A 113,480-nucleotide genomic window follows, 5' to 3' on the forward strand; every position below is an offset into this window, starting at 1 on the left:
GTAGGCGACGACCACAGCGAAGAGCGCCGTGGCCAGGGTCATTCTTACGTAGGTGGAGCGTTTCGCCGGGCGACCGACGAAATGGCTTACGCCGACAATGAGCAACAGCACGAACATGGTCTTGCAGAAGGTGTAGCCGATGCCGGCCAGTGTCCGGATCCAGCTCAGTTCGGGCCGGAAGATCCAGTAGGCGATGGTGACGCCGAGCGCACCGAGGTTGAACAGCCAGGCAGCGAGCCATGCGTTCAGTTCTCGTCGCCGCAAGGACATGGCCAACGCGATGAAGAACACCGCGATGATCAGGTTGGACGTGGTCTGGGCGATGGTGCTCCAGCGCCAGAGCAGAAGTTCCATCGGCAAGGGTGTTACCTCCTGCTGCCGCGCGAGCGTTCGGCATGGATCTGCCTGGAAGCATCCTAGTACGGATGCAGCATACCCGTCGATGCGGAAGTCTCGAGGTCGCTCGACCTGTCCGGCGCAGGTTGCCGATGCCTGAGGTGGCGGCGATCTCGCGGTCTGTGCATCAGCTTGGACGAGGAGCCTTGTGCCGCTCCTGCCATGCACGGACGGTGGAGGCCGGCAGCGGGAAGTAGCCGTTGGTCACCACGGACGGCCGCGCATCCGCGTCGGGTTCCAGATGCACATGCCAATCCTGCACGCGCCCGATGCGTAGACAGTCGTCGACGTCATAGAGGTCGTCCTTGTGCTGGAGCGTGTGTCCGACTAGCAGTGTCTGTCGGGCCTTGTCCTTGGCTTCGCTCTTGTTGCGCGCGCCGAAGAATCCCCAGGCATGGCGTTCGCCGAATTCGCCCGGGCGATAGCCGCCGATGTTGAGGAAGTACAGGTGCAGGCCGTTGTCCGCCGGCGTGCGTTCGAGTCGCAGACGATATCCCTCGACGCTTTCGAGGAAGCACCATGCATCCACATGCAGACCGTTCGGATCGCCGAACCAGCTGTCAAGCAATTGATCGTGCACGCTCTCGAGCGAGTCGCCGACGGCGAAAGCCACGTCGTGCAGTTCGGTTTTCGCCCGCGGTGCGGTCCCGCCCAGTACGCAGGCAATCAGTCGGTCGCTCATGAGTGAGGCTCGTTGCAGGGGGTGATCGATCCTACTGCAAGTGGGGCTGTGGCGCGGTGCCATCGCAGGTTGCGGCATGGCGTGTGCGGCGGTCCGCGAGCAGGAACGGCGAAGCACAGTGGAAATGCGATAATGCACGGCCTTGTCGCAGAACGATCGCATGCGTCGTCTGCGAGCGATATCTCACGCATGACCGAACAGGACCAGAATTCCGATGAGCAGCTTGCCGCCGTGCCCCCAGTGCGGGTCCGAATACACCTACGAGGACGGTTATCAGTACGTCTGCCCCGAGTGCGCGCACGAATGGTCGAAGGACGATGCGGTCGAAGCGCAGGACGACGGGCTGAAGGTGGTCGATGCCAACGGCAATCCCCTGCAGGATGGCGATGCGGTCACCGTCATCAAGGACCTGAAGGTCAAGGGTGCGTCGTCGGTGGTCAAGGTCGGCACCAAGGTCAAGAACATCCGGCTGGTCGAGGGCGATCACAACATCGATTGCCGGATCGACGGCATCGGCGCGATGAAGCTGAAGTCGGAGTTCGTCCGCAAGGCGTGATGGCGACCGAACCGTCACGGGTCGCATGACGGTTCAGGGTCGTTGGGACAGATGAACGCTGCAGTGGTCAGTCCGTGTTTCCGGCGCGTCGCGGCAGTACCCAGTCCGGCCGGATGAAGTGGCAGGTGTAGCCCGTGGGGTAGTGCTGCAGGTAATCCTGGTGCTCGGGCTCGGCTTCCCAGAAGTCGCCCGCTGGCGACAGTTCGGTGACCACCGGTCCCGGCCACAGACCCGAGGCGTCGACATCGGCAAGGGTGTCTTCGGCGATGCGTTTCTGTTCCTCGCTGGTGTAGAAGATTGCCGACCGATAGCTGCTGCCGACATCGTTGCCCTGACGATTCACGGTCGTCGGGTCGTGGATCTGGAAGAAGAATTCCAGCATGCGGCGGTAGCTGGTGACGGCCGGATCGAACAGGATCTCGATGGCTTCGGCGTGGTCGCCGTGGTTGCGGTAGGTGGCGTTGGGGACATTGCCGCCGGTGTAGCCGACGCGGGTGGCGATCACGCCGGGCTGCTTGCGGATCAGTTCCTGCATGCCCCAGAAGCAGCCGCCGGCGAGCAGCGCGCGTTCGGTGGTCATCGTGATGTCCTCATTGATCGGTGTCGAACAGTTTGCGGTAGTCGCCGTAGCCTTCCTGTTCCAGTTCGGCCACGGGAATGAAGCGCAGCGAGGCGGAGTTGATGCAGTAGCGCAGACCACCGCGGTCGGCCGGGCCGTCGGGGAAGACATGGCCGAGGTGACTGTCGCCATGGCCCGAGCGCACTTCGGTGCGGATCATGCCGTGGCTGGTGTCGCGATGCTCCACCACGTTGTTGCTTTCCACCGGGCGCGAGAAGCTCGGCCATCCGCAGCCGCTGTCGAACTTGTCCAGCGAGGTGAACAGCGGTTCGCCGGAGACGATGTCGACGTAGAGTCCGGCTTCCTTGTGGTCGTGGAAAGCGTTGCGGAAGGGATGCTCGGTGCCGGATTCCTGCGTCACGTGGTACTGCTCGGGCGTGAGCCGGGCGAGGGCTTCGGGCGTCTTGCGGTAGTCGGACATGACGGGACTCGCTGCTGTTTCGGGACAGGGTGCTAAATGGGGGCATCTCTGTGCAGCCCAAGGCCCAGGATTCGAGTGCGCACGGCAGGGCCGGCATCGATTCACAGGGCTGGGGCATCCAGGGCATGTCGTACACTGCGCACCGCACCCGGCATCTCCGGGCGGAACACGCACCATGCACGACACGCTTCTCGACAATCCCTTCTGGTCTTCGCTGCAGAGTCGTCATCGCGCGCTTGCGCTGTGCGCCGGCGATGTCATGCGCTATCCGTCCGAGTACGCGCCGTTCCTCGGTGTGGCCTCGCAGGATGCGGACGTCGAGGAGGCCCTCTCGGAACTGGTCGCCGAGGGCGAGACCTGGCTGCTTCTCGGCGTTGCGCCGAAGCTTTCGAATGCGTGGTCGCTGGAGACGTTCCGGCCCCTGGCGCAGATGGTCTGCGATGAGCCGCTTCCGGTCATCGAAGGACCCGAAGCGATCGAGCTGGACGAACGTCATCGCGACGACGTGCTGGAGCTGGTGGCGCTGGTGTATCCACATTATTTCCGCGAACGGACCACGGAGCTGGGCCGCTATTTCGGCATCTATCGCGACGGTCGCCTGGCGGCGATGGTCGGCGAGCGGCTCGGCACGTCGGATGCGCGCGAGATCAGCGCCGTGTGCACGCATCCGGACTACACCGGGCGTGGGTATGCGAGGCGTCTGATCGCCATGCTGACCAACGACCACCTCGAACGTGGCTGGACGCCTTTCCTGCATGTCAGCCAGGACAACATGCGGGCGCGCGATCTGTATCTTCAGATGGGTTATCGGCAGCGGCGGGAAATCGACTTCTGGGCATTGCGCAGCGCTTCGGGCACGGTCGCTCGGTCCTGATCGGACGGCGCGGAATCCGCTTCAGTGCGGGCCATGCGCTGTGCGCAAGCCGGCGGTTTCGTGCCGGTCCGGCAGACCGTTGCGTATGAGGGTCAGGCATTCCACGGCCGTGACCGGCTTGCTGAAGAGGTAGCCCTGCATGTCCCGGCAGCCGTGTTCCTGCAACATGGCGGCTTCCTCCGGCGTTTCCACGCCCTCGGCGATCATGCGGAATCCCATCGCCCGGGCCATGGCGATGATGGCCTGGACGATCGCGTATTGGCGCTCGTTGTCGTGCAGCCCGCACACGAATGTCCGATCGATCTTGATGGTGTCGAAATCGTATTGCGCCAGATACGTGAGGTTGGAATACCCCGTACCGAAATCGTCCACAGCCAGCCCGATGCCGAGTTCCTTGAGCTGATTCATCAACTCGACCGCCTGTTCCTTGTGCGTGAACATCTGGCTTTCGGTGAATTCGATCTCCACGCATTCGGCGGGGATGCCGGCGTCCTGCAATGCGTTGCGCGTGTGTTCGAGAAGGCGTTCGTTGTCCAGACGAGCCAGGGACACGTTGACCGAGACCGGCACGGTCCTGCCGCCGTCCCGGCGCCACGCCGCGATCTGCTGACAGACTTCGCGCATGACCCATTCGTCGACCTGCGTGATCAGGCCGGCCTCTTCGGCCAGTTCGATGAAGTGATCGGGCGGAATGACGCGGCCGTCCTCGCGCGTCCAGCGCACCAGTGCCTCCGCGCCGATGACCTCGCCTTCGGGCCAGCGCACCTTGGGTTGGTACACGATATGCAGACCGTTCTCCTGTAGCGCGCGTCGCAGCGCATGCTCGAGCGCCAGGCGTTGCTCGGCCTTCTCGCTCATGCTTTCGGTGAAGTAGCTGAAGCGGGAGCGGCCGCTCTGCTTGGCGTGATAGAGCGCGGTGTCGGCCTGCTTCATCAGCGTGCGCGTGTCGGTCGAGTCCTGCGGGAACATGGCGATGCCGATGCTGGCCGAGATGTGCAGTTCACGGTCCTCGAAGGCGATGACATTCTCGATGGCTTGGATGATCTTCTCGGCGATGCGCGCGGCGTCGCGGGGGTCGCCGAGCCGACTGAGAAGAATCACGAATTCGTCGCCGCCCTGACGGCTCACGGTGTCGTCGCCGCGCACGCAAGCACGTAGCCGCCGTCCGACTTCGCGCAGCACATGATCGCCGGCCAGATGCCCCAGGGAGTCGTTGATGTTCTTGAAGTGATCCAGGTCGATGAACAGCAGCGCACCCTGGGTGCCGGATCGAAGGCCGGCCAGCGTGTGCGAGAGACGGTCGTGCAGCAGCACGCGATTGGGCAGGTCGGTCAGGTAGTCGTGCTGCGCCAGGTGCGACATCTTCAGCGCCATGGCACGCGATTCGCTGACATCGTGGAAGACCATGATGCCGCCCACGACCTTTCCGTCGCGGTCGTGGATCGGCGAGGCCGAATCCTCGATCGGCGTCTCCATGCCATCGCGTCGACGCAGCGCGCTGTTGGTCTGCAGGGCGACGATGCGGTCCTCGCGCATGGCCACTTCGAGCGGGTTGAGCGGCGGGTCGCCGGACTCGGTGTCGATCAGTTGCACGACCTGGGCGAAGGACTTGCCGATCGCCTCATTTTCTTCCCAGCCGGTCATGTCCACGGCGATCGGGTTCATCATGGTCACGCGCATGCGTGTGTCGCAGGCCACCACGGCGTCGCCGATGGAGTCGAGCATCATGTGCGCGCGATCCATGGTCTTGTACAGCTCGGACTCGGCCCGCTTGCGCTCGGTGACGTCGACGCCGAGTTTGTACATGCCGCGCACCGTACCGTCGACAATGTGCGGAATGTAGGTCAGTTCGAACGTGCGGCCGGCACGTTCGATCTCGATATTGGCGCGCTTGCCTTCCAGGCATTCCAGCTGCTTGGGGCGCAGGAACTGACTGTAGTGCGGGCCGGCCACATCGGCCGCCGGTCGCCCGATGACTTCGACGGGGTCCAGCCCCCACATCTGCAGGTATCGTGCGTTGGCGAAGCGGTAGACCAGCTGATCGTCGAGGTAGGCGATCAGGGCCGGCACGTTGTCGGTGATCTCCTGCAGGCGCGATTCCAGGTCCTTGCGGTTGGTGATGTCGTGCGCCAGCATGAAGAAGCCGTCCACGCGGTCGCCCTTGATCTGCGGTGCATAGCGGACGTCCATCCGCTGCCCGTTGGGCATGGTGATCTCGAATTGCTGCGCTTCTCCGTTCAGTACCCGCGTGATGCGCGGTGCCATTTGGTCTGCGGTCTCCTGGCCGAAGATATCTGCCGGCGTCTTGCCGATCACATCGGATTCGCGCAGGTCGTACCACTCCAGGTAGCGCATGTTGACGAATTGGTAGCGGCCATCATTGTCGAGCTGTCCGATCAGTCCGGGAAGGTTGTCGGCGATGATCTGCAGACGCGAGGAAGTCTGCTCCAGTTGGTGGGTGATGCGCTTACGCCGGGCGAGGATCACGCTGATCAGCAACGGTCCGGTGGTGGACAGCGCCGAGAAGAAGATCAGTCCGCTTTCTTCAAGGTGCGCGATACCGGTGGCGGGTGGAATCAGGCCCTTGCTCTGCGCGGTGGCGATGATCAGCACGGCGGTGATGTTCAAACTGCAGGCGAGGGTGGTGCCCAGCACGCCGAGCCGATAGGCCACGAGCAGCAACGGGATCGACAAGACGATGAACGGGTTGCTCAGCTCCGTGACGGCGAGCACGGTGACCAGCACGGACAGCGGCGTCAGTATCCAGAACAACGCTGCGCGGTCGCCGAAGAGCAGGTGTCGCATGCGCGTGCCGTTGTAGGCGAGCAGCGGCGGCAGCAGGATCAGCATGCCCACGGCGTCGCCCAGCCACCAGCGCAGGAACGTCGGTCGCCAGGGTGCCTGGAAGTACAGATGCACCACAGCGCCACCGATGGCTGCAGCGGTCATCGGTGCCAGCACCACGGTGGCGGTCAGGCCCAGCAGGAAGAAGCGCTCGCCGAAGAGGCTGCCGCGCTTCAGACCGAACTCATGACACAGCAGGATGGCGACCGCGACTTCCGTCATGTTGGCCGCGCCATAGCCGAGTGAGGCGAGCCATGGCGTGCCCATCGCTACATTGGCGATGCAGGTGGCTACGAAACCCGCGCCGAGCGTAGCCGGCAGCGAACGCAGGTCTCGACGCAGCAGCAGGGCGATGAGCAAGGCGTTCGCGAACCAGGCCTCGGCCACGTACTTGGCCGTTTGCGACCAGGCGATCATGGCGATGGCCAGGATCAGGTAGGCCGTTGAGGCAGCGAGCAGGCGCAGCGCCGCTTTACGGGGCGTCATGTCGGTCACGAACGCAGGTCCTTGTCATTGAAGGGTTCGGACGACCATGGGTCGAAGCTAGCACAAAAAATGCTGTAGCAATGTGTGCTTACGGAAGTTTGTTCATGTTCCGGCGGGCGACGATCCTGTCCTGCGACGCAGACGGGGCGGTGCGCAACGGTTCGCGGCCGCATTGCCTATTGCGCATGACCGGAAGGTCGTTCGGGCCTTCTCAGGTGCACCGTGCGCGGATCGCGCGCAATCAGTCACGACGCAAGGTTTCGAGTTCGCCTTCGTCGCGCAGGCTGAACGGCGTGAAGCGGGTGCTTCGGTCGTAGGCGTCGACGCCTTCGCGGCGTTTGAGGAAACCGACCACAGCGTAGGTCAGCGGCGTGAACACCACCTCCACGGACACCTTCATGATCCAGTTGAACACGATCACCTTGATCAGCGTCTGGCCTTCCCAGATGCCCAGGAATGCCACCGGGTAGAAGGTGAGACTGTCCAAGCCCTGGCCGACGATGGTCGAGCCGATGGTGCGCGTCCACAGATGGCGGCCCTCGGTCCAGATCTTCATCTTCGCCATCACGTAGGAGTTGGCGAAATCGCCCAGCCAGTAGGCCAGCATGGACGCCGCGACGATACGACCGGTGTTGCCGAACACGATCTCCAGTGCCGGCTGCAGCGTCTTGTTGAACGGTTCGCCCGGGCTGGTTGGAATGGCCAGGATGGCCCAGGTCATCAGCGTGGCGAAGGCCAGGCCGCCGAAGCCGGCCCAGATGGCGCGCCGGGCGCGCGAGTAGCCGTATACCTCGGTCAGCACGTCGCCGAAGATATAGCTGAAGGGGAAGAACAGGTTGCCGGCGCCGAAGCTGACCGCGCCCAGCAACGGCAGCGTCACGATGCCCACCTTGGCCGGACCGATCAGATTGGCGCTGAGCAGCACGGCGACCATGCCGCCGACCATCAGGTCGTAGTAGCGGAAGCCGTGGATTGGTGTGGGCGCAGAAGCGGGCGAGGCGTCGGTCATGGGGGCGGCGGTGAGGTTGAAACTATCGAAGATAGCAGTCCGGGGGAGGTCCGCGGTGCGGGCGGTGAGTTTTCTGTACCGTTCCGTGTAGTATTGTGGCTTCTCTCACACTGGGAACGTGCGGATGCAGACTTCGTTGCCCCATGCTGCCGATGAGGCGCAGGCCGACGTCGCCGTGCGCGTGCGGGGGCTGGGCAAGACCTACGCCGGCGGTTTCACGGCCTTGCAGGATGTCGATCTGGACATCCGCAAGGGCGAGCTGTTCGCCTTGCTCGGCCCCAACGGCGCCGGCAAGACCACCCTCATCAGCATCGTCTGCGGCATCGTCAATCCAAGCCGCGGCACGGTCACCGCCGACGGCCACGACGTGACCCGCGAGTACCGCGCGGCGCGCGAGAAGATCGGCCTGGTGCCGCAGGAGCTGACCACCGACGCCTTCGAGACGGTGTGGAACACGGTCAGCTTCAGCCGCGGCCTGTTCGGCAAGTCGAAGAAACCGGCGCACATCGAGAAGATCCTGCGCGACCTGTCGCTGTGGGACAAGAAGGACAGCAAGATCATGATGCTGTCCGGCGGCATGAAGCGCCGCGTCATGATCGCCAAGGCGCTCTCGCATGAACCGGAGATCCTGTTTCTGGACGAACCCACCGCCGGCGTCGACGTGGAACTGCGCCGCGACATGTGGGAGGTCGTGCGCGGGCTGCGCGAGCGCGGCGTGACCATCATCCTGACCACGCACTACATCGAGGAGGCCGAGCAGATGGCCGACCGCGTGGGTGTGATCAACAAGGGCCGCATCATGCTGGTCGAGGACACCGCCGAGCTGATGCGCAAGCTCGGCGAGAAGCGCCTGATCCTGCAGTTGTCCGAGCCGCTGGAGCGCATCCCCGAGTCACTGTCTGCGCATCGGCTGGAGCTTGGTGCGGATGGACACGAGCTGATCTACACGTACGACGCCCAGGGCGAACGCACCGGCATCACCGGCCTGCTGCGTGAGTTGAGCGCGGCGGGCATCACGTTCCGCGATCTCAGCACCAAGCAGAGTTCACTGGAGGAAATCTTCGTCAATCTGGTGAGGAGCAGTCGATGAACCTGCGCGCGATCGCCGCCATCTACCGCTTCGAGATGGCCCGCACCCGCCGTACGCTGCTGCAGAGCATCGTCGCGCCGGTGATTTCCACTTCGCTGTACTTCGTGGTGTTCGGCTCGGCCATCGGCTCGCGCATCACCGAAGTCGATGGCGTCAGCTACGGCGCGTTCATCGTGCCGGGCCTGATCATGCTCAATCTGCTCACGCAGAGCGTGTCCAACGCCTCGTTCGGCATCTATTTTCCGAAGTTCACCGGCACCATCTACGAGATCCTGTCGGCGCCGGTGTCGTACCTCGAGATCGTGCTGAGCTACGCCGGTGCGGCGGCGACCAAGTCAATCATGCTCGGACTTATTATCCTGGTCACGGCGGCGTTGTTCGTGCCGCTGCGCATCGAGCATCCCTTCTGGATGCTGCTGTTCATGTTCCTCACCGCGGCGACCTTCAGCCTGCTCGGTTTCATCATCGGCATCTGGGCCGACAACTTCGAGAAGCTGCAGCTGGTGCCGCTGCTGATCGTCACGCCACTGACCTTCCTCGGCGGCAGCTTCTACTCGATACACATGCTTCCGCCGCTGTGGCAGAAGGTGACGCTGTTCAATCCGGTGGTGTACCTGGTCAGCGGTTTCCGCTGGAGCTTCTACGGACTGGCCGATGTCAGCGTGGGTCTGAGTCTGGGGATGATCGTACTGTTCCTGGCGATCTGTCTGGGCGTGATCGCCTGGATCTTCCGCACCGGCTATCGACTGCGCACTTGATCGCCGGTCCCTTTGCGAGACTTGGACGAAGACCTGCATTGCGGGCCTTCGCGGACGTCCCATGCGCACGAGTTTCTCGCGGAAAACCATCATGCCTGGTGTGAATCACTACTGCCGATTTTTCATGACAGTCATCGCCTTGGGCGATCAATGGTTGCCCGGCATGGCACGCAAGGTGGTTTCGAAGTGCGTGGGATGCGTATTCATGGCATTGATATGAATGGGTTTATTCAAGTGCTGTGCATCGACGTGCCCGTGGAGTTCGGTGACGGGCAGGGCGGTGCCTCCGGCTGCCGTAGCGCTGCGTCGACGGCCCGCGGATTGAATTTTCTTCAGCCGTCCACACGCAGAACCTTGTTGGTCGTCCGTTGCGGATGACCGTCGTTCCCCACACTCACACTCGATCCAGGAGTGCATCATGGAATACAGACAGCTAGGCCGTTCCGGCCTGCGCGTTCCCGTTCTCAGCTTCGGCACCGGCACGTTCGGCGGCAAGGGCGAATTCTTCGAGGCCTGGGGTCGTACCGAAGTCGACGAGGCGCGGCGCCTGATCGACATCTGCCTCGAAGCCGGCGTGAACATGTTCGACAGCGCCGACATCTATTCCGCCGGCCGCTCGGAGGAAGTGCTCGGCGAGGCGCTCAAGGGCCGCCGCGACGAGGTGCTGATCTCGACCAAGGCCACGTTCCGCAGCGGCGACGGCCCCAACGACGTCGGCTCGTCGCGCTTCCATCTGATCGACGCCGTCGACAAGGCGCTGAAGCGCCTGCAGACCGATCGCATCGACCTGTTCCAGCTGCACGGCTTCGACGCCATGACGCCGGTCGAGGAGACGCTGACCACGCTGGACGATCTGGTGCGCGCGGGCAAGATCCGCTACATCGGTTGCTCCAACTTCTCCGGCTGGCATCTGATGAAGTCGCTGGCGGTGTCCGAGCGCCATAATCTGTCGCGCTATGTTGCGCATCAGGCCTACTACTCGCTGATCGGCCGCGATTACGAGTGGGAACTGATGCCGTTGGCGCAGGACCAGGGCGTCGGTGCGGTGGTCTGGAGTCCGCTGGGCTGGGGACGCCTCACCGGCAAGATACGTCGCGGCCAGCCGCTGCCGGAGACCAGTCGGCTGCACAAGACGTCTGGTGCCGGGCCACAGGTCGAGGACGAATACCTCTACACGGTCGTCGACGCGCTGGACGCCGTCGCCGAGGAAACCGGCAAGAGCGTGCCGCAGGTTGCCCTGAACTGGCTGTTGCAGCGTCCCACCGTGTCCACGGTGATTGTCGGCGCGCGCAACGAGGAACAGTTGCGGCAGAACCTTGACGCCGCTGGATGGAACCTGACGCCGGAACAGGTTGCGAAGCTGGATGCGGCGAGCGAGCCGGCCAAGACCTATCCGTATTGGCACCAGGCGCAGTTCACGGAACGGAATCCGTTTCCGACGGCGCGCCTGGACTGAACGTCTTCACGCACCACGCGAACGAAAAGGGCGAGGGGATTCCCCGCCCTTTTTCATATCTTCCGCGTGTGTTTCAGCGTCGATCATGATCGCGATCGCGTCTTCCGTGATGGCGGTTGTCGCGGCGCGCCGATCCGTTGTGTCGAGTGGATGCCTGCCTTTGTGCACGGTGCGACTTGGAACGTTGATGCGAGCGTGAGCCCGAGTACTGGTTCGAGCCACGATGCAGCACAGTGGGCGCGAGACGGCGCGATGGCGTGTGCTGCCGCTGGATGCGGCGGTGCTCGATACGACGGTGCTCGATATGACGGCGCTCGATGCGCGGACTCTCGTGGCGTCGCGTGTCATGGCGACGCTGCGGTACGCGATAGTAGCGGTCGCGATGCACGATGCGCGGCGGCGCGCGATGATGGCGGCGTGGCGGCGCATAGTGGCGCGGACGGTAGCGATACCAGTAGTTGCGCTGGTGATAGAACCGGTGATGACGGTAATGGCGATGCCAATAGTCGCCGATGACGAAGCGGATCACCGGAATGCCGATCACTGCGCCGTAGCCGTAGATGGACACCCAGCGCCGGTGATACGGATAGCGGATGAAGTCGCCCGCGACCCAGCCGCGATGACCGTAGGCGATGACATCGCACCAGGCCCAGTCGGCGGTGCATCCCTGGACATACAGAGGCGTGCCGGCCCGGACCAGATCGACAATCGGATAGCCGATATCCGGTCCGGCGCGCATGTTGATGGTGACATCGGCATAGGCGCGGGTGGCCTGCGCGGCGGCGGGAAGGGCCAGAAGGAGCGTGAACGCGAAAAGCCAGGCGTGACGTCTCATGGCGTTTCTCCTGCGAGGTGGATCAGACGCCGTGTCGTCGGGACACGGCACGGGCGGGACCGGTTTCCCTCGTGGGGAAGCGGTGCGCATTCCGTCGCGACGCATGTCCGCAGTACGAATCATGCCCTTGTCTACATGAACGGCGGCGTCTCGAGGCCCGTTGACCCAACGGGAGGTAGGGGTTGCGCTTCGTTCATGTTGGGATTCGCCCTTCGATGCTGGCATGCACGAATCCTGCAAGAACGGAGCGCGCGTGATTCGTGTCACACCTTCGTCGTGATGAGCGTGCATGATGAGTGTGTCGGTCGTGATCGCGACCGGCCGCCGTCGGTTTCCGATCCGTCCGCAGATGACATGGAATCGATGGCGTGAACGCGAGCCACCGGATGGGCTTGCATCGGGGGATATGCCTGATTACGAGAGGCAAACCGACCGGCAGGGAAGCCGCACATGTGTTTCTCATGCCGGAGTTAAAACTCCATATCACCATGAGGAGAACACGATGTCCGTACTCATGCACAAGCGCTTGCTCGCGGCCGCCCTGGCCGTCGTTGGTGTCACCGCAGTTGCCGGCGTGCAGGCCGCGTCGGAATCAAACGCGGCGCAGCCGCCCCAGGGCGTCAGCGATCAGCAGCTCGCGCAGATGAACCCGTCGATCCCGCTGAAGCTCGCGGCGCGCATCGCCGCCGAGTCCCATACCATGGGGTCGCAGATTCGCCTGCACGAAGGCACCTCGCATCAGATGCAGGTCAATGGCTACCTGTATGCCGCGGCCACCGGCTCCGTCGCCGGCATGGACGTGAGCGGCTATCAGGGCAATGTGGCCTGGAGCACCGCGTACAACAATGGCGCGCGCTTTGCCTACGTCAAGGCGACCGAGGGCACGTACTACACCAACCCCTATTTCGCCCAGCAGTACAACGGCTCCTACAACGTCGGCATGATCCGCGGTTCGTACCACTTCGCGCGTCCGGACACGACCAGCGGCGCCACGCAGGCGGATTATTTCGTCAATCATGGCGGCGGCTGGTCCGGCGACGGCAAGACCCTGCCGGGCGCGGTCGATCTGGAATACAACCCGTACGGCTCGACTTGCTACGGCAAGAGCCAGAGCGGGATGGCCAGCTGGATTGCCTCGTTCAGCAGCGAATACCACGCCCGCACCGGGCGCTGGCCAGTGATCTACACCAGCACCAGCTGGTGGTCACAGTGCGTGGGTACGGCCGGTAACTTCGCCGCCAACAGCCCGCTGTGGGTGGCGCGCTATTCGTCCAGCGTCGGCACGCTGCCGTATGCATGGACCTACTACACCTTCTGGCAGTACGCCGATTCGGGAACCTTCCCCGGCGATCAGGACAAGTTCAACGGCGCCTACAGTCAGCTGCAGGCGATTGCGAACGGCTGATCCGTTTCCCACGGCGTTTCGCGGCCTCCGTTCCCTGAAGACGGAGGCCGCTTTTTTTTCAGGGCGTGTACGTCACGGGCGTGGCTCGGTACAGCGCGGGAAGCTGCTGCCGCAGTTGCGTGATCTTGGGCGCGTCGTTGACCACGATGTAGAGCGATCGCGGATGCTGCCGCGCGTAGTCCTGGTGATACGCCTCGGCCGGATAGAACCCTTTCAACGACTGGATGCGGGTGACGATGGGGCGGTTGAAGACGCCGGCCGTACTGAGCTGCTCGACGTACGCCCGTGCGATGCGTTCCTGCTCTGCGTCGGCGGTGAAGAGCACGCCGCGGTACTGGGTGCCCACGTCCGGTCCCTGGCGATTGCGTTGGGTCGGGTCGGTGGCCACCGAGAAGTACACCCGCAGCAACTGTCCGTAGCTGATCTGTGCAGGGTCGTAGCGCACGCGGACCGATTCGGCGTGTCGAGTGTTCCCGCTGCTGACGATGCCGTAGCGGGCCGTCGACGCCTGTCCGCCCGCATAGCCGGCTTCGACGCGCTGCACGCCTCGGACGTGTTCGAACACCCACTGCATGCCCCAGAAGCATCCGCCGGCGAAGACGGCGGTGCGCGACGCTTCATGTGCCGAAGTCGTTGTATCGATGTGTGGAGGCGGGATAGCAGAAGACGTGTTGCGCGCTGGCGTGGAAGGTGCGCACGCGGCGAGTGCGGCTGCCAGTGTGACGCAGAACAGTCGGTGGACGAGGCGAGGGCGCGGGATGGCAATCATGGCGTGACTTGGTGTGCGGCTGTACTGCAGCAGACCCGTGATGAGCGAGCGAACTTACAGAACCTCGGGGCGATGGCGAGGGGCACGCGCGTGAGCGGCGCTGCGGCGTTCAGCGCTCATGCGTAATTTTTATCAGAATTTCAACATGTTCGGATGCGCGCAAAGGGACCGTGACGAGTAGGCTGGAAATGTGCCGGAATCCTTGCTCGACAAGGGCCGGCACACGCGTCTCACGGTGTCGCCGACGCCGGGACGTACCCGCTGCCGGCGCGCGCAGGAATGCGCAGGGGGCGGTTCTACTCATCCAATGGAGAGAATGATCATGAGCACGCAATTCGAACGCAAAGGGTCGTTGACGGAACTGAGCAGCTATCCGCAATGGACACAGGACATGGTGGCGACCTGCGAGGACGCCAAGCGCAGTGTAGTCGAGCACGAACTGTGGGACCTGATGCGGGATCACACGATGGCGTCGACGTCGACCCGGAACTTCATGGTCGGCATCTGGCCGGTCATCGAGCGGTTCCCGGGCTACATGTCGATGAGTCTGCTGAAGACGCAGTTCGGCCGCAGCGCGGGCGACAATCTCGCGCGTCGCTGGCTGGTGCGGAATATCCGCGTCGAGCAGAACCATGCCGAGTACTGGCTGCATTGGGCCGAAGGTGCCGGTGTGGCACGCGATGAGGTCCTCAACGGGCGTATTCCGCGTGGGGCCGATGTGCTGGCCCGCTGGTGCGAGGAAGTGGCCAGCAAGGACACGCTGCAGGCCGGCATCGCGGCGACGAACTACGCTGTGGAGGGGGCGACCGGCGAATGGTCGCAGATTCTCTACGACAGCGAGTCGTACCGCGAGAGCTTCCCGGAAGCCTCGCGGACGCGCAGTCTGCGCTGGTTGCAGCTGCATGCCGCCTACGACGACACGCATCCCTGGGAGGCGCTTGAAATCGTCTGTACGCTGATGGGAACCAATCCATCGGTTGACGAGGTCGAGCACATCGCGGAATGTGTGCGTCGTAGTTATGTCAGTATGCGGGTGCTCGCTGACATCTGCGTCGAGCCGAGCCGGGCGACGCAGGCGACAAACGAGGCTGCGGCGTAAATCGGCAGACACGACAGGCCGGTCGTCGTATGCTGTGGACGTTGCTGGGAGACAGGGACTGCGATGCGAATCGCTCGGGCCAGCTTGCAACAACCGCTCATACGGCGACTCATGCCCCTGGCATGGGGACTGGCCGTTATGGTGGGGCTTCTCCTGGCGCTTGCCTGGGGGGCCCTGAAGTTCCAGGTTGCTCTCGCCGGTTTTCTCAACGGCGAGAGCATCTGGTCCAAGGCCCAGAAACAGTCGGTGATCGATCTGGATGCCTATGCCGCGAGCGGTGATCCCGCCGAGTTGCAGCGCTTCCAGCAGCATTATTCGGTGCTGATCCACTATCGCTTCGCGCGAGAAGAGGTTCGGCACAAGCACTACGACTACGACAAGGTCGCCAATATTCTCCGCGAGGACAACGCGATGCCGGATGCGATTCCGGTCATCCTGTTCATCATGCGGTATCTGACCGATGCGCCGTACGTGCGCGATTCGCTGGCGGCCTGGCGTTCCACGGACACGCGCGTGGACGAGTTTCAGGAGATTGCCGATCGCCTGCAGCGTGCGTACGCGAAGGGCGAAGCCAGCAGAGCCTTCATCCAGCAGCAGCGCAGGATCATCGCCGAGCTCAATACCTACATCGAGCCGCGAACCAACGAGTTCTCGTTGATGATGGCGCGCGGCGCGGCATGGATATCGCGCATCCTGTTCGGCATTCTCGCCGTGACCGGTGTGCTGGCGGTGCTGGTGTGGCTGTGGCTGGCGCGGCGCATCCTGAGCGGTATTCGTGGCACCGAAGAGCGCTACCGCCTACTGTTCGATAGCGCGGCCGACGCCATGTTCATGATCGAGGATGTCAGCGGCGAGATACTGCAGGCCAACCGCATGGCTTCGGTGTGGACTGGGCGCAGCGAAGAGCAACTGCGCGGTCAGCCGTTCCTGGAGTTGTTCGAGGATAACGGGGCCAGGCACAAGCGCGACCGTCACGTCAGTGAACTCAAGCACGTCAAGGGCGGTTTGCGGCCGGTGGAGATGTCCAGCAACGTCGTCAACTGGGGGCATCTGAAGGTGCGCCAGGCGATCGTGCGCGACATCAGCGAGCGTCTCGACATGGCGCGTGAGCGCCGCATCGCCTCCGAAGCCATGGCCAGTGTCGCCGAGGGCGTGATCATCACCGACGCCATGCGCCGCATCCTCACGGTCAATGCCGCACACCAGCGATTGACCGGGTACCGGGTGAAGGAGGTCGAGGGCAAGCGCTTCGACGAGTCGCGGCGCATGCCGGACGGGCAGCCGTTGCCGCCGACCGTGTGGGTTGCCGTGGCCGAGGACGGTCACTGGAGCGGTGAAGTGCAGTGCCGCCGACGCGATGGCAGCGTGTATCCCGAGATGCTCAGCATCAGCGTGATACGCAATGTCGAGGGCGAAATCGAGCACTACGTCGCCGTGTGCACGGACATCACCGACAGCAAGGCGGGGCAGCGGCATCTGCAGTATCTGGCCACGCACGATGCGCTGACGGGCCTGGTCAACCGCACGGAATTCGAGCGCCGCATCGCCGAGATGCTGCTGGTCGCCGAGCGCAATCACCAGGCCGTGGCGGTGATCTTCATCGATCTGGACAACTTCAAGCTGGTCAACGACAGCTACAGCCATGCCATTGGCGACAAGCTGCTGACCGTGGTTGCGGAGCGCATTCACCGCCACTTGCCCGCGAGCGCTGTGGCGGGGCGCATCGGTGGCGATGAGTTCACGGTACTGGTCGGTCAGCTGAAGGCGCGCGAGGACGTCAGCTGGTTCGCGCGCCAGCTCATCGAGACCCTGTCGCAGCCGATGGTCGTGGATGGCTACGACATCGTCCTCAGCGCCAGCATCGGTATCGCTTCCTTCCCGCTGGACGGTTATGACGCCACGACGCTGCTGACCAATGCCGATGCGGCGATGTACAGCGCCAAGCAGGAAGAGCGCAATACTTATCGGTTCTATACGCCGCGCATGCGCGCAGACGCGAACCGTCGTCTGCTGCTGCTCACCGATCTGCGGCGTGCACTGGAAGAGAATCAGTTCCAGTTGCTGTATCAACCCAGCATCGCGTTCGAGAACAACGAACTGCTTGGCGCCGAGGCCCTGCTGCGCTGGCATCACCCAGAACGCGGTTACATCATGCCCAGCGAGTTCGTACCGATGGCCGAGACGCTGGGACTGATCCGGCACATCGACGAATGGGTACTCGATCGCGTCTGCCGGCAGGTTTCGCAATGGAACAGCGAGGGCGTGAAGATCCCTCGAGTGGCGGTCAACATCTCCGCAGGCTGGTTCTCGCATCCCGATTTCGTGCAGCAACTGACCAGCACTATCGAGCGCAACGGCATCGAGGCGCACCAGATCATGCTGGAGATCACCGAGAGCACGATCCTGCAGCTGGGCGACGCCACGCGGCAGACCATGAGTTCGCTGCACGAACTCGGCGTGGCCATCGCCATCGACGATTTCGGCACCGGCTATTCATCGCTGGCGTACCTGAAGTTGCCCGCCGTGGCATACCTGAAGGTCGATCGTTCTTTCGTCGACGGCTTGCCGGAAAGCGCGGAGGACGCCAGCATCGTGCAGGCGATGGTGGCCATGGCCCGCAGTCTTGGACTGGCCGTCATTGCCGAGGGTGTCGAGACCGAGGCACAACACGAGTTCCTGCGAGGAGTCGGTTGCGAGGAAGGGCAGGGCTATCTGTATTCGCGTCCGATCGAGGCCAAGAATCTTGGCGAGCTGCTACGCCAGGAAGCAAAGCCTGGCGTAGCGCGACTGTCCCTGGTGCCACCGAGCTCATCTTCCTGAGCCGTCGCATTTCAACGATGTAGCACGCCGGGACGCGTGTTCCGGCTTGCGGCTTCGCATGCATCCATGGAACGATCTGGCGCTGTATCCGCACGGGGAGATCGTACGTGAACACCACCGGCCATGGCGCCATGACGCCGCAATCCGAACTGACCCTCCGCGGCGTGATCATCGGCGTGCTGATCACGCTGGTGTTCACCGCGGCCAATGTGTATTTCGGTCTCGAGGCGGGCCTGACCTTTGCCACCTCGATTCCTGCTGCGGTGATCTCGATGGCCGTGCTGCGCAAGGTCAGCGACGCCACCATCCAGGAAAACAACATCGTGCAGACCATCGCCTCGGCGGCGGGCTGCCTCTCGGCGATCATCTTCGTGCTGCCGGGCATGGTCATCGTCGGCTGGTGGGCCGGTTTCCCATACTGGGAGACCGCGGCGATCTGCGGACTGGGCGGCATTCTCGGCGTGATGTACTCGATTCCGCTGCGTCGCGCACTGGTGACCAATTCCGATCTGCCGTATCCAGAAGGCGTGGCCTGCGCCGAAGTGCTCAAGGTCGGCGACAGCCACCGCAGCGCCGACGCCGATGCGGACGCGGCCGAAGTCGCCCGCTCGGGCTTCCGTGCCGTGGTAGTGGGAGCGCTGGTCTCGGCGGGCTTCGCCGTGGTCGAGGCCACGCGCATCTTCGCCAAGGATGTCAGCGCGTATTTCCATGTCGGCGACCGCGGCGCGGCGACCGGCTTCGATTTCAGTCTGTCCTTCGCGCTGCTGGCCGTCGGTCATCTGGTCGGCTTGTGGGTTGGCGTGTCGATGCTGCTGGGCACCCTGATCGCCTGGGGCTGGGCGGTGCCTCACTACACCCTGCTGGCGCACGCCACGGGCACGGCCGCCGAAGTCGCAGGTGCAGCCTTCGGCCAGAAGGTGCGGTTCCTGGGCGCGGGCACCATCGCCGCGGCCGCCGTGTGGACGCTGCTGAAGCTGGTCAAACCGGTCTATACGGGCCTGACCGACGCCATGCGCTCGACCAAGTTGCGCAAGAGCGGTCAGGGCGCCAGCCTGCCGCGCACCGAACACGACCTGCCGATCGGCATCGTGGCCGTGGTCACGCTGGTATGCATGCTGCCGATCGCCTGGCTGCTGGGTGATTTCAGCGTCGGCGCCGGGCTGGGCTCGCAGATGTGGCTGCTGGTCATCGGCGGCGTAGTGTTCATCGCGCTGATGAGCTTTTTCGTGGCGTCGGTGTGCGGCTACATGGCCGGCCTGGTCGGTTCCTCCAACAGCCCGCTGTCGGGGATCGGCATCTTGGTCATCGTGATCGCCTCGGTGCTGCTGGCGCTGGGCGTGCAGTCGAGCCTGCCGCCGGAAGCGGGCAAGGCGCTGGTGGCGTTCGCGCTGTTCGCTTCGTCGGTGGTGTTCGCCGGCGCGACCATCGCCAACGACAACCTGCAGGATCTGAAGACCGGCCAGCTGGTCGACGCCACGCCGTGGAAGCAGCAGGTGGCGCTGGTGATCGGCGTCATCGCCGGTGCGCTGATCATTCCGTTCGTGATGAACATGCTCAACCAGGCTTATGGCTTCGTCGGCGCGGCGAACGCCACCAAGGACGCCCTCGCGGCGCCGCAGGCGGGCCTGATCTCGGCGCTGGCCCAGGGCGTGTTGCAGCACAACATCGAGTGGAGCCTGATCTGGACCGGCGCCGGCATCGGCGCGGTCATCATCGTCATCGACGAACTGCTGGGCCTGCGCGGCACTTCCATGCGGCTGCCGCCGCTGGCGGTCGGTCTGGGTATCTACCTGCCGTCGGAGATCACCCTGATGATCGTGGTCGGCGCCTTCGTCGGCTGGTACTTCGACCGTCGCGCCGCACGTGCGCCGAAACCGGCTGCGACGCGTCAGTTGGGCGTGCTGATGTCTTCCGGTCTGATCGTGGGTGAGAGCATCATCGGCGTGATCATTGCCGCCATCGTCGTGTTCTCCGGCAACGAGCATCCGCTGGCGCTGGTCGGCGATGGCTTCGAGCACGCTTCGGTGTGGGTCGGCGGAGCCGCCTTTATTGCCGTACTGGCGGCCCTGTACATGTGGGTGAGCCGCCTGGGACGCCCGAACGGCGCACGCTGATTCGCGGTATCTGCGCATCCGGCCGGCGAGAGAGCTTCTTCCTCGCCGGCCGGATGCACGCCGTCCATTACTTCTCGACGGGGTGTTTCGGGATTTCCGCCTCGAGATCCATGGACGCCTCCCATTTGCAGGTGCGATTGCGCCCGCCATTCTTGGCGGCGAACATCGCATGGTCGGCCCGGTCGATGCTCAATTCGACGTTGAGCGAGGCGTCCAGTTCCGCCAGGCCAATGGATACGGTCACTTTGACGTCGGCGCCATTCACGGTGGTCAGCACGGAATCGGCCAGTTTCCTGCGCAGGCGTTCCGTGATGTCCCACCCCGCTTCGATGTTGGTGTAAGGCAGTACGATCAGGAATTCCTCGCCGCCGAACCGGAAGATACGGTCGTACGGACGCAGGATGTCGCGGATCACGCGGACGGAGCCGGCGAGCACATCGTCGCCGACGATATGGCCGTAGGTGTCGTTGACGTTCTTGAAATGATCGATGTCCAGCATGGCGAGGGTGCACGACTGCGACATGCGGAAGACCAGGGCCTGCATCTCGCGCAGCGCTGCCAGCATGCCGGTACGGTTTTCGGCGCCGGTGAGCGTATCGGTGCGGTAGAGGGACTCGTCGATCTCGCGATTCATCGACATCAGCTCCAGGCGCAATCGATCCAGTGCGCTGGCGAAGTTGTCGTATTCGGTGACTTCGATGGCATGCCCGGCGTCGACTTCCTGAAGCATGTGCGCGGCAATCTGATGCATGCGCTTGTGCTCGAACTCCATGGCCGTGAAGGCCTGGTGTTCGCGCAGATTCTCGGTGACGTCGCTGTAGTACCACTGGCCGAAACGGCAGAGCTTGTGAGCGTCGGGAGCCACGTCGCGCTGATCGTGGTTCAGACCGCACACGATCGTGCGGATGATGTCCTTGTGCCAGTGTTCGTGGTTGTACAGGGCCTGCTTCAGTTGAGAGGCCACGGACTGCAACTGCTCACGACCGATCGACAGCATATGCGAACTCCTTGCCCGGCGGGTGGACGTACAAGCGGAAGCTCGTGCAGTGTAACGAATGCCTCGATGAGATTTTTCGTTTCTTGCGTTGTCGTTCGAGAAGGGTGAACCGGTCGATGTCCCCGGCGCGCGTCTCAGTGATTATCCGGCGGGTCTGCGTCGACATGAATCTCCAGACCGTCCACGCTGACGCGCTGACCCGCACGGATCTTGCAGGTCTTGCGCAGCTCGACCTCGCCGTCGACCCGCACGGCGCCGCTGGCGACCAGAGCCTTGCCGGCACCGCCGCTGTCGCAGACGCCCGTGAGTTTCAGCAACTGATTGAGTTCGACATATTCGCCGCGCAGGTGGAAGTCTTCGCGCTGATGTTCACCCGTTGGCGTATCCGCGCTCATGTCCACATGCACGGCGACGAAGCAGAAAAAGGGAATCCGCGCCTGCGCCCAGCTCGCGGCAACTTCGTCGAGGATGTCCAGGAGCATGTCGAAGTCGTGCGGGTGGGCGTCGTGCAGTGCCTGGGCTTCGTCCAGCAGCAGGACATAGCCCTGGGCGGGCAGCCAGGACAGGTCAGCCAGCGAGTCGACCAATGCGTCCCAGTTGCGGCCGAACTCCGATGGAAATGCCAGCGCAACGGCCAGCGTGTCGAATAGGGCGGCCTTGTCGGCACAATCACCCAGGTCCACGCGACGCATGCAGATGTCGTCCGCGTGATCGGCCCGTGCGACCTGCTCCAGGTCGTCGTCCGTGACCAGATAGACCCCCGACTGATCCGGGTCGTCGAGATCGATGCGGGCGGCTTGGGTGTTCACGGTTGCACCTTGAAGGAACGGAAACTGCGGTAGTGGTCGTCGGTGTAATAGAAGATTTCGGGCGGAACTCCGCCCGTCACGATACGCCGTGCGCCGCGTGTGCGCAGGCCGGGCGTCGGTACGGTGTATTCATGGTAGTAGCCGCGCGGCTTGTCGGGCAGTAGGCGCTCGCGATTGCCGAAGACGACGCCGTCGCGGCGATACGGGAACGGCCCGCCGCGCCGGATACTCGCCACGGTTTGCCGGGCTTCGGGCGGCAGGAAAGCGGGCAGGGCGAGCGCGGACGACTCCGATTTCGCGACAGGCGTCGGTGATGTCGTTCGAGGGGCGTGCTCGGGCTGCTGCCACAGATGGAAGGCCAGGGCAGCGGCAATCAGCATCGCGACGAGTAGCAGGCGGCGCATGGCGGTCGTGTACGGTGACGGGGAGGCTCAGTCTACCGCCACGAGCGGGGTGTTTCGCGACGGTTCAGGACCATGACTTTCGGATGTGTGCACCCGCGCGCGTGCAGGTCCACAATGGGCGGGTTCATCAGGGAGCCTGTCATGATCCGAATTCTCCGCTCACTTGCGGTGCCGGCGCTGTTCGCGCTGCTGCTGGCGCCGGTCGCGGCCAAGCCCGCAGCCCCCGAGGCCCGCACCCAGATGGTTCGCGTCACGCTCGACGCTGCCATGAAGACGCCGACCTCCGGTCGCCTGCTGATTTTCGCCATGCCGCTGCAGGACGCGAAGGCTGCCGCGCACGGCGGTCCGCTGGAGACGGTCGACACCAGTCCGTTCGAACCGACCAAGACGGCGGTCGCGGCCATGGAAGTCGCGCATATCGCGCCCGGCGGCACCGTGCGGATGGACGCCGACGAAGTGGCCTTCCCGCGGCCGTTCTCGCAACTGGCGTCCGGTGAGTACGCCGTGCAGGCGGTGCTCGACGTCAACCACAACTACAACTACGGCGGTCGCGGCGAAGGCGACCTGGTCAGCAAGGTGGTGACCGTGCGTCTGGGCGGTGTTCATGCCGCGACCCCATCGCTGACGTTGAGCCGGGTGCTGCCGGCGCGCATGCAGCCGTGGAAACTGCCGGCGCGCGCGTCCGAAGCCGCGCGCAAGCGCATGCAGCCGTCGCTGGATGCCGCGAAGGCGCACAGCCGCGAGATCGATTTCGTCAGTCCCGCGCTGACCGCGTTCTGGGGGCGTCCGATCCACATGCGCGGCTGGGTACTGCTGCCGCCGGGCTATGCCGAGCACAAACAGCGGCATTACCCGACGGTGTACTTCACCCACGGTTTCAGCGCGAACCTGACCACGCTCACCTACAGTGCCGGGTCCGCCTGGAAACGGATGGCCGACGGCGAGACGCCGCCGATGATCTGGGTGTTCCTGGACCAGTCCGGCCCGACCGGCACCAACGAGTTCGCCGATTCGGTCAACAACGGTCCGTGGGGCACAGCGTTGACCACCGAGCTGATGCCGAAGCTGGAGTCGGAGTACCGCATGGACGGGCGTCCCAGCGGTCGTTTCCTGACCGGGCATTCCTCGGGCGGCTGGGCCACGCTGTGGCTGCAGGTGCGTTATCCGAAGATCTTCGGCGGTACCTGGTCGACCTCGCCCGATCCCAGCGATTTCCATGACTTCACCGGCCCGGATCTGTATGCCCCGCACGCCAACGTCTACCGCAAGCCGGACGGTTCGCCGTGGCCGCTGGTGCGCGACAAGGGCAAGGTGATCGCCACGTTCGAGCAGTTCGCCAAGCTCGAGCGCGTGCTGGGTCCCTACGGCGGTCAGATGGCCTCGTTCGAGTGGGTGTTCTCGCCCAGGGGCAAGGACGGTCGTCCCGAGCAGATGTTCGATCGCGCGACCGGCGACGTGAATCCGAAGGTGGTCGACTACTGGCGCGACCACTACGACATCGCCCATCGCCTCCAGGCGCACTGGTCGCAGCTGAAGCCGTATCTGAACGGCAAGATCCACGTCTACGTGGGCACCGCCGACACGTTCTACCTGGACGGCTCGGCGCACAAGCTGAAGGCGGTGCTGGATCGTCTCGGCGCGAAGGCCTCCGTCGACTTCATCCCGGGCAAGACGCATTTCGACATCTACGCCAAGGGTGGCGACCGCGAATGGCTGCACAAGGAGATCGCCTGGCAGATGTACCGGGTGGCGCGGCCGAAGGCGAAGATTCCACTGGAATACACCGCGACCACACCGTAAAACCACAGGGCGTCGCCGCGAGCCGGTGGCGCCCGTCTGCTTTCCCCAGGGCACAAGAACCATGCAACGATTCCCCCTCCTTTCCGTGTTCACGGCGTGCGCCGTGCTGCTCGCGGGCGCGGTCCACGCGGCGAGCACGCCTACCGCCCCGAATCCCGGCCGTTTCAATCCGCTGCAGACCTTCGCGCCGTTCGCCTACCAGTACCCGGTGAACCGCTACCGTTCGGCCAGCGGTATTCCCGGTCCGGACTACTGGCAGAACCGCGCCGATTACGCGATCCGCGCGACGCTGGACCCGGCGACGAAGATGCTCAGCGCCAGCGAGATCATCACCTACACCAACCACAGTCCCGACACGCTGCATATGCTGTGGCTGCAGTTGGATCAGAACCGCTACCGCACCGATGCGCGCGGCAATTTCTCCGGTAGCAAGGAGCCGGATTTCGCCAGCCACACCGACGGGTACCGGCTGAAGGCAGTCGAAGTCGCGCAGGGCGGGGCGTTCGAGAACGCGCACTACCAGATCAGCGACACGCGCATGCGCGTCGACCTGCCGCACGGCTTGAAGCCGAAGGACGGAACGCTGCGCCTGCGCATCGTCTACGACTACACCGTGCCGAGTCGCTTTGGCGGTCGCACCGACTGGTACGCGACCAAGAATGGCGATGTCTACGAGATCGCGCAGTGGTTCCCGCGCATGGCCGTGTACGATGACTTGCGCGGCTGGGACACGCTGCCGTACCTCAACAATGAGTTCTACCTGGAGTACGGCGACATCGACTACCGCGTCACTGTGCCGGCGAACATGATCGTGGCCGGTTCCGGCGAATTGGTGAATCCAGACGCGGTGCTGAGCAAGGCCCAGCGCGAGCGCTTGGCCAAGGCACGCGGCAGCGAGAAGACGGTGATGATCCGCACGCCGGCTGAAGTCGAGGCTGCTGCGCGCGCTCCGCAGCCGAAGGGCACCAAGACCTGGCACTTCCGCATGCACGACACCCGCGACGTGGCCTTCGGCGCCTCGGCTGCCTATGTGTGGGACGCGGCGCGCATCGACCTGCCCAGCGGCAAGCACGCGATGGCGATGTCGGTGTATCCGGTCGAGAGCCTGCACGGCAAGGGCCACTGGCAGGATTCCACGCAGTTCGTGAAGCACACCATCGAGTATTTCTCCAAGCGCTGGTTCGAGTACCCGTGGCCGAACGCTATCGCCGAGGCCGGGCAGGTCGGCGGCATGGAGTATCCGGGCATCGCCTTCGACTGGTGGAAGCTCGGCGGCAAGCCCCTGTTCGGCATCACCACGCACGAGGTCGGACATTTCTGGTTTCCGATGATCGTCGGCTTCAACGAACGTCGCGCCGCGTGGATGGATGAGGGCTTCAACACCTACGTCGACATGCGTGCCGCACTGGACTACGAGGGCGGCAAGTACGCGCCCAAGTGCGACGCCGAGTACGCGCCCAAGTGCGGCAATCCGGTCGATGAGATCCAGTCCGTGCTGGACGATGCCGATGCGCCGCCGATCCTGACCAAGCCGGACATGATCCGCGAGAAGTACCGGCACCCGGTGACCTACTTCAAGTCGGCGCTGGGTCTGAACCTGCTGCGCGAGCAGATTCTCGGTCCCGAGCGCTTCGATGTCGCGTTCCGTCGCTTCGTGCATGCCTGGGCGTTCAAGCATCCGACGCCGTCGGACTTCTTCCGCGCCATGGACAGCGGCGCCGGCGAGGACCTGTCGTGGTTCTGGAACGGTTGGTACCGGCACAACTGGTCACTGGACATGGCCGTGACTGGCGTTCGCTACATCGGCGGCAAGCCGGCCAACGGCGCTAGCGTGACGGTCGCCAATCTCGATCGGCTGGTGATGCCGGCGACCCTGCGCGTGACCTACGTGGACGGCACACATGTGGACGTGCGCGTGCCGGTGGCGACGTGGCTGCAGCACCATCGCTTCGATGTGCTGGTGCCGGGCGACAAGGCGGTGAAGTCGGCGACCATCGATCCCGATCACGCGATTCCCGACGGCCATCGCGGCAACAACACCTTCACGGTGCATTGAACACGACGCCGGCGCCCCTCGCGCCGGCGTCTTCGCATGAGGGTTAGACGGCGCCGCCCGGCGGCACGTCGCGGAAGTCGTGCGGCGGCGCCAGCTGGCGCGTGAAGCCGAACACGCCCTCGCGCACGATGCGGCTCAGGTGGATGTCGACCAGCGTGGTCTCGTTGGGCCGCAGCAGCGGCAGCAGGCTCTGCACGGACACGTCCAGCGTGGCGTCCCAGTACTCGACGAAGCGTTCGCCGCCGCGCGGACGCACATGCAGGCCGTACGGCGGACGCGGTTTCAGCTCGGGTCGCGCGATGCTGCCGTCGGCACGCGGAATCGGCGGACAGCCTTCCAGCACCGCATGGTTGAGGTAGAAGCACAGATTGCCCGGCTGGCGCGCATTGGCCTGGCGGTCGACCAGAAAGCCGGACGGCAGCTGATTGGGGTCGTTCTGCGGGCCGGCGGTCAGCAACATGTCGACGCTGGAGACGCGCAGGCCGGTGGAGTCGAACAGGCGTACCAGCGCCATGCAGCAGGGGTCGTGGATGTACTCGCGGTCGGGCAGCACCGGCACGTGCTCGGTCTCCAGGCGCTGCGCGGGCTGCTGGTGCGCGGCGTTCTCGCGGTCGAAGGCTTCGCGCAGCGCGTCGTACTCGCGAGCGCTGCGCACGCCAAGGCAGCGCAGGATCTGCTCGACCGTGGCGTTCGGCTGCTGGTCGTTGCGCACCGCGCCCATGATGCCCATGTCCGTCCCGGAGTGGGACGCATGCGGAATGATGCGGAAGGCGCACGGTTCCGAGCGCGCGGCCGATTCCAGCTCCAGCGCGCGCAGGCGCTTCTTCGCCGTGGGCAGCGGTTCGTCCGGTTCCGGGGCGGGCTGGCGCAGCACGACATGCGCGGCGTTGAGGTTGGCACCGGCCAGCCGCACCACACCGTCCGAACCGTTCTCGCCGGTGTACGGATTGATGTGATCGTAGAGCTTGCGGTCGATGGCGTCGCCGCTGAGCACGAACGGGTAGAGCGGATGGCGTCCGCGCGTGAGCTTGAGCGCGGGGTAGTCGTGAATCCAGCGCAGATTGAGCGCGCAGGATTCCGGGCTGCCCAGCTCCAGCCAGTCGAGCACGCCCTGACCGGGTTCGACGCCGTTGAACCAGGCCTTGATGCCGCCGATGCGGCTCTTGCCCAGGCGCGCCAGCGCCGAGCCGAAGTTGGCCGGCGCCAGCATGATGAGATGGCTGATCGGGCAACTGGACAGCCTGTCCGCCTGCACCACGAAGCGGTCCAGCCACTCGCGCACCACAGGACCGCCGGTGGAATGGGTGATGCACACGCAGCGTTGCTTGCCGCCGGCATCCGCGAGCACCTTGCCCAGGGCCGCGTCGAAGGCACGCGCGATGTCGTGCACGCGGACCTCGTCGCGGAAGCTCACGTATTCGCCCAGATGGATCTGCCGCACGTCGAGATCGGGACCGCCGCGACGCGAGGCCTCGGCCTTCAGCCGCGCCGGCAGTTCGCCGTAGGTGGACGTGCTGGTGACGCTCCATCCGTGCACGAAAACGACCAGTTGCTTGGCCATGGTCTGCCGTCCCTGCGAGTGAACCCATCGGCATCCTACTGCGACTGGACCGGGGTCGCCATGCGGCGGCGATCAGTGCGGCAGGACGTCGCCGTATTCGTCGCTGGTGTGCAGGCTGGCGTGTGTGGAACCGTGCTCGGCGCTGACATCGACGATCAGCGCGCCCCAGGCAGGCACGCGGAATTGCTGCGCGGACAGGCGTTCGAATTCGAAACCGAGTCCCTGCACCGGCTGCGGGTCGCGGTAGTCCAGCGTGATTTCGGCCGCTTCGTCACCCAGGTTGAACAGGCACAGCAGCGTCTGTTCGGCGTAGCTGCGGCGTAGCGCCAGCCAGGGTTCGTCTGCGTCCATCAATTCAGTGGTGCCAGCGCGCATGGCCGGCTGCGCGGTGTGCCAGTTCAGCAGTGAGCGCCAGTCGTTGAGCAGCGACTCGGTGTCGTGCTGCTGGCGCGCCACGTTGAGCAGGCGGTGCGAACGGGGAATGGGCAGCCACGGCTGCTCGCATCGGGAGAAACCGCAGTTCGCCGAATGGTCATTCCAGGGCATCGGCGTGCGTGCGCCGTCGCGGCCGCGGCCGTTGGTCTCGGCCAGCGGGTCGCGCAGCCGGTCGACGGGGATGTCGTCGGGAACGCGCGCTTCGGGCAGTCCCAGTTCGTCGCCCTGCCACAGGCACAGCGCGCCCGGCAGTGACAGCAGCAATGCCGCGATGGTGCGGCGGAAACCGTGCGGGTAGGGAAAGCGGTCGCCGCCCCAGCGCGAACTCATGCGGCCGAAGTCGTGGTTGCCGACGATCCAGCAGCTGCCGGTGGCGCCGAAGGTGTTCAGCGTCTTGCGCACGACCTTGCGCATGCGCGCCGCGGTCATACGCTCGTCGAACAGCAGGCCGGCGTGGTAGGCCATGTGCAGCAGGGTGCCGTTCTGCGTGTACTTGGCGGCCTCGGCGATGCTGTCCTCGCACATCACCACTTCGCCGAGCAGGGTGACGCCGGGGTAGGTGTCGACCAGTTCGCGCAGTGGTTTGAGGTATTCCAGCGTCTCGGGGCGATTGAAGCTGTTGACCAGTTTCTGCCGCGTGGCCGCGTTGGCGTCCTGGAAGCCGTCCGGCAGCGGATCGTCCTCGCCGCGCATCGGGTTGTCGCGCAGTTCCGGGTCCTGGGCGTAGAAGTTCACTGCGTCCAGGCGCATGCCGTCGATGCCGCGGTCGAGCCAGAACCGCGCGATGTCGAGAATGGCTTCGCGCACGTTCGGGTTGTGCCAGTTCAGCGCCGGCTGGCCCGGGAAGAAATTGGTGAAGTAGTACTGGCCGCGCTCGGGCACGAAGTGCCAGCCGGATTCGCCGTTGAACACCGCGGGCCAGTTGTTCGGTGGACCGCCGTCGTCGGCCGGGTCGGCCCAGATGTACCAGTCGGCGCGTTCGTTCTCGCGGCCGCTGCGGCTCTCGCGGAACCAGGGGTGCTGATCGGAGGTGTGGCTCCAGACCATGTCCAGCATCACGCGCAGGCCGCGCTGGTGCGCCAGGCGGAGCAGCCGGTCGAAGTCGTCCATCGAGCCCAGGCTGTGGTCGATGGCGCGCATGTCCTTGACGTCGTAACCGGCATCGACGTCGCCGGACGGATACAGCGGCATCAGCCAGATCGCGTCCACGCCCAGCGAGGTGATGTAGTCCAGGCTGCGGATGATGCCGTTGAGGTCGCCGCGGCCGTCGTCGTCGGAGTCGCGGTAGCTCCACGGCATGATCTGGTAGATGGCGGCGCCGTGCCACCATTCGCCGAGGGTCGGTTCGCGTTGCTTCTTTTCCCAGGCGTGGGCGCGGCGATTGATCGGCGCCTGACGCCACCAGGGAAGGTGTTCAGGTCGCATGGGGGTTCCCGGGTCGTCGATGGGGCGTCGACGCATGCGCCAATGTGTACATGACACGTGCGCCACGGGCATTCATACTCGAAAAGCTAACGGGAACCTCAGGGAGTCGCAATGCGCATCGATCCGCTCACTCGTCGTTTGTTCATGGTGCTGGCGCTGGCCGCGGGCACGTCGCTGGCCGCCGCCCCCGCGCTTGCGCGCGATGCCGCGCCGCCGGCCTCCACCGCCATGCCGGCCTCCGCGAACGCGCTGCCGGCGCAACTTTCCGACTTCACCGCCTACGTGAACGGCGTGCGCAAGCAGTTCGACGTGCCCGGCATCGCCGTGGCCATCGTCAAGGACGGCAAGGTGGTGATGGAGAAGGGCTTCGGCGTGCGTACCTACGGCCAGGGCGGCAAGGCCGATGCGCCGGTCGACGCGCACACCATCTTCGCCATCGCCTCCAATACCAAGGCGTTCACGGCGGCCTCGCTGTCGATGCTGGCCGACGAGGGCAAGCTGAACATGGGCGACCGGGTCATCGACCATCTGCCGTGGTTCCGCATGTCCGATCCGTACATCACCCATGAAATGCGCATCCGCGACCTGCTGGCGCATCACAGCGGCCTGAGCCTGGGCGCCGGCGATCTGCTGTACTGGCCGACCACCGACTACACCACCAAGCAGGTGATCCAGCATCTGGCGCACGTGCCGATCAAGAACGGCTTCCGCGAGCGTTATTTCTACGACAATATCCTGTTCGGCGTGGCCGAACTGGTGATCGAGAACGTCTCCGGCGAGAGCTACCAGCACTTCCTGAAGACGCGTTTCTTCGAGCCGCTGGGTATGCACGACACGCGCTTCAACTTCCACTACATCCAGCCGAGCGACCATGACGTCGCCACTGGCTACGCCAAGTATGACTTCAAGGATCTGAAGCCGGTGGCCAAGCTGGCCTGGGCCAACAACTCCGGCGCCGGCGGCATCTATTCCAGCGTGCACGACATGGCGAAGTGGATCATCGCCCAGCTCGCCGGCGGCGTGTACGGCAAGAACGCCGATGGCAGCGCCAAGCGCCTGTTCAGCGAGAAGCGCCACGAGGAGATGTGGTCGGTGCAGACCGCGATCCATCCGCGCAAGTCGAAGATTCCCGAACTGGCGGCCATCGCGCCCGACTACGCCGGCTACGGCGAGGGTTGGCACCTGTCCGAATTCCGCGGGCACAAGGTGGTCTACCACACGGGCGGGTGGCCCGGTTTCGTCTCCCGCGTGACCATGATTCCGGACATGAAGCTGGGCATGGTGGTGCTGACCAACCAGCAGTCCGGCGCCGCGTTCCAGGCCGTGACCTACCGCATCCTCGACGCCTACATGCATGCGCCGAAGACGGACTGGACGGCGGTCTACGCCAAGGCCGTGGCGCAGTCCAAGGCCAAGGCCGACGAGAGCTGGGCCAAGCACGAGGCCGCGCGCGACAAGCACAGCAAGCCATCGCTGCCGCTGTCCGGTTACGCCGGCACCTACCGCGATCCGTGGTACGGCGACGTGGACATCCGCAAGGAAGGCGGCCACCTGGTGATGCAGTTCAGCCACACCAAGCAGCTGCTGGGCGACATGAAACCGTGGCAGCACGATACTTTCATTGTGCGCTGGCGCGACCGCTCGCTGAACGCCGACGCCTTCGTCACCTTCGCATTGAATGCCGATGGCCACGTACGCGAGATGCGCATCAAGCCAGTCTCGCCGCGTACCGACTTCAGCTTCGATTTCCAGGATCTGCGCCTGAAGCCGGTGAAGAAGGACGACTGATCGTTCCGCTCCACCGCGTCCGGCTCATCCGGGCGCGGTGGAGCATTGGCTTAATCTTGTGATCCAGTTAGGCGCTCCCGGACGACACCAATGTCCTTTCGGGGCTTCTGCTGTGGAGGACTCCTGTGGCGTCTGGGCGGGAGAACGCGGTCATGACACGTTGATCATGAGCGTTCCTTCCTGCAGGGCCGGTTCGGGCTATATGAATCACTCCTTGCGTTGGGCGTTCGGCGGCTGCCGCGCCCCCGACGAAACGCGGTACAGTTGCACGAACAGGGGATGTTCCAGCAGCGCGCGTAATGGAGAACCTGGTAGTGACGGATGAACGGACACTGGCTTGCATCGGCTTGAACGGCTTCGAGCGGGCTCGTTTGCGTTTGCTGCTTGCCGAAGCCGGCGAGCGCGTGCAGGCGCGCTGGCGGATGGGCCAGCCGGAGCAGGCCGACTTGTTGATTCTGGCCCCCGGTTCGCTGGAAGCCGAAGCGGCCGCCCTGCGGGCGCGCGGACGCGGGGTGCGCTGCGTGCATCTCGGCGCGCCGGGTGATGTCGGCGACGAGTTTCTCCCGGCCGGATTCGGCGTCGACGATGTCGTGCGTGTGCTGAAGTCCGTGCGTGCCGCTCAGGCGCCGGTTCAGCGGGTCGATGCGCGTTCGCCCGAATTCTTCCAGACCGAGACCGGCGGGACGCTGGCCGACGACCATGTCATTCCCGAGGCCGTCGATCTGGAGCGTTTCCTGCGCCGCGACAGCGGCGAGCACACGCTGGAGAAGATCGTTCCCTATCAGCTCGAGGACACAACTTCGATCGAGCCGGTGGAACGCGTGGCTCCCTCCAGTCGTGCCCAGGCGCGCAGTAGCGAACGCGATCCGTTCGCGCGCAGTGCGTCTTCTTCGTCCGCAGCGTCTTCGTCGCTTTCCGGCGTGCAGGCGGACTACGGCACTGGCCTGAACATGAAGGACGAACACGATGCGTCGGGGCATCCGCTTTCGTTCTACCTGACGGGGCAGGCGTTGATGGCGCCGAGTCAGATCGTGCTGGAAGGCACCGAGCCGTTGATTCTCGACCCCAAGAATGGGGTCTACATGATCGTCGGCGATCTGGCTTCGGCGCGGCCCTATGCGACGGCGCATTGGCGGAGCGCCGATTTCGAGCGTCTGACCACGCGCGAGCTCGAACGCTGGCGGGCCCTCTGCGAGCCGCAGCCCTATCTGCGTCTGCGCTGGTTGATCGCCTTGTGCAACGGCGATGGTTGGTTGCCGCGGCATCTCGATCCCGGTGGCAGCTATCGCGTGCGCGAGATGCTGCATCCAGGACCGCACTTCGAGGCCCAGGTGCGCATTGGCCAGGTGCTGCGCGACTGGCTTCGCCTGCATGAAGTGGCGGCGCAGGCGGGAGTGGACATGCAGAGTGTCTTCGACACGGTGGCGGCCTACGATGCGATCGGCTGGCTGGAGTGGCGTCCGCGCGAGCGCTTCCGCTGATCGTCCCGCCGCCGGATGGATCGGCGTAGACTGATCCGTACGCGTCAGGCGACGAACGGAGGGCAGGACCATGTCGATGTTCGGGGATCTGGTCGGAAAACTGACCGGTAAAGAGGGTGGCGCTGCATTGATGAGCGTCGTGACTGCTTTGATCGAGCGTGCAGGCGGCCTCCAGGCCCTGCTTGGATTGCTGGAGAAGAACGGTCTCGGGGCGCAGATCGCGTCGTGGGTCGGGCAGGGCGCCAATCAGCCGGTGTCAGGCAGTCAGCTCGGCCAGGCGCTGGAGCAGGGCGGTCTCGGCTCGGTCATTCGCGATCATGCCTCGCAGCTTGGTCTGGGCGAGGATGCTCTCAATGACCAGTTGGCGAAATTGCTGCCGGAAGCCGTGAACCATCTCACTCCGGACGGTGACGCCGCGGTCGGCAAGGTCGACCTGGGTGGATTGGGCGCGCTGGCGGGCAAGCTGTTCGGGTGATGTAGCACCTGTCGCGCTCGGTCATGCGGCCGTGACAGGCGCATGCCTGCCGCGACCTGTGCACTTCAGTCCTTGTCGGGAGCGTGATTCAGGCATCGCCGCGAACGTCCTTGGCCGCCTTCTTCAGGATGGTGAGGATGCGGTCGGCCTCCTCGGTGCTCCAGTGTTCGCGACGCGCCATCAGCGCATGCTTCAGGTCGCGCATGGCCTTGCGGATGGACATCGGTGAGCGCATGCGCGACATGGTTTCGGCCGTCTCCTGCATGCGCTCCAAGACCGTTTCCACGGCCACGCGGTTTTCGTCCAGGAAAGCGCGTCCCGCATCGGTGATGGCGTAGCGCTTGCGTCCGCCTTCCTCGCTCTGTTCGATGCGCGCGTAGTCCATTTCCTCGAGCATGGTCAGGGTGGGGTACACCGCGCCGGGACTGGGGGCGTAGGTGCCGTCGAACATTTCCTCGATGGTGCGGATCAATTCGTAGCCGTGGCGGGGGCGCTCCTCGATCAGACTCAGCAGGACCAGCTTCAGGTCGCCGTGGCCGAACACGCGCCCGCCGAAGCGTCCGCCGCGTGGACCGCCGAAGTCGAAATCGTCGCCGTCCCGTCCATGTCGACCTCCGCCGTGGCGGCCTCTTCCCGAGGCTTCGTGACGGATTCCTCCGCGCTGGCCGCAGCCGTTGCCGAACATGCCGTGCCAGGGATGGAAGGCGTGACGGTGATGGTGATGATGCTCTCTCATGTCTTACTCCGATATATCTTAAGTAACGGTCTTAAGATATATCGTAAATGTGATCCAGGCAAGCCGAAGGCCCGCGTGATGCATCACGCGCTGTACGAACTCCAGATTTGCGATGGGTATTACTCGCCCAGGTTCTTGGCTTCGGCCGTGCCGAGGATCTCGCCGGGTACGCGCGTCGGCTTCTTCCGCGAGATCCACGGATGCAGGAACACGGTGGACAGGATGATGACCACGCCCAGATAGAACAGGCCGTCGAGTTGCCGTTGCTCGCCGAGGAACGGAATGGCCAGCACGATGGCGTAGACCGGTTCCAGGTTGGTGGTCATTTGCGTGGTGAAGGCCGACAAGTGCCGCAGTGCACCCAACGCGAGCGCGAAGGGGAGCAGCGTGCAGCCCAGGGAGAGCACCAGAAGCAGCAGCGTGTCATGCAGGTCCGGCACTGGGAGCAGCGCGCCGGTATGCGGAAGCAGTGGTGCCAGCAGTGTCAGGAAAGCCGTGCCCGAACCCAGCTCGATGCAGGTCACGGTCAGCGGGTCGGCATGTTCGACCATGCGCTTGTTGAACGCACTGAACAGGGCCACGAACAGCGCCGACAGCACGCCCACCAGCAGTCCTGTGCGCATGCCGCCGGGGATGCCTCCCAGCACCAGCGCCACGCCGGGTACCACGCCGATGCCCATCAGCAGTTCGCGCGGGTCGAAGCGGCGTCGTGCAACCCAGGGTTCGATGAAGGCCAGGAAGATCGGTGCGATGGCGATGCACAGCGCGCCCACCGATGCGTTGGCCAGCTTGATCGCGCCGTAGAAAGTCAGCCAGTGCAGGGCGACCAGTGCGCCGATGCCGGCGTAGGCGCCGATCAGCTTCACGGGCATCGCGCGCAGGCCGCGCCACACGCGCGGGAACAACAGCAGTGCGACCGCCACGATCAGCATGCGCCACCACACCATGGGTAGTGCGGGTAGGGTGATCAGCTTGCCGAGAATGGCGGTGAAGCCCCACAGCAGCACGCAGAAGTGGATCTGCAGGTGGGCCTTGCGAGTGGTGGACAGCACGGTGCGCGCCTTGCATGAACGGGCGCCAAGCATGCAGCAAACCGCCGCGCGCGTGAAGCCAACGGCGGTGACCTCGGCTCACGCGTAGGCGATCATGGAAGACGTCAGCCGAAGGTGAAGGTGAAGGCGCGGAAGCCCGACTTCGGCACGTCGATGGTGACCACGTGGTCGCGGTAGTCGTTGCTGTCGAACAGCGTGTAGAGCCGGCTCTCGTGCACGGTCACATCGGGCTGCTTCTTGCCGTCGACCGTGATCGACAGCGTCACCGGCTTGGCGCTGGATGCCACCATGTGCAGCTTGCCGGACTGGAAGTGCAGCCGAATCTGCCCCTTGTCGCCAGTCAACTGGGCGTATTCGCCGCTCATGCGCCAGCGGCCGTCGAGCGCGTACTTGTTCAGCGGCAGTCGCGCGGGCGCCTTGTAGTCGTGACTGAACATCAGCGGCGGGATCGGGTTGGCCATGTTGTGCACCCGGTTGCTGCCCAGGTACATCTCCGGAGAGCCGATTTTCGACAGGTCGGCTGCGGACATGTCCTCGTGCGTCATCGGCTTCATGCCGAGCTGCTCGCGGATGGCGTTCTCGGTCTCCATGTAGTGGCCTTCGCCGAAGTGGTGCATGACCACTTTTCCGTTCTTGTCGATCAGGTATTCCGCCGGCCAGTAACGGTTGTTCCAGGCGCTCCAGGTCGCCATGTCGTTGTCCTGCGCCACCGGCCAGCCGATGCCGTACTTCTTCACCGCGGCCTCGACGTTGGCGGTCTTCTTCTCGAAGTCGAACTCCGGCGAGTGCACGCCGACGATGACCAGCCCCTTGTCCTTGTACTTGGCCCACCACGACTTCAGATGCGGCAGGGTGCGCAGGCAGTTGATGCAGGAGTAGGTCCAGAAGTCGACCAGCACGACCTTGCCGCGCAACTGCTGCATGGTCAGCGGCTTGCTGTTGATCCAGTGATCGATGCCGGTGAAGTCGGGAGCCTGCGCGGGCACCTGGGCGCGCGCGGCGGGCAGCAGCCCGGTCAGGGCGATGCAGGCGCCGAACAGGACTGCGAGCGGAGTGCGGAAGCGCATGGGCGTACCTCGATGATGTGAGCCGTCACGCAAGCAGACCGGCGCAGGGCCGATCCGCTTACACACTCAGTGCGCGAACTTCGGGTCGACGCGCACCGGCACGTCCAGCGAGCACAGCGAGGCATGGCCCGGCGGGTCGCGGTAGAAGGCGTCGTGACGATGCCGCTTGGCGTCGACGATGCGGGCGAAGGTCGCGCTGTCGGTGCGCAGCACCTGCAGGTGTTCGCGCTGCGCGGCGGGGACATCGGCGGCCAGGCGCACGCGCAGGATCGGCGTGCGCTGCGACGGCTTGGCGTAGACGCCGATGTTCGCATCATCACCGCGCGGCAGGCTGGACAGCAGCGGCATGCCCTGGACCACGCGGCCGGCCACGGCCAGGTTGTGGTCGATGCGCCGCGCCTGACCGATCACCGCGTACAACGTATTGCCGTTGCCGCTGGTCGGATCGACGTCGCGCGCCACGCCGACGGTGCCGTAGCAGTGCGCGATCCAGGTGCGGTGCGTCTTCGGATCGCGCGCGGTCGGGAAACCGTGCGAGAAACCGACCTGCGGCGCGTACACGTCGCCGTCGGGCAGGGCGGTGAAAGACATGGACGTGTCATAGCTGCGGTCGTACTCGGGCGGCAGGTGCGTCTTGGCCGTGCCCATCGACTTGGCCTTCTTCGGGTTGTCGCTGTCCGGGTCGCCCCATTGTGCGACGAAGTTGTCCTGCACGCGGTAGATGCTGGTGTGGTCGAAGTAGTGCTCGCGGACCAGGGTCTTGATGTTGGCGACATGCTTGGGCGACCACCATGGTGCGAGCTCGATCACCACACGACCATCGGGAAGGTCCATGTACAGCGTGTTGTCCGGATTCAGCGCGCGCCATTCGGAGGACTTGGACGCCTTGAGGATCTGCTGGATCGACGGCGTGTCCTTGCCGGCGGCCTGGGCGCTCGTCATGGCGGAGATCAGGCCGAGCAGGGCGAGAGCGAGTGAAATGCGAGGGCGCATGGCAGGGTTCCGAACGGGAAGATGAAGCGAAGGTAGCAAATCCGCGGACGATTCGCGTCGAGCAGGCAGTCATGGCACATTCGTGTGCGGAGTGTTTGCAGGAATCCTTTCGGCGCGCGCATTCGTCCGCCACGATCATTCGTCACAAGGAAGCGTGAAATTGAGGACATGGACCCGTCGTGAATTCATGATGCTCTCGTGCACCGCGACGGCGGCTGCCTTGGCTCCGCGCCGGGGACTCGCGAGCGCGAGCGTTTCGTTGAAGCCGCCACCGTTATCCAACCGCGCGCAGCGTCTGTACGACCATGCCTTCGTGCTCGACGCGAACAACTTCGCTTCGATCGGCGAGCTGCTGGACGAATCCGGTCTCGCGCACAAGCTGCATGCGATGCGTGCCTCGGGCATGACGGCGGTGAAGTCGACACTCGGTGGCGCGCAAGATGATTTCGATGCGACCGTGGCCGACATCGCCGCGGCGCAGGCGCTGTTCGACCGCTACCCGGACCGGTTCATCAAGGTGACCGGTCCGGCGGATCTCGATCAGGCCAAGGCGAAACGCCGCATTGCGGTGATCCAGTCCTTCGAAGCGGTCACGATGCTCGACGGAAAGATCGAACGCATCGAACTGTTCCGCGAGCTGGACGTGCTGGTCATGCAGTTGAGTTACAACCGGCGATCCCCGTTCGGCTGCGGTTGCCTGGATGGCGACGAGGACGGTGTCACACCGCTCGGCCGCAAGGCGATCGCGAAGATGAACGAGATCGGCGTGGCGCTGGATCTCAGCCATGCCAACACGCCGACCACCTCGGACGGCATCCGCCTTTCCTCGCGCCCGGCGGTCATTACGCACGCCGGTTGCCGCGCGGTGTTCGAACATCCGCGCAACAAGACCGACCGCGACATGCGGGCGCTGGCCGAGAAGGGTGGCGTCATGGGCATCTACATGCTGCCGTATCTGACCCCGGACACGCGCCAGCCCATGCTGGCCGACTACATGCGGCACATGCTGCACGCCTTGAAAGTCTGCGGTGAGGATCATGTCGGCATCGGCACCGATTCGCTGTTCTTCCCGCCGGATGCGAAGGAACTGCACGAAGTCGCGAAACTGGAGGCATGGCGAAGAAAGCAAGGCATTGCCGCGCCGGGCGAGAATCGGCCGCCGTATCTTCCTGACGTGGACACCACGAGAAAGCTGGCCTATGTAGCCGATGCGCTGCTTCGACATGGGTACGGTGAACGCGTCGTCGACAAGGTGCTCGGACGGAATTTCCGACGTGTGTTCGACGAGATCTGGACCGTGTAAATCAATGCTATGCGCAGACCGATGACGGCCGGAATCTCGTAGAAGAGGCATGGGGTGTGCGGGGCGGCTTGGCGGGCACGTGTGGATTCGGTGGGGTATCGAACACGCTTTGAAAGTGTGATCCAAATCATTCATCGCGAGGTCGTGACCGGCGTAGTATCGAAGTCGTCTTTCACATCGCAGATGTCACAGGGAACGACTGGAAAGACTTTTCTTGCAGAAGCCACAGGGAGTAGCTGTCATGCAGAATCATCTTGCGTTGTTGAATGAATCCATCGCGCTTTCTCGCGCGTTTGCCCGCATCCAGGCAAGGGAAATTGCCGCCACGCAGGACAAGGAAGACCTCTTCCTGACCATCGTGACCGATCCCGAACGCCCGGAACCTGAAATCGGGATCATGGGCTGATCCCGCTATCCGCTCGAAGCCGCGCGCTCCGCGGGTCGGGGCGCGCGGTTGTTTCGACAAGGACGACCGAACATGACGCACCGCGCTCTCTTGCTGGCGGACGATGCCGATCCGCACGCATCCGCCGTGGCGTGGGCGCTTCGCGAGCACGGAGTCGAGCCGATCTGGCTGCCCTCCCTGCTGGCCAATCGAGGCCCGCACTACACCTTCCATATCGATGCCGAGGGCATGCAGTTCCGCGATGGCACACTCGGCGGCGCTCCAGTCAGCGCCGTCTGGAACCGTCGTCTGCAGGACCCCGAGCCGCATTGCGCGGAGCCCGACCGTGTCTTCGCTACCTGGGAGTGGCGATTGTTCCAGCGCAATGTATTCAACATCGCTTCCAGCTACGGCGATGCTCTCTGGATCAATCGGCTTTCGGCTGCGCAACGCGCGGAATGCAAGCTCGTGCAACTGGCATGCTGCCGCGACATCGGTTTGCCGTTTCCCGAGACCATGGTCACCACAGATGCGGCCGAAGTGGATGCGCTGCGCCGCCGCTGGGGCAGGGTGATCTTCAAGAGTTTCTCCACGCACCAGTGGGAGGACGCATCGAGTGGCGAGCAGCATGCCGTGGGCGTGTCACTGATCGATGCCGACACGGACCTGCCCGCGGACGCCCTGGCGGTCTGCCCCGGCATCTACCAGCGCTACATCGAGAAGTCCTGCGACATCCGGGTGACAGTCGTCGGCGACCGCCTGTTCGCCATCCGCCTCGGTCGCAGTCGTGATCGCGGCTACGTGGACTGGCGCAGTCACAGCAACGATCCCGAGTTATTCGTCGAGGCGATCACGCTGCCATCCGATATCGAAGCGAAGCTTCGCACTCTGATGCGCTGGCTGAATCTAGTGTTCGGTTGCATCGACCTGGCCGTCGACCGCGAAGGCGGGTATCACTTCCTGGAAGTCAATCAGGCTGGCCAGTTCCTCTTCGTCGAAGACATGATCCCGGACCTCCCCGTGCTGCAGGCGGTCACCTCCATGATCGCCATCGGACGCACGGACTACACCCTAGATGCCGGCCCGCGCGTATCCATGCATGATTTCCGCGATTCGGATGCCTACCAGGCGCTCCGCGAACGCACACGGCAGAAAACGGCTTCGACTGCAGCGTTTACTGTGGAGTGAGGTGCAGGCAATGATTGTATTGTGCGCATCGTTTATGTGACGCGATTTTGGTTGCAAATGACTAGAGGGAGGCGCGCATTCTGACCCTGCTCTAGATCAGCATGTCCCGTTGATTCTGAAATAGGATCCCACGGATTCGCTCTCCCCGGCCACGCGCGCTACCGGCTACGCATGGTGCTGGAGTCCGGGTATCTGGTATGGATCAACATCGGGCTTTGCTGGGAGCATTTGTTCGGGTATGAGTGGATTGGCTGCGCGGGTTCGGTGAGGCTGTGATCAAGATCTCCGAGATGGGCCGTTAACTTGTTGAATTGTTTGCCGCCACAAGATCGCGTGATCTTGGATGGCGTCCCTCGCAAAATAGTCCATGTGTTTTTGTGCTGGATTGGCTGCTCCAATCTTCAAGATTGTAATGAATGCCTTGACAAATATCCTCATGGTGAGTAAGTGTGGCGGCATGGGGACGTTGCCCAGAGTTTGTGGCGTTTAAAAAGCCAAAAGTTAGTTGATCCCAAAAAAAGGAATTTTTGGAATGTCTTGCAAAAATCTATTGCTTCGTTTTTTTTGTGCGTTCTGCGCGCGAGGCGCCCAAGCGCTTTTGATTGCGCTTTTTATTTCTGTGTCGCTGTGTGGTCGCGTGCATGCGGATGATTATGGCTATCCGACAATAGGAGAGCAGTTTTACACGCAAAGCGGTGCGTACGGTGCTTGCGTTGCATTTTCTGAGTACTGGACAAATTTCTGGTTGAGTAGTGGCTATCCTAATGCCTTTTATGAGTGTCGTGCGCGCAGCCCATCCCGATATGCCGCATGGGGTATTGGTGGAAATAATTCTACATGGGGATGGGCGCTTCCTAATTGTTGTGGATACAATCAGATATTTACTTGGACCAGTCAGTTGCAGAATGGGCGGGTTCCGCAGAACGATATTGGAAAACCAAATTGTGCGTGTGCGGATCCGGTAGATGTTGCCTATGGAAATCGTTTTGAAGAGTATAGGGATGCTTATGTAGCTGGTATAGGTTATTTCAAGAGGTACTACAATTCACTGGCGCTGCAAACGTTAGGTTGGCATCTGGGTGCAAATTGGACGTACAGCTTTTCTCGCAGTTTGGATGTCACCGGCGCAAGTCCTCCGACATACATTTCTACTGGGTCTTATGCGCAAACATCGCAGGCTCTGTTATTTGTTTCTGCGATTCGTGATGATGGTCGGCAGGTTGCTTTCACATCTTCAAATAATTCATTCGGGCATGTATGGGTGCCGACTGATGCACATATACACGATCGGTTGGCCGAAACTTTTGATGGGAATGGTAAGCGTTCGGGTTGGACGTACTTCGATGCAGAAAAGCATGCTACAGAGACGTATTCGAGTGGTGGGCGTCTTTTAAGTGTCAAGAAAAAGAATGGACAAGTGGTCGCGCTTGCCTATACGGCCGTAAGTGGTCTTGTGGGTGGCGCGAGTGATGATGTTGTCGCAACAATCACGTCATCGTCTGGGCGTGTAATACAGCTTCATTACGATAGTTCGGGGTATTTGAGTTCGGTAACACTTCCTGATGGAAATTCGGTGACATATGATCAGGATTCAAATCATAATCTAGTCAATGTTTCCTACCCGGATGGTCATTCTGTTGGTTATATATATGACGAGCTTGCAAATACTAGCAATGCAGATTATCCCAATCTCATGACAGGGGTGTTGGATGAGGGTGGTGTTCGATACGCTACTTATCAATATTCCAATGTGAATATGTCGCCAATGTTGACGGAAAATGCTGGTGGTGCAAATTCTTATCAATCAAGCTTTAGTCTTTCTTCGAACACTAATACATTTACAACTCCGCTTGGTTTGCAAAAATCGTTCACGTGGGCTGTCATTAACGGAAAAACATATCCGACTACAATCTCAGATGCTTGCAGCGGCTGTGCAACCCGAACAACTTCTTTGGCATACGACATTGATGGAGACGTAGTTCAACGTACCGGTCCGGACGGTACCGTAACGAAGTGGGCCTACGACGGAAGCGGTAAAGGTCTCGTGGTTCAACAAGTAGAAGCATCTGGTGCGCCGAGTGAACGTACAACGAATACGGCATGGGATGAAACGCTACGTTTGCCGCTGCGCCGCACGGTTACAAACGCTAGCGGTACAGCAATCTCGGACACCGCCTGGGTCTACAACCCCCGCGGGCAGACACTCGCCAAGTGCGAGATCGACGATAGTCAGGCCAGCAGCTACACCTGCGCAGCGACCGGGACGCCCCCAGTCGGTGTGCGGCGCTGGACCTACACCTACTGCGATGCCGTCGACACCACGCAATGCCCGCTGGTCGGCCTGGTTCTCACAGCCACGGGTCCACGCACGGATCTGACTCAGACCACCACCTACAGCTACTACATGGACAGCGCCACGACCGGCTGCGACACGCCAGGCGGAGCCTGTCATCAGCCGGGCGATCTGCACACCGTCACCGACGCGCTTGGCCACGTCACGACCATCGACTCCTACGACGCCGACGGTCGCATTACCCGCACGACCGATTCCAATGGCGTGCACACAGACATGACCTACATGCCGCGCGGCTGGCTGGCCTCGCGCAGCGTGGGCGGTGCGACCACCAGCTTCACGTACACGCCCTACGGCGCCGTGGCCTCGGTCACCGATCCGGACGGTGTCACCACGAGCTACACCTACGACGACGCCCATCGCCTGACCGACATCACCGACGCGCAGGGCAATTCCATCCACTACACCCTGGACGCGGCGGGCAACAAGACCAAGGAGCAGGTGTTCGACAGCAGCGGTACGGTCCTGCGCACGACCTCGCGCACGTTCAACACGCTAGGTGAACTCACCGCCGTCGTCGACGGTTTGAACAACACGGTCTTCAACGCCGGATTCACGGACAGCTACGACGCAAACGGCAACCTGGTACACAGCGCCAACGCGCTCGGCACCGAAAAGGAAATGGGCTACGACGCGCTGAATCGTCTGGTCAGCGTGATCCGTGACTACAACGGCACCAACACGGACACCGCCAACACGCAGAGCACCATGGCCTACGACGCCATGGATCGTGTCACCGGCGTCACCGATCCGGACAATCTGTCCACGATCTACACCTACGACGGCCTTGGCAACCGCACCAGCCTGCAGAGCCCGGACACCGGCACCAGCACCGACACCTTTGATGCCGCCGGCAATCGCCTCACGCACACGGATGCGAAGGGGCAGGTCGACACGTCCACCTACGACGCACTGAACCGTCTCGCCACCCAGCAGTACGCCGACAGCACGCTGGACGTGACCTACCACTACGACGAGGCCGACAGCGTGACCGGCTGCAGCGGTTCGTACCCGGTCGGCCGCCTCACGCGTATCGTCCAGGGCGACACCACCACGACCTACTGCTACGACGCGCACGGCAACGTCACGAAGAAAACGCAGAACCAGAACGGCACCGTGGCGGCCGTCGCCTACGGCTATACCAGCGGCGATCGTCTGCAGAGCGTGACCTACCCGGACGGCACCGAGGCCGACTACGTCTACGACAGCGACGGGCGGGTGCAGTCGCTGAGCCTGATTCCGCCCGATCACACCCAGGCCACGGCCATCGCCGCAGTCAGCAACGTCAGCTACCTGCCGTTCGGCCCGATCGAAAGCTACACCCTGGGCAACGGCCAGACGATCACGCGCAGCTACGACGCCGACTATCGTCTGACCGACCTCACCAGTCCGCTGCTGAACCTGCACTACGCACGCGACGCCCTGGGCAACATCACCGCGATGGGCGATGCGCCGGGCGCGAATCCGGCTAGCGAAAGCTACAGCTACGATCCGCTGCAGCGCCTGACCGCCGTCACCGAGAGCGACAGCAGCACACTGGAGAGCTACACCTACAACAAGACTGGCGATCGCCTGAGCAAGACCGGCAACGGCCAAGCGACAGGCACCTATACCTACGCCGCCAACACGCATCACCTGATCCAGGCCGGCACGGATCCGTACAGCGTGGATGCGGACGGCGAAACCACGTCCATTCAGCGCGCCGGAACGACCTACAGCTTCACCTACAACGCCCGCCAGCGCATGGCGACGGCGCAGGACGGCGCAGGCACGCCGGTGGCCTACACCTACAACGCCCTGGGCGAGCGCATCCGCAAGACGGCGAACACGACCGTCACCGACCGCTTCCAGTACGACGAGGCCAGCCATCTGCTGAGCCGCAGCCGGACCGACGGCTCGCGGGACTACATCTGGCTGGGCAGTCTGCCCGTGGCTTTGGTGGATGAGCCGGCCGCTGGTGGCGCGAGTACGGAAAGCTACGTCGTCGCCGACGACCTGGGCAGCCCGCGTATGGTGGCGGATGCGAGCGGCAACCAGATCTGGAGCTGGGCCAAGCAGGGCAATCCGTTCGGGGAGCAGCAGCCGACCAGTGGGTCGGGGTTTGTGTTCAATCTGCGCTTTCCAGGGCAGTATTACGATCAGGAGGCGGGGCTTGCGTATAACCTGAGTCGAGACTATCTGGCGAGCGCTGGTAGGTACACTGAGAGTGATCCATTGGGGTTGCGCGCAGGATTAGATGCATATGCTTATGTCGAATCTCAGCCTATTGGTAGGTCAGACTTAGAAGGGCTTGCGAGCGAGGAAGGAGGAGGGGAGGCAGATGATCCTAAAGCAAGATGGAATGATCCCATTTTGCGACCATTGCAGCCGTACATACCGTTGGAAGGATATTTCTTTTGGCATTCTGGGGATCCCAGCTACCCTCCGAATACGCCTAGCGAATGTCCGAACCCGGATATTCCAAGCAATTCGCCAGATGACGGAGGGCCTTTTGGTATAATTGAAGATCCTCAGAATATTGCAAATATAAAAAAACTTCTGAAACAGCTGCTCTCACAAGAAGCTGGCTCGACGTTCAGTAGTGATGGTGGCCTAACGCCAGAATCAATCAATGGTTCCCGATTGATTATTCCTCCAGAAGATATCGGAAACCCATTGATACCTGAAGGTTATGGCAAATATTCGACAGGGACTTCGAGGAGTCCATCAGGAGATTTTCAGGTGCACTTCTATATGAATTCTGAAACAGGTGATATTTACTATGAGCGTGATTATAAGGCGGTTTACAGTCGTCAATTTGGTCCGCCTAAGTATAGAATACCGTTTAACTGATCATCGGGTGACTTGAAAAATGAAAGTAAAATGCATTAGATTTTTCGATTCTAGGCGCAGGTTAACCAATTCCTCTGAGTGGCTTGTAGTTGGTGAAATATACCATGTGATGTGCGTGAGGAAGATTGGTGGTGTGGGAGAGGATTATTTAATTTCTACTAATGAGGAAAGCCCTTCTCCGGCTTCTGTTGGATACTTTCCTTCAGAAAGTTTTGAAGTGGTAAGCGATACCATCCCCTCAAGCTGGGTGGAGGTGTCTTCAGGGGTGGGGGTTAAGAGTATTCCTGAAGCCTGGGTGAAGCCAAGGTTCTTTGAAGACTTTTATGGTGGTGATGAAGGTGCCTTGTATGTTTTTTTAAAAGAGATGGAGAAAATTTTACAAGATGACCCATGAGCAAAAACAGGGGTCACCATTTCGCCGCCCCCGTCAATAGAACCATAAGCGCCCGTCTCCCGTTGCCGGGGAGATCGGTGCCACGTAGGACTCGGTCCGACTTCCGCTGCGTTTCTTCTCGGCGCGAGGATCGCGCCAGTCACCGTTCTGGTTGTCAGCCAAACACTCGTCGGTCAACGCGGGATCCGTCCGAGACAGAGGTCAGAGTGCACTTTTTGTGCTGAGGGAAGCACACTAACGTCGGATGGATGGCTGTTTGGCACAGGCTGCCCGGGAATCTGGAAGATGAGCATCTAGCGGCATACGAATCTGCTGCGAGTGGCCGCGGGCCGCGTTGCCGTATCAGCGGCAGATTTACGATTCTCTACCGGTACACGCATCGATAGCGGCCCTGAAGTCCGATCCGAAGCGTTGTGTCGTCTCGTCGTCGCTTCTGTGCTGGAGCGACTCGATCAACGGTCGAAGTTCGGGGTCGCCGAAAAATGCGGCTGATTGGAGTGCCCAGCTCCCGTGGAACTCGCCTTCAAGTTCCTTGCGGAGCGCCGGCATCGCTTTTCGTTCGCCTCGGCTGGCAAGTCCGATGAGCGCTTCGCCCCGTGTCTCGGCGTCGGGATCTTCGAGTCGAAGCAAGAGCGCATGGCGAATCTCCGGCGTGTCGAGTTCGGTCATTTGCCCCAGGCCAAAAGTCGCCCAATCCCGGACGTCGACGTCCTTGTCTTGAGAAAGTTCGATTAGGCCCGCTATGGCGGCGGCCTCATCGTGGCCGGAGAGTCCGTGAACGATTCCGTATCGAACCCTCTCATCGACATGGCCCTTCAACTTCAGCAGGTGCGGGATCGCGCGTGAGTCGTTCCTGTGCCCCAGGCCGATAGCAGCGGAGCGGACGACCTCCGGGTTCGTATCTCCAAGCAGCAGGAGCAGTATGTCGACCGATGGAACGAGCAGGGTCCGCTCGCCCCAACCCATCTGACCAAGAACATCCGCCGCCAAGATCCGTTCTTCCTCGCAGGGACTCTGCGAGAGTCGTTCAGCGAGTTCGAGTTCCTCGTGGCTTCCACGACACTGGAGTGTGGCGATCGCGTCCCAGCAATCGTCCGAGTCGGGGGCGTGCAGTGCTGTCGTCAGCAACTCCGCGGTCGTCCTGGTGTCGCTCGCCAGCCGCTCGGCGCGCATCGTGTCCAATTTGGTTCCCTCCGCTTTCTGAGCGCTCATTATCGCGTACGTGATTGGACTCTGTTCCGAGGTTTATCTAGGTCGAAGCATCCACAACTATCTGATATAGAAGAATTCTATGCATGAGATCAGGCGCGATCTGTGTGTCATTTGCGCATACATATGTGCCATACCCAATGCTGGAGGCGCGAGCCCATGACTTCCGGCCGATAGACTATTCATAACTTCAACTTATACTTAGATTGTGTTTATAGAGAAATCCGCACCATGACCGACGCCAGCGCGCACGTGCAGAAGAAGTTCGAGAAGGAGCTGGCTTCCGGCACCGTCTCGCTGGTGCTGCTGTCCGTGCTGGCGCAGGCGGGGGAGCCGATGTACGGCTATCAGATCGCCAAGCGCCTGGAGGACAGCGGTGGTGTGCTGGGCGGCAAGCAGAGCACGCTGTATCCAGTGTTGCGGAATCTGGATGCCGCGGGGCTGCTGCAGAGCCGCATCGAGCCCTCGGTCAGCGGACCGCCGCGTCGTTACTACCGCATCACGGAGACCGGGCGAGCGGTGCTCGCCGCGTGGACCGCCACCTGGCGCGACACTCGCGATTCGGTCGATGCCGTTCTTGGAGGAACTTCCTGATGAATGCCCCTGTGCCACGCACCATTGCCGAATATCTGAAGCAGTTGCGCGCCGCACTGCGCGGCGCCGATCCCGCGATGATCCAGGATGCGCTGTACGACGCCGAGGAGCATCTGCGCGCCGAACTGGCCGAACGCGGCGACGGCGACGAAGTGGCGATGCTGGCCGAAGTGGTCGGCAGCTACGGCGCACCCGAAGAGGTGGCGGAGATCTACCGTGACCAGGAGGTCACCGTGCAGCGTGCCCTGCGCACGCCGCGAACGCCGCCGCGTCGCAGCCTGATCGGCCGCTTCTTCGGTGTCGCCGCCGATCCGCATACCTACGGCGCGCTGTTCTACATGGTGCTGGCGATGGCGACCGGCATCTTCTACTTCACATGGGTCATGGCGGGCGCCGGCATGTCCATCGGCTTCTCCATCCTGATCATCGGCATTCCGTTCCTGGTGCTGTTCATCGGCACCGTGCGTGCACTGTCGCTGGTGGAGGGGCGCATCGTCGAGACCATGCTCGGTGTGCGCATGCCGCGGCGTCCGGCCTATGCGGATCGCAGCCTGCCATGGCTCAAGCGCATCGGCGCGATGTTCACCGATCCGCGGACCTGGTCCACGTTGCTGTACATGCTGCTGATGCTGCCGCTGGGTGTGGCCTACTTCGTCATCATGGTGACCGGCATCTGCCTGTCGGTGTCGCTGGCGGTGGCGCCGTGGATCGCCTTGTTCGTGCAGCATGCGGAGATCGGCGGCATCTATGTCGACGGTCATGCGTGGCCGCCGCACGCATGGCACGTGTGGATGGTCCCGGTGATCAGCGTGATCGGCATCCTGCTGCTGTTTACGGTGATGCACCTGGCGCGCGGCATCGGCCATCTGCATGGTCACCTGGCCAAGCATCTGCTGGTGCGCTGCCGCGAATCGGACGTCTGAGCGCGCGGATTGGCGCTTGCCGGTACACTGGCGCGTTTCCGAACCCACGGGACGCGCCATGACCGGCAAGCAGTACGACCGCGCCTATTTCGACAAGTGGTACCGCGATCCGCGGCACGCAGGCGTGCCGCCCGCGGTGCTCAAGCGCAAGGTCGCGCTGGCGCTGGCGCAGGCGGAGTTCTATCTCGGCCGTCCGGTGCGCAACGTGCTCGATGTCGGCTGCGGCGAGGGTCCGTGGCGCGCCGTGCTGCGTCGCATGCGCCCCGGCATCGATTATCGCGGTCTCGACCCCAGTCCCTACGCGGTGCAGCGCTACGGGCGCAGCCGCCGCATCGGTCTGGCGAGTTTCGGTCAGTTGGCCGAGCTGCGCTTCGAGGAACCGTTCGACCTGATCGTCTGTGCCGATGTGCTGCATTACATGCCGGCGGCCGAAGTGCGTCGCGGCCTGTCCGGTTTCGCCGAGTTGCTGCGCGGCATGGCGTTCATCGAGGTGTACGCCAAGGGCGACGCCATCGAAGGTGACCAGGAGAACTTCGTCGCCCGCAGCGCGGCCTGGTATCGCCGCGCCTTTGTCGAGGCGGGACTGACGCCATGCGGTTCGCATGGCTATCTGGGGCCGGAGTTGGCCGGCACCGCCACGGCGCTGGAACGACTGTAGACGCCTACAGTTTGGACTGTGCCGGGTAGCGGATATTTTCGATGCCGGCGTAGTGATAGCGCCGCGCGTAGATCGGGTGCAACCGTTCGATCAGCGCATGTGCACGGTCGATGCGGTCCTGGTCCGGCGTGTAGACGAACAGGAAAGCGCCGCCGCGCTGTGCCAGTTTGCGGTCGTCCTGCAGGTAGCCGGTCTCGGTGCCGACGAGGTCGGCCAGTTGCGCGCGGAGGCGGTCGAACCAATTGGCGTCGTCCATGGATTCGAGTCGGTCCGCGACGAAGGGGCCGGAGGCCGTGGCGACGTCGTCTTCGGCGAAGCCGTCCTCGAGAAAACGCTGTCGCGCCCGCTCGGCGTGCGTGTCGACCTCGAATGCGGCCATGGTGTAGTGAAGCGGGTAGAACAGGCCGAACGACGAGTCGCTGTCCTTGAAGAAATCCCAGTGCTGTTTCATGGCGCGTACCCCACCAGTGGTTTCGCACCGTTCCAGTCTAGGCGCTCATGCTGAACCCACGCTGGCGTCGTCTCAGTGGTGGCCGGCGGCGATCAGCATGACCATGGCCAGCAGATTGTTGCCCGCGTGCACGGCCACGGCGCTGTAGACCGATCCGGTCTTCAGCCGGCGCCAGCAGCACACCAGGCCGACCAGACCCAGCGCCAGCAGCCCTTGTGGCTTCCAGCCGAGGTCGGGCAGGTGGATGGCGGCGAACAGGCTGGCGTCGATGCCCACCGCCAGCGCGACCGGCATGTGCCGCATCAGGGCCGGCAGCAGGATGCCGCGGAACAGGATTTCCTCCGCCAGCGGCACCACGCTGACCACGATCAGCCCCAGGCCGACCTTCATGGGCAGCGAGGTCTGCTGCATCAGTTGGCTGATGTCCTGGCCGACCGGGTGACCGCGCGACAGCAGGTAGGTCAGCATGCCACCGACGATGGCCGTGCCGAGTCCCAGCAGCACCTGCATGCTGAATTGCGCCGCCGGGATCGGCCGCACGGCGAGACCGCCGGCACCGGGTATGCGCCAGGAGTTGCGGTAGCCCTTGCGGAACACGAACACCGAGAGCAGGCACGACAGCGGCAGAATGATCAGCAGCAGCATCGTGCGCACGTTCGGGTCGTGCAGGGCGATTTTCGGATCGTGCACGCCGGTAGTGGCGATCTGCACGATCATGAAGACCATGCCGACCACGAAGCCGACGCCGGCCTGGATCAGGAAGTAGAGCGCGATGGCGCCCAGCGCCATGCGCAGGCGGGGCGCTCGCGGTGCGGGTGGGGTCGGCGGTGACTCCACCGCGGGCAGTTCGATCGAGTGATCTTCCATGTCGGGTGCTCCGTGACGGGGTGTGTCGTGCCCGGAAACGGGGTCAGGACAGCACCCACATGGCGCGCAGCACCGCGATCAATCCCCAGGCCGCCAGCACGACCGTCACCAGCAATCCGATGGTGAAGGGCACGTGGCGTCGCGCGGCGTCACGAAGATAGGCCGCGGCATACCAGCTTCGCGCCATCCACCAGATCAGGCCGAGGATGCCGGCGATGCCCGGATTGCCGTAGTGAGCGGCCAGCCACAGCGAAGGCAGGAACATCACGCTGGCCTCCAGCGTGTTCATCTGCACGCGCCAGGCACGCTCGAAGTCGGGATGGCCGCTGATGGCCGGCGCCTTGACCCCATGCTTGCCGCGCGCCTGACCGACCTTGAATGCAGTGAACAGCAGCAGGAATACGGTGAGCGCGGTGACCAGTTCGGGAAGCAGCGTGAGCATGGCAGTCCTTGTTCGATGACGTGAGCAGGATGACCCCGCATCCTACACGGTGAATGGGAGCTCAGGGACTCGGCTCGCCGAGTTGTTCGGTTTTCTCGGGCACCGGTTCGCGCAGGTGTTCCTCGACGCGTTCGGTGGGCAGACGCATCGACGTCGCGATCCACATGATGAGCAGCGAGAAAACCGCCACCACCAGGATGGCCCAGCCGAAACCGATGAGTCCGAGATTGCCCGCATGCTTGTTCAGCGCCGGGTATTCCCCGAGCCAGCTGATCAGTGCCAGTCCGGCCAGCCACAGCGGCACCCAGGCGCCGGACGCCAGTTCCAGGCGCGGCGTGTTGCCGCGACTGCGCCATTCGTGCAGCAGCAGCACGACGTAGCCGATCAGCACCGCGATCATCAATTTCCACACGGTGTCCCAGCCCGACCAGTAGACGATCAGGTTGGACGACAGGAAGCCGAGAAAGGCCAGGATGTGTACGGCGGGGAGACGGAATGGCCGTCGCTGCGCCGGCAGCTGGCGACGCATGGCGATCAGTGCCAGCGGCCCGGAGCCGAACGACAGCACCGTGGCCGAGGTGACGAAGCCGACCAGTTTCTGCCAGCCGGGGAAGGGCAGCAGGAAGATCATGCCGGCGACGAAGGTGACGATCACACTGACCCACGGCACACCGCGCTGGCTGACCTTGGCCAGCGCCGCCGGCGCGTTGCCGTTGCGGCCCATGGCGTAGGAGATGCGTGCGGTCACCGTGGTGTAGATGAGTCCGGTGTCGGCGGGGGAGATGAAGGCGTCGATGTACAGCAGCACGGCCAGCCAGGTCAGGCCCATGACCGTGGCCATCGCCGCCAGCGGACCGTAGGTCGCGGCGATGTGGTCCAGGCCGCCGCTGAAGCTGGTACCGATGTGCGCCCAGCCGTTGACCAGCGCGCCCGGCGGCAGCGCGCCGATGAAGGCGATCTGCAGCGCGACGTAGATGACGCCGGTGATCAGCACCGAGCCGATGATGGCGATGGGCACATTGCGCTGCGGATTGTGCGTTTCGCCAGCCAGTTCCACGCCCTGGCGGAAGCCGAGGTACGAGAACACGATGCCGGCGGTGGCGATGGAGGCGAACACGCCGCTCCAGCCGAACGGCATGAAGCCGCCGGCGTCGCTGTGGTCCTGCGCGCCGCCGGCGAAGTTGGCGCCGTCGAACGAGGTCATTAGGAAGGCGACGATCACCACCACGATGATGACGAGCTTCCACCACACCATGGCGTTGTTGAGACGCGCGAACCAGCGGATGCCGACCACGTTGATCAGACTGAACAGCGCCAGCATCGCGACCGCGACGGCGAAGCCCGCGCCGGTCAGCACCGGCACGCCGTCCTGCAGGTGCTGCAGCCAGGGCAGGTAGTTGGTTGAGTACTGCAGCGCGGCCAGGACTTCGATGGACGTGGTCGAGGCGACCGCCAGCCAGGTGATCCAGCCCAGCGTATAGCTGGCGAAGGAGCCGAAGGCGAAGTGCGGAAAGCGCACCACGCCGCCGGAGACCGGAAACATCGTGCCCAGTTCGGCGTAGCACAGGCCGATCAGGATGATCATCACGCCGCCGATGCCCCAGGCCAGGATCGAGGCTGGGCCGGCGATCTGCGCTGCGCTCAGCGCACCGAACAGCCAGCCGGAACCGATGATCGAACCCACGGCGGTGAACAGCAGGCCGATGATGCCGATGTCGCGCCGCAGGCGGTGGTCGTCGGTCGCGTTGGGGTCCACCGTGGTGGTCGCGTCGTTCATGCGTCTCCTCCCGTCGAGATCAGGCAAGGAGTGTCCGCGGCCTTCGCAGCCGTGTCGTGCGCGACCGTCGGGCGCGGGACACAACAGCCTCCGACTATGGACCGGATGTCCGGCGCGTACAAGCGAAGCCCGCACGCTGGCATGCCACAGGCAATCGAGCTACGGTGCGCAGACAATCCGGCGTAGTGGGGTGGCGGCATGCTCTGGCGCAAGGGTCGACGCAGCGACAACGTGGTGCGCTCCACTGGGGGCGGACGCGGGCTTCGAGGGCGGCCGATGAGCATCGGCGGACTGATCGTCATGCTGATTCTGGGCTGGATCTTCTTCAAGGATCCGACCGCCCTGCTCGGCGATGGCGGCACGTCGCAGAGCGGCGCCGATGCGCCGCAGACGAGCGCGCCGGCCGACGACACGCAGACCGAATTCGTGCAGCGCGTGCTGGGCAGCACCGAGGATGTCTGGAGCGGCGTCTTCCAGGGCCTGGGCGGGCGTTATCAACCGCCGCGTCTGGTGCTGTTCCGTGGCAGCGTGCGGACGGCGTGCGGTGCCGCATCGTCCGCGGTCGGGCCGTTCTACTGTCCCGGGGATCGTCAGGTGTACCTGGACGTGGGCTTCTTCGATCAGATGGGTTCGCAACTCAACGCTTCGACCGCGGACTTCGCCCGCGCCTACGTCATCGCGCACGAGGTCGGGCATCACGTGCAGAACCTGCTCGGCGTCATGCGCAAGGTGGACCAGGCGCGTGCGCGCGGTGCGGCGATGCAGGGCGCGGAAGGGTTGTCGGTACGGCAGGAGTTGCAGGCCGATTGCTTCGCTGGCGTCTGGGCGAACCGTGCACAGCGGCAGCTGCAGTGGCTGCAGCCGGGCGACATTGAAGCCGCGCTGGACGCGGCCAGCCATATCGGCGACGACACGTTGCAGCGGCGCGCGCGCGGACGCGTGATGCCCGACTCCTTCACTCATGGAACCTCCGCGCAGCGCGTGCGCTGGTTCCGGACCGGCTTTGCTGCGGGCGACATCGCGCGCTGCAACACCTTCGCCGCAACGATGCTGTAGACGGAATCAGTTCACGCCGTCGCTGGATGACGGGCGCGGACCGACGAAGCCGCCGCTGCGTCGCGAACCTTCCGCGCTGTCTCCGGTGGTCAGACCGTCCCAGGCCTGCAGCACCTCGCCGTTGCTTGCGTCGATGGTTCCCGTGGGACGCTGCGGATGATCGTCCGTGGTGACGAAGAAAGACACCTCGTACACCAGTCTGGGCGTTTCGCCGCGCGGATCGATGATCAGCTGCTGCCGAACGTTCTGCAGCTCCGCACCGGCGTCGAGGTCCTGGTGCCGACGCAGCGATTCGATGGCCTGCTGCGGAGTGATCTTCGCCTCGGGATGCGCGAGGCGTTCGGACAGGTGTCGCTCCAGGTCCCCGCGCACGCTGACGATGCGGCCCTCGGCGTCGCGTTCGACCACTACGCCGCGGTCGCGCACGGGAATGCCGTGGTAGGTCTGTTGCATGCGCTGCATCGTGGTGCCCTGCGCGGATGCGAGCGGTGCGCTCTGGGCGACCAGACCGCCATCCGCGCCGAGTCCGAGACGCTGGGCCAACTGGTGATCGTCGAGCGTGCCCAGCGCTGTCAGTGCCACGTGTTCGGATGGTGCCGCGCAGCCGGGCGTGACCATGGCGGCGCCGAGCAGGACGGACCAGAGGGCGGAGCGGGACATGCGTGTCATGCGTGGATCCTCCATGGCGTGCGGCAATCATGCGTGCATGATCGGGACGTGTCCCATGGTGGGCGCGCGGTCGTCGCGGCGCAAGCGTGATGTGCCGCAGGAGCGCGAATCAGTCGAGCACGCGGCGCGCGAAGGCGAAGTGGCGGCTCCAGTACGGGTTGTCCAGGTTGTCCAGACGCACCGTGCCGCCGCTGTTCGGCGCGTGCACGAAGCGACCCTTGCCGACATAGATCGCCACATGGCTGATGCGATGCATGCTGGTGCGGAAAAACAGCAGGTCGCCCGTGGCCAGTCGGTTCGTGCGCTTGATCTTGGGCGCAGACAGCCGCGACATCTCGCGCGAGGTGCGCGGCAGTTTCAGTCCGGCCGATGTGCGGAACACGTAATCGACCAGCCCGCTGCAGTCGAATCCGCTGTCCGGCGTGTTGCCGCCCCAACGGTAGGGTGTGCCGACCAGACCGATGGCATGGAACAGCACGTCCTCGGCCTGCCGTTCGGGTGGTTGCTCCGGAATGCCGGTCGCGACCGGCGCAGTCGCGTGGACGGCAGGCGTGCGATGCGGCGCGCTGGCGCAGGCGGCGAGCAGCATCAGCGCACCGACGCCCGCTGCGCGCGCGACGTACATGGAAAGGCGGTTGCGCGGCGATGCGGGCACGATCAGGACCGGGGCGGAACGTGTGGGCATGAAAAACCCCCGAAGCGGTGTGCTTCGAGGGTATCAAATCAAGGGCTTGCGTCAAAGACTTAAAGTCTTGCGCAAGAGTGGGGCCGTTTCAGCTCGCCATCTTGCCAACCAGCGTCAGTTTGGGACGCTCCGGGGCACTCGTGCGCGCGGCGGATTCCTTGGCGGCCTGGCAGTCGCGGATGATTTCGGTCTCGAACACGGCGGCGCGATGGCGCGCGGCATCGCCGATCTCGCGCGGCATGCGCGCCTGGTCCAGCAACTGGCACAGGATCTCGCGCTGGGTCGCGTCGAAACGGGGGTCCTGGTTGGCTTCGTCGAGCACCGTGGCCAGAACGCCCAGCCAGCCGCTGTCGGGAGCGCGCAGAGCAAGCAGGATTTCCGGGGTGGACATGTGCATGGCGAAAACTCCGTAGGAAACGTGTGGAGTCATGCAGGAACAATGCCAAGTGGTGGCGCAATATCGGCAAAAAGCCGGCATGCACGGCGACGATGGCCGGGTATCATGCCGGACATGGAGGCGACACCGACCGAACAGGGGCAAGCCGGCACGCAAGCGTCTTCGACGCCGATGTTCGAGCTGGATCGGGTCCAGAAGAGCTATCCCGGCGTCGTGGCGCTGGAGGATCTGTCGCTGCGTTTCGCCCGCGGTCGGGTCTGTGCCTTGATCGGCAGCAGTGGCAGCGGCAAATCCACCGTACTGCGTCTTCTGACCGGTTTGGTGCGACCCGATCGTGGCAAGGTGCGGGTCGATGGCAAGCCCCTGACTTCGGCGTCGTTGCAGTCGGCTCGACTGCGTCTGGGCTACGTCATTCAGGAAGGCGGCCTGTTCCCGCATCTCACCGCGCAAGGCAATCTGGCGCTGCAGCCGCGTTACCTGGGCTGGACGCAGACGCGCATCGCGGGGCGGTGCGCCGAGCTGGCCGAGCTGGTGCGTCTGCCGGTGTCCGTCATGCAGCGCTATCCCGCTGAGCTTTCCGGCGGGCAGCGCCAGCGCGTGGCGTTGATGCGTGCGTTGATGACAGACCCGCCGGCGCTGCTTCTGGACGAACCGCTGGGTGCGCTCGACCCCATCGTGCGGCACGAGCTGCAGTCGCAGTTGCGGACGATTTTCGAGACGCTCGACAAGACCGTGATTCTGGTCACGCATGATGTGGCCGAGGCGGCGTGGCTGGCGTCGCGTCTTGTGCTGATGCATGACGGACGCATCGTGCAGGACGGAACGTTGGCCGACCTGCAGCGCGATCCGGCGAGCGCGTACGTGCGGCGCTTTCTCGACAGTGCCCGGCGTCTTCCCGAGGCTTCGGCATGATGCGCCGGTTCATCGCGGCGATGGGGATGGCGCTGCTGGCCGTCGGTCTGGCGCGGGCGGCGAATCCACAGCCGGTTCGCATCGGCTCCAAGGCGTTCACCGAATCAGTGGTGCTGGGCGAGGTGGCGCGTCTGTCGCTGCGCGAGCACGGTCTATCGGCACGGCATCGCCGCGGCCTGGGCGGTACGCGCATCCTCTGGCGTGCGCTGCGCGAAGGCGACATCGACGCCTATCCCGAATACACCGGCACGCTGGTGCAGGAGTTGCTGCCGGGGATGCGCGCCAACGCCGGCATCCCTGTGTTGCGCAAGCGTCTGCGCGGACTGGGCATCGGCATCACCGATTCGCTGGGGTTCGAGGATCGCTACGCGCTCGGCATGTCGTCCGCTCGCGCTTCCGCGCTGGGCATCGCCACGATTTCCGATCTGCGCGCGCATCCGCGGCTGCAGTTCGGATTTTCCAACGAATTCATGGATCGCGACGACGGCTGGAAAGGGTTGCGTCGTGCCTACGGTCTGCCGCAGACGCAGGTGCGCGGCATGGACCATGATCTTGCCTATCGTGCATTGACCCGCGGCGCGATCGATCTCACGGACGTCTATACGACGGACGCCGAGATTCCTTATTACCACCTGCGCGTGCTACGCGATGATCGTCACTACTTTCCGCCCTATCAGGCGGTGTTTCTGTACCGCCTCGATCTGGCCCGGCGAGCGCCCGGTGCGATCGAGGTGCTGCGGCAACTGGCAGGCCGGATTGACGTGCAGGCGATGCAGCGCATGAATGCCGCCGTGAAACTGCATGGGCGCAGCGAGACGCAGACGGCTGCCGCGTTTCTCGATCTCGAAGCACCGGTGGTTTCGCAGGGTGTCGCGGCGCGGATCTTCCAGCGGACCCGCGAGCATCTGGTTCTGGTCGGCATCTCCCTGGGGCTGGCCCTGCTTCTGGCGGTGCCGCTGGGTGTGCTGGCCGCGCGCTGGCGCCGGCTGGGACACGCGGTGATGGCCTTGACTGGCGTGCTGCAGACAGTTCCATCGCTGGCCATGTTCGTCTTCATGATCCCGCTGTTCGGCATCGGTGCCGGGCCGGCGATCGCGGCGCTGTTCCTGTACAGCCTGCTGCCGATCGTCCGCAATACGCATGCCGGCCTGGTCGGTATCGAACCGTCGCTGCTGGAATCGGCAGCGGTGATGGGGTTGCCCGCTCGGGTACGTCTGCTGCGGATCGAGCTGCCGCTGGCGCTGCGTTCGATCCTGGCCGGCGTCAAGATCGCCGCGGTCATCAATGTCGGCACCGCGACGCTGGGTGCGCTGATCGGCGCGGGCGGCTACGGGCAGCCGATCCTCACTGGCATCCGTCTCGACGATCTTGGTCTGATTCTGCAGGGCGCGGTGCCGGCGGCGGTGCTGGCCTTGCTGGTGCAGGGACTGTTCGAAGGCCTGGAACGCGGACTGACGCCGCGCGGTCTTCGCCGGGTCGTGCCGGGCTAGCCATTCGGCCAGCGCGTACCGGTCGTCAAGCATGGTTAGAATGAAGCCATGGCAACGCAGCGTAGTGATGTCCTGGTCCTCGGGGGTGGCGTGATCGGCCTGGCCTGTGCGCTGCGCCTGTTGCAGGCCGGTGCGACAGTGCGCATCGTCGAGCAGGGCACGGTCGGCGGCGGTGCTTCGCACGGCAACTGCGGCACGCTCACGCCCAGCCATGCAATCCCGCTTCTAACCCCAGGGGCTTTGCGCCGCGCTTTCGCGCAGATGGCGCAGCGTGATGCGCCGTTGCATATCCATCCGCGTCCGGAACTGGCGCGCTTCCTGTGGCTGGCGCGTCTGGCGCGGCAGGGGCGCCGTGCACGCGCAGAGGAGGCGGCCGTGGCTCGCGCCACGTTGCTGCGCAGCTCGATGGAGCTGACGCAGTCGTGGATCGATGAGATGTCGCTGGCCTGCGAATTCAGCGCACGCGGGACGCTGTACGTCTATCGCGATGCGCAGGCGTTTCGCGCAGCAAGCGGTCACGCGCAATGGCTGGAGCGTCTCGGTATCGAGGCGAGAGCCTGCGACGACGACGAACTCCAGGCCATGGAGCCTGCTCTGAAGCCCGGCATGGCCGGTGCGTACTTCCATCCCGACGATGCACATCTGCGCCCGGAGGCGTTCGTTGCCGAACTGGCGCGGCGGGTGCGCGAGCTGGGCGGCGTGATTGAGGAAAGCGCACGCATCGAGCGCGTGCACGCGAACGGTCGCCAGGTCGAGGCCGTTCGCACGCATCGAGGGGTATATGCCGGTGAGCGCATGGTCATGGCGCTCGGCGCATGGTCGCCGCAGGTCGGCCGCATGTTCGGCATGCGCCTGCCGATGCAGCCGGGGAAGGGCTATTCGCTGACCTGGAGTCGCCCGTCGCGCGCGCCCTCGCGGCCGTTGATGCTGAGCGAGAAGGGGGTGTGCGCAGTTGCATGGTCGTCCGGATTCCGGCTTGGCGGAACCATGGAATTCAGTGGCTACGATACCCAGCTGAACGAGTCGCGGATCAAGGCGATCCGCCGCGCGGCCGACGCGTATCTGCACGAGACCTCCGGTCCGGTGCTGCAGGAAATGTGGTGGGGGTGGCGGCCTATGAGTGTCGATCAGCTGCCGATCATCGGCGAGAGCCGGCGCTGGTCGAATCTGATCTTCGCCACTGCGCACGGCATGCTCGGCATGAGCATGGCGGCGGGGACGGCGGAGATCGTCACGGCGCTGTGCCGCGGCGTCGCGCCGGACATCGACATCCGCGCCTTCCGACCGGCGCGGTTCCGGCTTTGAGCGGGGGCGACGCAGGAACGAGCATGCGCACCTTCGACTACATCGTGCTCGGCGCCGGTTCGGGCGGACTGGCATCCGCCTTTCGCGCCGCTCGACACGGCGCGCGGGTCGCGCTGCTGGAGCCGGGCTCGCTCGGCGGCACATGCGTGAACCTCGGCTGCGTGCCGAAGAAAGCCATGTGGTACGCCGCTCAGGCGGCCGAGGATGTGCAGCGTGCTCGCGAGTTCGGTTTCGATATCGCGCCCGGCGCACTCGACTGGTGTCACTTCGTCGCGCGGCGACAGGCTTACATCGAACGGATCCACGCCGTGTACCGGGATCGTATCCGCGAGGCCGGCATCGAACTCATCGCGACCCGGGGGCATCTGCGTGCCGCGGACCGGGTGGATGCGCAGGGCGAAACGCTGTGCGCGCCCCATGTGCTGATCGCCACCGGTGGTCGGCCGCGCCGGCTGGCCACGCCGGGTTTCGCATCGGGCATGGTGTCCGACGATTTCTTCGCGCTGCGTGAATGCCCGCACAGCGTGGCGGTGATTGGCGGGGGATACGTCGGTTGTGAACTGGCCGGTGTGCTGCATGCGCTGGGAGCCCACGTGGATCTGTATGCGCGATCGGTTCTGCTCAGCCATTTCGATCACGAATTGAGCGATGCCCTGGCCGACTCCATGCGCGCGCAGGGTATCGGGGTGCATCTGCATGCAGGTATCCCCGATGTGCGTCGCGAAGGTGGCGCGTTGCATCTCGACCAGATCGAATCGGGTGAGGCGGCGCCGTACGAACAGGTGCTGTGGGCGCTGGGCCGCGTCCCCAACAGTGACGACATCGGCCTGGGTACCGTGCCGCTGGCGCTGGACGCGGAAGGACACATCTGTACCGACGGGCAGCAGAACACGAGTGTGCCGGGAGTGTATGCGGTCGGCGATGTCACCGGCCGCATGGCGTTGACGCCGGTTGCTGTCGCCGCGGGTCGTCGGCTTTCGGATCGCCTGTTCGGCGCGGATCCGGAGGCGCATCTCGATTACCGCAACATTCCCAGCGTGGTGTTCGCGCATCCCCCGCTGGGGGCAGTCGGCGATACCGAGCAGCAGGCTCGGTCACGCTACGGCGATGCGGTGCGCGTGTATCGGTCGCGTTTCACGCCGATGGTGTCCGCGTTGTCCGATCACCCGCAGCGAAGCCTGATGAAGCTGGTGTGCGTCGGCGAAGAGGAACGCGTGGTCGGCGTGCATCTTTTCGGCCCCGGTAGCGACGAGATGCTGCAAGGGTTCGCGGTGGCCGTGAAGATGGGCGCGCGGAAAGCCGACCTGGACGCCACGGTGGCGATTCATCCGACGTCGGCCGAAGAGCTGGTTCTGCTCGGTTGAGTCTCACGCCCGCGCGTCGCGACCGGACGCGCTTGGAGAAAACGAAAGGTCATCGTTCATCGGTCTTGCGCCGAGAGTCGCCCGGCAGCGACTCGATTCACGCGACCTTTCCGGACGGAAGGAATTCCTTGCTGATGAGACCGAGCCGTGCGGAGCGTTTGATCGCCGAGTCCGGCTTCTGCGTCTTCTGCGTGGTGTTGTCGAGGGATTCGGCGCAGCCGTAGCAGCTGGCCGGCTGATTCTGTTCGCAGTACGCAGATGTGTTGCCGGCAGTCATGCAGGCGTCGTAGGTGCCCGGGCATGTCGAGCAGGAGCGTGCCGCGGCGGCATGTCTCGCGATCATCGACAGCGAACCGATCAGCACGATGGCGGCGAGAGCTAGAAATACATTCCGTTTCATGACTTCTTCTCCAAGCTGGCCGCTCCTTTACTGGAGCGCGTTCAGGGAATCACGCGGTGCGGTTCGTGCATGGGTGGTACGGATTACATTTCGAGCGTGGATGTCCCGTTTTCGGCATGTACGCGTTCGGCGACTTCACCCGACGCGCGGCGTGGACGCCGGTCGCCGACAGACGGCGATCCGGAACGTGTTCCGACTACCGTACCATTTCGTGCGAGGTGTTGGCGCGTCCTCCGTTCGACTGCGGGGAATTGCTGGCGTGCGGATTTCTTCGCGGCGGTGACAGTGGGGCGCGAGGTGGCCCGAGACGCCATGACGACGATGCATCCGAGTCAGGGGAAAACATACAAGGCCGCCTATCAGGCGGCCTTGCTTCTGGCCTTAGATCATTTCCCAGGCTGAAGGGATTCCTTGCTGACCATCGCGAGCAGGGCGGAACGGAGGGAGGATTCATCCGGTTTCTGCATCTTCTGCGCGGTGTTGGAGAATCCTGTGCAATACACCGAGCAGCCGGAGGGCAGGTTCGCCTGGCAGTAGGTCGGTGTATTTCCGTCGGCGATACACGTGTCGTAGAAATCCTGACAGTACGAACACGGATAGGCCGCAGCAGCGGGCTTCGCGGCCATCGACATGGATCCGATTACGGCGATGGCGGCAAGCGAAAGAAAGGCATTCCTTTTCATGGCTACATTCCTTGATAGCGGCTCCTTCACTGGAGCGTGGTAAGCAAAACATGCGTGGCTAGGTGTGAGGTGAGACGCATGTCGCGTCTTTGGGCCCGGCATGTTCTCATTTTGACAAGCATCGGCTCGATGCTATGCGCAAGGGCGACGAATGCATTGGGTCGCTACAATGCGCATATGCAAACATACACTCTGCATCAGGGCAGCGCACCGCTGCTTGTCAGCCTGCCGCACGACGGCAGCCGCATTCCCGACGCGATCGCCGCGCGCATGACGCCGGCGGCGCAGCGCTCGCCGGACACGGATTGGCACGTGGGGCAACTGTACGCGTTCGCGCGCGAACTGGGGGCGAGCATCCTGCAGCCGCACCACTCGCGTTATGTGGTCGACCTCAATCGACCCGCGGATGGCCATGCGCTGTATCCCGGACAGAGCGAGACCGGCCTGGTGCCGACCATCATGTTCGACGGCGAGCCGATCTACCGGGACGGCGAAGTGCCGGACGCCGAGGAAGTGGCGGCGCGGGTGGAGACCTACTGGCGCCCGTATCATCGGGCGTTGCAGGAGGAACTCGCGCGCCTGAAGGCGCAGCATGGTCGGGTGGTGCTGTGGGAAGGGCACTCCATCCGCGCGGTGGTGCCGATGCTGTTCTCGGGGCGGCTGCCCGATTTCAATCTCGGCACCAACGCCGGAGAGAGTTGCCGGCCCGATCTGTGCGCGGCGCTGGACGACGTGCTGGGCGGTCAGAATGCCTACACGCATGTGGTCGACGGACGTTTCAAGGGTGGCTACATCACCCGCCATTACGGATCGCCCAGTGAGGGCGTCGACGCCGTGCAGCTGGAGCTGGCGCAGAGCAACTACATGGACGAAGCGAGCTTCGAATACCTCCCCGAGCGCGCCGAACGCGTGCAGGGAATCATCCGCAGGCTGCTGCAGACCTGTCTGGACGACGCCGGCGCCTGATGCGCCGGCCGTGGGTCAGGGTGTAGCGCGGTTGGGGGCCGCGATGCACTTCAGCTCGATCGCGATGGGCGTCGGCAGCGCATCGATGCCCAGCGTGGTGCGACAGGCATCGACCCCTTTGAAGTACTCGGCGTAGAGGCGGTTGTAGGCGGCGAAGTCGCGTGCCATGTCGGTCAGGAACACGGTCACGTCGACCAGGTCCTCCCAGCGCGCCCCGCTGGCTTCCAGTACCGCGCGCACGTTGGCGAAGACCTGCTTGCACTGCGCCTCGATGTCATAGGCGATCAGTTTGCCATCGGCATCGTATTCATTGCCGGGAATGGCGTTGTCGTCCGGGCGTCGGGGGCCGACGCCGGACAGAAAAAGCAGATCGCCCACGCGACGCGCGTGCGGGTAGGCGCCGACGGGCGGCGGCGCGGTGCCGGTGCGGATGATATCGCTCATGCGTCCTGCTGCGCCCAGCGGGTCTGCAGGGTATCGAGCGCCTGCTTGTAGGAGGTCTCCATAGTCTCGAGGCTGGAGACGTCCAGGCCGAGGTCGTTGATATGCCCGTCGGAAAGCCCGTATACCCAGGCATGTACGCGCAGTGGCTGGCCGCGGGCCCAGGCTTCTTGCACGATAGTGGTGGCGCACACGTGCATGGCCTGCTCGATGGCGTTGAGTTCGCACAGGCGGTCGTGACGCTGCTCAAAGCTGAGCTCGTCGCCGAGCGCGTGGATGTGGTGGTTGGCGACGTCCTCGACGTGCCGCAGCCAGTTGTCGATCAGGCCCAGACGCTGTTTCTTGAGCACCGCGCCGACGCCGCCGCAGGCGTAGTGACCGACCACCAGAATGTGTTCGACTTTCAGCACCTCGACCGCGAACTGGATCACCGACAGCGCATTGAGATCGGTGTGCACGATGACATTGGCGACATTGCGATGGACGAAGATCTCGCCGGGCGGCAGGTCGACAATCTGCGTGGCGGGCACGCGCGAATCCGAACAGCCGACCCAGAGGAACTTCGGTGCCTGCTGCTTTGAGAGCTGCTCGAAGAAATGCGGGTCTTCAGCCTGGATGCGCTCGGCCCATTGCTGGTTGTTGGCGAGCAGTTCCTTGATGCGTGGCATGTTTTGGGCGCTCCTGATGGGAATGTTTCAGTCGTGAAGAAGAAGGGGGCGGGCCGTTACGGTGTGTGCGGCGTCGCGATGCAGACGTTCTTGGCCTCGGTGAAGAAGCGCAGCGCCTCGACGCCGCCTTCCCGGCCGACGCCGGATTGCTTGACGCCGCCGAACGGCGTGCGCAGATCGCGCAGCATCCAGCAGTTGATCCAGACGATGCCGAACTCGAGGGCGGCGGCCATGCGCTGGGCGCGATCGATGTCGCGCGTCCACAGCGAGGCGGCCAGGCCGTAGTCGGTGCCGTTGGCGATGGCCAGCGCGTCGGTTTCGTCCTCGAACGGGATCAGCGTGACGACCGGGCCGAAGGTCTCTTCCTGGTTGGTCGCGCAGTCGGCGGGCAGTCCTTCGATCACGGTGGGGGCGATGAACCAGCCTTCCGAGCAGCGTCCCGACGGGCGCACCGCCTCGCCGCCGCAGAGGATCGCGCCGCCTTCCTCGCGCGCACGCTCGATGCAGGCCGAGACCTTGTCGAAGTGCGCTTGGGAGACCAGTGCGCCGAGGTCGCTCGCCGGATCTTCCGGGTCGCCGGTGCGCAAGGCTTCGACACGTTCCAGGTAGCGCGTGCGGAAGTCTTCATAAATCGAGCGCTGTACCAGCAGGCGCGAGCCGCACAGGCAGATCTCGCCCTGGTTGGCGAAGCCCGAGCGCACAATGGTGTCGAGGTTGGCGTCGGACAGGTCGGCGTCGGCGAACACGATGGCGGGATTCTTGCCACCCATCTCCAGCGACACTTTCTTGAACTGTGCGGCGGTTGCCGCGGCGATGGCCGCGCCGGTGCGGGTGGAGCCGGTGAACGAGACCGCCTTTACCTTCGGGTGCGCGACCAGCGGCGCGCCGACGGCCGGACCCTCGCCGTGGACGATGTTGAGCACGCCGGCGGGCAGGCCGGCTTCCAGCGCGACTTCGGCCAGCATCGTCGCCGTACACGGAGTGATCTCGGATGGCTTGGCCACCACCGTGTTGCCGCAGGCCAGGGCCGGGGCGATCTTCCAGGTGAACAGGTACAGCGGAAGGTTCCACGGACTGATGCAGGCCACCACGCCGAGCGGTTGGCGCAGGGTGACGTTGAGGGCCTGGCCGGGCATGGTGTGGGAGGCGCCGTCCCAGGTTTCGACGGCGGACGCGAAGAAGCGCAGGTTTGCCACCGCACGCGGAATGTCGACGTGCCGGGCCAGCGACACCGGCTTGCCGCTGTCGCGCGATTCGGCGGCGGCGAAGGCGTCCAGGCGCTGCTCGACGAGGTCGGCCATGCGCCGCAGCAGCGCCGCACGCTCGCCGGTCGGGCGGTGCCCCCAGTCTGCGGCCGCGGCGGTCGCGGCGGCCACGGCGCGTTCGACATCGGCCGCGTCACCGTCGGCGCAGCGTGCGTAGGCCCGGCCGGTGGCCGGTTCATGCACGTCGCGCCAGCGGCCGCTCGCGGCCTCGACCAGGCGGCCGTCGATCAGGTGCGGGAAGCTCGGCGTATCCATGCCGCGAAGCTTAGCGACCTTTGGTCGCAGCGTCAGCGTTGACAATGCGGGCAGGTGAACATCGGCCCGCCGCTGAGCTCGCTGCGCATGATCGGCGTAGCGCAGCGCGCGGCAGGGCTGGCCGGCACGGTCGGCTCAGGACAGGCTGCGCGTGCGCCCACCGTCGACCGCGATGCACACGCCGTTGACGTACGCGGCAGCCGGTGTGCACAGGAAGGCCGCGACGGCTGCGACTTCCTCCGGCTTGCCGAAACGGCCGGCCGGCACCAGCGCACGCATGTTCGCGGCGACCGTGTCCTCGCTGACGTTCTGCGCCTTGGCGCGGCCGGCGATAAGGCTTTCCAGGCGACCGGTCTCGGTGAAGCCGGGCAGCACGCTGTTGACGGTGATGCCGTCGGCGGCCAGTTCACCGGCCAGGGTCTTGGCCCAGCTGGCCACGGCGGCGCGCACGGTGTTGGACACGCCCAGGTTCGGAATCGGTTCCTTCACCGAGGTCGAGATGATGTTGACGAGGCGTCCGTAGCCGGCTTCGTGCATGCCGGGGAGCACGGCCTGCAGCAGGATCTGCCCGGCCAGGACATGCTGCCCGAAGGCGCTTTCGAAGGCGTCGGTCGTCGCCTGGTTCGCCGGGCCCGCCGCGGGTCCGCCGGAGTTGTGGATCAGGATCTGAACGGGGTGCGTCGCCACGTGTGCTTCGAGCACGGCGGCCAGCTGCGCACGGTCGTTCATGTCGGCGATCAGGGCATGGTGATGCTGTGCCGCATGCGTGCGCGGCAGGGTTTCCGCCAAGGTTCGCAGGACGTCCTCGGAACGCGCCAGCACGGTGACATCCGCGCCCAGCGCGGCCAGCTCCATGGCGGTGGCGCGGCCGATGCCCTTGGATGCGCCGCATACCAGCGCGTGGCGGCCGTTGAGTTCCAACTTCATGCGTATCTCCTGACGGGCCGGAACCGGGTTTCCGGCGGAATTCAGTGCGCGGTGGTGGCCTGGATGACCAGCACGCCGATCCAGCATGGCCAGGCCAGCCAGGGCGCATAGCGCCAGATACGGTGCCAGCGGGTCAGTTCGGCGTCCTCGAACAGTTCGGGCACGTTGCTGCGCAGGACCTGCTGCAGCCGCGCCCAGGTGCGCACGCGGCTGGGGCGTCCTTCGTCGGGGCAGGCGATGATGCGCCACTTGTCGGCGTAGCGCTCGCGCATGATGCGGACGAAGCGCCACTGCGCATACAGGTGCATGGCGAAGCCGACCGCGCCCGCGACCAACAGCAACAGGTACAGTACGCTGAGAAAGGTGGAGTTCACGGCGTCGTGTCCTTGGACGAGGGCAGGATCAGCGAGCGTAGCGTGGAGAGCGCTCCGGACGAAGTCTTGGGGTCGGGCTTGGAGCAGATGGCCTCGGATGCGGCCTTGGCATAGCGCGGCGTCATCACGCCGACGTACAGCGGGCCGGTGGGGCCGTGCGCGATCTGGAAACTGCCGGTCGCGGCCATCTTCACCGGCGAGTCCGCGGAGAAAGCGGTCGGCGACTGTTCCCAGTAGGTGCTGCCGTCGAGTTGCTGTCCCGAGCTGTAGATCACCAGGTAGCGCGCATGCGGACTGTCCACGGTGAGGCTGCCCAGCGCGCCGGTGGTGGACTGGCTCCAGCCGATGTATTCGCACTGATCCACATCCAGGGTCTGCATCGGCCGGTAATCGGCGTCCAGCAGCACCGCGGACGGCGCGAACAGATAGCTCGAATGCAGCCAGCGGCCGGTCATTTCCGATTTCAGCACGACCTTGTACGGCAGGCTGTGTTTCTCCGGCAGCTTGAAGGTCAGGAAATAGCTGCGCGTGCCGTTGAAATCGGCCACGGGCAGATTCGACTCGATGTCGAACCGCTTCGGTTTCGCCGGCAGCTCGCGGTGGAACGAGAACTGCGAAAAGCGCGTGCAGCACGGATCGGCCTTCTGCAGGGCCGCCATCGCCGCGTCACGGGTACCCGGGCGCGGCGTGTCGTCCTTGGTCGGAGTGTGCGAGACGCAGGCGCACAGACCCAGGAACAGGGACGGGAGCAGAAATGGAAGCGGGCGTCGGAACGGCATGGCGGACGGTCAGAATTCGGCGCTTCCTGCGACTCGGGGATAGGGGATCGCATCGCGGATGTTGGCGATGCCGCAGATGTAGCAGAGCAGCCGCTCGAAGCCGAGGCCGAAGCCGGCGTGCGGCACGGTGCCGTAGCGGCGAAGGTCACGGTACCAGTCGTAGGTTTCGGGGTCGAGACCGAACTGCTGCATGCGCGCGTCGAGCTGTTCGAGGCGCTCTTCGCGCTGTGCGCCGCCGATGATCTCGCCGATGCCGGGAGCCAGCACGTCCATCGCGGCGACGGTCTTGCCGTCGTCGTTGAGGCGCATGTAGAAGGCCTTGATTTCCTCCGGGTAGTTCATCACCACGACCGGACGGCCGACGTGCTCCTCGACCAGGTAGCGCTCGTGCTCGGTCTGCAAGTCCACGCCCCAGGCGACCGGGAACTCGAACTTCTTGCCGGACTTCTTCAGGATCTCGATGGCGTCGGTGTACTCGATGCGTTCGAACGGCGCGTCGACGAACGCCTCCAGGCGCGTGATGGCTTCCGGGTGCACGCGCTGGGCGAAGAACGCCATGTCGTCGGCGCGCTCTTCCAGCACGGTGCGGAAGATGGCTTTCAGGAATGCCTCGGCCAGGTCGGCGTTGTCGTTGAGGTCGGCGAAGGCGATCTCCGGCTCGACCATCCAGAACTCGGCCAGGTGGCGCGCGGTGTTGGAGTTCTCGGCGCGGAAGGTCGGACCGAAGGTGTAGACCTTGCTCATGGCCAGGCAGTAGGCCTCGACATTGAGCTGGCCGGATACGGTCAGGAACGCCTCGCGGCCGAAGAAGTCCTTGCGGAAATCGATCTTGCCGTCGTCGTCGCGCGGCAGGTTGGCCAGATCCAGCGTCGACAGGCGGAACATGTCGCCCGCGCCCTCGGCGTCAGACGTGGTGATGATCGGCGTGTTGATCCAGTAGAAACCCTGCTCGGTCAGGAAGCGATGGATCGCCATCATCACCGTATGGCGCATGCGCGTGACGGCGCCGAACAGATTGGTGCGCGGGCGCAGGTGGGCGACCTCGCGCAGGAATTCCATCGAATGCTGCTTGGGCTGGATCGGGTAGGTCTCGGGATCGTCGACGAAACCCACCACCTCGACCTTCGTGGCCTGGATCTCGAAGCCCTGGCCCTTGCCTTGCGAGATGACCAGGGTGCCGGTGACGATCACGCTGGCGCCGGAGGTCAGGTGCAGGACTTCATCCTGGTAATTGCCCAGATCGGCCGGCACCACGGCCTGGATCGGCGCGAAGCAGGAGCCGTCGCTGATGTTTATGAACGAGAGTCCGGCTTTGGAGTCGCGCCGGGTGCGCACCCAGCCGCGGACCGTGACTTCGCTGCCTTCACCGGGCGTGCCGGCGAGAGCCTGCTTGACGCTGACCACCGTCATATCGATTGAAACTCCAGCTGGGACGCCGCATATCGGCGTCGAGAACAAGGCCGTCCATGATAGTCGACCTGCGGGTACGGTCGCGAGTCCGGCGACAAGGCCATCGGTCATAAGTGGCCGAGCGGGATTCGACGCTCCGTTGGGTTCCGGGCGGCTGGACGCGTACACTAGTAGACAGATTTCCGAGCACCGTCCCATGAATATCCAGATCACCGACAACGCACGCGAACGCATGAAGAGCTATCTGGCCGGTCATCCACAGGCCAGCGGCGTGCGTTTCGGCGTGCGCCGCACGGGTTGTTCGGGCTTCGGCTACGTGATCGAGCTGGCCGGGGAATCCCACGATGGCGACCAGGTGGTCGAGGTCGATGGTGTGCCGCTGGTGATCGACGCCAAGAGCCGGCCGCTGGTCGACGGCACTGTGATCGACTTCCAGCGTCAGGGGCTGAACACCAGCTTCGTGTTCCACAACCCCAACGCCACCGGCGAGTGCGGGTGCGGCGAAAGTTTCACGGTCGATCCGCAGGGCGACTGAACGCGGGCGTGATCCGCCGCGTCCCCGCGGATCAATAGCTTGCGCGCCCGTTCCGGGCATCCTACAATTCCGCTTCTGTCCAGGGCAGATTCGCTCTGGATGGAACCTTGCCTCACCGCTTAGGCGGGAGGCTGCCTGCCTCGCGCATGCCGCGAGGAGACATCCACAAGGAGACAACATGCGTCATTACGAAGTCGTGTTCCTGGTCCATCCGGACCAGAGCGAGCAGGTGCCGGCCATGGTCGAGCGCTACAAAGCGCTGATCGAAGAGCAGGGCGGCAAGATCCACCGTCTCGAGGACTGGGGCCGTCGTCAGCTGGCCTATAGCATCGAGAACCTGGCCAAGGCCCACTACGTGCTCATGAACATCGAGTGCGGCCAGGAAGTCCTGAACGAGCTGGAGTCGGGCTTCCGCTTCAACGATGCGGTTATCCGTCACCTGGTCATCAAGCGTCCCGACGCCGACACCGAGCAGTCGCCGATCCTGAAGAGCAAGGAGAAGGAAGACGCCAAGTCCAGCAGCCGCCGTCGCGACGATGACGACAGCGACAGCAAGGGCGACGACAAGTCGGATTCCGATAACGACAACGATCGCGACAGCGACGACTGAGCCGGGAGAGAGCCATGTCCAAGTTTTTCCGCCGCCGCAAGTTCTGCCGCTTCACCGCCGAAGGCGTGAAGGAGATCGATTACAAGGATCTCAACACCCTGCGTCAGTACATCACCGAGACCGGCAAGATCGTGCCGAGCCGCATCACCGGCACCAAGGCGCGTTATCAGCGTCAGCTGGCCACCGCGGTCAAGCGCGCGCGTTTCCTGGCGCTGCTGCCGTACACCGACAGCCACGACGCCTGAGCAACGTGCACCGCGCGCCGTCCGTTCGAGCGGGCGGCGCGTTTTACATTCGGACAACCGTCCAGGGCTGCGTCGCCTCAACGGCGCTAACGAATCGAGAGTCATCCCATGGAACTGATCCTGCTTGAGAAAGTGAAGAACCTCGGCAACCTTGGCGACAAGGTCACCGTGAAGCCGGGCTACGGCCGCAACTACCTGCTGCCGCAGGGCAAGGCCGTGCCGGCCAATGCCGAGAACCTGGCCGAGTTCGAGAAGCGTCGCGCCGAGTACGAAGCCAAGGCCAAGTCGCTGCTGGACGGCGCCGAGGGCCGCAAGGCCAAGCTCGACGGCGTCGAGCTGACCATCTCCGCCAACGCCAGCCCCGAGGGCAAGCTGTACGGCTCCGTCGGTCCGCGCGAGATCGCCGAGGCGCTGGAAGCCAAGGGCCTGGAAGCCGACAAGGGTGAGATCGTGCAGCCGGAAGGCGCGATCCGCGTCACCGGCGAGTACGAAGCCCACATCGTGCTGCACGCCGACGTGCAGGCCACGATCAAGGTGGTCGTCAGCGGCGAATAACCGCTCACGCCATCGTGGATGCGGACGGGCGCCCTCGTGGCGCCCGTTCTGTTTTGGGTCGCGCGTCGCCCATACACGCTTTTCCACAGAAGATCACAACTTATCCACAGACTTATTGTCTCGACATCTGCGACAGTGATTCGCATGATGAGATGTCGTCCGACAGGGATTCGAAAATGCCCATGCTGCCCGAACGCAACGAATCGCCTTCTATCGAAACCTTGCGCGTGCCGCCGCACTCGATCGATGCCGAGCAGGCGGTGCTGGGTGGACTGATGCTGTCGCCGGAGGCGTTCGACCGTGTCGCCGACCGGCTCGTCGAGGACGATTTCTACCGCAGGGACCATCGCCTGATCTGGCGCGCGATCACGGGGCTGGCCGACCGCGGCATGCCGTTCGACGCGGTGACCCTGGGCGACTGGTTCGAGGCCAACGAGCTGACCGAGATGATCGGCAGTCCGGGCTATCTGGTCGAGCTGGCCAACAGCACGCCGAGCGCCGCCAACATCACCGCCTACGCCGACATCGTGCGCGAGAAGTCGGTGCTGCGGCAGCTGATCGACGCCGGTACCACCATCACCGAGGACGGCTACCGGCCGGAAGGGCGCAGCACGCAGGAAGTGCTGGAGGCGGCCGAGCAGAAAGTGTTCCACATCGCCGAGGCCGGCGCGCGCGGGCGCAAGAGCACCGTGCCGATGCGCGAGGCGGTCAAGGACGCCTTCCGTGTCCTGACCGAGCGCTATCAGAACCGCGGTCAGCTGACCGGTCTGCCGACTGGCTTCAACGATCTCGACGATCGCACCGCGGGCCTGCAGCCGTCCGATCTCATCATCGTCGCGGCGCGTCCGTCGATGGGCAAGACCGCGTTCTCGGTCAACATCGCCGAGCACGCGGCGATCCGCAGCAAGAAGCCGGTCGTGGTGTTCTCGATGGAAATGTCGGCCTCGCAGCTGGCCTTCCGCCTGATCTCCTCGGTCGGTCGCATCCATCAGCAGAACCTGCGCAGCGGCGACCTGGCCGAGGAGGACTGGCCGCGTGTCACCTCCGCCATCACCATGCTTTCGGACGCCAAGATCTTCATCGACGACACGCCCGCGCTGTCGCCGGTGGAGCTGCGTTCGCGCGCGCGCCGTTTGCAGCGCGAGCACGGCAGTCTGGGTCTGATCGTGATCGATTACCTGCAGCTGATGCAGGTGCCCGGAAACAAGGAGAATCGCGCCACGGAAATTTCAGAAATTTCGCGTGGACTGAAGGCCCTGGCCAAGGAGCTCAGTGTTCCCGTGATCGCGCTGTCCCAGCTCAATCGTTCCCTCGAACAGCGTTCGGACAAGCGGCCGATGATGTCGGACTTGCGCGAATCGGGCGCCATCGAGCAGGACGCCGACGTGATCCTGTTCATCTACCGCGACGAGTACTACAACCCCGAATCGCCGGACAAGGGCAAGGCCGAGATCATCATCGGCAAGCAGCGTAACGGTCCGACCGGCACGGTGAAGCTGACCTTCCTGGGCCAGTACACCAAGTTCGAGAACTTCGCGCCGGAGAGCTACGAGGGCGCGTTCGAGTAACGCCGCTGCTCGCGTACATGCCGTAATTTCTGCATCCATGAGCCGTCTCGCCACCGCCACCATCCATCTCGGCGCGCTGCGCCACAATCTCGCTCGCGTGTGCGAGCAGGCTGTCGGCGCGCGGGTGATGGCCGTGATCAAGGCCGATGCCTACGGACACGGACTGGAGCGCGTGGCACGCGCGCTGAGCGATGCGGATGCGTTCGGTGTGGCCGCCATCGCCGACGGGCTGCGCTTGCGCGCGGCGGGACATCGGCAGCGCATCGTGGTGCTGTCCGGGCCGGACAGTCCAGCCGATCTGGCCGAGATGCGGCGGCTGAATCTGGACGCGGTGATCCATCATGACAGCCAGCTGGCGTGGCTGGCCGCCGATGCCGATCCGCGACCGCTACGAGTCTGGCTGAAGGTCGATTCGGGCATGCATCGACTGGGTTTTCCCGCCGCGCGTGTCGCGCAGGTGCACGCGCAGCTGGCGGCGATGTCCAACGTCGACGACGAAATCGTGCTGATGACGCACTTCGCCGCGTCCGACGAATTCGAGAATCCGCTGACGCACGCGCAGATCGAACAGTTCGAGCAGGCCGTCGCCGGGTTGCCCGGGCCGCGTGCGCTGTCCAATTCCGCCGGCGTGCTGGGCTGGCCTGGCGCGCGTGGCGACTGGGTGCGCGTAGGCGGGCTGCTGTACGGGCTTTCGGTGGTCGAGGGCAAGACCGGCGCCGACTTCGGCTATCGTCCGGCGATGACCCTGCGCACACGGCTGATTGCCGTGAACGAGCTGAAGAAGGGCGAGCGCGTCGGCTACGCCGCGACCTGGGCCGCGCCCGAGGACATGCGCATTGGCGTGGCCGCCATCGGCTACGGTGACGGCTACCCGCGCAGCGCCGGTTCCGGAACGCCGGTGCGCATCCGCGGCGTGGACAGCGCCATTGTCGGTCGCGTGTCGATGGACCTGATCACGCTGGATCTGCGTGACGTGCCCGATGCCGAAGTCGGCGATGAGGTGACGTTGTGGAGCGCGAATCTTCCAGCCGAGCGTATTGCGGCGGCGGCGGGAAGCATCAGCTATGAGCTGACCTGCGGCATGACCCGACGCGTATTGTTCGTCGAAGACGACGCCTGATCGCAGTCGCTGCGTATCGCCTGCTGCGACGTACTCGCGCTATCGTGCCGCAGGTCCGCGCGGGAACCCTGTTCCGTCCGCGCCGTTTCAGAGCATTCACGAGGATATCCATGGCCAAGGCCAAGACCGCCTACGTCTGCGGCGACTGCGGCGCCGAATACACCAAGTGGCAGGGCCAGTGCGTGGCTTGTGGCGCCTGGAACACGCTGAGCGAATTCGTGGTGCAGCCGGCTTCGGCGGGCAAGAAGGAAAGCGTGGGCGCGCGTCGCGACGGCTATGCCGGCGCCAACACCGAGGCGGCCAAGGTGATGCCGCTGACCGAGGTCGCCGCCGAGGTCGAGTCGCGCACCCTGACCGGCATCGGCGAACTGGATCGCGTGCTGGGCGGCGGCCTGGTCGACGGCTCGGTGGTACTGATCGGCGGCGATCCCGGTATCGGCAAGTCTACGCTGCTCCTGCAGATGCTGGGTACGATCGGCGCGAAGCTGCCGGGCGTGTACGTCACCGGCGAGGAATCGCTGGGGCAGGTGGCCTCGCGCGCACAGCGGCTCGGCCTGTCGCTGGAACCGCTGCAGGCGCTGGCCGAGACCGGCATCGAGCGTATTCTCGACCAGGTCCAGCACAGCAAGCCGCGCGTGCTCATCATCGATTCGATCCAGACCATCTGGACCGACCTGCTGACCGCCGCGCCGGGCTCGGTCAGCCAGGTGCGCGAGTCGGCGGCCAAGCTGACGCGATTCGCCAAGCAGACCGGCACCAGCGTGCTGCTGGTCGGCCACGTGACCAAGGAGGGCGGTATTGCCGGCCCACGCGTGCTCGAGCACATGGTCGACGCGGTGCTGTATTTCGAGGGCGAGTCCGGCAGCCGCTTCCGCGTGCTGCGTGCGTTCAAGAACCGCTTCGGCGCGGTCAACGAGCTGGGCGTGTTCGCGATGTCCGACAAGGGCCTGCGCGAGGTGCCGAATCCGTCGGCGATCTTCCTGTCCGCACATGCCTCGCCGACGCCGGGCAGCGCGATCATGGTCACGCGCGAAGGCACGCGGCCGTTGCTGGTGGAAGTCCAGGCGTTGGTCGATCAGTCCTCGCTGGGCAATCCGCGACGTGTGGCACTGGGCCTGGAGCAGAATCGTCTGGCGATGCTGCTGGCGGTGCTGCACCGGCATGGCGGCGTCGCGGCCTACGACCAGGACGTGTTCGTCAACGTGGTCGGCGGCATTCGTGTGCAGGAGACGGCGGCTGATTTGCCGGTGCTGCTGGCCGTGCGCTCGTCGCTGCGCGACCGACCGCTGCCGGACAAGACCGTCGCCTTCGGTGAGGTCGGGCTGTCGGGCGAGATCCGCCCGGTGCCGAACGGCGAGGAACGGTTGAAGGAAGCGGCGCACCACGGTTTTCTGCGTGCCATCGTGCCCAAGGCGAACTTGCCCAAGAAGAAGCAAATCGGCGACATGCAGATCATCGGTGTGGAGCGCCTGTCCGAAGCCCTCGACGCGGCGGGCTGAGCCGTGAAGGGCCCTCCGCGAGCGGTTTCGATATCGGCGTGATACAGCTGGCGGTCAGGTCAGCGGGCGATGCAGGATCAGTTCGAGTACGAACTTCGTGCCGAAGAACGCCAGCATCAGCACGGCCATGCCGATCAGGGTCAGGTTGACCGCGCGCATGCCGCGCCAGCCGAACTTCCAGCGACCCCAGAGTAGGGCGCCGAACACCAGCCAGGCGATGATCGACAGCACGGTCTTCTGCACCAGGTGCTGGCCGAACAGGTTGTGCACGAACACGATGCCGGTGAACAGGGTCAGCGTCAGCAGGGTGAAGCCGGCGTGGATCAGGCGGAACAGCAGGGTTTCGGTCAGCGTCAGCGGCGGCAGCGCGCGCAGCCAGTGACCGAACTGACTGCGTCGCAGGGCGTGCTCCTGCACGGCCAGCAGGATCGCCAGGACAGCGGCGATGGACAGTACGCCGAAGGCGAGCAGGGCGACGGTGACGTGCAGCTTGATCTGCCAGTCCATCGGCATCGGCCGCGTGGGCGGAGCAAGGAACACGTCGACAGCCAGCAGCAGTGCACTCAGCGGAAACACGATCACACCGAGTCCGGCGACCGGGCGCGAGAGATTGACCAGCAGCGTCAGCGCCGACACCACCCAGGCCACCAGCGACAGCGCGGCGAAGAAGTGCAGATCCAGCGCGCCGCGATGGATGCCCAGCAACACGGCGGCATGCGCCAGCACGGCCAGCACCGCCATGCTCATGGCGGCGCGAGTCAGGGGCTTGCCCGTACTCAGCAGCGGCCGCGCCAGGGCGGCGGCGGCCCCGAGATACAGGACGATGGCGAGCAGCGCGGAAATGGTCTTCAACATGACGCGCAAGTGTCGCACAGCGATTCGGTCCCGTGAATGGCTTGCAGGCGGCGGCCGTGCAGGTGTCGTGGTTTGCGTCGTCGTCGGACGCGCTGCGCGGGTGATGACGGGTCGTTCCCGGAGGCACTTGCAATATTTAGATATTTGTCTAATTATCTAGATGTATTCGACGAGCGCTCTTCCATGAAACAGCAGGAAGTCTTCAAGGCCATGGCCGATCCGACACGACGCGCGATCCTGAAGCGCCTGCAGGATGGCGCGCTGACGGCTGGTGAGATCGGCGAGACCTTCGACATCACGGCGGCCTCGCTCTCGCATCATTTCGCTGTACTCAAGCGCGCCGACCTGGTGCGCACCGAGCGGCGTGGTCAGTTCATCGTCTATTCGCTCAACAGCACCGTGTTCGAGGATCTCGCGCGGATGCTTTTCGACCTGTTCCCCGGGCGGGGGCGGTCCGGAGACCAGTCATGAAATTCCATCGCAGTGTGTGGGTCACGGTGTCCTTCCTGATTATCGGTGCCGTTGCGGCCTGGTGGCTGTGGCCGGAGCTGCCGGCGCGTGTGCCGTCGCACTGGAACGCCGCGGGCGAGGTCGACCGAACCATGCCGCGCCTGTGGGCAGCGCTGTTCCCGATACTGACCGTGGCCGGGTTCGCGGCGCTGAGCTGGCTGCTGGCGTTCATTTCACCGAACCGCTACCGCGTCGGCGCCTTTGCCTCGGTCTATTTCGGCCTGATGTTGGCGATCCAGGGGTTCGTGCTGGTGCTGGGCATCTGCATGCTGCTGTTCGGCGCGGGCTACCCGCTGCCGATGCCGAAAGTCGCGGTGCTGGGCCTTGGAGCGTTGTTCACGATCCTGGGCAACTACATGGGCAAACTGCGGCGCAACTTCTTCATCGGCATTCGCACGCCGTGGACCATCGCCAGCGAAGCGACGTGGGAGCGCACGCATCGATTGGGTGGCAAGCTGTTCGTGCTGGCCGGCTTGACGATGCTGGTGGGGACGCTGTTCGGCATGCCGTTCCCGCTCGCGATGGGGGTGCTCCTGGTCGCCGGACTCTTTCCGGCGCTGTATTCCTACGTGATCTACCGGCGCGTCGAGGGACCGCCGCACGACTGACGCGATGCTGCGGCTCGCGACGTCCTCCATTTCCAGGGAGTCTTTTGATGAAACGTCTTGCCTTTCTGGCGGCCTGTCTTGTCGCCTTGCCGTCCTTCGCTCAGTCCGTTCCGAACTGCATGCAGCGCTCGCAGCAACTGCTGGATGCACTGAAGGCGCACAACTACGCGGCAGCCACCAAGCACTTCGATGCGCAGGTGGCTGCGGTGGTTACGCCCGATCGTCTCGAGCAGGTGTGGGCGCGCGGGCTGCCGATGCGCTTCGGCGACTACGACGGCCTCGCCAAGGGGCAGGCGCCGAAGCGGCAGCCCGACGGGGTGATCGTGACACCGTTGCACTTCGCGCGCGGTTGGTTCCACATGCGCGTGACCTGCAATGCGAAGGGCGCGATCTCCGGGTTCCGGTTCCTGCCTGGGCGGACCGCACGTCCGGGCGAGGCGGAACATGCCGGACCGAAGGCCGCGCATGGCGACTGGGGCACGAGCACGCCGATCGAGGTGACGTCGCCGTGGGGACCGCTACCGGGGTTGCTGACGCTGCCCAAGGGGAAGGGGCCGTTCCCGGCGGTGGTGCTGGTCGGCGGTTCGGGACCGCACGACTACGATGAGGCGATCGGCCCGAACAAGCCGTTCCGCGACATCGCGCGCGGACTGGCCGCGCATGGCATCGCCTCGTTGCGCTACGACAAGCGGACCTACGCCTTTCCGCAGCGCAGCGAGCGCGACATGCGCATGACCATCGACAAGGAGGTCACGGACGATGCGATCACGGCGGCGCATCAGCTGGCTTCCCACGCGAACATCGATTTGCGCCGCGTGTTTCTGGTCGGGCACAGTCTGGGCGCGATGCTGGCGCCGCGCATTGGTCGACGCGATCCGTCGCTGGCCGGTCTGGTCCTGTTGGCCGCGCCGGCGCGTTCGCTTCTTACGGTCATTGGTGAGCAAACGCGTGAACTCGGTCCGGGGCGCGGGCTGTCGCCGCAGCGCATCGCGAAGGCCGAGGCCGCACGCCGCGACGAACGCAAGTTGCTGGCCAGCGCCGATCCTGCGCATCCGCCGAAGGGGCGCTATCTGCATGCGCCGCAGAGCTACTGGATGAGTCTGCGCGACTACGACCAGGTCGCGGTGGCGCGCTCGTTGCACATGCCGATGCTGTTCTTGCAGGGCAAGGCGGACTTCCAGGTATCGCCCACGCACGACTTCGCACGCTGGAAGCAGGTGTTCGCCAACGATCCGGCCGTGCATTTCCAGGCCTATCCGGGGCTCAGTCATCTGTTCATGCACGCCGGCAAGACGCGCACGGTGGCCGATTACATGAAGCCCAGGCACGTGGCGCCGAAGGTAATCGACGACATGGCGGCCTGGATTCTGAAGCAGTCGCCGCGCACGGCGCATTGACGGCGTTCAGTCGCGCGGCGGCGCCGGCAGCCGCGCGTTGCGCTGGAAGCTGAAGATCAGGTTGGTCTCGATGTGCGCGACTTCCTTGCGCGTGGTGAAGGCGTCCAGGGCGAAATCGCGCAGGCGCTGGCTGTCGCGCACAGCCACGTGCACCAGGAAGTCGTTGCCGCCGGCCACGTGCCAGAAGCTGAGTACTTCCGGCAGCGTCTTCAAGTACGTGTCGAACGCGGCGACGTCGGTGCGCGCATGGCGTTCCAGGCGCACGCTGATCATCGCCTGCAGGCCGATGCCCAGCGCCTGCGGGTCGATTTCAGCGTGGTAGCCCTGGATCACGCCGCTCTCGCGCAGACGGCGCACGCGCTCCAGGGCGGTCGACGGCGCGACGCCGACTTTCTCGGCCAGCGTCTTGTTGGGCAGCCGAGCGTTCTTTCGCAGTGCGTCGAGAAGGGCGTAATCGATTCGATCGAGTTGCATGTTTCGCACCACTTGCGAAATTAAATTCGGTTCATGGATATATCAAGCTTTTTTGATTCTAGCATGGGGTCTTATTTTCGAACTTGAGGCCCAGGCCATGTCGCATCCCGAAACCCTCGGCGTCCACGCCGGCCGCGAAGACTTCGCCGAACTGGGTGTGCACGCACCGCCGCTGGATCTGTCGACGACCTATCCGGTGCGCGATCTCGGCGTCGGCACGGCCAGCTTCGACGCGCTGGTCGGCGGGCAGGCTAGCGCCGAGAACCCGATCTATGCGCGTCTGCACAATCCGACCGTGGCCCGCTTCGAGCAGGCGCTGGCGCAGTTGGAGGGCACCACCGACGCAGTCGCCTTTGGTTCGGGCATGGCTGCGCTGTCGGCATGTCTGCTGGCCGCCGGTCAGCGCGGCAAGCACGTGCTGGCGGTGCGTCCGGTGTACGGCACCAGCGATCATCTGCTCGATTCCGGTCTGCTGGGCATTCCGGTGCGCTGGGTGAAACCGGACGAGATCACCGGCGCCGTCGACGCGGACACCGCGCTGGTGATGATCGAGACGCCGGCCAACCCGACGCTCGAATTGATCGACATCGCCGCCGTGGTGAAGGCTGCGGGCGACGTGCCCGTGCTGGTCGACTCGACCTTCGCCACGCCGGTGCTGCAGCAGCCGGCGAAGCTGGGCGCGCGCCTGGTCATGCATAGTGCGACCAAGTTCCTCGGCGGCCACGGCGACGTCATCGCCGGCGTAGTGGCCTGCGACGACGACTGGGCGAAATCGCTGCGCCAGGTGCGCGCGGCGACCGGCGGTCTGCTGCATCCGCTCGGCGCCTACCTGCTGCATCGTGGCCTGCCGACGCTGGCGCTGCGCGTGGAGAAGGCGCAGGCCAATGCTGTAGAGATCGCGAAGCGCCTGCAGGCCCATCCGCTGGTGGCGAGTATCAGCTATCCCGGCCTGCGTGAAGACGTCAATGCGCGACTGGTCGGCACGCAGATGCGCGGACCCGGAAGCCTGATGGCGTTCGAGGTGCATGGTGGCCACGCGGCGGCGGCGCAGGTGATGGCGGCAGTGCGGCTGGCGACGCCGGCAGTGAGTCTGGGGTCGGTGGACACGCTGATCCAGCATCCGGCGGGTCTGACGCACCGCACTCTGGATGCCGGTACGCAGGAGGATTGCGGTATCACGCCGGGGATGCTGCGCCTGTCGGTCGGCATCGAGCACGTCGAGGACATCTGGAGCGACCTCGAAAGCGCTCTGGAAGCGTCCGTGGGCGCGAAGGTGGCTTGATCCAGGACGGGCGGTGCCCCGCCCGCAAGGTATTTCGGCACGATGATGGGCCGCTTTGATCTCGATCAAGGCGGCCTATGTCTTTTTATCTATCCTGAAAGTCGTATTGCAGCACATCGTTATTCATGTAGCGCGTGCTGCAATCCCGCCCCGTGAGGACGCCGTGGTCACCTTCCGCGTCTGCGTGCATATCGTCACGGGCAACGTTGCAGCAGCGGGTACACGCGGAAGTCGGGACGCGAACCACAAGCCATCGCGTCTTTTCGGGGAGTCGAAAAATGAATAGGCAAGCAGCAAGGGAGTGCCGGCCACGCAGTATCCGTTTTCTGGGCTGGTTGATTCTGCCCATGGTCTGGGTGCTGCTGCATGCCGGCCCCGCGTTGGCGGTGCCGTCCTACGCGCGTCAGACACATCTGCCCTGTTCTTCCTGCCATGTCGGTGCGTTCGGTCCCGAGCTGACGCCGTTCGGGCGCGAGTTCAAGCTCAATGGTTACACCATGAAAGTGGGCAACGACGCCAAGATTCCGCTATCGGCGATGATGGTCGAGTCCTTCCTGCACACCGGGCAGGTGCAGGATCCCGCCGATCTGGGCAAGCCCTTCAAGGGGAACAACAACTTCTCGCTGGATCAGGCTTCGGTATTCCTCGCCGGACGCATCAGCAAGCACGCGGGCGTGTTCGCGCAGGCGACGTATTCCGAGGTGGGCGGTCTGCTGGGTTGGGACAACGTGGACGTGCGTTACGCGCGGCCCTACAGCCACGGCAAGCACAATGGGGTATGGGGCATTTCGATCAACAACAATCCCACAGTCAGCGACGTGTTCAACAGTGCGCCGGCGTGGATGTTTCCCTACATGAGCTCGGATCTGGCGCCGGGCGCGCCGGCCGCGCCGATCATTCTGGACGGCATCGGCGGGCAGTCCATCGGTGCCACGGGTTACACCCAGATTGATGGCAAGTGGTATCTGGAGGCGGGCGGTTACCGGTCGCTGTCGGTGGCATGGACGAACAAGGTCAATGCCGGCTACGACGGCAAGCTTTCCGGCTTCGCCCCGTATGCGCGCCTGACCTACACGAAGGCGGTTCCGAACGGTGATTTCACGCTTGGTGGCTTCCTGTTCGACGTCAATCGCGGCGCCGTGGGCGAGGACGTGAACGGGCACGCGATCCCGCTGCCCGGTCCGACGGACGACTATCGCGATCTCGGTCTCTCGGGCGATTACGAGTATTACCGCGGCGACAACATCTTCACGGCCAACGCCCTGTACGTGCACGAGCGGCAGACGCTGAACAGCACGTTCCTCGATGGCGGTTCCACGCACCTGCGCAACACGCTCGACTCGTTCAACCTCAAGGGCAGCTACTGGTACCAGAACACCTACGGCGTGAGCCTGGCGCAGTTCGTCTACGACGGCAGCAACGACCTGGCCTTGTATGGCAACAATGGCTCGCCCAACACCGAGGGAGGCATCGTCGAGGTCGATTACAACCCGTTCGGCAAGTCCGATTCGTGGAAGCAGCCGTACGTCAATGTTCGCGTCGGTCTGCAGTACACCTGGTATACGAAGTTCAGCGGCCTGGTGCACAACATCGACGGCGCGGGGCGTAATGCCAGCGGCAACGATGCGACCTATCTCTACCTGTGGCTCGCACTCTGAGCGCCATCGCGACACGGCGTGAAACGAAAACGGCAGACCTCGAGGTCTGCCGTTTTCGTTCAGCAGCAGGGAAGGGGATTCAGGCCAGATCGAAGCGATCCAGGTTCATCACCTTGGTCCAGGCCGCGACGAAGTCCTGCACGAACTTCCCGGTCGCATCCGTGCTGGCATAGACCTCGGCCAGGGAGCGCAGGATCGAGTTCGAGCCGAACACCAGGTCGGCGCGTGTGCCGGTGTACTTCACTTTGCCGGTGGCCCGGTCCTTGCCCTCGTAGACGTCGCCGTTGCGGGTCCACTCGGTGGACATGTCGAGCAGGTGGACGAAGAAGTCGTTGCTCAGCACGCCCGGACGGTCGGTAAACACGCCGTGTTGGCTATCGTCGTAATTCGCGCCCAGTACGCGCAGGCCACCGACCAGCACGGTCATCTCCGGCGCGGTCAGGGTGAGCAACTGGGCCTTGTCGACCAGCAGGTGCTCGGCGTCGATGGCCGACTTGGCCTTCTCGTAGTTGCGGAAACCATCGGCGAATGGTTCGAGGTAGGTGAACGACTCGACATCGGTCTGCTCGATGCCCGCGTCCACGCGACCCGGCGCGAACGGCACCTCGATATCCAGGCCGGCCGCCTTGGCCGCCATCTCGATGCCCACGCCGCCGGCCAGCACGATCACGTCGGCCAGCGAAGCCTTGCCCGAGGCCTTCTGGATCTCTTCCAGCTTCGGCAGCGCCTCGATGGCCTTCTTGTTGACCGCCCAGTCCTTCTGCGGAGCCAGCCGGATGCGCGCGCCGTTGGCGCCGCCGCGCTTGTCGCCACCGCGGAAGGTCGAGGCCGAGGCCCAGGCAGTCGACACCAGTTGCGACACGTTCAGGCCGGAGGCGGCGATCTTCGCCTTCAGGTCGGCGATATCGGCCGCGGTCGGGTTATGCGTGGCTGCGGGCAGCGGGTCCTGCCACAGCATGTCCTCGGCCGGGACTTCCGGACCCAGATAGCGCGACTTCGGACCGAGGTCGCGATGGGTCAGCTTGAACCAGGCGCGGGCATAGGCTTCGGCAAAGGCGTTCGGGTCGTCGCGGAAGCGGCGCGAGATCTTCTCGTAGGCCGGATCGAAGCGCAGCGACAGGTCGGTGGTCAGCATGGTCGGTTTGCGCTTGGGCGAATCCGGCGTCGGCCCCGGAATGATCGCGTCGGCGCCCTTGGCCACCCACTGCTGCGCGCCGGCCGGACTCTTCTCCAGCTCCCACTCGAAGTCGAACAGGAATTTGAAGAAGTCGTTGCTCCACTTCACCGGCGTGCTGGTCCAGGTCACTTCCAGGCCGGAGGTGATCGCGTCCTTGCCGACGCCGCTGGCGTGCTTGTTGTGCCAGCCGAAGCCCTGCGCCTCGAGTGGGGCAGCTTCCGGTTCGGTGCCGACGTTATCGGCCGAGGCGGCGCCGTGGGTCTTGCCCAGGGTGTGGCCGCCGGCGATCAGGGCGACGGTTTCCTCGTCGTCCATCGCCATGCGCTTGAAGGTCTCGCGGATGTCGTGCGCGGCAGCGACCGGGTCGGGGTTACCGTCCGGGCCTTCGGGATTGACGTAGATCAGGCCCATCTGCACGGCGGCCAGCGGGTTGTCGAGATCGCGCTCGCCCGGCTTGCTGCTGGCGTAGCGGCTGTTCGGCGTGTCGCTGGTGGCCAGCCATTCGGTCTCGTCGCCCCACGACACGTCCTTGTCCGGTTCCCACACGTCCTCGCGGCCCGCGGCGAAGCCGAAGGTCTTGAAGCCGGTGGATTCCAGCGCGACGTTGCCGGCGAGCACGATCAGGTCGGCCCAGGAAATCTTCTGGCCATACTTCTGCTTGATCGGCCACAGCAGGCGGCGCGCCTTGTCCAGGCTGACGTTGTCGGGCCAGGAATTGAGCGGCGCGAAACGCTGCTGGCCGCGCCCGGCGCCGCCGCGGCCGTCACCGATGCGGTAGGTGCCGGCGCTGTGCCAGGCCATGCGGATCATCAGTCCGGCATAGCTGCCGAAGTCGGCCGGCCACCAGTCCTTGGAGTCGGTCATCATGGCCAGCAGGTCCTTCTTCAGCGCGGCGTAGTCCAGTTTCTTGAACTGTTCGCGGTAGCTGAAGGCGCCGTCGAGCGGGTTGGACTTCTCCGAGTGCTGGCTGAGCAGTTCGAGACGCAGTTGCTTGGGCCACCAATCCTTGTTGGTGGTGCCGGTGGTGGCGGGGTGGAACGGACACTTCGATTCGGCGGACATGGCTTCTCTCCTTGGGTGCGGATGGATCGACCGTTTTCGGACTTGCCCGTGCGTCGGAAACGTCCGTCGCGCGGCACCTGCAGGCTCATCGTGTCGAGATGGAGTGCGGCGGCGCGAGTACGGCGATCCTGGTCGGCGTGCGGGCTACTTGAGTCAATCTACGCCTGCGCAGCGATCAGTGGAATTCGATTGTTCCAATGCAATCCATAGCTTCTGGCTATGATCGTTGCGAAGCTGCAGCCGATCCATCACAGCATGCCAGAGGCTCCGTGACGCTACGCTGTCCGTGGTGTGACGCTCAGCCCAGTTGCTTCAGGCGATACAGCGCTTCGAGCGCTTCGCGGGGGCTGAGGGCGTCGGGGTCGAGTTCGGCCACGGCGCGGTCCACGGCCGAGGGCGCGGGCGGAGCGAATAGTCCCATCTGCGGTGAGGCCTCGCTCGATGCACGAGGCGGCGGTGCGGAAGACGCGACGTGCATGCCCTGTTCCAGCTGCTCCAGCGTGCGCCGCGCATCGGCAATCACCATCTTGGGCAGGCCGGCCAGAGCGGCGACCTGCAGACCGAAGCTGCGGTTGGCCGGACCTTCCTTCACCGCGTGCATGAACACCAGTTGCTCGCCGTACTCGACGGCGTCCAGGTGCACGTTGACCACGCCATCAATCTCGCCGGCCAGTTCAGTCAACTCGAAGTAGTGCGTGGCGAACAGGCTGAAGGCGCGATTGTGCGCGGCCAGGTGCACGGCCGCTGCACGGGCCAGGGCCAGGCCGTCGTAGGTGGACGTGCCGCGGCCCACCTCGTCCATCAGCACCAGGCTCTGTGCGGTGGCGTTGTGCAGGATGCTGGCGGTCTCGCTCATTTCCACCATGAACGTGGACTGGCCGCGCGACAGGTCGTCGCCGGCGCCGATGCGCGTGAAGATGCGGTCAATGGGGCCGATGCGCGCCGCGCTGGCCGGCACGTAGCTGCCGATGTGCGCGAGCAGCGCGATCAGCGCGTTCTGGCGCATATAGGTGGACTTGCCGCCCATGTTCGGGCCGGTGATGACCAGCATGCGACGGGCGTCGTCGAAGGCCAGATCGTTGGGCTCGAACGGTTCGTCGCGCACGCGCTCGACCACGGGATGTCGGCCGGCTTCGATGTGGATGCCGGGTGCGTCGTCGAGCACCGGCGCGCACCAGTTCAGCGTCTCGGCACGTTCGGACAGGTCGGCCAGCACGTCCAGTTCGGCGATGGCTTCGGCGGCGTCGCGCAGGCGCACGAGGTCGGTCGCTAGCGTGTCCAGCAGTTCCTCGTACAGCGCGCGTTCGCGCATCAGGCTGCGTTCGCGCGCGGACAGCACCTTGTCCTCGAAGGTCTTGAGTTCCTCGGTGATGTAGCGTTCGGCGTTCTTGGTGGTCTGGCGGCGCGTGTAGTGGGTGGGCGCCTTGTCCGACTGGGCCTTGCTGATCTCGATGTAGTAGCCGTGCACGCGGTTGTAGCCGATCTTCAGCGTGGCGATGCCGGTAGCGGCCTTCTCGCGCTGTTCCAGATCGACCAGGAACTGATCGGCGTGTTCGGAGAGTTGGCGCAGTTCGTCGAGTTCGGCGTCGAAGCCGTCGGCGATGACGCCGCCGTCGCGGGTCAGTACCGGTGGACGCTCGACGATCGCGCGCTGCAGCAGCGCGCAGGTGTCGGCGTGATCGCCGATGCGTTCGACCAGTTCGTGCAGCAGTGGACTGTCCAGATCGGCCAGCTTTTCGCGCAGCGAGGGGGCGGCAGCGAGGCCGTCGCGTAGCGTGGATAGGTCGCGTGGTCGCGCCGAGCGCAGCGCGACGCGGGCGAGGATGCGTTCGAGGTCGCCGATGGCGCGCAAGTCCTCGCGCAGCGGTTCGACGCGGCGTTCGTCGAGCAGCGCGCCGATGGCCTGGTGGCGCTTGCGCAGCGGTTCACGTCCGCGTAGCGGGCGGTGCAGCCAGCGCCGCAGCAGGCGCGCGCCCATCGGCGTCACGGTTTCGTCGAGCACGCCGAGAAGAGTGTGCTCGCGGCGGCCTTCGGGATGCGTGTCCAGCTCCAGGTTGCGGCGCGTGGCGGCGTCCATGGCGATGGTCTCGCCGGCGTTCTCGGCGGCCAGGCCGGTCAGGTGCGGCAGTGCGCTCTTCTGGGTTTCCTCGACGTAGGCCAGCAGGCAGCCGGCCGCGCCGATGGCACGTTCGAGGTTGTCGATGCCGAAGCCGGACAGGTCACGGGTACCGAAGAAGCGGTTCAGCTCGCGGCGTGCGCTGTCGCTGTCGAAGTGCCAAGGCGGCCGCTTGCGCAAGCCGGGCAGGGCGCTCACGCGGACATCCCAGCGCACGTCCTCGCTGACCAGGGTCTCGGCTGGAGCCAGCCGCGCCAGTTCCGCACCCAGCGCCTCGGCGTCGGCGACCTCGGTGAGCAGGAAGCGGCCGGCGGTCAGGTCGACCCAGGCCAGGCCGTAGCCCTGCTTGTCGGCGTGGATGGCCAGCAGCAGGTTGTCGCGCCGCTGCTCCAGCAACGCCTCGTCGGTCACGGTGCCGGGCGTGACGATGCGCACCACCTTGCGCTCGACCGGTCCCTTGCTCTTGGCCGGATCGCCGACCTGCTCGCAGATCGCCACCGACTCGCCCAGCTTGATCAGGCGCGCCAAGTAGTTCTCCACCGCGTGATACGGCACGCCGGCCATCGGGATCGGTTCGCCCGCGGACTGGCCGCGCTGGGTCAGGGTGATGTCGAGCAGACGCGCGGCCTTGCGCGCATCGTCGTAGAACAGCTCGTAGAAATCGCCCATGCGAAAGAACAGCAGCACGTCCGGGTGCTCGGCCTTGGCCGACAGGTACTGGCGCATCAACGGGGTATGGCCGGCGAGGTCGTCTTTGTTCATGCAGCGGGCGGCGTTCGGTGAATCGGAGGAGTCGTCCAGTCTACCCGCGACCGGACCTTGCCTGCATGCCCTGATGTGTTTTCCGTGCCGGGTCGGGTGGCGGTACGATCTGGGTTCGGCTGCACGTGGACGATGCGGCTTTCCCGATTCGGAGTGCACAGTGAACATCCCTTGCGAAGCCGATCTGCAGCAGCGCGCCCGCGCCGTGGCGGACGACCTGATGGCGGCCAATCTCATGCTGGTCAGCGCCGAATCGTGCAGCGGCGGCTGGATCGCCAAGATCCTGACCGATCTGCCGGGCAGTTCGGCCTGGTTCGAGTGCGGTGTCGTGGCCTATAGCTACGAGGCCAAGGAGGCACTGCTCGGCGTCAATCCGCGCACGCTGGAGGCGACCGGTGCGGTCAGCGAGGAGACGGTGCTGGAGATGGTCGCCGGTGCGCTGGCGCATCTGGGGGCGGGTGTCGCGGTGGCGGTCACCGGCATCGCCGGACCCAGTGGCGGCACTGAGGACAAGCCCGTCGGCACCGTATGGATCGGCTGGAAGCGGCGAGGCGGCTATGCGCGCGCCGAGCTGTTCCATTTCGAGGGCGACCGAGACGCCGTGCGGCGGCAGACCGTGGCGGCGGCGCTCGACGGCGTGCGGCAAACCCTGACCGCCTGAGTCGGACCGTTCCGGCACGCGCCGCGATCCGTCTGTGGGATACTGGACGAGTCGGCTGCGCTGCCTGTCGCAGCCACTGAGATACACGGCCGGCAAGCTGTCGGCAACCAACACCGTACCGAGGTACCGAAGATGGATGACAACAAGCGTCGCGCGCTTTCCTCCGCGCTGAGCCAGATCGAGAAGCAGTTCGGCAAGGGCGCGGTCATGCGCATGGGCGACCACACCCAGGTCGCCATCGAGACCGTGTCCACCGGTTCGCTGGGATTGGATATCGCGCTCGGCGTCGGCGGTCTGCCGCGTGGACGCGTGGTCGAGATCTACGGTCCGGAATCGTCGGGCAAGACCACGCTGACCCTGCAGGCCATCGCGCAGTGCCAGAAGGCCGGTGGCACCGCCGCCTTCGTCGATGCCGAGCATGCGCTCGATCCGAGCTATGCCGAGAAGCTGGGTGTCAACGTCGACGACCTGCTGGTGTCGCAGCCGGACACCGGCGAGCAGGCGCTGGAGATCGCCGACATGCTGGTGCGCTCGGGTGCCGTGGACATGGTGGTGGTCGATTCGGTCGCCGCGCTGACGCCGAAAGCCGAGATCGAGGGCGAGATGGGCGACTCCCACGTAGGCCTGCACGCACGTCTGATGAGCCAGGCGCTGCGCAAGCTCACCTCCAACATCAAGAAGACCAACTGTCTGGTCATCTTCATCAACCAGATCCGCATGAAGATCGGCGTGATGTTCGGCAGCCCCGAGACCACCACCGGCGGCAACGCGCTGAAGTTCTACGCCTCGGTGCGCCTGGACATCCGCCGCATCGGCGCAGTGAAGAAGGGCGACGAGGTGATCGGCTCGCAGACCCGCGTGAAGGTGGTCAAGAACAAGGTCGCGCCGCCGTTCCGCAAGACCGAGTTCGAGATTCTCTACGGCGAGGGCACTTCGCGCGAGGGCGAGATCATCGAGATGGGCGTGGAGCAGAACCTGATCGACAAGGCCGGTGCCTGGTACAGCTACAAGGGCGACCGCATCGGTCAGGGCAAGGAGAACGTGCGTCAGTACCTCAAGGATCATCCCGAGATGGCCAACGAGGTCGACGCCGAGCTGCGTGCCCGTCTGCTGGTTCCCGCAGGCGGCAAGCCCGCGGCGGATGATGCGAAGGAAGATTCGGTGGCCGAAGAGGCCTGAGCCGTCTCGGTTGCACCGTGCGGCCCGGACATGCCGGGCATGAGAACATCGAAGCCGCCGGCAATCCGTTTGCCGGCGGCTTCGATCATCTGGAGGGCGCATGCCGCTGGGGCGCAGGAAAAAAACCGACAAACCCAGACGCAGTGCTTACGACAAGGCGCTGGCGCTGCTGGCACGCCGCGAGCAGTCGCGCCATGAGCTGCAGGAACGTCTGCTGCGCGACGGTTATGCACGCGATGAGGCGCGAGAGGCGCTCGACCGCCTGGCCGAGGACGGCTACCAGGACGATGCGCGCTTTGCCGAGATGATGGTGCGCTCCCGCATTCTCAACGGCTACGGTCCGCGTCGCATTCGTGCGGAGCTTCGCACCCACCGGATCGGCGACGCACAGGTCGAGCGGCAACTGGCCGAGGCCGAGGTCGACTGGCTCGCCTCGGCGCGTACTCAGCTGCACCGCCGCTATGGCGAATCCCCGGTATCCGACTACGCCGAACGGGCCAAGCGCGCGCAGTTCCTCTTGCGTCGCGGCTTCGACGCCGCCACAGTAAACAGCGTTACCCGTGCCGATGTGGACGATGCTGTCGACAGCGAGGATTGATGCGATCCCCGCCGCAGGCGTCGCTTCGGCGTATACCCTTCATGAATTTCACACCGTAAGTGCATGAAAACAGCAGAGATACGCGCGCGATTCCTCGATTTCTTCCGTGACCGCGGCCACACCATCGTGCCGTCGGCCCCGCTGGTGCCGGGCAACGACCCGACCCTGATGTTCACCAATTCGGGGATGGTCCAGTTCAAGAACGTGTTCCTCGGCAGCGAGAAGCCGGGCTACGTGCGCGCTGCCGACGTGCAGCGCTGCCTGCGCGCGGGCGGGAAGCACAACGACCTGGATGCGGTCGGCTACACCGCGCGCCACCACACCTTCTTCGAGATGCTCGGCAACTGGTCGTTCGGTGATTATTTCAAGCGCGAGGCCATCGCCTGGTCATGGGAGCTGCTGACGCAGGTCTTCGGCCTGCCGGCGGACAAGCTGACGGTCACCGTCTACCAGACCGACGACGAGGCCTTCGACATCTGGAAGGACGAAATCGGCGTGCCGGCCGAGCGCATCATCCGCATCGGCGACAACAAGGGCGCGCCGTACGCCTCGGATAATTTCTGGCAGATGGCCGACACCGGCCCGTGCGGCCCGTCCAGCGAGATCTTCTACGACCACGGTCCGCATATTCCCGGCGGTCCGCCCGGTTCGCCGGACGAGGACGGCGACCGCTTCATCGAGATCTGGAATCTCGTGTTCATGCAGTTCGACCGTCAGCCGGACGGCTCCCTGCAGCCGCTGCCGGCACCGTGCGTGGACACCGGCATGGGGCTGGAGCGCCTGGCGGCGATTCTGCAGGGTGTGCACTCGAACTACGAGATCGACCTGTTTCAGCGCCTGATCGCGGCCGCCGCGAAGCTGACCGGCACTGAGGATCTGGAGAACAAGTCGCTGCGCGTGATCGCCGATCACATTCGCGCCTGTTCGTTCCTGATCGTCGATGGCGTTACGCCGTCCAACGAGGGGCGTGGCTATGTGCTGCGTCGGATCATCCGCCGCGCGCTGCGGCATGGCTGGATGCTGGGCGCCAAGGACGAGTTCTTCTGGAAGATGGTCGCGCCGCTGGTCGCCGAGATGGGCGAGCCGTATCCGGAGCTGGCCAAGGCGCAGGACGCGGTCGAGAAGACGCTGCGGCAGGAGGAACAGCGCTTTGGCGAGACGCTGGAGCAGGGCATGAAATTGTTCGAGGACGTAGTGGCGCTCGGCGGCGACAAAATCATCGCCGGCGAGGACGCCTTCCGCCTCTACGATACCTACGGTTTCCCGGTGGACCTCACGGCCGACATCGCTCGCGAGCGCGGCATGGAAGTGGACATGGCGGGCTTCGAGCGCGCGATGGAGGCACAGCGTGAGCGTGCGCGCGCCGCCAGCCGCTTCGAATCCAAGGCGCAACTGCCGGCCGAACTGGTCAGCCGGCTCGTCGCCACCGAGTTCCTGGGCTACGAGACCCTGACGGTAGCCGATGCCCGTGTCGTCGCCATCGTGCGCGACGGGCAGAGCATCGAGCAGCTGGCGGATGGCGAGGAGGGCACGATCCTTCTGGATCGCACGCCGTTCTACGCCGAGTCCGGTGGCCAGGTGGGTGATACCGGCGCGCTGCACGGCGCTGGCGGCGCATTCGACGTGCGCGACACGCAGAAGCTGGCTGGCGCCTATCACGGCCATGTGGGCCGCTGGAACGGCTCGCAGGCGCTCGCCGTCGGCGCGCAGTTGTACGGAGAAGTCGATGCCGCACGGCGTCAGGCCATCGTGCTCAATCACTCGGCGACGCATCTGCTGCACGCCGCGCTGCGCAAGGTGCTCGGCGAGCACGTCACACAGAAGGGGTCGTTGGTGGCGCCGGATCGCCTGCGCTTCGATTTCTCGCACGACCAGTCGGTCACGGCGGAGCAACTGCAGGAAATCGAGTCGCTGGTCAATGCCGAGATCCGCCGCAACGAAGCAGCCGATATCCGTCACATGGGCTACCAGGAATCCATTGACTTCGGTGCCATGGCGCTGTTCGGCGAGAAGTACGGCGACGAGGTCCGCGTACTGAAGATGGGCGACTTCTCGACCGAGCTGTGCGGCGGCACGCACGTATCGCGCACTGGCGACATCGGGTTGTTCAAGATCGTGTCCGAATCCGGCGTGGCGGCTGGCGTGCGGCGCATTGAAGCTCTAACTGGTGAAGGGGCCGAGGCGCATGTGCGCGAGCAAGAGGAGCGCCTCATCCGTCTGGCAGGGAAGTTGGGGGCCAGTGTTGGCGATGCCTACGAGATGTTGAGCAAAGTACTCGAGCACACGCGCAAGCTCGAACGCGAACTGGAGGCCGTCAAGGCACGCGCCGCTTCCGCGGCCTCCGCCGACCTGGCGTCCAGCGCGCACGACGTGAATGGCATCAAGCTGGTTGCAGCGCGTCTGCCCGGGCTGGACAGCAAAGCGTTGCGCGACGGCCTGGATCGTCTCAAGCAGCAGCTCGGCGATTGCGTCGTGCTGTTGGCGAGTGCGAAGGACGGCAAGGCGACCCTGGTCGGCGGCGTGCATGGCGCGGCGCTGGGGCGCGTCAAGGCGGGCGCGATGATTTCGCATGTCGCCGGACAGATCGACGGCAAGGGCGGCGGGCGTCCTGACATGGCGCAGGGCGGCGGGGTCGACTCGCCGGCGCTGGATGCCGCGCTGGAGGCTTTGCCGCAGTGGCTCGAGGCGCAACTCGGCTGAGAATGCGCGTGCCAGTCAAACATGCTGTCATAGCAGTAATTGCACGGAACTTGCGCGGCGGCTAGTATCGGTCGACCATCGGCCCCTGTTGAGGTCTGGTGGGAGCCGAAACGGTGGATTTCCGCCGTTCACGGAGCCGTATGTACAGGGGAGGGCCGTGACGATCGCGGATCGTCGCGATCGACCCGCGCAATCAGGGGTGAGGTGCGCGGTTCATGTTGGATCACGGCCCTTAAGGAGCCAGGAGTAACGAACTATGCTGATATTGACCCGACGAGTCGGGGAAACCTTGATGATCGGTGACGAGGTGACGGTTACCGTTCTCGGTGTGAAGGGAAACCAGGTGCGCATCGGTATCAATGCGCCCAAGCATGTTTCCGTGCATCGCGAGGAAATCTACCAGCGGATCCAGCGTGAGCAGGATCAGGCGGGTGCCCCCGGAGTCCCCCCGAGCGAGGAAAATGACTGACAAGGGTTTACGAAAGTATTCGCTTGCAGTTATCCTAGCCGGCTTCCGGTTGACGGAAATTTCAACGGAGAGATGCCCGAGTGGCTGAAGGGGCTCCCCTGCTAAGGGAGTAGAGGGTTAATCACCTTCTCGAGGGTTCGAATCCCTCTCTCTCCGCCAGTTTTGCCCAGGGTTCGCATGGCGAATCCTCCCGTTGCGATACGGGATTGCCTTGGTTGACTTGGCTGGATGGACATCCATCCGTCCAACGTTGTCGTCTCGCATCCGCGCGATTCGATAAATTTTCGACCAAAGTGAAATTAGCTGTTGACGAGCGGGGCCGGTTTGAGAATAATGCCGCGCTTCGCACAGACACCCGCAGCGCATCGCGGTTGTCGCAAAACTTGATAAGCGCCCGTAGCTCAGCTGGATAGAGTACCTGGCTACGAACCAGGCGGTCGGGAGTTCGAATCTCTCCGGGCGCGCCATTCAAGAAAGGGCAGTGTGTGACGCGGGTTGGTCTCGCGCTGTCCAGGACGGCAATTGGGTTTGCCGACCGACGGGACAAATCAGAACCGCAGAGATTCGCTCCGCGCTCTGGATCGGATTGACTGCACTTTGGTGCCCCCGTACCATGCCGAGGCTCCGCAAGCCGCAGGGCCTGGGACGGGATACGGGGTATAGCTCAGCCTGGTAGAGCGTTGCGTTTGGGACGCAAAAGTCGGGGGTTCGAATCCCTCTACCCCGACCAGAGTATCCGGACGCGTCAGGCGCCTGTAGCTCAACCGGATAGAGCATCGGCCTTCTAAGCCGACGGTTACAGGTTCGAGTCCTGTCGGGCGCGCCAAATTGTGGTCGTTCGAACTGTGGTGGGCGTAGCTCAGCTGGTTAGAGTCCCGGATTGTGATTCCGGATGTCGTGGGTTCGAGTCCCATCGTCCACCCCACTTTTTACAATGGGCCGTTAGCTCAATTGGTAGAGCAGTTGACTCTTAATCAATTGGTTGTAGGTTCGAGTCCTACACGGCCCACCATCTTCAAGCGGCTTGCAGCGATGCGAGCCGCTTTTTTTTGTACCGGGGGTTGGGTGTATGTGTGCCGCGTGCCAGTGCTGGCATGGTGTGCACGCGCTTTCTCTTGTGCGAAGGGTTCGCGACACCTTAAAATCTCCGTTTCGTGTACGGGAATCGTCGACTTGAGCTCGATGGCGGAACGAAAGCCGCAACGCGGCTCGGGCCGGTCGGCAGGGCGAAAGTGGCGGAATTGGTAGACGCACCAGATTTAGGTTCTGGCGGGGCAACCCTTGCGAGTTCGAGTCTCGCCTTTCGCACCATTCCCATTTCATTCCAACGGGTGGCACTGATGCCGCCAAGGCTTCCGTGTCAGGCGGGTTTCAGGAGAGGTCATGCAAGTTTCGGTTGAGAACGTCGGCAAGCTCGAGCGCAAGTTGACGGTGAAGATCCCGGCGGATCGACTGGAGAACAGGGTCAGCGAGCGGCTTGCCGAAATGGGGCGCACCGTGCGCCTGAAGGGCTTCCGTCCAGGCAAGGTGCCGAGCAACGTGATCAAGCAGCGTTTCGGCGCGCAGGTCCGCGGCGAAGTGCTGTCCGACTTGATCGGAAGCAGCCTCGGTGAAGCGTTCGAGCAGGAGAAGCTGCGCCCGGTCGCTCAGCCGTCGGTCGACACCACCGGCGAGGCCGAGGACGGACACATTTCGTACACAGCGACCTTCGAGATCATGCCCGAGCTGCCCGAAGTCGATGTGTCCAGCATCGAGTTGGAGAAGCCGACGGCGGAAGTGACCGACGCCGACGTGGATTCGATGATCGAGACGTTGCGTCTGCAGCGTCGCAGCTTTGATCCGGTCGAGCGTGCCTCCGAGGCCGGCGATTTCGTGATGTTCGACTACGACGCGCAGGCGGACGATTACCGCTTCCCCGAGGAAGGTCAGGAGCGCGCCGGCAGCGTGATCGGTGGCGGTACCCTATTCGAGGCCCTGGATGAGGCGCTGACTGGCCACAAGGCCGGCGAGAGCTTCACCAAGGACATCGCCTTCCCGGAAGATTTCGGCAATGCGCAGCTGGCCGGCAAGACCGCGACGGTCAATCTCAGCATCGCCAAGGTGCAGGCGCCGAACCTGCCCGAGATCGACGACGCCTTCGCCAAGGCCTTCGGCATTGCCGATGGCACCGTCGAGACCCTGCGCAAGGAAGTCCGCGCGAACCTCGATCGCGAGCTGAAGGCTGCGCTGGCCGGTCGCCTGAAGAACCAGGTCGCCGAGAAGCTCGCCGAGATGCACGACGACATCGACGTGCCCAAGGTGATGATCGATGGCGAGGCCAGCGGCATGGTGCGCAGCCAGCTGCCGGAAGGCCAGGAGCCGACTGCGGACATGCTCGCCGCCGCCGAGCCGATGGCGCGCAAGCGCGTGATCGCCGCGCTGCTGCTGGGCGAGATCGCCCGCCGCGAGGAGATCAAGGTCGACCACAAGCGCGTGGCCGAGACCCTGAGCGCGATCGCCTCGACTTACGAGGAGCCCGAGCGCGTGGTTGAACTCTACAGCGGTGACCCCCAGCTCATGCAGGGCCTGCACAACCGTGTCCTGGAAGACCAGGTGGCGGCGTGGGTGGCGGAGAACGCCAAGACCACCGAGAAGGAGCTTAGCTTCGACGAGGTGATGAAGCCGCAGCGCGGTTGATCGCAGACCGCGCCGTATCGACTGGGAGAACATCCGTGGACCCGATCCAGAATCTCAACCTCGTGCCGATGGTGGTCGAGCAGACCTCGCGCGGCGAGCGTTCGTACGACATCTACTCGCGCCTGCTGAAGGAGCGCGTGGTGTTCCTGGTCGGCCCGGTCGAGGACAACGTGGCCAACCTGATCGTGGCCCAGCTGCTGTTCCTGGAGTCGGAAAATCCGGACAAGGACATCAGCCTGTACATCAACAGCCCCGGCGGTTCGGTGACCGCCGGGCTGGCGATCTACGACACGATGCAGTTCATCAAGCCCAACGTCAGCACCATCTGCGTCGGTCAGGCGGCCAGCATGGGCGCGCTGCTGCTGACTGCCGGTGCGGCCGGCAAGCGATATTCGCTGCCGCATTCGCGCATCATGATCCATCAGCCCTGGGCCGGTGGCATTTCCGGTCAGGCCACGGACATCGAAATTCACGCCCGCGAAATCCTGACCATGCGCGAGCGTCTGAACGACATTCTTTCCAAGCATACCGGCAAGCCGGTGGACGACATCGCGCGCGATACCGAGCGCGACCGCTTCATGAGCAGCGCCGAGGCCAGCGAATACGGCCTGATCGACTCCGTGATCGATCAACGCGCGCTGGATGCGGCCAAGTCGTCCTGATGCAGCCTGCGATCAAGGCACGCGCGCCTGCGTTGCAGGGGCGCGGGGCTATGCTATTCTCGGCTCGCGGCCGGAAACATATCGGGAATCAAGAGCATGAGTGACGATCGGCAGGGCCGTTCCAGCGACAGTGGCAAGATCCTCTACTGTTCGTTCTGCGGCAAGAGCCAGCACGAAGTTCGCAAGCTGATCGCAGGACCGTCGGTGTACATCTGCGACGAGTGCGTGGAGCTGTGCAACGACATCATCCGCGAGGAGCTGGAAGAGAAGGCGTCCAGCGGGCGCACCCACCTGCCCAAACCCCGCGAGATCATGGAAACCCTCGATCAGTATGTGATCGGGCAGGACCGCGCCAAGCGCGCCCTGTCGGTGGCGGTGTACAACCACTACAAGCGCATGGAGTCGCGTCAGAAGGACGACGACGTCGAGCTGTCCAAGTCGAACATCCTCCTGATCGGTCCGACCGGCTCGGGCAAGACGCTGCTGGCCGAGACGCTGGCGCGTCTGCTCAACGTGCCGTTCACCATCGCCGACGCCACCACGCTGACCGAAGCCGGTTACGTGGGCGAGGATGTCGAGAACATCATCCAGAAGCTGCTGCAGAAGTGCGACTACGATGTCGACAAGGCGCAGTCGGGCATCGTCTACATCGACGAGATCGACAAGATCTCGCGCAAGAGCGACAACCCGTCCATCACCCGCGACGTGTCGGGCGAGGGCGTGCAGCAGGCGCTGCTGAAGCTGATCGAGGGCACGCTGGCCTCGGTGCCGCCGCAGGGCGGCCGCAAGCATCCGCAGCAGGAATTCCTGCAGGTCGACACCAAGAACATCCTGTTCATCTGCGGTGGCGCGTTCGCCGGACTGGAGAAGGTGATCCAGCAGCGCTCGGAGACCACCGGTATCGGCTTCTCCGCCGAGGTGCGCAGCAAGGAACGCAACGACAACATCGGCAAGGTGCTGTCCGGCGTCGAACCGGAAGACTTGGTGCGTTTCGGCCTGATTCCGGAATTCGTCGGACGTCTGCCGGTGATCGCCACGCTGGAAGAGCTGGACGAGGACGCCCTGGTGCAGATCCTGGTCGAGCCGAAGAACGCCGTCACCAAGCAGTTCCGCAAGCTGTTCGAGATGGAGGACGTCGAGCTGGAGTTCCGGCCCGAGGCGCTCAAGGCCATTGCCCGCAAGGCGCTCAAGCGCAAGACCGGCGCGCGCGGCCTGCGTACCATCATCGAGCAGGTGCTGCTGGACACGATGTTCGAGCTGCCGTCGCTGGAACACGTCAGCAAGGTGGTGGTCGACGATGCCGTCATCGAGGGGCAGGCCGAACCCTATCTGATCTACCGCGGCAATCTGCAGCAGTCCGCGGAAGGCACCAGCGGCGCGGCCTGACGCAGCGCATGATCCGCTCGCAGGCCTTGAGAAGAGGCGTGACGGACTCCACTTGACCCTTATGAGACCCGAGTTCAGGCTCGGGTCGTGCATATACGTGTCCAGGAAATCATTCATGACGCAAGTAGCCCAGTCCTCCACTGAACAGACGCTCGCATCCGTACCGGTTCTGCCGTTGCGCGACGTGGTGGTCTATCCGCACATGGTGATTCCGCTCTTCGTGGGGCGGGAGAAATCCATGCGCGCGCTGGAAGCGGCGATGGACGGCGAACGGCAGATCCTGCTGGTGGCGCAGACCGGCGCGGACATCGACGATCCGGTGCCCGGTGACCTGTACACCATCGGCACCGTGGCCAACGTCCTGCAGTTGTTGCGTCTGCCCGACGGCACCGTCAAGGTGCTGGTCGAAGGCCAGTCGCGCGTGGTCGTGGACGATTACCAGGATGCCGATGATCTGCTGCGTGCGAACGCGCATGTGATCGAGTCGATCTACGATCAAGGCGAGCGCGAACTCGAAGTGGTTTCGCGCACGCTGGTTTCGCTGTTCGAGCAGCTGGTCAAGCAGAGCCGCAAACTGCCGCCGGAGGTGCTGTCGACACTGTCGGGTATCGACGATCCGTCGCGTCTGGCCGATACCATCGCCGCGCACCTGTCCGTGCGCATTGCCGACAAGCAGAAAGTGCTCGAGACCATCGAGGTCGGCACGCGCCTGGAGCAGCTGGTCGGACTCGTCGATGGCGAGATGGATCTGCAGCAGGTCGAGAAGCGCATTCGCGGCCGCATCAAGTCGCAGATGGAGAAGAGCCAGCGCGAGTACTACCTCAACGAGCAGATGAAGGCCATCCAGAAGGAGCTTGGCGAGAGCGAGGACGGCACCAACGAAGTCGAGGCGCTGCAGAAGAAGATCGACGCCGCCGGCATGCCCAAGGAAGTGCTGGCCAAGGCCAAGCAGGAGCTGAACAAGCTCAAGCAGATGTCGCCGATGTCGGCCGAGGCCACGGTGGTGCGCAACTACCTCGATTGGCTGGTCGGTGTGCCCTGGAAAAAGCGTTCCAAGGTGCGCAAGGACCTGCAACTGGCCAAGGAAGTGCTCGACGCCGATCACTTCGGTCTCGAAGAGGTCAAGGAGCGCATCCTCGAATACCTGGCCGTACAGCAGCGCGTGAACAACATGAAGGGTCCGATCCTGTGCCTGGTCGGCCCGCCGGGTGTGGGCAAGACCTCGCTGGGCAAGTCCATCGCCAAGGCCACCAACCGCAAGTTCGTGCGCAACAGCCTGGGTGGCGTGCGCGACGAGGCCGAGATCCGCGGTCACCGCCGCACCTACATCGGCTCGATGCCGGGGCGCATCGTGCAGAACCTCAGCAAGATCGGCACGCGCAATCCGCTGTACGTGCTCGACGAGATCGACAAGATGTCGATGGACTTCCGCGGCGATCCGTCCTCGGCGTTGCTGGAAGTGCTCGATCCCGAGCAGAATAACGCTTTCAACGATCACTATCTCGAGGTCGACGTCGACCTGTCCGAGGTCATGTGGATCGCCACGGCCAACTCGCTGAACATCCCCGGTCCGCTGCTGGACCGCATGGAGGTCATCCGCATCCCCGGCTACACCGAGGACGAGAAGATCGCCATCGCACGGCGCTATCTGCTGCCCAAGCAGCTCAAGGCCAATGGTCTGAAGGACGACGAATTGAGCGTGTCCGACAACGCGCTGCGCGACATCGTGCGTTACTACACGCGCGAGTCGGGCGTGCGCAATCTCGAGCGCGAGATCTCGCGGATCTGCCGCAAGGTGGTGAAGACGCTCTCCCTCGAGGACGCGGCCAAGAAGGGCGGCAAGGACAACAAGAAGAAGGCCAAAGCCGCTTCGGATGCGGTATCCAAGGCCAAGCGCAAGGGCATCAAGATCGATTCGCGCAACCTGGACAAGTATCTCGGCGTGCGCCGCTTCGATTTCGGTCGCAAGGAACAGCAGAACGAAGTCGGCCTCGTGACCGGCCTGGCCTGGACCCAGGTTGGCGGCGATCTGCTGAGTATCGAGGCGTCGGTGGTGCCCGGCAAGGGCAAACTGGTGCATACCGGTCAGCTCGGCGACGTGATGAAGGAGTCGATCCAGGCGGCGTTGTCGGTGGTGCGCGCACGTTCCGAAGTGCTTGGCATCGATCCGGATTTCCACAGCCAGAACGACATCCACGTGCATGTGCCCGAAGGCGCGACCCCGAAGGACGGTCCCAGCGCAGGCATCGCCATGTGCACGGCGCTGGTGTCGGTGCTGACCAAGGTGCCGGTGCGCGCCGAGGTGGCCATGACCGGCGAGATCACGCTGCGCGGTCGCGTCCTGCCTATCGGCGGACTGAAGGAGAAGTTGCTGGCGGCGCATCGCGGCGGTATCACCACGGTCATCATTCCCGAGGAGAACCGCAAGGATCTGGCCGATATTCCGGACAACATCACCAGCTCGCTCGACATTCATCCGGTGCGCTGGATCGACGAAGTGCTCGATCTCGCCCTGGAACGGCCGCTCGGCCCGAAGGCCAAGTCCGGGTCCGGCAAGGAAAAAGAAGGCACGGCGGTGAAATCTTCGAAGAAGCCGTCGGGACGTTCCGCCCCTTCGCGCACGCATTGATTCATCGTTTTTGGACGAAGTCGATCTGCGGTCGAATGCATTCGCCCGGCGATACTTCGCCGGGCATTTTTCTCCCCTAGCTACAGCGGTTTGTCAAGAACACCAAGAATCGGCTGAAACCCTTGTCCCGACTTGTATTGCGGACCCTATGGGGCACTGGTATAAAGACCGTATCGCGGCGTTGTCGTTACCACGATCAGCGTTGCGTGTTCAGGGTCTGCAGGTTGGTATCGGGGGAGACCAGAACCCACTTTTCGTGTTGGCCGGCTGCTGCGTTGTTGGCAGGGCCTGTCAATAACTTGACCAAGGAGTAAATCAATGAATAAAGGCGACCTCATCAATTCTCTGGCCGAAGAAGCCGAGCTGAGCAAGGCCGACGCTACCCGTGCCGTTGACGCCTTCACCGAAGTCGTGAAGAAGGCCCTCAAGAAGGGTGACACGGTTTCTCTGGTCGGTTTCGGCACGTTCTCCGTGCGCAAGCGCGCCGCACGTACCGGTCGCAACCCGCGTACCAACGAAGTCATCAAGATCAAGGCTTCGAAGGTTCCGGGCTTCAAGGCTGGCAAGGGCCTCAAGGACGCTCTAAACTAAGACGTTTGTCGGGTGCTTAGCTCAGCGGTAGAGCGTCTCCTTTACACGGAGAGGGTCGGGGGTTCGATCCCCTCAGCACCCACCAGTGTTTCGCGAGATGACGACCTGCCTCGAGCGACACACTGACGTCCCGGTTCGCGGAGTGGTAGTTCAGTTGGTTAGAATGCTGGCCTGTCACGCCGGAGGTCGCGGGTTCGAGTCCCGTCCACTCCGCCACTTGTCGATCAAGGGCGCCTGCGAGGCGCCCTTGATTTTTCCGTCTGTCGAGACACGGCCCTGACCAGCGGTACAGATCCATGCTGCAGAACCTGCGCGAAAAACTTCACGGATGGCCCGCCATCATTCTGTTCGGGGCGCTGGCCCTGTTGCTGGCGAGTTTCGGATTGATCGGTTATGTGAGCCAGCAGGCCGACACCTTCGTCGCCAAGGTCGGCAAGCACGAGATCTCACAGCGCGACTACCAGGACCGCATGAACGCCCTGCGACGTCAGGCCACGGCGACCCAGGGGGCGAATTTCGATCCCTCCTACTTCGACAAGCCCGAAGTGAAACAGCAGGTGCTGGAGGCTCTCATCAAGCAGCAACTGCTGCTGCAGGCCAATGACGAACTCGGCTTGAAGGTGACCAACGCGCAGTTGCGCGACGAGATCGCCAACGATCCCAATTTCCAGGTGGACGGCAAATTCAACGCCGACACCTACACGGCTATCCTGAACAACAACGGCATGACGCCGCAGATGTATCAGGATCGCGTACGCTCCTCCCTGGCGACGAGCCTGCTGCCCAACGCGATCACCCATTCGGAGGTGATCACCAGTGCCGACGTCGATCGCTACGTGAGCCTGCAGACCCAAAAGCGTGATCTGCGCTATGTCGTTCTGCCGCGTCCCGCTTTGACCGACAGCACGGTCAGCGACAAGGAGATCGCGGACTGGTACGCGAAGCACAAGTCCGATTTCATGACCAAGGAGAGGGTCTCGGTCAATTACATCGAATTGAGCACGGATGACGTCAAGGCCGACAGCACGCCGGACGAAGATGCGTTGCGTCAGCGCTACGAGCGTGAGAAGAATCGATACCAGGAACCCGAACAGCGTCTGGTTTCCCACATTCTCGTCAGTGTGCCCAAGAACGCCACGCCTGCGCAGCAGAAGGCCGCGCTGGCCAAGGCCGATTCCATCTACAAGCAGGCGGAATCGGGCGTCGACTTCGCCAAGTTGGCGAAGAAGTATTCCGACGATCTGGGTTCCAAGAGCGATGGCGGCAGCCTGGGCTGGATCGAGCGCGGCGTGACCAACAAGGCCTTCGAAGACGCCTTGTTCTCCATGAAGAAAGGGCAGATCTCCAAGCCCGTGCTGTCGCCCGAGGGCTATCACATCATCGATCTTCGCGGCGTCCGGGCTGGCAAGGTGAAGCCGTTCAGCGAAGTGCGTGATCAGCTCGCGAAGGAAATGGAGCAGGGCGATCTGGAGCGCAAGTACAGCGAGCTTGCCGGCAAGCTGACCGACAAGGTCTATGCCGATCCCAGTTCGTTGACGCCGGTGGCGCAGGAGCTGGGGCTGAAGGTCCAGCATACCGATCTGTTCACGCGTGAAGGCACCAAGCAAGGCATCGCCTCGAATCCGAAGGTGGTCAAGGCCGCGTTCTCCGATCAGGTGCTGGTGCAGGGCAATACCTCCGATGCGATCGACTTGGGATCCAACCACATGGTTGTCGTGCACGTGCGCAAGCACGAGCCGTCGAAGCTGCAGCCTCTGGACAAGGTGAGCGGGCAGATCCGTGCCGATATTCTGGCTCAGCGCGTGGCCGAGGCCGCCAAGGCGCAGGCTGCCAAGCTGCTGGCTGAGGTGAGCAAGAATCAGGATATGTCCAAGGCGGTATCCGGGCTGGGCGTCGCCGTGCAGCCGCTGAAGGGAGCAGAGCGAACTCAAAAGGGCGTGCCGCAGAAACTTCTGGATGAAGCGTTCCGCATGCCGCACCCGAGCAAGAACGCCTCCAGCTATGCCAGCGTCGATCTCGGCAACGGCAGCTATGCGCTGGTGCGCCTCGATGCAGTGCATCCGGGCGATCCGTCGAAGATTCCCGAGGCGGTCCGGAACATGCTGCGTCAGCGCATGGCGCAGGCGTACGCGACCACGGAAACCAATGCGTTCATCGATGTTCTGCGTAAGAACACCAAGATCGAGACCGTCAAGAGCCGTATGTAAGTCTGGAATAATCTCGGGTTATTCCGGAAGCCTAATCAGCATTTCGGAAGCCAAGAAAAAGGGCCGCACAAGCGGCCCTTTTTCTTGGCTATAGAAGTGGCTAACCGGGTTCAGATGCCGGTCATGCCCAGCGTGCTGTATCCGGCGTCAACGTAGGTGATTTCACCGGTGATGCCCGAAGCCAGATCCGAGCACAGGAAGGCGGCGGCATTGCCGACGTCCTCGGTGGTCACGCTGCGGCGCAGCGGCGCGTTTTCCTCGACGTGGTCGAGCATCTTGCGGAAGTTACCGATGCCGGCCGCGGCCAGCGTCTTGATCGGGCCGGCCGAGATGGCGTTCACGCGCGTGCCCTCGGGGCCGAGGTTGTAGGCCAGGTAGCGCACGTTGGCTTCCAGGCTGGCCTTGGCCAGGCCCATGACGTTGTAGTTGTTCAGCGCGCGCACGGCGCCCAGGTAGCTCAACGTCAGGATCGCGCTGCCACGGTCCTTCATCATCGGACGGGCGGCCTTGGCCAGTGCCGCCAGGCTGTAGCTGGAGATGTCGTGCGCGATGGTGAAGTTCTCGCGCGTGAGGTTGTCCAGATACTGGCCCTGCAGCGCTTCGCGCGGCGCGAAGCCGACCGAATGAACGAGAATGTCGAAACCGTCCCAGTGCTGGCCCAGTTCCTTGAACACATTGTCGATTTGCGCGTCGTCGGCGACGTCGCAGGGCACGACGATGTTGGAGCCGAACTCCTGTGCGGCTTCCTCGACGCGGCTCTTCAGTCGGTCGTTCTGGTAGGTGAAGGCGAGTTGCGCACCCTCGCGATGCATCGCGTTGGCAATGCCCCAGGCGATGGACCGCTGACTGGCGATGCCGACGATCAGGGCACGCTTGCCGTGCAGGAATCCCATGGCTCCTCCGAATACGTTGTTGAGGCCCGTTTGAAACGGACGGGAATGGCAAGTTTAACCGAGGTTGGGGTCCTGAGCGTATCCGTTCGGTTCAGTTCGTGCGGTCGATCATCAGTACCTGTCCAGGTCTGAGTATCCCGCCGTGCAAGTGGTTGAGTTCGCGAAGTCGATGGATGCTGACGCCATGGCGATGTGCGATCTTCCACAGCGAGTCGCCGGCCATGACGGTGTAGGTAGTCGGCTGACGGGGGACGCGACCGTCGGCCACGGCATGGTGCAGACGTTGTGCCGCGGTCGCCGGCAACAGCACGCGCCAGGGGCCGTTGATCGGCATGCGCCCGTGCAGATAGGCCGCATTCAGTGCGCGCACGCGTTTGAGCGGGGTGCCGGACGCATGCGCCACGTCCTTCAGAAGGGTCGGTCCGGTCAGCGTTACGACACGCAGTTGTTGCGCGGCTGGCAGATCGGGCAACTGCACGTGGAATCGTTGCGGTTCGCGGATCACGCAGGCGATGGCCAGCAACTTGGTCAGGTGTTCGCGGGTGGTACGTGTGACGGCGAGATCCGGAATGACCGGCTCGGCCGGTGCGGGGCCTGCGCTGTGCAGGCGGCGGATGCGGTACTCGCCGGCGTTGTAGGCCATGTCGACCAGTCGCCAGTCCTGCCAGCGCTGGCCGTAGCCGTAGAGCAGCTTCATGACGGCGGCCGGGGTGCGGGTGCGATCAAGCCGGCCGTCGTAGTCGCGCTTGATCGGCAACCCCATCGCACGGGCCGTGATGGGCATGATCTGCCACATGCCGGCCGGGCGGCCGCCGCGGGGTGGGTAGGCCCGGTAGCGACTCTCCACCCATGGCAGCAGACTGAACTCGGCGGGTACCCCGGCTTTGCTTGCGGCCTGGTCGATGTAGGCGATGGTGGGGGTGACCGATTTCAGGTAGCGCTCGAAACGGTGCGGATGGCGTGTGAAACGATGCGCCCAGACGAGGATCTGTGGATCGGCATCGCAGCCCGGCATGGCGAAGCGCCCGCGCATGTGCGACCACAGGGTCGGCGGCGCAGCGGGCGTGAGTGTCTCGGGTGCACGGGTGGGTGATTCTGCCGTCGACGTGGCGGGTGCGGGGCGGGGCGACGGAGAAGGCATCGAGGGTCTGGGAGCCTGCGTGCTGCAGGCCGCGAGCAGCGACAGCAGCACGCAAGCTGCCGACAGGCGCAAGCTGGCGTTCATGCAGTGAAGTGATCCTTGGCGTGACGCAGGGCGGCAAAGCGCTGCACGCGGTCGTCGTCAATGCCCTGAGCTTGTGCCCAGGCCTTGATGGACGGCGTATCGCTGCGCAGGAACGGATTGCAGGCACATTCGTCGCGGAGCGGAACAGGAAGCGTCGGCCGCCCTGCCTCGCGCAGACGTTCGACTTCCTCGCTGCGCCGCGCCAGGTCGATATTGTGCGGATCCACGCTGCGGGCGAACGCGGCATTGGCCTGGGTGTATTCGTGCGCACAACAGACCTGTGTCTCGCCGGGCAAGGCGCGTAGGCGGTCCAGGGAGGTCAGCATCTGCGCGGGTGTGCCCTCGAACAGTCGGCCGCATCCCAGGCTGAACAGGGTGTCGCCGCAGAACAGCAGGCCGTGACCGTAATAGGCGACATGGCTGCGGGTATGACCGGGGATTTCGATTACCTCGAAGCACATGTTCAGAGCGGGAATGTTCACCGTGTCGCCGTCTTGCACGTGCTGGCTCGCACAGGTGATGCGTTCATCGTGCGGCGCGTGGACCGGAACCGGCTGCGTGGCGAGAAGCGCTTCGACACCGCCGATGTGATCGGCGTGGTGGTGCGTGAGCAGAATGGCCTGCAGCTTCAGTCCCTCGGCATCCAGTATGCGCTGAACGGGCGGCGCCTCGCCTGGATCGATCACGATGGCCTGGCCAGCTTCGTCGGAGAGCAACCAGATGTAGTTGTCGCGCAGGGCTGGAATGAGGCGTAATGACATGAAAACACGATGGTTCGGGCCGAATGCACGACTATAGCAGTGCGTTCCGATGACGCGCAGGGCGCTTCCATGCGCAGTCATGTCCAGTACACTAGCGGCGATGCATTTGATCGATATGGACCCCGATGCCCGTCCCCGAACAGGTCCTGTACGCCACGACCGCCATGCGCGCCCTGTTGCGGGCGGAAGAGGCTCTGTTGCGTGCATCCGTGCCGGCGCGTGCGGGCAGCTATGGTCTGTATCTGGGCATGCGTGATGGGGGCCGCGTTTGCGCCGAAAGCGCGGCACACTGGGTCCGTCTTCATTGTGACAACGAGCTGTGGCGCGGTTCGCTTCACGCCCGCCGTGACGAGGCGCTGCCGTTCGCGGAAGGAGCGTTCTCGGTAGTGGTCATCAGTCATGCGCAGCAATTCGGCGGTCACTCTCAGGCGCTTCTGCACGAGGCTGCGCGGGTGACGGCGCCGGGCGGAACGCTCGCCCTGAGTGGCATGCATCCATTCAGCGCGTGGGCGCCCTGGCTGTCATGGTGCATGCGTGGCGCAAGCCAGTCTCTGCAACTGCGTGCTCCGCTGCACTGGACGCGCTGTGTCGTCGAGCAGGGCTTCAAGGTGCAGGGCATCCACCGTTTCGGACGGATACTCCCGCGCGGCGAGGCGGTGCAGGGCATGGGTTCCGAACAGCTTGGCGGCGGCTACCTTGTGGTCGCCCGCAAACATCCAGCGGCGGCAACGCCCCTCCGATTCGCGCGGTTGCCCGAGCGCGTACGCGGGACAGGATCCTTGGCACCGGGCGCGCATCGGGAGTGCGCATGAGCGGCATGCCGCAAACGCAAGTGGAGATCTTCACGGATGGCGCCTGCCTGGGCAATCCGGGACCGGGTGGATGGGCCGCGCTGCTGCGCAACGGCGAGGTCGAGAAGCTGCTCGATGGCGGCGAGCCTGACACGACGAACAATCGCATGGAGCTGATGGCGGCGATCGCCGGTCTCGAGGCGCTGAAACGCCCCTGCCACGTGACCCTGACCACCGACTCGCGGTATGTCATGCAGGGCATCGAGGAGTGGGTGCCGCGCTGGCGCGCGAACGGCTGGCGCACGGCTGGCCGCAAGCCGGTGAAGAATCAGGATCTGTGGCAGCGCCTGGTCGCGGCCAGCGAGCCGCACCGGATCCGCTGGAAATGGGTGCGCGGGCATTCCGGCCATGCCGAGAACGAGCGCGTGGACGATGCCGCACGTCAGCAGGCCGAGGCGCTGAAGGTGCGCGCGTGAGGGAAACGCTATGAGACAGATCGCTCTCGATACCGAAACCACCGGCCTGGAAGTGCAACAGGGACATCGCGTCATCGAAATCGGCGCGGTGCAGATTCTGGAGCGACGCGTCACGCGGCATACGTTCCACACGTATCTGAACCCCGATCGTGCGATCGACGAAGGGGCGCGCGAAGTCACCGGCATCGCCGATGAATTCCTGCTCGACAAGCCGCGTTTCCACGAAGTGGTGGATGACTTCCTCGCTTTCATCGAGGGGGCCGAACTGATCATCCACAACGCGGCGTTCGACGTCGGCTTCCTGAATGCCGAACTGAAGCGCGCCGGATCGCAGTACGGCAGCATTGCCGATCATGCCCAGGTGCTCGACACGTTGCAGATGGCGCGAGACCGCTATCCGGGGCAGCGCAACAACCTGGATGCCTTGTGTCGCCGCCTGGGCGTGGACAACACACATCGTGATCTGCACGGTGGTCTGCTCGATGCGCAGTTGCTGGCCGATGTCTATCTGGCCATGACTTCGGGGCAGGTGGCGCTGGATCTCGGGTTCGGCGCCAACGATCCGTCATCGAGCGGCCCATCGCTGGACGAGATCGCGCCTTTGCTCAAGCGCCCTCGCGTGCTTCGCGCCACGGCCGATGAACAAGCGGCCCACGAAGCGCGCCTGGATGCGCTCGACAAGAGTGCAGGCGGCTGCGTCTGGCGACGTTAGAGGAGACTCTGAAGCGGCTGCCCGTTTTGTCTTGCCGATCGGCGGAGCAGTCGATCCCGAGCGGGATGGCGCGGAAGTCCTGAAGCTGAGCCGAGGAGTCAGTTGTGCGCGATGCGCACCAGGAGCGCGGTGATGTTGTCGCGGCCTCCCGCCTGCAAGGCGTCCAGAATCAACTGATCGACACATTCCTGGGCCGCGAGGTCCGTGCGCTGCAGGCATTGCGCTAGCTGCTCGTCGTCCAGTTCCTCGGTCAGCCCGTCGCTACACAGCAGAAAACTGCCGCTGCCGTGCAGGTCACCGCGGCGCGACTCGATCTGCAGGTCGTCGGGGGCGGTCACGCCGAGCGCCTGGGTCACCACGTTGCGGCGCGGGTCACGACGAGCCTCTTCTTCGTCGATCAGGCCCTCGTCGATCTTCTCCTGCACCGCCGAGTGATCATGCGAGAGGCGCTGCAGCAGGCCATCGGCGAACAAGTAGATGCGGCTGTCACCGACCCAGGCCGCATGATAGTTCGCTTTTTCAAGACGCAGCAGCGCAATGGTGGTGCCCATCGGCTGCCCTTCGCTGCAGTATTCGGGATGCGCGATCAGAGTCTTGTCGGCCTGTCGGATCGCATGGTCCGGGTCGGCGTCGTGATGCAGGTCGTCGACGATGGAGTCACGTGCCAGGGCCGCGGCCAGTGCGCCATGGTGGTGGCCGCCCAGCCCGTCCGCGACCAGGAATACGCCGGATGCGGGGTCGGCGTAGTACGTGTCCTCATTGCGCGTGCGACGCAATCCGACGTGCGTGGCGTGTCCGAATTCGATCATGGGCGAATGGCGGCCGAGGGTGGGGGGGCAGGTGATGTTCGCAGCGTGGGTCTGAATGTATCGCATACGAGAGGGACCGGCTTGCGCCGGCCCCCGATCACTTCGTCTCCACGTATCGAGACCGAAGGCGTCTGCTTCAGTCCTTGAACGGAAGCGCGTGCTCGGTCTGTGCGGCGCTTCGTTGCGTGGAGTTGACGCATTGATCGTATTGAAACTCGCAATAACTCGGGCTGTAGCCCGCAGTGAGGCACAGGTTCAGCTGTTCGCCGCACGAGCTCGGCGGTGCGGCGTGCAGTGTCCGTCCCGGCAGAGCCAAAGCCGCCGCAGCCATGAAACCCGTGAGAAGCATAGTGCGCATGTGCATGATTTTCTCCTTAAAAAAAAGCACAACCCCCTGCTGTTCGATCGTATCAGCGCATGTTTTCCCTGGCCACTGATGGGTGAGTGATGTGCCAGGTGGTCGATGGCCCTTCGGCGCTGTGCCGTCGTCTGGACGAAACAGCACGACAGGGATGGAGCGGTGGATTTCGCTCAAGTCGACATCTGCAGCGTCAGCGACGGAGTCGATGGAGTCTTGCCTGCGGCACAAAAGCGAAACGCCCCGAGCGGGGCGTTTCGAAAGATCTGGCGGAGAGGGAGGGATTCGAACCCTCGATACGGGTATAAGCCGTATACACACTTTCCAGGCGTGCTCCTTAAGCCACTCGGACACCTCTCCGGAACGACCGTCACAGCGGACGCGCGACGGCCAAGAGGCGGAAGAATACAGGCACTGCGGCTGGCAGACAAGCCGACAGCGTGGATTTCAGCCGCTGTCCGGGTGTGGCGAATCGGGCGTCGGAAGTTCGATGGCCTGACCGGGCTCGACCACGGCGAAGCCGCGTGCGCGCAATGCCTCGCCGTCCTGCGCCGAACTGTAGTGATAAAGCAGCATCCGTTCGCGCAGATCGGCCGTGTATTCGCGTTCGATGTCGTCCACGCCGGAATGCGAAGGATTGCCGTGCAAGCTGCAATCGTGCGCGATGGGACCGCCATGCGACGCGACACTTTCGAGCACTTCCGGGATCGGCCGGGTATCTCCGGTGAAGGTGAAGCATCCGCGCAGGTGAAGGCCGTACGAGGTGCCCGGGCGGTGGTGACGGGTCGGGAATACGTCGAACCAGAGCCCCTCGTGCCAGAACCCGCGCGAGCAGGGCGTCAGGCGGAAGGCATCCCAGTAGTTGCTGCCGCCCTCTGCGGCGACGTTCGGGTAGTCGGCGACGCGTCCCTGCAGCAGCGGGACCAGTGACGCATGGGTGTAGATGATCGGTTCGGGGAAGCGTTCTTCGCCAAAGCGGATGCGTGTGAAAAGCGCCTCCATGCCGCCGACGTGGTCCATGTGTACGTGCGTGATGTACAGCGCCTCTGGCGCGACGCCGTAGGTTTCCCAGTAGCGTGGCACCACGTCCGGACCGCAGTCGATCAACAGGATCGGCTTGCCGTCGCGCTCGAGTACGGCCGCGGAGCTGCCCAGTGCCGACAATTCGGCCGCACCGGTGCCGAGGAAGCGCAGTGTCCAGTTCATTCGGTCGTCTCCCGTTCCCATGCCGAAGCATAGGCGTGCATGAGCGGCGTCCAGCATTCCTGCTCGAAGGCGGCTTCACCATCCCGTGCCGCGCCCAGTTTCACCAGTGAACGCCGCAGGCGCTGCAGGTTGGACTGCCGCCAGCCCGAAGCGGGACGGCGCAGTTCACCGCGATCGAAGTCGATAAGATACAGCCCTTCGGGCGCGACCAGCACATTGTGCGCATTCAGGTCTGCGTGCCACACGCCGTGGCGGTGGAAGCGCGCGACCAGGCGCCCGGTCTCTGCGGCCAGCGCGGTGTCCAGACGGCCTTCGGCGAGACAGGCGGCGAGGGTGCTGGCGCCTTCGATCTGCCGCGTGATGAGGTCGGCCGTGTAGTACATGCCGTAGCGCTGGTAGCGCGCGGCGACCGGCTGCGGCACCGGAAGGTCGAGCGCAGACATGTGCACCAGCAGACGGAATTCGGCGAAGCTTCGTGTGCGTTCGCGTCCGTTCCACAGGTAGCGGTCGCCGAGCAGCCGGGCAACCATGCCGCCCCGATGGAAATGGCGCAGCACGCAGGGACCGATGGGCGTGTCCACGAAACAGGCTGACGCACGACCGCCGCCGCGGGCGCGCAGACGACTGGCACGCTCCCAGGCATCGGGATCGAACCACGCGTGTCCGACTTGTGGAGCAAGGTCCGCGTCGAACACAATCGTGCCGACGGCGTCGGAATGAATGCGTGCGTCAGTCATGTTCTCGCTTTTCGTACGGCACGATACGTGCCGCCCTGGATACCTGTGCAGTCTATCAACTCGATGACCGATCGCGACGCCATTCGCCACCTCTGCCTGCTCCGTACGTCCGCCATCGGCGATGTCACGCATGTCGTGCCGTTGGTGCATCGCCTGCGCGCACATTTCCCGGGTGCGTCGCTGACATGGATCATCGGCAAGCTGGAACATCGACTCGTCGGCGATCTTCCCGGCGTGGAATTCGTGGTGTTCGACAAGGCGAGAGGCTGGGCCGGCATGCGGGCCGTGCGCAAGGCGTTGGGCGGGCGCCGCTTCGACGCGCTGCTGCACATGCAGGTGGCGCTGCGCTCGAACCTGCTGAGCACGCTGGTGCAGGCCGACCGACGCATCGGATACGACCGCGCGCGTTCGCGCGACCTGCACGGCCTGTTCGTGCATGAACGCATTCCGGCCCGACGCGGCGAACACGCGCTGGATGCGATCGGCAGCTTCGCGGAACCGCTGGGTGTGCCGCGCGGTTCGGTGCAGTGGGACATCCCGGTTCCGGAAGAGGCGCGCGAGTGGGCGCGCGAGCAGATCCCGATCACCGCGCCGACCCTGGTGGTCAGTCCGAGTTCCAGTCACCCGTTGCGCAACTGGCGCGCCGAGCGCTATGCCGCGGTCATCGACCATGCCGCCGCGCGCGGCCTGCGCGTGCTGCTGACGGGCGGCCCGTCGGTGGCGGAGCGGGCGATGGCCGACGCCATCCTCGTCGCCTGCCGCTCGCAGCCGGTCGATCTGACCGGCCGGGACACGCTCAAGCGTGCGCTGGCGCTGTTCTCGCGCGCGGACATGGTGCTGACGCCGGACTCCGGTCCCATGCATATGGCCAACGCCGTGGGCACGCCGGTAATCGGGCTGCATGCGGCCAGCAACCCGGCGCGATCGGGGCCTTACTCGGATCGCCGCTGGTGCGTGGACCGCTATGACGACGCGGCGCGCCATTTCCTGCACAAGTCGGTGCGCGACCTGCGTTGGGGCACCAAGATCGAGCGTCCCGGCGTGATGGACCTGATCGGCGTGACCGACGTCATCGAGCGCATGGAGGCGCTGATGAAGCATCTCGGCATCGGTCGCTGAGCGGGCTGAGCGACGTGGAGTGCTTCAGGAGCGATAGTCCTGGTAGGACTTCTCTTCGACCAGCTGCGAACCCAGTTTCAGGTTGATTTCGCGCTTGATGGCCGCGCGCTCGTCGTTGCGGAAGTACACCGAGCGGGCCAGTTCGACGAATTCGTCGTCGAAGGCCTGGGCCTTTTCCTTCACGCGAATCGCGTCCTCGATGTCCCACAGCGCCTCATTGACGGCCTTCAGACGCGCGCGCTCGTCGCGGATGTCCGTCGCGGAGGCATCGTCGTTGTTCCAGGTGGCCTCCAGCATGTCCAGTTCGGTGCGCACGTTGGCCACCTTGGCCGCATCGGCGATGCGCTCGGACTTGATCTGCAGAATGGTGATCTTGTCGATCAGTTCGCCATGGGAAACCGGTACCTGGATCAGGCTCATGGAAAGGGTCCTGTGCGGGAAATGTCGCAAGGATAGCAGCGCGGTCTTTCATGGTGCTTGCGGGCCATAAGTCGTCAACGTATCATTGCCGGCTCGCGCAGCCCGATGGTTGCGCGGTCGACCGTGGAGAGGTGGCAGAGTGGTCGAATGCGCCGGATTCGAAATCCGGTATACGGGTCTCCCGTATCGAGGGTTCGAATCCCTCCCTCTCCGCCACGTTCGTCGGCTCGAGCCGCGAACGTAACATTCGGAACGTTCGTCTTTGCCTCAGCAAATTCGCCGGTTCCGCCTATGGTGGCCCTGTTGGTCCCCCCGCGACGATACTTCGCAAATCCCGCCAGGTCCGGAAGGAAGCAACGGTAGTGGAGGATTCGGGTGCCGGGGTGTGGCTGGCAGGGTCGCCACCTTTTCAGCCCCCCGAAATGCATCCGTAGCGTTCCCGTGCTGACTTGCGCGGTGCGAGTTGGCACAATCGGTATCTGCTTCCCGACGGTCTCCGGCATGACGTATCAGGTACTGGCCCGCAAGTGGCGTCCACGCCGATTCACCGAACTGGTGGGTCAGGAGCACGTGGTTCGCGCTCTGTCCAACGCGCTCGACACCGGGCGCACGCATCATGCCTATCTGTTCACCGGCACGCGCGGCGTGGGCAAGACCACCATCGCGCGCATCTTCGCCAAGTCGCTGAACTGCGAACAGGGTCAGTCAGCCGATCCATGCGGGCAGTGCGCCATCTGCACCGCCGTCGACGAGGGGCGCTTCGTCGACCTGCTGGAAATCGACGCGGCCAGCAATACTGGTGTCGACGATGTGCGCGAGGTGATCGAGAACGCGCAATACGCGCCGACGCGCGGTCGCTTCAAGGTCTATCTGGTCGATGAGGTGCACATGCTTTCCAAGAGTGCCTTCAACGCCTTGCTGAAGACGCTGGAAGAGCCGCCGCCGCACGTGAAGTTCCTGCTCGCCACCACTGATCCGCAGAAACTCCCGGTGACGGTGTTGTCGCGCTGTCTCAAGTTCAATCTGAAGCGTCTGCTGCCGGACCAGATCAGCGGTCAGATGCAGCACATCCTCGAGGCCGAGGGCGTGGAGCACGATCCCGTATCCATCGGCGAATTGGCGCGTGCCGCCGACGGTTCGATGCGCGACGGCTTGTCGCTGCTCGACCAGGCTCTGGCCTACGGCGGCGGCGTGCTGAAGGCCGACGACGTGCGCGCCATGCTCGGCAGCGTCGAACGCAGTCAGGTGATGGGGCTACTGGAGGCGCTGGCCGCCAGCGATGGCGAGGCGTTGATGCGGCAGAGCGCGCAGATCGCCTCGTTCTCGCCTGATTTCGGCGGCGTGCTGAACGATCTGGCCGGCGTGCTGCATCGCATCCAGCTGCGCCAGTTGGTGCCGTCGCTGGAGGCCGATGCCGAAGCCGGCGACGACGATGCGGCACTGGCCAC

103 protein-coding genes, 11 tRNA genes, 1 other RNA gene and 1 pseudogene (2 of these 116 cut by a window edge) are annotated in these 113,480 nt (G+C 64.3%); 68 read left to right on the plus strand and 48 right to left on the minus strand.

What is annotated here, in order from left to right:
• Together HF690_RS07855 and HF690_RS07860 are read right to left on the minus strand one after the other, a co-directional pair.
• Positions 1-354 carry the beginning of a GGDEF domain-containing protein gene (locus HF690_RS07855; protein ID WP_205300814.1) on the minus strand. Its footprint begins 807 nt before the window's first position, so the window shows 354 of its 1,161 coding nt (coding positions 1-354); its start codon is at positions 352-354; the stop codon falls past the left edge of the window.
• 169 nt (positions 355-523) lie between these two features.
• Positions 524-1,078, minus strand: a complete 555-nt coding sequence (locus tag HF690_RS07860) for a DUF1543 domain-containing protein (RefSeq protein ID WP_168184609.1) — start codon at positions 1,076-1,078, stop codon at positions 524-526.
• Positions 1,079-1,292: 214 nt separating this feature from the next.
• Between HF690_RS07860 and HF690_RS07865 the strand changes: the two genes are divergently transcribed.
• Entirely contained in the window at positions 1,293-1,634 is a 342-nt protein-coding gene (locus HF690_RS07865; RefSeq protein ID WP_168609064.1) for a zinc ribbon domain-containing protein YjdM, read from the plus strand.
• Between the two features lie 67 nt (positions 1,635-1,701).
• Here HF690_RS07865 and msrA (HF690_RS07870) read toward each other — a convergent pair whose 3' ends face one another.
• Both msrA (HF690_RS07870) and msrB read right to left on the minus strand, forming a co-directional pair.
• The gene (gene msrA, locus HF690_RS07870; RefSeq protein WP_113063366.1) at positions 1,702-2,214 is read right to left on the minus strand and encodes a peptide-methionine (S)-S-oxide reductase MsrA; all 513 of its coding nucleotides are present in this window, start codon (positions 2,212-2,214) and stop codon (positions 1,702-1,704) included.
• Between the two features lie 10 nt (positions 2,215-2,224).
• Positions 2,225-2,674 (minus strand): peptide-methionine (R)-S-oxide reductase MsrB, encoded by a 450-nt coding sequence (gene msrB / locus HF690_RS07875; protein WP_168609065.1) that lies wholly within the window; start codon positions 2,672-2,674, stop codon positions 2,225-2,227.
• 175 nt (positions 2,675-2,849) lie between these two features.
• Here msrB and HF690_RS07880 point away from each other — a divergent pair, with 175 nt between their 5' ends.
• Positions 2,850-3,548, plus strand: coding sequence for a GNAT family N-acetyltransferase (locus HF690_RS07880; protein ID WP_168609066.1), 699 nt, complete (start codon positions 2,850-2,852; stop codon positions 3,546-3,548).
• A 21-nt stretch (positions 3,549-3,569) separates the two neighbouring features.
• Here the strand turns inward: HF690_RS07880 and HF690_RS07885 are convergent, their stop codons facing one another.
• On the minus strand, positions 3,570-6,878 hold the full coding sequence (locus HF690_RS07885; RefSeq protein ID WP_168609067.1) for a bifunctional diguanylate cyclase/phosphodiesterase: 3,309 nt from the start codon (positions 6,876-6,878) through the stop codon (positions 3,570-3,572).
• Positions 6,879-7,119: 241 nt separating this feature from the next.
• Positions 7,120-7,887, minus strand: a complete 768-nt coding sequence (locus HF690_RS07890; protein WP_113063362.1) for a queuosine precursor transporter — start codon at positions 7,885-7,887, stop codon at positions 7,120-7,122.
• Between the two features lie 124 nt (positions 7,888-8,011).
• Here HF690_RS07890 and HF690_RS07895 point away from each other — a divergent pair, with 124 nt between their 5' ends.
• From HF690_RS07895 to HF690_RS07905, 4 genes are read left to right on the plus strand one after another with little or no spacing between them, the layout of a single operon-like run.
• A complete protein-coding gene (locus HF690_RS07895) occupies positions 8,012-8,977 on the plus strand; it encodes an ABC transporter ATP-binding protein (RefSeq protein ID WP_168609068.1) in 966 nt (321 codons plus the stop codon).
• The gene (locus HF690_RS07900; protein WP_168609069.1) at positions 8,974-9,735 is read left to right on the plus strand and encodes an ABC transporter permease; all 762 of its coding nucleotides are present in this window, start codon (positions 8,974-8,976) and stop codon (positions 9,733-9,735) included. Before HF690_RS07895 ends, HF690_RS07900 begins: the two co-directional genes overlap by 4 nt.
• 21 nt (positions 9,736-9,756) lie before the next feature.
• Entirely contained in the window at positions 9,757-10,113 is a 357-nt protein-coding gene (locus tag HF690_RS15010; protein WP_205300815.1) for a hypothetical protein, read from the plus strand.
• A gap of 40 nt (positions 10,114-10,153) precedes the next feature.
• On the plus strand, positions 10,154-11,191 hold the full coding sequence (locus HF690_RS07905) for an aldo/keto reductase (RefSeq protein ID WP_168609070.1): 1,038 nt from the start codon (positions 10,154-10,156) through the stop codon (positions 11,189-11,191).
• Between the two features lie 73 nt (positions 11,192-11,264).
• On the opposite strand, the gene HF690_RS07910 is transcribed toward HF690_RS07905, so the two are convergent.
• On the minus strand, positions 11,265-12,026 hold the full coding sequence (locus HF690_RS07910; protein WP_168609071.1) for an SH3 domain-containing protein: 762 nt from the start codon (positions 12,024-12,026) through the stop codon (positions 11,265-11,267).
• A 502-nt stretch (positions 12,027-12,528) separates the two neighbouring features.
• Here HF690_RS07910 and HF690_RS07915 point away from each other — a divergent pair.
• Complete coding sequence (locus HF690_RS07915; RefSeq protein ID WP_240151681.1) at positions 12,529-13,431, plus strand: lysozyme; 903 nt, start codon at positions 12,529-12,531, stop codon at positions 13,429-13,431.
• Between the two features lie 58 nt (positions 13,432-13,489).
• Here the strand turns inward: HF690_RS07915 and msrA (HF690_RS07920) are convergent, their stop codons facing one another.
• The gene (gene msrA / locus HF690_RS07920; RefSeq protein WP_168609072.1) at positions 13,490-14,200 is read right to left on the minus strand and encodes a peptide-methionine (S)-S-oxide reductase MsrA; all 711 of its coding nucleotides are present in this window, start codon (positions 14,198-14,200) and stop codon (positions 13,490-13,492) included.
• A gap of 322 nt (positions 14,201-14,522) precedes the next feature.
• Here msrA (HF690_RS07920) and HF690_RS07925 point away from each other — a divergent pair, with 322 nt between their 5' ends.
• The 3 genes from HF690_RS07925 to HF690_RS07935 all read left to right on the plus strand — a co-directional run bounded on the left by HF690_RS07925 (position 14,523) and on the right by HF690_RS07935 (position 20,233).
• Positions 14,523-15,299, plus strand: a complete 777-nt coding sequence (locus HF690_RS07925; RefSeq protein WP_168609073.1) for an iron-containing redox enzyme family protein — start codon at positions 14,523-14,525, stop codon at positions 15,297-15,299.
• A 138-nt stretch (positions 15,300-15,437) separates the two neighbouring features.
• Complete coding sequence (locus HF690_RS07930; protein ID WP_240151683.1) at positions 15,438-18,119, plus strand: putative bifunctional diguanylate cyclase/phosphodiesterase; 2,682 nt, start codon at positions 15,438-15,440, stop codon at positions 18,117-18,119.
• A 131-nt stretch (positions 18,120-18,250) separates the two neighbouring features.
• A complete protein-coding gene (locus HF690_RS07935) occupies positions 18,251-20,233 on the plus strand; it encodes an OPT family oligopeptide transporter (protein WP_113063961.1) in 1,983 nt (660 codons plus the stop codon).
• 67 nt (positions 20,234-20,300) lie between these two features.
• On the opposite strand, the gene HF690_RS07940 is transcribed toward HF690_RS07935, so the two are convergent.
• The 4 genes and pseudogenes from HF690_RS07940 to HF690_RS07955 all read right to left on the minus strand — a co-directional run bounded on the left by HF690_RS07940 (position 20,301) and on the right by HF690_RS07955 (position 22,443).
• Complete coding sequence (locus HF690_RS07940; RefSeq protein WP_168609075.1) at positions 20,301-21,230, minus strand: diguanylate cyclase; 930 nt, start codon at positions 21,228-21,230, stop codon at positions 20,301-20,303.
• A 134-nt stretch (positions 21,231-21,364) separates the two neighbouring features.
• Positions 21,365-21,625, minus strand: a complete 261-nt coding sequence (locus HF690_RS07945; RefSeq protein WP_113063960.1) for an RNA-binding S4 domain-containing protein — start codon at positions 21,623-21,625, stop codon at positions 21,365-21,367.
• A gap of 12 nt (positions 21,626-21,637) precedes the next feature.
• Positions 21,638-22,039, minus strand: a pseudogene (locus tag HF690_RS15115) (barstar family protein); the annotation flags it as partial.
• The gene (locus HF690_RS07955; protein WP_113063354.1) at positions 22,036-22,443 is read right to left on the minus strand and encodes a guanyl-specific ribonuclease; all 408 of its coding nucleotides are present in this window, start codon (positions 22,441-22,443) and stop codon (positions 22,036-22,038) included. The gene HF690_RS07955 and the pseudogene HF690_RS15115, both read right to left, overlap by 4 nt.
• Positions 22,444-22,683: 240 nt before the next feature.
• Between HF690_RS07955 and HF690_RS07960 the strand changes: the two genes are divergently transcribed.
• Together HF690_RS07960 and HF690_RS07965 are read left to right on the plus strand one after the other, a co-directional pair.
• Positions 22,684-24,243: an alpha/beta hydrolase gene (locus HF690_RS07960; protein ID WP_240151705.1), complete on the plus strand. Its 1,560-nt coding sequence runs from the start codon at positions 22,684-22,686 to the stop codon at positions 24,241-24,243.
• Positions 24,244-24,304: 61 nt separating this feature from the next.
• Positions 24,305-26,299: a M1 family metallopeptidase gene (locus HF690_RS07965; RefSeq protein ID WP_168609077.1), complete on the plus strand. Its 1,995-nt coding sequence runs from the start codon at positions 24,305-24,307 to the stop codon at positions 26,297-26,299.
• Positions 26,300-26,342: 43 nt separating this feature from the next.
• On the opposite strand, the gene HF690_RS07970 is transcribed toward HF690_RS07965, so the two are convergent.
• Positions 26,343-27,860, minus strand: a complete 1,518-nt coding sequence (locus HF690_RS07970; RefSeq protein ID WP_113063351.1) for an esterase/lipase family protein — start codon at positions 27,858-27,860, stop codon at positions 26,343-26,345.
• A gap of 72 nt (positions 27,861-27,932) precedes the next feature.
• Positions 27,933-29,720 carry an alpha-amylase family glycosyl hydrolase gene (locus HF690_RS07975; RefSeq protein ID WP_168609078.1) on the minus strand — a complete coding sequence of 596 codons (1,788 nt, stop codon included), beginning with the start codon at positions 29,718-29,720 and terminating at the stop codon, positions 27,933-27,935.
• 111 nt (positions 29,721-29,831) lie between these two features.
• On the opposite strand from HF690_RS07975, the gene HF690_RS07980 reads away from it, so the two are divergent.
• The 3 genes from HF690_RS07980 (at position 29,832) to HF690_RS07990 (ending at position 33,464) form a co-directional block, all read left to right on the plus strand.
• Positions 29,832-31,508: a serine hydrolase gene (locus tag HF690_RS07980; protein ID WP_168609079.1), complete on the plus strand. Its 1,677-nt coding sequence runs from the start codon at positions 29,832-29,834 to the stop codon at positions 31,506-31,508.
• A 299-nt stretch (positions 31,509-31,807) separates the two neighbouring features.
• Complete coding sequence (locus HF690_RS07985; protein WP_168609080.1) at positions 31,808-32,989, plus strand: hypothetical protein; 1,182 nt, start codon at positions 31,808-31,810, stop codon at positions 32,987-32,989.
• 70 nt (positions 32,990-33,059) lie between these two features.
• Positions 33,060-33,464: a YidB family protein gene (locus tag HF690_RS07990; RefSeq protein ID WP_168609081.1), complete on the plus strand. Its 405-nt coding sequence runs from the start codon at positions 33,060-33,062 to the stop codon at positions 33,462-33,464.
• 88 nt (positions 33,465-33,552) lie between these two features.
• Here the strand turns inward: HF690_RS07990 and HF690_RS07995 are convergent, their stop codons facing one another.
• From HF690_RS07995 to HF690_RS08010, 4 genes are all read right to left on the minus strand, one after another.
• Complete coding sequence (locus HF690_RS07995) at positions 33,553-34,200, minus strand: PadR family transcriptional regulator (RefSeq protein WP_240151684.1); 648 nt, start codon at positions 34,198-34,200, stop codon at positions 33,553-33,555.
• A 119-nt stretch (positions 34,201-34,319) separates the two neighbouring features.
• Complete coding sequence (locus HF690_RS08000; protein WP_168609322.1) at positions 34,320-35,249, minus strand: DMT family transporter; 930 nt, start codon at positions 35,247-35,249, stop codon at positions 34,320-34,322.
• A 107-nt stretch (positions 35,250-35,356) separates the two neighbouring features.
• On the minus strand, positions 35,357-36,319 hold the full coding sequence (locus HF690_RS08005) for a thioredoxin family protein (protein WP_168609082.1): 963 nt from the start codon (positions 36,317-36,319) through the stop codon (positions 35,357-35,359).
• Positions 36,320-36,385: 66 nt separating this feature from the next.
• Positions 36,386-37,312 carry a peptidylprolyl isomerase gene (locus HF690_RS08010; protein ID WP_168609083.1) on the minus strand — a complete coding sequence of 309 codons (927 nt, stop codon included), beginning with the start codon at positions 37,310-37,312 and terminating at the stop codon, positions 36,386-36,388.
• A 259-nt stretch (positions 37,313-37,571) separates the two neighbouring features.
• On the opposite strand from HF690_RS08010, the gene HF690_RS08015 reads away from it, so the two are divergent.
• The 5 genes from HF690_RS08015 (at position 37,572) to HF690_RS08035 (ending at position 45,767) form a co-directional block, all read left to right on the plus strand.
• The gene (locus HF690_RS08015; protein WP_240151685.1) at positions 37,572-38,615 is read left to right on the plus strand and encodes a dipeptidase; all 1,044 of its coding nucleotides are present in this window, start codon (positions 37,572-37,574) and stop codon (positions 38,613-38,615) included.
• 241 nt (positions 38,616-38,856) lie between these two features.
• Positions 38,857-39,021 (plus strand): hypothetical protein, encoded by a 165-nt coding sequence (locus HF690_RS08020; RefSeq protein ID WP_168609084.1) that lies wholly within the window; start codon positions 38,857-38,859, stop codon positions 39,019-39,021.
• A 72-nt stretch (positions 39,022-39,093) separates the two neighbouring features.
• Positions 39,094-40,188, plus strand: coding sequence for an ATP-grasp domain-containing protein (locus tag HF690_RS08025; RefSeq protein ID WP_168609085.1), 1,095 nt, complete (start codon positions 39,094-39,096; stop codon positions 40,186-40,188).
• Positions 40,189-40,720: 532 nt separating this feature from the next.
• Positions 40,721-45,373, plus strand: coding sequence for an RHS repeat protein (locus tag HF690_RS08030; RefSeq protein WP_168609086.1), 4,653 nt, complete (start codon positions 40,721-40,723; stop codon positions 45,371-45,373).
• A gap of 115 nt (positions 45,374-45,488) precedes the next feature.
• Positions 45,489-45,767, plus strand: a complete 279-nt coding sequence (locus HF690_RS08035; RefSeq protein WP_168609087.1) for a hypothetical protein — start codon at positions 45,489-45,491, stop codon at positions 45,765-45,767.
• 354 nt (positions 45,768-46,121) lie between these two features.
• On the opposite strand, the gene HF690_RS08040 is transcribed toward HF690_RS08035, so the two are convergent.
• Positions 46,122-46,979 (minus strand): HEAT repeat domain-containing protein, encoded by an 858-nt coding sequence (locus HF690_RS08040; protein ID WP_168609088.1) that lies wholly within the window; start codon positions 46,977-46,979, stop codon positions 46,122-46,124.
• Positions 46,980-47,207: 228 nt separating this feature from the next.
• Between HF690_RS08040 and HF690_RS08045 the strand changes: the two genes are divergently transcribed.
• From HF690_RS08045 to HF690_RS08055, 3 genes are read left to right on the plus strand one after another with little or no spacing between them, the layout of a single operon-like run.
• Complete coding sequence (locus HF690_RS08045; protein WP_168609089.1) at positions 47,208-47,570, plus strand: PadR family transcriptional regulator; 363 nt, start codon at positions 47,208-47,210, stop codon at positions 47,568-47,570.
• Positions 47,570-48,493 (plus strand): sensor domain-containing protein, encoded by a 924-nt coding sequence (locus HF690_RS08050; protein WP_168609090.1) that lies wholly within the window; start codon positions 47,570-47,572, stop codon positions 48,491-48,493. Before HF690_RS08045 ends, HF690_RS08050 begins: the two co-directional genes overlap by 1 nt.
• A 58-nt stretch (positions 48,494-48,551) precedes the next feature.
• The gene (locus tag HF690_RS08055; RefSeq protein WP_168609324.1) at positions 48,552-49,151 is read left to right on the plus strand and encodes a class I SAM-dependent DNA methyltransferase; all 600 of its coding nucleotides are present in this window, start codon (positions 48,552-48,554) and stop codon (positions 49,149-49,151) included.
• A 4-nt stretch (positions 49,152-49,155) separates the two neighbouring features.
• Here the strand turns inward: HF690_RS08055 and HF690_RS08060 are convergent, their stop codons facing one another.
• The 4 genes from HF690_RS08060 to HF690_RS08075 all read right to left on the minus strand — a co-directional run bounded on the left by HF690_RS08060 (position 49,156) and on the right by HF690_RS08075 (position 52,688).
• Positions 49,156-49,602 (minus strand): hypothetical protein, encoded by a 447-nt coding sequence (locus HF690_RS08060; protein WP_113064603.1) that lies wholly within the window; start codon positions 49,600-49,602, stop codon positions 49,156-49,158.
• 72 nt (positions 49,603-49,674) lie between these two features.
• The gene (locus HF690_RS08065; protein WP_168609091.1) at positions 49,675-50,469 is read right to left on the minus strand and encodes a CPBP family intramembrane glutamic endopeptidase; all 795 of its coding nucleotides are present in this window, start codon (positions 50,467-50,469) and stop codon (positions 49,675-49,677) included.
• A gap of 43 nt (positions 50,470-50,512) precedes the next feature.
• Entirely contained in the window at positions 50,513-50,911 is a 399-nt protein-coding gene (locus HF690_RS08070; RefSeq protein WP_168609092.1) for an MAPEG family protein, read from the minus strand.
• A 61-nt stretch (positions 50,912-50,972) separates the two neighbouring features.
• On the minus strand, positions 50,973-52,688 hold the full coding sequence (locus tag HF690_RS08075; RefSeq protein WP_168609093.1) for an APC family permease: 1,716 nt from the start codon (positions 52,686-52,688) through the stop codon (positions 50,973-50,975).
• Positions 52,689-52,886: 198 nt separating this feature from the next.
• Between HF690_RS08075 and ypfJ the strand changes: the two genes are divergently transcribed.
• The gene (gene ypfJ, locus HF690_RS08080) at positions 52,887-53,744 is read left to right on the plus strand and encodes a KPN_02809 family neutral zinc metallopeptidase (RefSeq protein WP_168609094.1); all 858 of its coding nucleotides are present in this window, start codon (positions 52,887-52,889) and stop codon (positions 53,742-53,744) included.
• Positions 53,745-53,750: 6 nt separating this feature from the next.
• Here the strand turns inward: ypfJ and HF690_RS08085 are convergent, their stop codons facing one another.
• The 3 genes from HF690_RS08085 to HF690_RS08095 all read right to left on the minus strand — a co-directional run bounded on the left by HF690_RS08085 (position 53,751) and on the right by HF690_RS08095 (position 55,495).
• Positions 53,751-54,413 carry a PepSY domain-containing protein gene (locus HF690_RS08085; RefSeq protein ID WP_205300816.1) on the minus strand — a complete coding sequence of 221 codons (663 nt, stop codon included), beginning with the start codon at positions 54,411-54,413 and terminating at the stop codon, positions 53,751-53,753.
• 109 nt (positions 54,414-54,522) lie between these two features.
• A complete protein-coding gene (locus HF690_RS08090) occupies positions 54,523-55,098 on the minus strand; it encodes a C40 family peptidase (protein WP_240151686.1) in 576 nt (191 codons plus the stop codon).
• 88 nt (positions 55,099-55,186) lie between these two features.
• Positions 55,187-55,495 carry a hypothetical protein gene (locus tag HF690_RS08095; protein ID WP_168609096.1) on the minus strand — a complete coding sequence of 103 codons (309 nt, stop codon included), beginning with the start codon at positions 55,493-55,495 and terminating at the stop codon, positions 55,187-55,189.
• 171 nt (positions 55,496-55,666) lie between these two features.
• Between HF690_RS08095 and HF690_RS08100 the strand changes: the two genes are divergently transcribed.
• From HF690_RS08100 to gorA, 4 genes are read left to right on the plus strand one after another with little or no spacing between them, the layout of a single operon-like run.
• On the plus strand, positions 55,667-56,407 hold the full coding sequence (locus tag HF690_RS08100; RefSeq protein WP_168609326.1) for an ATP-binding cassette domain-containing protein: 741 nt from the start codon (positions 55,667-55,669) through the stop codon (positions 56,405-56,407).
• Positions 56,404-57,897 (plus strand): ABC transporter permease/substrate-binding protein, encoded by a 1,494-nt coding sequence (locus HF690_RS08105; protein WP_168609097.1) that lies wholly within the window; start codon positions 56,404-56,406, stop codon positions 57,895-57,897. Before HF690_RS08100 ends, HF690_RS08105 begins: the two co-directional genes overlap by 4 nt.
• Before the next feature lie 48 nt (positions 57,898-57,945).
• Complete coding sequence (locus HF690_RS08110) at positions 57,946-59,202, plus strand: NAD(P)/FAD-dependent oxidoreductase (RefSeq protein ID WP_168609098.1); 1,257 nt, start codon at positions 57,946-57,948, stop codon at positions 59,200-59,202.
• Between the two features lie 23 nt (positions 59,203-59,225).
• Entirely contained in the window at positions 59,226-60,566 is a 1,341-nt protein-coding gene (gene gorA / locus HF690_RS08115) for a glutathione-disulfide reductase (protein WP_168609099.1), read from the plus strand.
• 97 nt (positions 60,567-60,663) lie between these two features.
• Here gorA and HF690_RS08120 read toward each other — a convergent pair whose 3' ends face one another.
• Positions 60,664-60,966: a hypothetical protein gene (locus tag HF690_RS08120; RefSeq protein WP_146742291.1), complete on the minus strand. Its 303-nt coding sequence runs from the start codon at positions 60,964-60,966 to the stop codon at positions 60,664-60,666.
• 386 nt (positions 60,967-61,352) lie between these two features.
• Complete coding sequence (locus HF690_RS08125) at positions 61,353-61,649, minus strand: hypothetical protein (protein ID WP_168609100.1); 297 nt, start codon at positions 61,647-61,649, stop codon at positions 61,353-61,355.
• Positions 61,650-61,826: 177 nt separating this feature from the next.
• Here HF690_RS08125 and hutG point away from each other — a divergent pair, with 177 nt between their 5' ends.
• Complete coding sequence (gene hutG / locus HF690_RS08130) at positions 61,827-62,615, plus strand: N-formylglutamate deformylase (protein WP_168609101.1); 789 nt, start codon at positions 61,827-61,829, stop codon at positions 62,613-62,615.
• A 15-nt stretch (positions 62,616-62,630) separates the two neighbouring features.
• Here the strand turns inward: hutG and HF690_RS08135 are convergent, their stop codons facing one another.
• From HF690_RS08135 to asnS, 7 genes are all read right to left on the minus strand, one after another.
• The gene (locus tag HF690_RS08135) at positions 62,631-63,059 is read right to left on the minus strand and encodes a RidA family protein (protein ID WP_168609102.1); all 429 of its coding nucleotides are present in this window, start codon (positions 63,057-63,059) and stop codon (positions 62,631-62,633) included.
• Positions 63,056-63,724, minus strand: coding sequence for a carbonate dehydratase (gene can, locus HF690_RS08140; protein ID WP_113064617.1), 669 nt, complete (start codon positions 63,722-63,724; stop codon positions 63,056-63,058). Before can ends, HF690_RS08135 begins: the two co-directional genes overlap by 4 nt.
• Before the next feature lie 56 nt (positions 63,725-63,780).
• Entirely contained in the window at positions 63,781-65,244 is a 1,464-nt protein-coding gene (locus HF690_RS08145) for an aldehyde dehydrogenase (RefSeq protein ID WP_168609103.1), read from the minus strand.
• A gap of 135 nt (positions 65,245-65,379) precedes the next feature.
• Positions 65,380-66,171, minus strand: a complete 792-nt coding sequence (locus HF690_RS08150) for an SDR family oxidoreductase (RefSeq protein WP_168609104.1) — start codon at positions 66,169-66,171, stop codon at positions 65,380-65,382.
• A gap of 41 nt (positions 66,172-66,212) precedes the next feature.
• Positions 66,213-66,545 carry a hypothetical protein gene (locus HF690_RS08155; RefSeq protein WP_113064620.1) on the minus strand — a complete coding sequence of 111 codons (333 nt, stop codon included), beginning with the start codon at positions 66,543-66,545 and terminating at the stop codon, positions 66,213-66,215.
• Entirely contained in the window at positions 66,542-67,324 is a 783-nt protein-coding gene (locus HF690_RS08160) for a MalM family protein (protein WP_113064621.1), read from the minus strand. The genes HF690_RS08155 and HF690_RS08160 overlap by 4 nt, the downstream gene beginning before the upstream one ends.
• Positions 67,325-67,333: 9 nt before the next feature.
• Positions 67,334-68,734, minus strand: coding sequence for an asparagine--tRNA ligase (gene asnS, locus HF690_RS08165; protein WP_113064622.1), 1,401 nt, complete (start codon positions 68,732-68,734; stop codon positions 67,334-67,336).
• Between the two features lie 196 nt (positions 68,735-68,930).
• Between asnS and HF690_RS08170 the strand changes: the two genes are divergently transcribed.
• The 7 genes from HF690_RS08170 to radA all read left to right on the plus strand — a co-directional run bounded on the left by HF690_RS08170 (position 68,931) and on the right by radA (position 74,866).
• The gene (locus HF690_RS08170) at positions 68,931-69,269 is read left to right on the plus strand and encodes a HesB/IscA family protein (RefSeq protein WP_113064623.1); all 339 of its coding nucleotides are present in this window, start codon (positions 68,931-68,933) and stop codon (positions 69,267-69,269) included.
• A 178-nt stretch (positions 69,270-69,447) separates the two neighbouring features.
• Positions 69,448-69,879 carry a 30S ribosomal protein S6 gene (rpsF, locus tag HF690_RS08175; RefSeq protein ID WP_113064624.1) on the plus strand — a complete coding sequence of 144 codons (432 nt, stop codon included), beginning with the start codon at positions 69,448-69,450 and terminating at the stop codon, positions 69,877-69,879.
• Between the two features lie 14 nt (positions 69,880-69,893).
• The gene (gene rpsR / locus HF690_RS08180) at positions 69,894-70,124 is read left to right on the plus strand and encodes a 30S ribosomal protein S18 (RefSeq protein WP_043101463.1); all 231 of its coding nucleotides are present in this window, start codon (positions 69,894-69,896) and stop codon (positions 70,122-70,124) included.
• A gap of 108 nt (positions 70,125-70,232) precedes the next feature.
• A complete protein-coding gene (gene rplI / locus HF690_RS08185) occupies positions 70,233-70,679 on the plus strand; it encodes a 50S ribosomal protein L9 (protein ID WP_113064625.1) in 447 nt (148 codons plus the stop codon).
• Between the two features lie 176 nt (positions 70,680-70,855).
• Positions 70,856-72,247 (plus strand): replicative DNA helicase, encoded by a 1,392-nt coding sequence (locus HF690_RS08190; RefSeq protein ID WP_113064626.1) that lies wholly within the window; start codon positions 70,856-70,858, stop codon positions 72,245-72,247.
• A 37-nt stretch (positions 72,248-72,284) separates the two neighbouring features.
• On the plus strand, positions 72,285-73,367 hold the full coding sequence (gene alr / locus HF690_RS08195; protein WP_168609105.1) for an alanine racemase: 1,083 nt from the start codon (positions 72,285-72,287) through the stop codon (positions 73,365-73,367).
• A 110-nt stretch (positions 73,368-73,477) separates the two neighbouring features.
• A complete protein-coding gene (gene radA / locus HF690_RS08200; protein ID WP_168609106.1) occupies positions 73,478-74,866 on the plus strand; it encodes a DNA repair protein RadA in 1,389 nt (462 codons plus the stop codon).
• 54 nt (positions 74,867-74,920) lie between these two features.
• On the opposite strand, the gene HF690_RS08205 is transcribed toward radA, so the two are convergent.
• Positions 74,921-75,721: a cytochrome C assembly family protein gene (locus HF690_RS08205; protein WP_113064629.1), complete on the minus strand. Its 801-nt coding sequence runs from the start codon at positions 75,719-75,721 to the stop codon at positions 74,921-74,923.
• Between the two features lie 183 nt (positions 75,722-75,904).
• On the opposite strand from HF690_RS08205, the gene HF690_RS08210 reads away from it, so the two are divergent.
• From HF690_RS08210 to HF690_RS08220, 3 genes are read left to right on the plus strand one after another with little or no spacing between them, the layout of a single operon-like run.
• Positions 75,905-76,192, plus strand: coding sequence for an autorepressor SdpR family transcription factor (locus HF690_RS08210; protein ID WP_113064630.1), 288 nt, complete (start codon positions 75,905-75,907; stop codon positions 76,190-76,192).
• Positions 76,189-76,839, plus strand: a complete 651-nt coding sequence (locus HF690_RS08215) for an SdpI family protein (protein WP_113064631.1) — start codon at positions 76,189-76,191, stop codon at positions 76,837-76,839. Before HF690_RS08210 ends, HF690_RS08215 begins: the two co-directional genes overlap by 4 nt.
• A gap of 47 nt (positions 76,840-76,886) precedes the next feature.
• Entirely contained in the window at positions 76,887-78,236 is a 1,350-nt protein-coding gene (locus tag HF690_RS08220) for an alpha/beta hydrolase (RefSeq protein WP_168609107.1), read from the plus strand.
• Positions 78,237-78,242: 6 nt separating this feature from the next.
• Here HF690_RS08220 and HF690_RS08225 read toward each other — a convergent pair whose 3' ends face one another.
• Complete coding sequence (locus HF690_RS08225; protein ID WP_168609108.1) at positions 78,243-78,710, minus strand: Lrp/AsnC family transcriptional regulator; 468 nt, start codon at positions 78,708-78,710, stop codon at positions 78,243-78,245.
• A gap of 97 nt (positions 78,711-78,807) precedes the next feature.
• Between HF690_RS08225 and HF690_RS08230 the strand changes: the two genes are divergently transcribed.
• Both HF690_RS08230 and HF690_RS08235 read left to right on the plus strand, forming a co-directional pair.
• A complete protein-coding gene (locus tag HF690_RS08230; protein ID WP_168609109.1) occupies positions 78,808-79,992 on the plus strand; it encodes a trans-sulfuration enzyme family protein in 1,185 nt (394 codons plus the stop codon).
• Between the two features lie 278 nt (positions 79,993-80,270).
• Positions 80,271-81,650: a cytochrome C gene (locus HF690_RS08235; protein ID WP_240151687.1), complete on the plus strand. Its 1,380-nt coding sequence runs from the start codon at positions 80,271-80,273 to the stop codon at positions 81,648-81,650.
• Between the two features lie 79 nt (positions 81,651-81,729).
• Here the strand turns inward: HF690_RS08235 and katG are convergent, their stop codons facing one another.
• Positions 81,730-83,889, minus strand: a complete 2,160-nt coding sequence (gene katG / locus HF690_RS08240; RefSeq protein ID WP_168609110.1) for a catalase/peroxidase HPI — start codon at positions 83,887-83,889, stop codon at positions 81,730-81,732.
• 298 nt (positions 83,890-84,187) lie between these two features.
• A complete protein-coding gene (gene mutS / locus HF690_RS08245) occupies positions 84,188-86,767 on the minus strand; it encodes a DNA mismatch repair protein MutS (protein ID WP_168609111.1) in 2,580 nt (859 codons plus the stop codon).
• A 160-nt stretch (positions 86,768-86,927) separates the two neighbouring features.
• Between mutS and HF690_RS08250 the strand changes: the two genes are divergently transcribed.
• The 20 genes from HF690_RS08250 to HF690_RS08345 all read left to right on the plus strand — a co-directional run bounded on the left by HF690_RS08250 (position 86,928) and on the right by HF690_RS08345 (position 102,525).
• Complete coding sequence (locus HF690_RS08250) at positions 86,928-87,428, plus strand: CinA family protein (RefSeq protein ID WP_240601760.1); 501 nt, start codon at positions 86,928-86,930, stop codon at positions 87,426-87,428.
• Positions 87,429-87,560: 132 nt separating this feature from the next.
• Positions 87,561-88,607: a recombinase RecA gene (gene recA, locus HF690_RS08255; protein WP_113064637.1), complete on the plus strand. Its 1,047-nt coding sequence runs from the start codon at positions 87,561-87,563 to the stop codon at positions 88,605-88,607.
• A gap of 100 nt (positions 88,608-88,707) precedes the next feature.
• The gene (locus HF690_RS08260; protein WP_168609112.1) at positions 88,708-89,205 is read left to right on the plus strand and encodes a regulatory protein RecX; all 498 of its coding nucleotides are present in this window, start codon (positions 88,708-88,710) and stop codon (positions 89,203-89,205) included.
• Positions 89,206-89,268: 63 nt separating this feature from the next.
• Complete coding sequence (alaS, locus tag HF690_RS08265; protein WP_168609113.1) at positions 89,269-91,905, plus strand: alanine--tRNA ligase; 2,637 nt, start codon at positions 89,269-89,271, stop codon at positions 91,903-91,905.
• Positions 91,906-92,161: 256 nt separating this feature from the next.
• On the plus strand, positions 92,162-92,374 hold the full coding sequence (csrA, locus tag HF690_RS08270; RefSeq protein ID WP_113064640.1) for a carbon storage regulator CsrA: 213 nt from the start codon (positions 92,162-92,164) through the stop codon (positions 92,372-92,374).
• 66 nt (positions 92,375-92,440) lie between these two features.
• Positions 92,441-92,533, plus strand: a tRNA-Ser gene (locus HF690_RS08275).
• A gap of 231 nt (positions 92,534-92,764) precedes the next feature.
• Positions 92,765-92,841: transfer RNA gene (locus HF690_RS08280), tRNA-Arg, on the plus strand.
• A 186-nt stretch (positions 92,842-93,027) separates the two neighbouring features.
• Positions 93,028-93,104, plus strand: a tRNA-Pro gene (locus tag HF690_RS08285).
• 19 nt (positions 93,105-93,123) lie between these two features.
• Positions 93,124-93,200: transfer RNA gene (locus HF690_RS08290), tRNA-Arg, on the plus strand.
• Positions 93,201-93,222: 22 nt separating this feature from the next.
• Positions 93,223-93,299 (plus strand) — tRNA-His (locus HF690_RS08295).
• An 11-nt stretch (positions 93,300-93,310) separates the two neighbouring features.
• Positions 93,311-93,386 (plus strand) — tRNA-Lys (locus HF690_RS08300).
• 214 nt (positions 93,387-93,600) lie between these two features.
• Positions 93,601-93,685, plus strand: a tRNA-Leu gene (locus HF690_RS08305).
• 72 nt (positions 93,686-93,757) lie between these two features.
• Positions 93,758-95,050, plus strand: coding sequence for a trigger factor (gene tig, locus HF690_RS08310; RefSeq protein ID WP_168609114.1), 1,293 nt, complete (start codon positions 93,758-93,760; stop codon positions 95,048-95,050).
• 35 nt (positions 95,051-95,085) lie between these two features.
• Positions 95,086-95,712, plus strand: coding sequence for an ATP-dependent Clp endopeptidase proteolytic subunit ClpP (gene clpP, locus HF690_RS08315; RefSeq protein ID WP_113064642.1), 627 nt, complete (start codon positions 95,086-95,088; stop codon positions 95,710-95,712).
• Positions 95,713-95,808: 96 nt separating this feature from the next.
• Positions 95,809-97,098, plus strand: coding sequence for an ATP-dependent Clp protease ATP-binding subunit ClpX (gene clpX, locus HF690_RS08320; RefSeq protein WP_113064643.1), 1,290 nt, complete (start codon positions 95,809-95,811; stop codon positions 97,096-97,098).
• A gap of 115 nt (positions 97,099-97,213) precedes the next feature.
• Positions 97,214-99,727, plus strand: coding sequence for an endopeptidase La (lon, locus tag HF690_RS08325; RefSeq protein ID WP_113064644.1), 2,514 nt, complete (start codon positions 97,214-97,216; stop codon positions 99,725-99,727).
• Positions 99,728-100,045: 318 nt separating this feature from the next.
• Positions 100,046-100,318 (plus strand): HU family DNA-binding protein, encoded by a 273-nt coding sequence (locus tag HF690_RS08330; RefSeq protein WP_113064645.1) that lies wholly within the window; start codon positions 100,046-100,048, stop codon positions 100,316-100,318.
• 10 nt (positions 100,319-100,328) lie between these two features.
• Positions 100,329-100,403, plus strand: a tRNA-Val gene (locus HF690_RS08335).
• Between the two features lie 54 nt (positions 100,404-100,457).
• A tRNA-Asp gene (locus HF690_RS08340) sits at positions 100,458-100,534 on the plus strand.
• A gap of 80 nt (positions 100,535-100,614) precedes the next feature.
• Positions 100,615-102,525 (plus strand): SurA N-terminal domain-containing protein, encoded by a 1,911-nt coding sequence (locus HF690_RS08345; protein ID WP_168609115.1) that lies wholly within the window; start codon positions 100,615-100,617, stop codon positions 102,523-102,525.
• Positions 102,526-102,635: 110 nt separating this feature from the next.
• Here the strand turns inward: HF690_RS08345 and HF690_RS08350 are convergent, their stop codons facing one another.
• The 3 genes from HF690_RS08350 to gloB all read right to left on the minus strand — a co-directional run bounded on the left by HF690_RS08350 (position 102,636) and on the right by gloB (position 105,404).
• Positions 102,636-103,418 carry an enoyl-ACP reductase FabI gene (locus HF690_RS08350; protein ID WP_113064647.1) on the minus strand — a complete coding sequence of 261 codons (783 nt, stop codon included), beginning with the start codon at positions 103,416-103,418 and terminating at the stop codon, positions 102,636-102,638.
• Between the two features lie 91 nt (positions 103,419-103,509).
• Positions 103,510-104,643, minus strand: a complete 1,134-nt coding sequence (locus tag HF690_RS08355; protein ID WP_240151688.1) for a LysM peptidoglycan-binding domain-containing protein — start codon at positions 104,641-104,643, stop codon at positions 103,510-103,512.
• Positions 104,640-105,404: a hydroxyacylglutathione hydrolase gene (gene gloB, locus HF690_RS08360; RefSeq protein ID WP_168609116.1), complete on the minus strand. Its 765-nt coding sequence runs from the start codon at positions 105,402-105,404 to the stop codon at positions 104,640-104,642. Before gloB ends, HF690_RS08355 begins: the two co-directional genes overlap by 4 nt.
• A 164-nt stretch (positions 105,405-105,568) precedes the next feature.
• Here gloB and HF690_RS08365 point away from each other — a divergent pair, with 164 nt between their 5' ends.
• From HF690_RS08365 to dnaQ, 3 genes are read left to right on the plus strand one after another with little or no spacing between them, the layout of a single operon-like run.
• Positions 105,569-106,216 carry a class I SAM-dependent methyltransferase gene (locus HF690_RS08365; RefSeq protein WP_168609117.1) on the plus strand — a complete coding sequence of 216 codons (648 nt, stop codon included), beginning with the start codon at positions 105,569-105,571 and terminating at the stop codon, positions 106,214-106,216.
• On the plus strand, positions 106,213-106,671 hold the full coding sequence (gene rnhA / locus HF690_RS08370; protein ID WP_113064650.1) for a ribonuclease HI: 459 nt from the start codon (positions 106,213-106,215) through the stop codon (positions 106,669-106,671). Before HF690_RS08365 ends, rnhA begins: the two co-directional genes overlap by 4 nt.
• Before the next feature lie 10 nt (positions 106,672-106,681).
• Positions 106,682-107,383 (plus strand): DNA polymerase III subunit epsilon, encoded by a 702-nt coding sequence (gene dnaQ, locus HF690_RS08375; protein WP_168609118.1) that lies wholly within the window; start codon positions 106,682-106,684, stop codon positions 107,381-107,383.
• A 98-nt stretch (positions 107,384-107,481) separates the two neighbouring features.
• On the opposite strand, the gene HF690_RS08380 is transcribed toward dnaQ, so the two are convergent.
• The 5 genes from HF690_RS08380 to HF690_RS08400 form a co-directional block, all read right to left on the minus strand.
• A complete protein-coding gene (locus HF690_RS08380) occupies positions 107,482-108,192 on the minus strand; it encodes a PP2C family protein-serine/threonine phosphatase (protein WP_168609119.1) in 711 nt (236 codons plus the stop codon).
• Positions 108,193-108,328: 136 nt separating this feature from the next.
• The gene (locus HF690_RS08385; protein WP_168609120.1) at positions 108,329-108,727 is read right to left on the minus strand and encodes a hypothetical protein; all 399 of its coding nucleotides are present in this window, start codon (positions 108,725-108,727) and stop codon (positions 108,329-108,331) included.
• Positions 108,728-108,817: 90 nt separating this feature from the next.
• Positions 108,818-108,910, minus strand: a tRNA-Ser gene (locus HF690_RS08390).
• Between the two features lie 87 nt (positions 108,911-108,997).
• Entirely contained in the window at positions 108,998-109,756 is a 759-nt protein-coding gene (locus HF690_RS08395; RefSeq protein ID WP_168609121.1) for an MBL fold metallo-hydrolase, read from the minus strand.
• On the minus strand, positions 109,753-110,493 hold the full coding sequence (locus tag HF690_RS08400) for a 3-deoxy-D-manno-octulosonic acid kinase (protein WP_168609122.1): 741 nt from the start codon (positions 110,491-110,493) through the stop codon (positions 109,753-109,755). Before HF690_RS08400 ends, HF690_RS08395 begins: the two co-directional genes overlap by 4 nt.
• 63 nt (positions 110,494-110,556) lie before the next feature.
• Here HF690_RS08400 and HF690_RS08405 point away from each other — a divergent pair, with 63 nt between their 5' ends.
• Positions 110,557-111,612, plus strand: a complete 1,056-nt coding sequence (locus HF690_RS08405) for a glycosyltransferase family 9 protein (protein WP_168609328.1) — start codon at positions 110,557-110,559, stop codon at positions 111,610-111,612.
• 24 nt (positions 111,613-111,636) lie between these two features.
• Here HF690_RS08405 and HF690_RS08410 read toward each other — a convergent pair whose 3' ends face one another.
• Positions 111,637-112,032 carry a DUF6165 family protein gene (locus tag HF690_RS08410; protein WP_168609123.1) on the minus strand — a complete coding sequence of 132 codons (396 nt, stop codon included), beginning with the start codon at positions 112,030-112,032 and terminating at the stop codon, positions 111,637-111,639.
• Positions 112,033-112,157: 125 nt separating this feature from the next.
• Between HF690_RS08410 and HF690_RS08415 the strand changes: the two genes are divergently transcribed.
• The 3 genes from HF690_RS08415 to dnaX form a co-directional block, all read left to right on the plus strand.
• Positions 112,158-112,248, plus strand: a tRNA-Ser gene (locus HF690_RS08415).
• Between the two features lie 85 nt (positions 112,249-112,333).
• Positions 112,334-112,430: signal recognition particle sRNA small type (gene ffs / locus HF690_RS08420), an RNA gene on the plus strand.
• A 103-nt stretch (positions 112,431-112,533) separates the two neighbouring features.
• Positions 112,534-113,480: the 5' portion of a DNA polymerase III subunit gamma/tau gene (gene dnaX, locus HF690_RS08425; RefSeq protein WP_168609124.1), read on the plus strand. The gene runs 745 nt beyond the window's last position; the window shows 947 of its 1,692 coding nt (coding positions 1-947); the start codon lies at positions 112,534-112,536; its stop codon lies off the right edge, out of view.

It is taken from the genome of Oleiagrimonas citrea, from assembly GCF_012395255.1.
In the GTDB taxonomy this organism is placed as follows: Bacteria; Pseudomonadota; Gammaproteobacteria; order Xanthomonadales; family Rhodanobacteraceae; genus Oleiagrimonas; species Oleiagrimonas citrea.

Coding starts and splice junctions, on each gene's coding strand:
- clpX (WP_113064643.1), top strand. CDS start 95,809: ATGAGTGACGATCGGCAGGGCCGTTCCAGCGACAGTGGCAAGATCCTC.
- HF690_RS07970 (WP_113063351.1), bottom strand. CDS start 27,860: ATGGCCAAGCAACTGGTCGTTTTCGTGCACGGATGGAGCGTCACCAGC.
- HF690_RS08110 (WP_168609098.1), top strand. CDS start 57,946: ATGGCAACGCAGCGTAGTGATGTCCTGGTCCTCGGGGGTGGCGTGATC.
- HF690_RS08260 (WP_168609112.1), top strand. CDS start 88,708: ATGCCGCTGGGGCGCAGGAAAAAAACCGACAAACCCAGACGCAGTGCT.
- lon (WP_113064644.1), top strand. CDS start 97,214: ATGACGCAAGTAGCCCAGTCCTCCACTGAACAGACGCTCGCATCCGTA.
- HF690_RS08145 (WP_168609103.1), bottom strand. CDS start 65,244: ATGGATACGCCGAGCTTCCCGCACCTGATCGACGGCCGCCTGGTCGAG.
- HF690_RS08095 (WP_168609096.1), bottom strand. CDS start 55,495: ATGCACATGTCCACCCCGGAAATCCTGCTTGCTCTGCGCGCTCCCGAC.
- HF690_RS08410 (WP_168609123.1), bottom strand. CDS start 112,032: ATGAGCCTGATCCAGGTACCGGTTTCCCATGGCGAACTGATCGACAAG.
- HF690_RS08400 (WP_168609122.1), bottom strand. CDS start 110,493: ATGACTGACGCACGCATTCATTCCGACGCCGTCGGCACGATTGTGTTC.
- msrA (WP_113063366.1), bottom strand. CDS start 2,214: ATGACCACCGAACGCGCGCTGCTCGCCGGCGGCTGCTTCTGGGGCATG.
- radA (WP_168609106.1), top strand. CDS start 73,478: ATGGCCAAGGCCAAGACCGCCTACGTCTGCGGCGACTGCGGCGCCGAA.
- HF690_RS07915 (WP_240151681.1), top strand. CDS start 12,529: ATGTCCGTACTCATGCACAAGCGCTTGCTCGCGGCCGCCCTGGCCGTC.
- HF690_RS08120 (WP_146742291.1), bottom strand. CDS start 60,966: ATGAAACGGAATGTATTTCTAGCTCTCGCCGCCATCGTGCTGATCGGT.
- HF690_RS07985 (WP_168609080.1), top strand. CDS start 31,808: ATGGAGAACCTGGTAGTGACGGATGAACGGACACTGGCTTGCATCGGC.
- HF690_RS08075 (WP_168609093.1), bottom strand. CDS start 52,688: ATGAACGACGCGACCACCACGGTGGACCCCAACGCGACCGACGACCAC.
- HF690_RS07890 (WP_113063362.1), bottom strand. CDS start 7,887: ATGACCGACGCCTCGCCCGCTTCTGCGCCCACACCAATCCACGGCTTC.
- dnaQ (WP_168609118.1), top strand. CDS start 106,682: ATGAGACAGATCGCTCTCGATACCGAAACCACCGGCCTGGAAGTGCAA.
- HF690_RS08220 (WP_168609107.1), top strand. CDS start 76,887: ATGAAACGTCTTGCCTTTCTGGCGGCCTGTCTTGTCGCCTTGCCGTCC.
- HF690_RS08205 (WP_113064629.1), bottom strand. CDS start 75,721: ATGTTGAAGACCATTTCCGCGCTGCTCGCCATCGTCCTGTATCTCGGG.
- HF690_RS08005 (WP_168609082.1), bottom strand. CDS start 36,319: ATGCGCTTCCGCACTCCGCTCGCAGTCCTGTTCGGCGCCTGCATCGCC.
- HF690_RS08395 (WP_168609121.1), bottom strand. CDS start 109,756: ATGAACTGGACACTGCGCTTCCTCGGCACCGGTGCGGCCGAATTGTCG.
- HF690_RS07885 (WP_168609067.1), bottom strand. CDS start 6,878: ATGACGCCCCGTAAAGCGGCGCTGCGCCTGCTCGCTGCCTCAACGGCC.
- HF690_RS08380 (WP_168609119.1), bottom strand. CDS start 108,192: ATGATCGAATTCGGACACGCCACGCACGTCGGATTGCGTCGCACGCGC.
- HF690_RS07955 (WP_113063354.1), bottom strand. CDS start 22,443: ATGCGCCGCCTGCTACTCGTCGCGATGCTGATTGCCGCTGCCCTGGCC.
- HF690_RS07990 (WP_168609081.1), top strand. CDS start 33,060: ATGTCGATGTTCGGGGATCTGGTCGGAAAACTGACCGGTAAAGAGGGT.
- HF690_RS08020 (WP_168609084.1), top strand. CDS start 38,857: ATGCAGAATCATCTTGCGTTGTTGAATGAATCCATCGCGCTTTCTCGC.
- HF690_RS08060 (WP_113064603.1), bottom strand. CDS start 49,602: ATGAAACAGCACTGGGATTTCTTCAAGGACAGCGACTCGTCGTTCGGC.
- HF690_RS08030 (WP_168609086.1), top strand. CDS start 40,721: ATGTCTTGCAAAAATCTATTGCTTCGTTTTTTTTGTGCGTTCTGCGCG.
- HF690_RS08235 (WP_240151687.1), top strand. CDS start 80,271: ATGAATAGGCAAGCAGCAAGGGAGTGCCGGCCACGCAGTATCCGTTTT.
- HF690_RS07880 (WP_168609066.1), top strand. CDS start 2,850: ATGCACGACACGCTTCTCGACAATCCCTTCTGGTCTTCGCTGCAGAGT.
- csrA (WP_113064640.1), top strand. CDS start 92,162: ATGCTGATATTGACCCGACGAGTCGGGGAAACCTTGATGATCGGTGAC.
- HF690_RS08100 (WP_168609326.1), top strand. CDS start 55,667: ATGTTCGAGCTGGATCGGGTCCAGAAGAGCTATCCCGGCGTCGTGGCG.
- HF690_RS07975 (WP_168609078.1), bottom strand. CDS start 29,720: ATGCGACCTGAACACCTTCCCTGGTGGCGTCAGGCGCCGATCAATCGC.
- HF690_RS08350 (WP_113064647.1), bottom strand. CDS start 103,418: ATGGGATTCCTGCACGGCAAGCGTGCCCTGATCGTCGGCATCGCCAGT.
- HF690_RS07940 (WP_168609075.1), bottom strand. CDS start 21,230: ATGCTGTCGATCGGTCGTGAGCAGTTGCAGTCCGTGGCCTCTCAACTG.
- asnS (WP_113064622.1), bottom strand. CDS start 68,734: ATGACGGTGGTCAGCGTCAAGCAGGCTCTCGCCGGCACGCCCGGTGAA.
- HF690_RS08025 (WP_168609085.1), top strand. CDS start 39,094: ATGACGCACCGCGCTCTCTTGCTGGCGGACGATGCCGATCCGCACGCA.
- recA (WP_113064637.1), top strand. CDS start 87,561: ATGGATGACAACAAGCGTCGCGCGCTTTCCTCCGCGCTGAGCCAGATC.
- HF690_RS07980 (WP_168609079.1), top strand. CDS start 29,832: ATGCGCATCGATCCGCTCACTCGTCGTTTGTTCATGGTGCTGGCGCTG.
- ypfJ (WP_168609094.1), top strand. CDS start 52,887: ATGCTCTGGCGCAAGGGTCGACGCAGCGACAACGTGGTGCGCTCCACT.
- gloB (WP_168609116.1), bottom strand. CDS start 105,404: ATGTCATTACGCCTCATTCCAGCCCTGCGCGACAACTACATCTGGTTG.
- HF690_RS08050 (WP_168609090.1), top strand. CDS start 47,570: ATGAATGCCCCTGTGCCACGCACCATTGCCGAATATCTGAAGCAGTTG.
- HF690_RS08160 (WP_113064621.1), bottom strand. CDS start 67,324: ATGCCGTTCCGACGCCCGCTTCCATTTCTGCTCCCGTCCCTGTTCCTG.
- HF690_RS08345 (WP_168609115.1), top strand. CDS start 100,615: ATGCTGCAGAACCTGCGCGAAAAACTTCACGGATGGCCCGCCATCATT.
- HF690_RS08405 (WP_168609328.1), top strand. CDS start 110,557: ATGACCGATCGCGACGCCATTCGCCACCTCTGCCTGCTCCGTACGTCC.
- HF690_RS08105 (WP_168609097.1), top strand. CDS start 56,404: ATGATGCGCCGGTTCATCGCGGCGATGGGGATGGCGCTGCTGGCCGTC.
- HF690_RS07865 (WP_168609064.1), top strand. CDS start 1,293: ATGAGCAGCTTGCCGCCGTGCCCCCAGTGCGGGTCCGAATACACCTAC.
- HF690_RS08065 (WP_168609091.1), bottom strand. CDS start 50,469: ATGGAAGATCACTCGATCGAACTGCCCGCGGTGGAGTCACCGCCGACC.
- HF690_RS08215 (WP_113064631.1), top strand. CDS start 76,189: ATGAAATTCCATCGCAGTGTGTGGGTCACGGTGTCCTTCCTGATTATC.
- HF690_RS07925 (WP_168609073.1), top strand. CDS start 14,523: ATGAGCACGCAATTCGAACGCAAAGGGTCGTTGACGGAACTGAGCAGC.
- HF690_RS07965 (WP_168609077.1), top strand. CDS start 24,305: ATGCAACGATTCCCCCTCCTTTCCGTGTTCACGGCGTGCGCCGTGCTG.
- HF690_RS07860 (WP_168184609.1), bottom strand. CDS start 1,078: ATGAGCGACCGACTGATTGCCTGCGTACTGGGCGGGACCGCACCGCGG.
- alaS (WP_168609113.1), top strand. CDS start 89,269: ATGAAAACAGCAGAGATACGCGCGCGATTCCTCGATTTCTTCCGTGAC.
- HF690_RS07945 (WP_113063960.1), bottom strand. CDS start 21,625: ATGAGCGCGGATACGCCAACGGGTGAACATCAGCGCGAAGACTTCCAC.
- HF690_RS08055 (WP_168609324.1), top strand. CDS start 48,552: ATGACCGGCAAGCAGTACGACCGCGCCTATTTCGACAAGTGGTACCGC.
- HF690_RS07960 (WP_240151705.1), top strand. CDS start 22,684: ATGGTTCGCGTCACGCTCGACGCTGCCATGAAGACGCCGACCTCCGGT.
- rpsR (WP_043101463.1), top strand. CDS start 69,894: ATGTCCAAGTTTTTCCGCCGCCGCAAGTTCTGCCGCTTCACCGCCGAA.
- HF690_RS07905 (WP_168609070.1), top strand. CDS start 10,154: ATGGAATACAGACAGCTAGGCCGTTCCGGCCTGCGCGTTCCCGTTCTC.
- msrB (WP_168609065.1), bottom strand. CDS start 2,674: ATGTCCGACTACCGCAAGACGCCCGAAGCCCTCGCCCGGCTCACGCCC.
- HF690_RS08135 (WP_168609102.1), bottom strand. CDS start 63,059: ATGAGCGATATCATCCGCACCGGCACCGCGCCGCCGCCCGTCGGCGCC.
- HF690_RS07895 (WP_168609068.1), top strand. CDS start 8,012: ATGCAGACTTCGTTGCCCCATGCTGCCGATGAGGCGCAGGCCGACGTC.
- tig (WP_168609114.1), top strand. CDS start 93,758: ATGCAAGTTTCGGTTGAGAACGTCGGCAAGCTCGAGCGCAAGTTGACG.
- HF690_RS08330 (WP_113064645.1), top strand. CDS start 100,046: ATGAATAAAGGCGACCTCATCAATTCTCTGGCCGAAGAAGCCGAGCTG.
- mutS (WP_168609111.1), bottom strand. CDS start 86,767: ATGAACAAAGACGACCTCGCCGGCCATACCCCGTTGATGCGCCAGTAC.
- HF690_RS07935 (WP_113063961.1), top strand. CDS start 18,251: ATGACGCCGCAATCCGAACTGACCCTCCGCGGCGTGATCATCGGCGTG.
- can (WP_113064617.1), bottom strand. CDS start 63,724: ATGCCACGCATCAAGGAACTGCTCGCCAACAACCAGCAATGGGCCGAG.
- HF690_RS08085 (WP_205300816.1), bottom strand. CDS start 54,413: ATGACACGCATGTCCCGCTCCGCCCTCTGGTCCGTCCTGCTCGGCGCC.
- HF690_RS08010 (WP_168609083.1), bottom strand. CDS start 37,312: ATGCGCCCTCGCATTTCACTCGCTCTCGCCCTGCTCGGCCTGATCTCC.
- HF690_RS08365 (WP_168609117.1), top strand. CDS start 105,569: ATGCGCGCCCTGTTGCGGGCGGAAGAGGCTCTGTTGCGTGCATCCGTG.
- HF690_RS08090 (WP_240151686.1), bottom strand. CDS start 55,098: ATGCCCACACGTTCCGCCCCGGTCCTGATCGTGCCCGCATCGCCGCGC.
- HF690_RS08150 (WP_168609104.1), bottom strand. CDS start 66,171: ATGAAGTTGGAACTCAACGGCCGCCACGCGCTGGTATGCGGCGCATCC.
- rpsF (WP_113064624.1), top strand. CDS start 69,448: ATGCGTCATTACGAAGTCGTGTTCCTGGTCCATCCGGACCAGAGCGAG.
- HF690_RS07930 (WP_240151683.1), top strand. CDS start 15,438: ATGGTGGGGCTTCTCCTGGCGCTTGCCTGGGGGGCCCTGAAGTTCCAG.
- msrA (WP_168609072.1), bottom strand. CDS start 14,200: ATGATTGCCATCCCGCGCCCTCGCCTCGTCCACCGACTGTTCTGCGTC.
- HF690_RS08210 (WP_113064630.1), top strand. CDS start 75,905: ATGAAACAGCAGGAAGTCTTCAAGGCCATGGCCGATCCGACACGACGC.
- HF690_RS08230 (WP_168609109.1), top strand. CDS start 78,808: ATGTCGCATCCCGAAACCCTCGGCGTCCACGCCGGCCGCGAAGACTTC.
- hutG (WP_168609101.1), top strand. CDS start 61,827: ATGCAAACATACACTCTGCATCAGGGCAGCGCACCGCTGCTTGTCAGC.
- rplI (WP_113064625.1), top strand. CDS start 70,233: ATGGAACTGATCCTGCTTGAGAAAGTGAAGAACCTCGGCAACCTTGGC.
- rnhA (WP_113064650.1), top strand. CDS start 106,213: ATGAGCGGCATGCCGCAAACGCAAGTGGAGATCTTCACGGATGGCGCC.
- HF690_RS08125 (WP_168609100.1), bottom strand. CDS start 61,649: ATGAAAAGGAATGCCTTTCTTTCGCTTGCCGCCATCGCCGTAATCGGA.
- gorA (WP_168609099.1), top strand. CDS start 59,226: ATGCGCACCTTCGACTACATCGTGCTCGGCGCCGGTTCGGGCGGACTG.
- katG (WP_168609110.1), bottom strand. CDS start 83,889: ATGTCCGCCGAATCGAAGTGTCCGTTCCACCCCGCCACCACCGGCACC.
- HF690_RS08045 (WP_168609089.1), top strand. CDS start 47,208: ATGACCGACGCCAGCGCGCACGTGCAGAAGAAGTTCGAGAAGGAGCTG.
- HF690_RS07995 (WP_240151684.1), bottom strand. CDS start 34,200: ATGAGAGAGCATCATCACCATCACCGTCACGCCTTCCATCCCTGGCAC.
- HF690_RS08070 (WP_168609092.1), bottom strand. CDS start 50,911: ATGCTCACGCTGCTTCCCGAACTGGTCACCGCGCTCACCGTATTCCTG.
- HF690_RS07900 (WP_168609069.1), top strand. CDS start 8,974: ATGAACCTGCGCGCGATCGCCGCCATCTACCGCTTCGAGATGGCCCGC.
- HF690_RS08190 (WP_113064626.1), top strand. CDS start 70,856: ATGCCCATGCTGCCCGAACGCAACGAATCGCCTTCTATCGAAACCTTG.
- HF690_RS08040 (WP_168609088.1), bottom strand. CDS start 46,979: ATGAGCGCTCAGAAAGCGGAGGGAACCAAATTGGACACGATGCGCGCC.
- HF690_RS08355 (WP_240151688.1), bottom strand. CDS start 104,643: ATGAACGCCAGCTTGCGCCTGTCGGCAGCTTGCGTGCTGCTGTCGCTG.
- HF690_RS08225 (WP_168609108.1), bottom strand. CDS start 78,710: ATGCAACTCGATCGAATCGATTACGCCCTTCTCGACGCACTGCGAAAG.
- HF690_RS07910 (WP_168609071.1), bottom strand. CDS start 12,026: ATGAGACGTCACGCCTGGCTTTTCGCGTTCACGCTCCTTCTGGCCCTT.
- HF690_RS08170 (WP_113064623.1), top strand. CDS start 68,931: ATGAATATCCAGATCACCGACAACGCACGCGAACGCATGAAGAGCTAT.
- alr (WP_168609105.1), top strand. CDS start 72,285: ATGAGCCGTCTCGCCACCGCCACCATCCATCTCGGCGCGCTGCGCCAC.